This is a genomic window from Streptomyces erythrochromogenes, assembly GCF_040684695.1.
Taxonomy (GTDB): Bacteria; Actinomycetota; Actinomycetes; order Streptomycetales; family Streptomycetaceae; genus Streptomyces; species Streptomyces erythrochromogenes_C.
In genome coordinates this window covers 111,700-223,553 of the sequence record NZ_JBFBGM010000008.1, presented here as the reverse complement: position 1 = coordinate 223,553, position 111,854 = coordinate 111,700, and the positions used below count along the sequence as shown (strand labels likewise).

General features: G+C 72.6%; 103 protein-coding genes and 2 tRNA genes (2 of these 105 only partly in view). 41 read left to right on the top strand and 64 right to left on the bottom strand.

Annotated elements, in window-relative coordinates:
• Positions 1-910, top strand: the 3' portion of a protein-coding gene (locus AB0O53_RS15595; RefSeq protein WP_350994294.1) for a helix-turn-helix domain-containing protein. Its footprint begins 587 nt before the window's first position; the window shows 910 of its 1,497 coding nt (coding positions 588-1,497); its start codon lies beyond the left edge, outside the window; it ends in the stop codon at positions 908-910.
• A gap of 26 nt (positions 911-936) precedes the next feature.
• Here the strand turns inward: AB0O53_RS15595 and AB0O53_RS15590 are convergent, their stop codons facing one another.
• Together AB0O53_RS15590 and AB0O53_RS15585 are read right to left on the bottom strand one after the other, a co-directional pair.
• On the bottom strand, positions 937-1,200 hold the full coding sequence (locus tag AB0O53_RS15590; RefSeq protein ID WP_350994296.1) for a hypothetical protein: 264 nt from the start codon (positions 1,198-1,200) through the stop codon (positions 937-939).
• A 180-nt stretch (positions 1,201-1,380) separates the two neighbouring features.
• On the bottom strand, positions 1,381-1,932 hold the full coding sequence (locus AB0O53_RS15585; protein ID WP_365196000.1) for a GNAT family N-acetyltransferase: 552 nt from the start codon (positions 1,930-1,932) through the stop codon (positions 1,381-1,383).
• 185 nt (positions 1,933-2,117) lie between these two features.
• Here AB0O53_RS15585 and AB0O53_RS15580 point away from each other — a divergent pair, with 185 nt between their 5' ends.
• Complete coding sequence (locus tag AB0O53_RS15580) at positions 2,118-3,752, top strand: penicillin-binding transpeptidase domain-containing protein (protein WP_365195998.1); 1,635 nt, start codon at positions 2,118-2,120, stop codon at positions 3,750-3,752.
• A 289-nt stretch (positions 3,753-4,041) separates the two neighbouring features.
• Positions 4,042-4,593, top strand: a complete 552-nt coding sequence (locus AB0O53_RS15575) for a YbaK/EbsC family protein (RefSeq protein WP_365195996.1) — start codon at positions 4,042-4,044, stop codon at positions 4,591-4,593.
• Here the strand turns inward: AB0O53_RS15575 and AB0O53_RS15570 are convergent.
• Genes AB0O53_RS15570 through AB0O53_RS15555 form a run of 4 tightly spaced genes read right to left on the bottom strand, consistent with a single transcriptional unit; the run spans position 4,582 to position 8,401 of the window.
• On the bottom strand, positions 4,582-5,745 hold the full coding sequence (locus AB0O53_RS15570) for a serine hydrolase domain-containing protein (protein ID WP_365195993.1): 1,164 nt from the start codon (positions 5,743-5,745) through the stop codon (positions 4,582-4,584). The two genes, AB0O53_RS15575 and AB0O53_RS15570, sit on opposite strands and share 12 nt — an antisense overlap.
• A gap of 28 nt (positions 5,746-5,773) precedes the next feature.
• Positions 5,774-6,586, bottom strand: coding sequence for an energy-coupling factor ABC transporter ATP-binding protein (locus AB0O53_RS15565; protein ID WP_365195990.1), 813 nt, complete (start codon positions 6,584-6,586; stop codon positions 5,774-5,776).
• Positions 6,574-7,335: a cobalt ECF transporter T component CbiQ gene (cbiQ, locus tag AB0O53_RS15560; protein ID WP_365195987.1), complete on the bottom strand. Its 762-nt coding sequence runs from the start codon at positions 7,333-7,335 to the stop codon at positions 6,574-6,576. The genes AB0O53_RS15565 and cbiQ overlap by 13 nt, the downstream gene beginning before the upstream one ends.
• Before the next feature lies 1 nt (position 7,336).
• A complete protein-coding gene (locus AB0O53_RS15555) occupies positions 7,337-8,401 on the bottom strand; it encodes an energy-coupling factor ABC transporter permease (RefSeq protein ID WP_350994308.1) in 1,065 nt (354 codons plus the stop codon).
• A gap of 168 nt (positions 8,402-8,569) precedes the next feature.
• Between AB0O53_RS15555 and AB0O53_RS15550 the strand changes: the two genes are divergently transcribed.
• Positions 8,570-9,025, top strand: coding sequence for an SsgA family sporulation/cell division regulator (locus tag AB0O53_RS15550; protein WP_365195983.1), 456 nt, complete (start codon positions 8,570-8,572; stop codon positions 9,023-9,025).
• A gap of 83 nt (positions 9,026-9,108) precedes the next feature.
• On the opposite strand, the gene AB0O53_RS15545 is transcribed toward AB0O53_RS15550, so the two are convergent.
• Both AB0O53_RS15545 and AB0O53_RS15540 read right to left on the bottom strand, forming a co-directional pair.
• Positions 9,109-11,307 (bottom strand): MMPL family transporter, encoded by a 2,199-nt coding sequence (locus tag AB0O53_RS15545; protein ID WP_350994312.1) that lies wholly within the window; start codon positions 11,305-11,307, stop codon positions 9,109-9,111.
• Positions 11,308-11,458: 151 nt separating this feature from the next.
• On the bottom strand, positions 11,459-12,049 hold the full coding sequence (locus AB0O53_RS15540; RefSeq protein ID WP_350994314.1) for a TetR/AcrR family transcriptional regulator: 591 nt from the start codon (positions 12,047-12,049) through the stop codon (positions 11,459-11,461).
• Positions 12,050-12,200: 151 nt separating this feature from the next.
• Between AB0O53_RS15540 and AB0O53_RS15535 the strand changes: the two genes are divergently transcribed.
• Positions 12,201-15,470, top strand: a complete 3,270-nt coding sequence (locus tag AB0O53_RS15535; protein WP_350994316.1) for a S41 family peptidase — start codon at positions 12,201-12,203, stop codon at positions 15,468-15,470.
• A gap of 100 nt (positions 15,471-15,570) precedes the next feature.
• On the opposite strand, the gene AB0O53_RS15530 is transcribed toward AB0O53_RS15535, so the two are convergent.
• Genes AB0O53_RS15530 through AB0O53_RS15520 form a run of 3 tightly spaced genes read right to left on the bottom strand, consistent with a single transcriptional unit; the run spans position 15,571 to position 18,997 of the window.
• Positions 15,571-16,455, bottom strand: coding sequence for an SDR family oxidoreductase (locus AB0O53_RS15530; protein WP_350994318.1), 885 nt, complete (start codon positions 16,453-16,455; stop codon positions 15,571-15,573).
• The gene (locus AB0O53_RS15525) at positions 16,452-17,396 is read right to left on the bottom strand and encodes an alpha/beta fold hydrolase (RefSeq protein ID WP_350994320.1); all 945 of its coding nucleotides are present in this window, start codon (positions 17,394-17,396) and stop codon (positions 16,452-16,454) included. Before AB0O53_RS15525 ends, AB0O53_RS15530 begins: the two co-directional genes overlap by 4 nt.
• On the bottom strand, positions 17,393-18,997 hold the full coding sequence (locus AB0O53_RS15520) for a flavin-containing monooxygenase (protein ID WP_350994322.1): 1,605 nt from the start codon (positions 18,995-18,997) through the stop codon (positions 17,393-17,395). The genes AB0O53_RS15525 and AB0O53_RS15520 overlap by 4 nt, the downstream gene beginning before the upstream one ends.
• A 313-nt stretch (positions 18,998-19,310) precedes the next feature.
• On the opposite strand from AB0O53_RS15520, the gene AB0O53_RS15515 reads away from it, so the two are divergent.
• Positions 19,311-20,009, top strand: a complete 699-nt coding sequence (locus AB0O53_RS15515; protein ID WP_350994324.1) for a MerR family transcriptional regulator — start codon at positions 19,311-19,313, stop codon at positions 20,007-20,009.
• On the opposite strand, the gene AB0O53_RS15510 is transcribed toward AB0O53_RS15515, so the two are convergent.
• Positions 19,991-20,794, bottom strand: a complete 804-nt coding sequence (locus AB0O53_RS15510; RefSeq protein WP_365195976.1) for an exodeoxyribonuclease III — start codon at positions 20,792-20,794, stop codon at positions 19,991-19,993. The two genes, AB0O53_RS15515 and AB0O53_RS15510, sit on opposite strands and share 19 nt — an antisense overlap.
• Before the next feature lie 38 nt (positions 20,795-20,832).
• Between AB0O53_RS15510 and AB0O53_RS15505 the strand changes: the two genes are divergently transcribed.
• Positions 20,833-21,345, top strand: coding sequence for a GNAT family N-acetyltransferase (locus AB0O53_RS15505; protein ID WP_365195974.1), 513 nt, complete (start codon positions 20,833-20,835; stop codon positions 21,343-21,345).
• On the opposite strand, the gene AB0O53_RS15500 is transcribed toward AB0O53_RS15505, so the two are convergent.
• Both AB0O53_RS15500 and AB0O53_RS15495 read right to left on the bottom strand, forming a co-directional pair.
• Complete coding sequence (locus AB0O53_RS15500) at positions 21,342-22,712, bottom strand: CoA transferase (protein WP_365195972.1); 1,371 nt, start codon at positions 22,710-22,712, stop codon at positions 21,342-21,344. The two genes, AB0O53_RS15505 and AB0O53_RS15500, sit on opposite strands and share 4 nt — an antisense overlap.
• 582 nt (positions 22,713-23,294) lie before the next feature.
• Positions 23,295-23,744, bottom strand: coding sequence for a hypothetical protein (locus tag AB0O53_RS15495; RefSeq protein WP_365195969.1), 450 nt, complete (start codon positions 23,742-23,744; stop codon positions 23,295-23,297).
• A gap of 222 nt (positions 23,745-23,966) precedes the next feature.
• Here AB0O53_RS15495 and AB0O53_RS15490 point away from each other — a divergent pair, with 222 nt between their 5' ends.
• The 3 genes from AB0O53_RS15490 to AB0O53_RS15480 are packed head-to-tail and all read left to right on the top strand — an operon-like array spanning position 23,967 to position 27,236.
• Positions 23,967-24,236 (top strand): hypothetical protein, encoded by a 270-nt coding sequence (locus tag AB0O53_RS15490; protein WP_365195967.1) that lies wholly within the window; start codon positions 23,967-23,969, stop codon positions 24,234-24,236.
• Positions 24,237-24,264: 28 nt separating this feature from the next.
• Positions 24,265-24,843 (top strand): DUF6879 family protein, encoded by a 579-nt coding sequence (locus AB0O53_RS15485; protein ID WP_365195965.1) that lies wholly within the window; start codon positions 24,265-24,267, stop codon positions 24,841-24,843.
• Between the two features lie 2 nt (positions 24,844-24,845).
• A complete protein-coding gene (locus AB0O53_RS15480; RefSeq protein WP_365195963.1) occupies positions 24,846-27,236 on the top strand; it encodes an ATP-binding protein in 2,391 nt (796 codons plus the stop codon).
• On the opposite strand, the gene AB0O53_RS15475 is transcribed toward AB0O53_RS15480, so the two are convergent.
• The 8 genes from AB0O53_RS15475 to galU form a co-directional block, all read right to left on the bottom strand.
• A complete protein-coding gene (locus AB0O53_RS15475; protein WP_365195960.1) occupies positions 27,233-28,090 on the bottom strand; it encodes a methionyl-tRNA formyltransferase in 858 nt (285 codons plus the stop codon). The two genes, AB0O53_RS15480 and AB0O53_RS15475, sit on opposite strands and share 4 nt — an antisense overlap.
• 171 nt (positions 28,091-28,261) lie before the next feature.
• Positions 28,262-28,335 (bottom strand) — tRNA-Ala (locus AB0O53_RS15470).
• Between the two features lie 78 nt (positions 28,336-28,413).
• Entirely contained in the window at positions 28,414-29,457 is a 1,044-nt protein-coding gene (sepX, locus tag AB0O53_RS15465) for a divisome protein SepX/GlpR (RefSeq protein ID WP_350994332.1), read from the bottom strand.
• Positions 29,458-29,656: 199 nt separating this feature from the next.
• Positions 29,657-30,265 carry a GNAT family N-acetyltransferase gene (locus tag AB0O53_RS15460; protein WP_350994334.1) on the bottom strand — a complete coding sequence of 203 codons (609 nt, stop codon included), beginning with the start codon at positions 30,263-30,265 and terminating at the stop codon, positions 29,657-29,659.
• A gap of 17 nt (positions 30,266-30,282) precedes the next feature.
• The gene (locus AB0O53_RS15455; RefSeq protein WP_350994336.1) at positions 30,283-30,807 is read right to left on the bottom strand and encodes a MogA/MoaB family molybdenum cofactor biosynthesis protein; all 525 of its coding nucleotides are present in this window, start codon (positions 30,805-30,807) and stop codon (positions 30,283-30,285) included.
• Positions 30,804-31,283, bottom strand: a complete 480-nt coding sequence (gene moaC, locus AB0O53_RS15450; RefSeq protein ID WP_350994338.1) for a cyclic pyranopterin monophosphate synthase MoaC — start codon at positions 31,281-31,283, stop codon at positions 30,804-30,806. The genes AB0O53_RS15455 and moaC overlap by 4 nt, the downstream gene beginning before the upstream one ends.
• Positions 31,284-31,406: 123 nt before the next feature.
• Positions 31,407-32,777 carry a molybdotransferase-like divisome protein Glp gene (glp, locus tag AB0O53_RS15445; RefSeq protein WP_365195955.1) on the bottom strand — a complete coding sequence of 457 codons (1,371 nt, stop codon included), beginning with the start codon at positions 32,775-32,777 and terminating at the stop codon, positions 31,407-31,409.
• A 4-nt stretch (positions 32,778-32,781) separates the two neighbouring features.
• Complete coding sequence (gene galU / locus AB0O53_RS15440) at positions 32,782-33,684, bottom strand: UTP--glucose-1-phosphate uridylyltransferase GalU (RefSeq protein WP_030852510.1); 903 nt, start codon at positions 33,682-33,684, stop codon at positions 32,782-32,784.
• A gap of 91 nt (positions 33,685-33,775) precedes the next feature.
• Here galU and AB0O53_RS15435 point away from each other — a divergent pair, with 91 nt between their 5' ends.
• Positions 33,776-34,390: a 5-formyltetrahydrofolate cyclo-ligase gene (locus AB0O53_RS15435; protein WP_350994343.1), complete on the top strand. Its 615-nt coding sequence runs from the start codon at positions 33,776-33,778 to the stop codon at positions 34,388-34,390.
• A gap of 6 nt (positions 34,391-34,396) precedes the next feature.
• Here AB0O53_RS15435 and AB0O53_RS15430 read toward each other — a convergent pair whose 3' ends face one another.
• Positions 34,397-37,273: a penicillin acylase family protein gene (locus AB0O53_RS15430; RefSeq protein WP_365195951.1), complete on the bottom strand. Its 2,877-nt coding sequence runs from the start codon at positions 37,271-37,273 to the stop codon at positions 34,397-34,399.
• 286 nt (positions 37,274-37,559) lie between these two features.
• On the opposite strand from AB0O53_RS15430, the gene AB0O53_RS15425 reads away from it, so the two are divergent.
• From AB0O53_RS15425 to mscL, 7 genes are all read left to right on the top strand, one after another.
• The gene (locus AB0O53_RS15425) at positions 37,560-39,086 is read left to right on the top strand and encodes a potassium/proton antiporter (protein WP_350994644.1); all 1,527 of its coding nucleotides are present in this window, start codon (positions 37,560-37,562) and stop codon (positions 39,084-39,086) included.
• Positions 39,087-39,454: 368 nt separating this feature from the next.
• On the top strand, positions 39,455-40,867 hold the full coding sequence (locus AB0O53_RS15420; protein ID WP_350994347.1) for an MFS transporter: 1,413 nt from the start codon (positions 39,455-39,457) through the stop codon (positions 40,865-40,867).
• Between the two features lie 67 nt (positions 40,868-40,934).
• Positions 40,935-41,252, top strand: a complete 318-nt coding sequence (locus AB0O53_RS15415; protein WP_136228977.1) for an FmdB family zinc ribbon protein — start codon at positions 40,935-40,937, stop codon at positions 41,250-41,252.
• A gap of 75 nt (positions 41,253-41,327) precedes the next feature.
• On the top strand, positions 41,328-42,161 hold the full coding sequence (locus AB0O53_RS15410; RefSeq protein ID WP_350994351.1) for an S-methyl-5'-thioadenosine phosphorylase: 834 nt from the start codon (positions 41,328-41,330) through the stop codon (positions 42,159-42,161).
• Positions 42,162-42,281: 120 nt separating this feature from the next.
• Positions 42,282-42,839 carry a carboxymuconolactone decarboxylase family protein gene (locus AB0O53_RS15405; RefSeq protein ID WP_350994353.1) on the top strand — a complete coding sequence of 186 codons (558 nt, stop codon included), beginning with the start codon at positions 42,282-42,284 and terminating at the stop codon, positions 42,837-42,839.
• Between the two features lie 388 nt (positions 42,840-43,227).
• Complete coding sequence (locus AB0O53_RS15400; RefSeq protein ID WP_365195946.1) at positions 43,228-43,518, top strand: hypothetical protein; 291 nt, start codon at positions 43,228-43,230, stop codon at positions 43,516-43,518.
• 123 nt (positions 43,519-43,641) lie between these two features.
• Positions 43,642-44,145, top strand: coding sequence for a large conductance mechanosensitive channel protein MscL (gene mscL / locus AB0O53_RS15395; RefSeq protein ID WP_350994646.1), 504 nt, complete (start codon positions 43,642-43,644; stop codon positions 44,143-44,145).
• Positions 44,146-44,167: 22 nt separating this feature from the next.
• On the opposite strand, the gene AB0O53_RS15390 is transcribed toward mscL, so the two are convergent.
• Together AB0O53_RS15390 and AB0O53_RS15385 are read right to left on the bottom strand one after the other, a co-directional pair.
• Entirely contained in the window at positions 44,168-44,380 is a 213-nt protein-coding gene (locus AB0O53_RS15390; protein WP_350994355.1) for a hypothetical protein, read from the bottom strand.
• A 108-nt stretch (positions 44,381-44,488) separates the two neighbouring features.
• A complete protein-coding gene (locus AB0O53_RS15385) occupies positions 44,489-45,250 on the bottom strand; it encodes a helix-turn-helix domain-containing protein (RefSeq protein ID WP_350994357.1) in 762 nt (253 codons plus the stop codon).
• 244 nt (positions 45,251-45,494) lie between these two features.
• Between AB0O53_RS15385 and AB0O53_RS15380 the strand changes: the two genes are divergently transcribed.
• The 5 genes from AB0O53_RS15380 to AB0O53_RS15360 all read left to right on the top strand — a co-directional run bounded on the left by AB0O53_RS15380 (position 45,495) and on the right by AB0O53_RS15360 (position 50,744).
• A complete protein-coding gene (locus AB0O53_RS15380; protein ID WP_350994358.1) occupies positions 45,495-46,163 on the top strand; it encodes a DUF4097 family beta strand repeat-containing protein in 669 nt (222 codons plus the stop codon).
• A gap of 61 nt (positions 46,164-46,224) precedes the next feature.
• The gene (locus tag AB0O53_RS15375) at positions 46,225-47,181 is read left to right on the top strand and encodes an ATP-binding cassette domain-containing protein (protein ID WP_350994360.1); all 957 of its coding nucleotides are present in this window, start codon (positions 46,225-46,227) and stop codon (positions 47,179-47,181) included.
• Positions 47,178-47,969, top strand: coding sequence for an ABC transporter permease (locus AB0O53_RS15370; protein WP_365195941.1), 792 nt, complete (start codon positions 47,178-47,180; stop codon positions 47,967-47,969). The genes AB0O53_RS15375 and AB0O53_RS15370 overlap by 4 nt, the downstream gene beginning before the upstream one ends.
• Positions 47,970-48,210: 241 nt before the next feature.
• A complete protein-coding gene (locus AB0O53_RS15365; RefSeq protein ID WP_350994364.1) occupies positions 48,211-49,368 on the top strand; it encodes a low temperature requirement protein A in 1,158 nt (385 codons plus the stop codon).
• A gap of 128 nt (positions 49,369-49,496) precedes the next feature.
• Entirely contained in the window at positions 49,497-50,744 is a 1,248-nt protein-coding gene (locus AB0O53_RS15360) for a cytochrome P450 (RefSeq protein ID WP_365195937.1), read from the top strand.
• Between the two features lie 157 nt (positions 50,745-50,901).
• Here AB0O53_RS15360 and AB0O53_RS15355 read toward each other — a convergent pair whose 3' ends face one another.
• Both AB0O53_RS15355 and AB0O53_RS15350 read right to left on the bottom strand, forming a co-directional pair.
• The gene (locus AB0O53_RS15355) at positions 50,902-51,396 is read right to left on the bottom strand and encodes a DUF5949 family protein (RefSeq protein ID WP_030852554.1); all 495 of its coding nucleotides are present in this window, start codon (positions 51,394-51,396) and stop codon (positions 50,902-50,904) included.
• A gap of 57 nt (positions 51,397-51,453) precedes the next feature.
• A complete protein-coding gene (locus AB0O53_RS15350) occupies positions 51,454-52,038 on the bottom strand; it encodes a DUF4352 domain-containing protein (RefSeq protein ID WP_350994368.1) in 585 nt (194 codons plus the stop codon).
• Between the two features lie 155 nt (positions 52,039-52,193).
• On the opposite strand from AB0O53_RS15350, the gene AB0O53_RS15345 reads away from it, so the two are divergent.
• Entirely contained in the window at positions 52,194-52,631 is a 438-nt protein-coding gene (locus tag AB0O53_RS15345; RefSeq protein WP_350994369.1) for a DUF6299 family protein, read from the top strand.
• A gap of 38 nt (positions 52,632-52,669) precedes the next feature.
• Here AB0O53_RS15345 and AB0O53_RS15340 read toward each other — a convergent pair whose 3' ends face one another.
• From AB0O53_RS15340 to AB0O53_RS15320, 5 genes are all read right to left on the bottom strand, one after another.
• A complete protein-coding gene (locus tag AB0O53_RS15340) occupies positions 52,670-52,843 on the bottom strand; it encodes a hypothetical protein (RefSeq protein WP_168714568.1) in 174 nt (57 codons plus the stop codon).
• Positions 52,844-52,914: 71 nt separating this feature from the next.
• Entirely contained in the window at positions 52,915-55,002 is a 2,088-nt protein-coding gene (locus AB0O53_RS15335; protein ID WP_434094420.1) for a SpoIIE family protein phosphatase, read from the bottom strand.
• A 12-nt stretch (positions 55,003-55,014) separates the two neighbouring features.
• On the bottom strand, positions 55,015-55,416 hold the full coding sequence (locus tag AB0O53_RS15330) for a hypothetical protein (RefSeq protein ID WP_365195933.1): 402 nt from the start codon (positions 55,414-55,416) through the stop codon (positions 55,015-55,017).
• 25 nt (positions 55,417-55,441) lie between these two features.
• Positions 55,442-56,743, bottom strand: a complete 1,302-nt coding sequence (locus AB0O53_RS15325; RefSeq protein WP_350994650.1) for an NAD(P)-binding domain-containing protein — start codon at positions 56,741-56,743, stop codon at positions 55,442-55,444.
• Positions 56,744-56,810: 67 nt separating this feature from the next.
• Positions 56,811-58,142: a carboxylate--amine ligase gene (locus tag AB0O53_RS15320; protein WP_435886654.1), complete on the bottom strand. Its 1,332-nt coding sequence runs from the start codon at positions 58,140-58,142 to the stop codon at positions 56,811-56,813.
• Between the two features lie 294 nt (positions 58,143-58,436).
• On the opposite strand from AB0O53_RS15320, the gene AB0O53_RS15315 reads away from it, so the two are divergent.
• Entirely contained in the window at positions 58,437-60,095 is a 1,659-nt protein-coding gene (locus tag AB0O53_RS15315) for a glycoside hydrolase family 26 protein (protein WP_350994376.1), read from the top strand.
• 5 nt (positions 60,096-60,100) lie between these two features.
• Here the strand turns inward: AB0O53_RS15315 and AB0O53_RS15310 are convergent, their stop codons facing one another.
• From AB0O53_RS15310 to AB0O53_RS15270, 9 genes are all read right to left on the bottom strand, one after another.
• Positions 60,101-61,243, bottom strand: coding sequence for a GNAT family N-acetyltransferase (locus AB0O53_RS15310; protein WP_350994378.1), 1,143 nt, complete (start codon positions 61,241-61,243; stop codon positions 60,101-60,103).
• Positions 61,240-62,028, bottom strand: coding sequence for a YveK family protein (locus AB0O53_RS15305; RefSeq protein WP_365195925.1), 789 nt, complete (start codon positions 62,026-62,028; stop codon positions 61,240-61,242). Before AB0O53_RS15305 ends, AB0O53_RS15310 begins: the two co-directional genes overlap by 4 nt.
• A 70-nt stretch (positions 62,029-62,098) precedes the next feature.
• Positions 62,099-63,406, bottom strand: coding sequence for a glycosyltransferase (locus AB0O53_RS15300; RefSeq protein WP_365195922.1), 1,308 nt, complete (start codon positions 63,404-63,406; stop codon positions 62,099-62,101).
• Positions 63,403-64,179, bottom strand: coding sequence for a polysaccharide deacetylase family protein (locus AB0O53_RS15295; protein ID WP_365195919.1), 777 nt, complete (start codon positions 64,177-64,179; stop codon positions 63,403-63,405). The genes AB0O53_RS15300 and AB0O53_RS15295 overlap by 4 nt, the downstream gene beginning before the upstream one ends.
• The gene (murJ, locus tag AB0O53_RS15290) at positions 64,169-66,100 is read right to left on the bottom strand and encodes a murein biosynthesis integral membrane protein MurJ (protein ID WP_350994384.1); all 1,932 of its coding nucleotides are present in this window, start codon (positions 66,098-66,100) and stop codon (positions 64,169-64,171) included. Before murJ ends, AB0O53_RS15295 begins: the two co-directional genes overlap by 11 nt.
• Positions 66,097-67,446, bottom strand: coding sequence for an O-antigen ligase family protein (locus AB0O53_RS15285; protein WP_350994386.1), 1,350 nt, complete (start codon positions 67,444-67,446; stop codon positions 66,097-66,099). The genes murJ and AB0O53_RS15285 overlap by 4 nt, the downstream gene beginning before the upstream one ends.
• Positions 67,446-68,981, bottom strand: a complete 1,536-nt coding sequence (locus tag AB0O53_RS15280) for an exopolysaccharide biosynthesis polyprenyl glycosylphosphotransferase (RefSeq protein ID WP_365195914.1) — start codon at positions 68,979-68,981, stop codon at positions 67,446-67,448. The genes AB0O53_RS15285 and AB0O53_RS15280 overlap by 1 nt, the downstream gene beginning before the upstream one ends.
• Positions 68,978-70,174: a glycosyltransferase gene (locus AB0O53_RS15275; protein ID WP_365195911.1), complete on the bottom strand. Its 1,197-nt coding sequence runs from the start codon at positions 70,172-70,174 to the stop codon at positions 68,978-68,980. Before AB0O53_RS15275 ends, AB0O53_RS15280 begins: the two co-directional genes overlap by 4 nt.
• A gap of 19 nt (positions 70,175-70,193) precedes the next feature.
• A complete protein-coding gene (locus AB0O53_RS15270) occupies positions 70,194-71,285 on the bottom strand; it encodes a DUF3344 domain-containing protein (RefSeq protein WP_350994390.1) in 1,092 nt (363 codons plus the stop codon).
• Positions 71,286-71,431: 146 nt separating this feature from the next.
• Here AB0O53_RS15270 and AB0O53_RS15265 point away from each other — a divergent pair, with 146 nt between their 5' ends.
• The 5 genes from AB0O53_RS15265 to AB0O53_RS15245 all read left to right on the top strand — a co-directional run bounded on the left by AB0O53_RS15265 (position 71,432) and on the right by AB0O53_RS15245 (position 74,441).
• Entirely contained in the window at positions 71,432-71,575 is a 144-nt protein-coding gene (locus tag AB0O53_RS15265; RefSeq protein WP_365195908.1) for a chaplin family protein, read from the top strand.
• Between the two features lie 118 nt (positions 71,576-71,693).
• Positions 71,694-72,104, top strand: coding sequence for a rodlin (locus AB0O53_RS15260; RefSeq protein ID WP_030031071.1), 411 nt, complete (start codon positions 71,694-71,696; stop codon positions 72,102-72,104).
• Positions 72,105-72,344: 240 nt separating this feature from the next.
• Positions 72,345-72,578 (top strand): chaplin, encoded by a 234-nt coding sequence (locus AB0O53_RS15255; protein WP_136229005.1) that lies wholly within the window; start codon positions 72,345-72,347, stop codon positions 72,576-72,578.
• A 118-nt stretch (positions 72,579-72,696) separates the two neighbouring features.
• A complete protein-coding gene (locus AB0O53_RS15250) occupies positions 72,697-73,914 on the top strand; it encodes a chaplin (RefSeq protein WP_365195904.1) in 1,218 nt (405 codons plus the stop codon).
• Between the two features lie 179 nt (positions 73,915-74,093).
• Positions 74,094-74,441, top strand: coding sequence for a hypothetical protein (locus tag AB0O53_RS15245; RefSeq protein WP_350994397.1), 348 nt, complete (start codon positions 74,094-74,096; stop codon positions 74,439-74,441).
• A 110-nt stretch (positions 74,442-74,551) separates the two neighbouring features.
• On the opposite strand, the gene AB0O53_RS15240 is transcribed toward AB0O53_RS15245, so the two are convergent.
• Together AB0O53_RS15240 and AB0O53_RS15235 are read right to left on the bottom strand one after the other, a co-directional pair.
• Positions 74,552-74,791: a chaplin gene (locus AB0O53_RS15240; RefSeq protein WP_030845163.1), complete on the bottom strand. Its 240-nt coding sequence runs from the start codon at positions 74,789-74,791 to the stop codon at positions 74,552-74,554.
• Positions 74,792-74,937: 146 nt separating this feature from the next.
• Positions 74,938-75,408 carry a hypothetical protein gene (locus AB0O53_RS15235; protein ID WP_350994400.1) on the bottom strand — a complete coding sequence of 157 codons (471 nt, stop codon included), beginning with the start codon at positions 75,406-75,408 and terminating at the stop codon, positions 74,938-74,940.
• 277 nt (positions 75,409-75,685) lie between these two features.
• On the opposite strand from AB0O53_RS15235, the gene AB0O53_RS15230 reads away from it, so the two are divergent.
• A complete protein-coding gene (locus AB0O53_RS15230) occupies positions 75,686-76,096 on the top strand; it encodes a rodlin (protein ID WP_030649254.1) in 411 nt (136 codons plus the stop codon).
• A 116-nt stretch (positions 76,097-76,212) separates the two neighbouring features.
• Here AB0O53_RS15230 and AB0O53_RS15225 read toward each other — a convergent pair whose 3' ends face one another.
• Positions 76,213-76,854 carry a vitamin K epoxide reductase family protein gene (locus AB0O53_RS15225; protein WP_350994402.1) on the bottom strand — a complete coding sequence of 214 codons (642 nt, stop codon included), beginning with the start codon at positions 76,852-76,854 and terminating at the stop codon, positions 76,213-76,215.
• 192 nt (positions 76,855-77,046) lie between these two features.
• Between AB0O53_RS15225 and AB0O53_RS15220 the strand changes: the two genes are divergently transcribed.
• Complete coding sequence (locus tag AB0O53_RS15220) at positions 77,047-77,817, top strand: DUF6227 family protein (RefSeq protein ID WP_350994404.1); 771 nt, start codon at positions 77,047-77,049, stop codon at positions 77,815-77,817.
• Between the two features lie 63 nt (positions 77,818-77,880).
• Here the strand turns inward: AB0O53_RS15220 and AB0O53_RS15215 are convergent, their stop codons facing one another.
• From AB0O53_RS15215 to AB0O53_RS15205, 3 genes are all read right to left on the bottom strand, one after another.
• Positions 77,881-78,834 (bottom strand): 1-phosphofructokinase family hexose kinase, encoded by a 954-nt coding sequence (locus tag AB0O53_RS15215; RefSeq protein WP_365195899.1) that lies wholly within the window; start codon positions 78,832-78,834, stop codon positions 77,881-77,883.
• Positions 78,831-79,592: a DeoR/GlpR family DNA-binding transcription regulator gene (locus AB0O53_RS15210; RefSeq protein ID WP_365195896.1), complete on the bottom strand. Its 762-nt coding sequence runs from the start codon at positions 79,590-79,592 to the stop codon at positions 78,831-78,833. Before AB0O53_RS15210 ends, AB0O53_RS15215 begins: the two co-directional genes overlap by 4 nt.
• Positions 79,593-79,763: 171 nt before the next feature.
• Entirely contained in the window at positions 79,764-81,326 is a 1,563-nt protein-coding gene (locus AB0O53_RS15205) for an MFS transporter (RefSeq protein WP_365195893.1), read from the bottom strand.
• 63 nt (positions 81,327-81,389) lie between these two features.
• On the opposite strand from AB0O53_RS15205, the gene AB0O53_RS15200 reads away from it, so the two are divergent.
• Positions 81,390-82,346 carry a helix-turn-helix transcriptional regulator gene (locus AB0O53_RS15200; RefSeq protein WP_365195891.1) on the top strand — a complete coding sequence of 319 codons (957 nt, stop codon included), beginning with the start codon at positions 81,390-81,392 and terminating at the stop codon, positions 82,344-82,346.
• Positions 82,347-82,480: 134 nt separating this feature from the next.
• On the opposite strand, the gene AB0O53_RS15195 is transcribed toward AB0O53_RS15200, so the two are convergent.
• From AB0O53_RS15195 to AB0O53_RS15180, 4 genes are all read right to left on the bottom strand, one after another.
• The gene (locus tag AB0O53_RS15195) at positions 82,481-83,458 is read right to left on the bottom strand and encodes a sigma-70 family RNA polymerase sigma factor (RefSeq protein ID WP_350994414.1); all 978 of its coding nucleotides are present in this window, start codon (positions 83,456-83,458) and stop codon (positions 82,481-82,483) included.
• 464 nt (positions 83,459-83,922) lie between these two features.
• Entirely contained in the window at positions 83,923-84,747 is an 825-nt protein-coding gene (locus AB0O53_RS15190) for a dioxygenase family protein (protein ID WP_350994416.1), read from the bottom strand.
• Between the two features lie 141 nt (positions 84,748-84,888).
• Positions 84,889-86,427, bottom strand: coding sequence for an MFS transporter (locus tag AB0O53_RS15185; protein WP_350994418.1), 1,539 nt, complete (start codon positions 86,425-86,427; stop codon positions 84,889-84,891).
• 62 nt (positions 86,428-86,489) lie between these two features.
• On the bottom strand, positions 86,490-87,239 hold the full coding sequence (locus tag AB0O53_RS15180; protein WP_350994420.1) for a TetR/AcrR family transcriptional regulator: 750 nt from the start codon (positions 87,237-87,239) through the stop codon (positions 86,490-86,492).
• A gap of 300 nt (positions 87,240-87,539) precedes the next feature.
• Between AB0O53_RS15180 and AB0O53_RS15175 the strand changes: the two genes are divergently transcribed.
• Positions 87,540-88,817, top strand: coding sequence for a M6 family metalloprotease domain-containing protein (locus AB0O53_RS15175; protein ID WP_365195887.1), 1,278 nt, complete (start codon positions 87,540-87,542; stop codon positions 88,815-88,817).
• Between the two features lie 98 nt (positions 88,818-88,915).
• Here AB0O53_RS15175 and AB0O53_RS15170 read toward each other — a convergent pair whose 3' ends face one another.
• Entirely contained in the window at positions 88,916-89,689 is a 774-nt protein-coding gene (locus tag AB0O53_RS15170; RefSeq protein WP_350994424.1) for a thioesterase II family protein, read from the bottom strand.
• A complete protein-coding gene (locus tag AB0O53_RS15165; RefSeq protein WP_365195884.1) occupies positions 89,686-90,624 on the bottom strand; it encodes a beta-ketoacyl-ACP synthase III in 939 nt (312 codons plus the stop codon). The genes AB0O53_RS15170 and AB0O53_RS15165 overlap by 4 nt, the downstream gene beginning before the upstream one ends.
• Before the next feature lie 307 nt (positions 90,625-90,931).
• Here AB0O53_RS15165 and AB0O53_RS15160 point away from each other — a divergent pair, with 307 nt between their 5' ends.
• Positions 90,932-92,599 carry a hypothetical protein gene (locus AB0O53_RS15160; protein WP_365195881.1) on the top strand — a complete coding sequence of 556 codons (1,668 nt, stop codon included), beginning with the start codon at positions 90,932-90,934 and terminating at the stop codon, positions 92,597-92,599.
• A 166-nt stretch (positions 92,600-92,765) separates the two neighbouring features.
• Here AB0O53_RS15160 and AB0O53_RS15155 read toward each other — a convergent pair whose 3' ends face one another.
• Positions 92,766-94,154: an acyltransferase family protein gene (locus tag AB0O53_RS15155; RefSeq protein WP_365195879.1), complete on the bottom strand. Its 1,389-nt coding sequence runs from the start codon at positions 94,152-94,154 to the stop codon at positions 92,766-92,768.
• A 159-nt stretch (positions 94,155-94,313) separates the two neighbouring features.
• On the opposite strand from AB0O53_RS15155, the gene AB0O53_RS15150 reads away from it, so the two are divergent.
• A tRNA-Arg gene (locus tag AB0O53_RS15150) sits at positions 94,314-94,386 on the top strand.
• A gap of 229 nt (positions 94,387-94,615) precedes the next feature.
• On the top strand, positions 94,616-95,476 hold the full coding sequence (locus AB0O53_RS15145) for a nitroreductase/quinone reductase family protein (RefSeq protein WP_350994431.1): 861 nt from the start codon (positions 94,616-94,618) through the stop codon (positions 95,474-95,476).
• Here the strand turns inward: AB0O53_RS15145 and AB0O53_RS15140 are convergent.
• The 6 genes from AB0O53_RS15140 to AB0O53_RS15115 all read right to left on the bottom strand — a co-directional run bounded on the left by AB0O53_RS15140 (position 95,379) and on the right by AB0O53_RS15115 (position 104,693).
• Positions 95,379-96,707: an ATP-binding protein gene (locus tag AB0O53_RS15140; RefSeq protein ID WP_350994656.1), complete on the bottom strand. Its 1,329-nt coding sequence runs from the start codon at positions 96,705-96,707 to the stop codon at positions 95,379-95,381. The genes AB0O53_RS15145 and AB0O53_RS15140 overlap by 98 nt on opposite strands.
• Positions 96,708-96,894: 187 nt before the next feature.
• Entirely contained in the window at positions 96,895-97,098 is a 204-nt protein-coding gene (locus AB0O53_RS15135) for a hypothetical protein (RefSeq protein WP_245240094.1), read from the bottom strand.
• Between the two features lie 94 nt (positions 97,099-97,192).
• Complete coding sequence (locus tag AB0O53_RS15130) at positions 97,193-99,082, bottom strand: DUF8823 domain-containing protein (protein ID WP_435886653.1); 1,890 nt, start codon at positions 99,080-99,082, stop codon at positions 97,193-97,195.
• A 356-nt stretch (positions 99,083-99,438) separates the two neighbouring features.
• Positions 99,439-101,640 (bottom strand): tetratricopeptide repeat protein, encoded by a 2,202-nt coding sequence (locus AB0O53_RS15125; RefSeq protein ID WP_365195875.1) that lies wholly within the window; start codon positions 101,638-101,640, stop codon positions 99,439-99,441.
• Positions 101,637-102,053, bottom strand: coding sequence for a hypothetical protein (locus tag AB0O53_RS15120; RefSeq protein ID WP_365195872.1), 417 nt, complete (start codon positions 102,051-102,053; stop codon positions 101,637-101,639). Before AB0O53_RS15120 ends, AB0O53_RS15125 begins: the two co-directional genes overlap by 4 nt.
• Before the next feature lie 102 nt (positions 102,054-102,155).
• Positions 102,156-104,693 carry a D-alanyl-D-alanine carboxypeptidase gene (locus AB0O53_RS15115; protein WP_365195869.1) on the bottom strand — a complete coding sequence of 846 codons (2,538 nt, stop codon included), beginning with the start codon at positions 104,691-104,693 and terminating at the stop codon, positions 102,156-102,158.
• Positions 104,694-104,878: 185 nt separating this feature from the next.
• On the opposite strand from AB0O53_RS15115, the gene AB0O53_RS15110 reads away from it, so the two are divergent.
• From AB0O53_RS15110 to AB0O53_RS15100, 3 genes are all read left to right on the top strand, one after another.
• Positions 104,879-105,613, top strand: coding sequence for a GOLPH3/VPS74 family protein (locus AB0O53_RS15110; RefSeq protein ID WP_365195866.1), 735 nt, complete (start codon positions 104,879-104,881; stop codon positions 105,611-105,613).
• A 346-nt stretch (positions 105,614-105,959) separates the two neighbouring features.
• Positions 105,960-106,844, top strand: coding sequence for a helix-turn-helix domain-containing protein (locus AB0O53_RS15105; protein ID WP_350994436.1), 885 nt, complete (start codon positions 105,960-105,962; stop codon positions 106,842-106,844).
• Positions 106,845-107,042: 198 nt separating this feature from the next.
• Positions 107,043-107,252 carry a DUF397 domain-containing protein gene (locus AB0O53_RS15100; protein ID WP_350994438.1) on the top strand — a complete coding sequence of 70 codons (210 nt, stop codon included), beginning with the start codon at positions 107,043-107,045 and terminating at the stop codon, positions 107,250-107,252.
• A 94-nt stretch (positions 107,253-107,346) separates the two neighbouring features.
• Here the strand turns inward: AB0O53_RS15100 and AB0O53_RS15095 are convergent, their stop codons facing one another.
• Positions 107,347-108,216, bottom strand: a complete 870-nt coding sequence (locus tag AB0O53_RS15095) for a hypothetical protein (protein ID WP_365195862.1) — start codon at positions 108,214-108,216, stop codon at positions 107,347-107,349.
• A 151-nt stretch (positions 108,217-108,367) separates the two neighbouring features.
• Between AB0O53_RS15095 and AB0O53_RS15090 the strand changes: the two genes are divergently transcribed.
• The gene (locus tag AB0O53_RS15090) at positions 108,368-109,672 is read left to right on the top strand and encodes an aminotransferase-like domain-containing protein (RefSeq protein WP_365195859.1); all 1,305 of its coding nucleotides are present in this window, start codon (positions 108,368-108,370) and stop codon (positions 109,670-109,672) included.
• On the opposite strand, the gene AB0O53_RS15085 is transcribed toward AB0O53_RS15090, so the two are convergent.
• The 3 genes from AB0O53_RS15085 to AB0O53_RS15075 form a co-directional block, all read right to left on the bottom strand.
• Complete coding sequence (locus AB0O53_RS15085; protein ID WP_403138527.1) at positions 109,650-110,201, bottom strand: hypothetical protein; 552 nt, start codon at positions 110,199-110,201, stop codon at positions 109,650-109,652. The genes AB0O53_RS15090 and AB0O53_RS15085 overlap by 23 nt on opposite strands.
• An 89-nt stretch (positions 110,202-110,290) precedes the next feature.
• Positions 110,291-110,539 (bottom strand): amphi-Trp domain-containing protein, encoded by a 249-nt coding sequence (locus tag AB0O53_RS15080; RefSeq protein ID WP_350994441.1) that lies wholly within the window; start codon positions 110,537-110,539, stop codon positions 110,291-110,293.
• 162 nt (positions 110,540-110,701) lie between these two features.
• Positions 110,702-111,854, bottom strand: partial view of a diacylglycerol/lipid kinase family protein gene (locus tag AB0O53_RS15075; protein ID WP_365195856.1) — the 3' portion only. It continues 173 nt past the right edge of the window; 1,153 of the gene's 1,326 nt are visible here — the last part of the coding sequence; its start codon lies off the right edge, out of view; it ends in the stop codon at positions 110,702-110,704.

Here is a 111,854-nt window from a genome sequence, read left to right as displayed (position 1 = left end):
GGAGTCGAGCGCCGCCGCCGAGGAGCGCTGCCGGGCCCTGGAGGAACGCCTGGCGGCGGCCGAGGAGGAGGCACAGGCGGGCCGCGAGGCCATGGATTCCGACAAGCTGGAGGAGGCGCAGCGGTCTGCCGATGAGGCGAAGGCACTCGCTGAGGACCTGAGGCAGCAGATCGCGGACCTCAAAGCCGCGGCCAAGCCCGCACCACCCCGCCCCCGCAACGCCGACGAGTACCTTCAGGCCCTGGAAGAACGGGAGAGGGAGAAGGCGCAGCAGCTCGCCGGTCGTCCGGTCGAGTTGAACGTTCGCGATTTGATCAAATTCTCGGTCAAGGACGACAGCAACCAGAGGTACGACCTGGTGGCGGCGCTCGCGAAATGGTCGGACCCGGAAACCGTCCGGGAGATCTGCCAGGAGCTGTACGGGAAGGGCTTCCCCACCGTCGCGCACACACTGGTGGCTCGCACGGGGGCAGAGATGAGTCTGGCGGATCTCCGGGTTCTCCTGCCGCTCCTGTTGGAGGACGGCGAGAAGGAGGGGCGCGAGCTGACGGATGCGGCGCTGTACCACTTCGCGTATTTTCGCGGTTCCTCCGAGGTCATCACGTTCGTGCGGCTGCTGACGGAGGCGGGCTGGACCCCGTGGGTGAACCAGATCGACACCAACTGCGCCCAGGAACGTTCGGCCGACAGGCTTGCGGAGCTGCTGCGCGACCTGGAACCCGAGGCGGCCTACGCACTGATCGAAAGAATCGTGGGCCTTCGCCGGAGCCGGGACATTCCGGGGCTTCTCCTCAGGATGGAAGCGCTCGAACTCGACGCCTATCTGGAGCGGCTCCTGTCCCGGCTTTCGGAACAACGCCCCGACGAGTACCCGACCTTGCTCAACGCCGTGGAGCTGGCAAGGGAGTAGCAGCCCGGCCGGCGGCCCTCAGGGCGTCAGCGGGAGGCTTCGCAGGCCGAGTTGGCCGCGTCCTTGCTCGCGCCGACCGCGACGAGGCTGGAGACGCAGCTGGTCTGGTTGCCGATCTGGCCCTGGTAGCACGCCTCCGCGGCGCCGTCCGTGGCCTTCGGGGCGTGCTGGGCGACGTACTGCTCGCAGGCCTTCACGTCCGCCTGGGCTGACGGGGCCAGGGTGACTGCGCCGCCGACGGCGAGGGCCAGGCCGGCGAGGATGCTGGGGATACGAGCCGACGGACGCATGCTGATGCACCTGCTCTCTCGGTCGGTCACGCGATCCGCGGATGCGCCGGACCACGGGCGGGGGCGGCGGCGCGGAGCGGGGACTCCGGGGCGGGCGACCGGCTCGACGCATCGGTCGCCCTCGCCCTTCCGACGCTAGAACACCACCCCGGTGCCTGCACTTCGGCCGGTCGGCTCCGGTCAGGACGGCTCGTCGTCCCAGGCGGGGGCCGTGGTCGTGCCGGTGAGCCAGTCCCGGCGCAGGATCGCGTAGCCGACGGCGTCGTGGACCGCGCTGCCGTCGGCGGCGGGCCATCCGTCGCGGTAGTGGGCCTCCTTCACGTAGCCGCACCGCCCGAAGGTGCGGCGCATGGCCGCGTTGTCCTGGCGCGTGGTGCCCTCGATCCGCCGGATCCCCGGGAACTCCGCGAACAGGTACGCCGTCAGCCAGGCCAGGGCGCGGCCTCCGATGCCCCGGCCCCGGTAACGGGTGCGAATCCGCAGGTCGAAGACGGGCGTGCCGTCGCCGAGGTCCATGAGGCGGACGAGCCCGACGGCGTCGTCGTCGTCCGCGATCCAGAAGGTCCTGGTGTCGGCGCCGTCGAAGCGGCCGTCCGCCACCCAGCGCCGGGCCTGGTCGGCCCCGACCACGGCCGCGCCGTGGAACGGCCAGGTGTCCGTGGTGAGGAAGGCGACGAGGGCGTCGGCCTCGGAGGCCGCGGAAGGGTCGAACCGCCGGTACGTGAGCTCCACGGGCGCACCCTAGGGCCGGATCCCGCCGCCCCCAAGCGGATTACGGCCGGGGCGGCCGGTGGGCGGCCCTCCGGATGTTCCGGTCCGGTAACAACTGCACACCGGACGACTCCGCAGAGTAAGGTCGGAGCCAAGGGCTCTTTGAACGCGTTCAGAGAGTCGTGACCACGGGGGAGGACGAAAAAGTGAACGGGGCAGCCAAAGGCGCCGTCATCGGCGGTGTGTTCCTGGCGATGGTCGGCGGGGCCGGGTACGGGGTGTACACCCTGGTCGGGGACAGCGGCGGAGGATCCGACGCGGACACCGCCGTCCAGTCCGGCAAGGGCAGCGAGCCGGTCGGCGAGAAGGAGGCCACCAAGACGGCGAAGGCCTTCCTGGCGGCCTGGGCGGCCGGGGACGAGCGGGGAGCGGCCGACCTGACCAACAACGCCGCCGCCGCGCAGAGCGCGGTCGGGGAGTACAGGACCAAGGCGTACGTATCCAAGGCCGTGATCACTCCCGGCGAGGCGAACGGCGACACCGTGCCCTTCAAGGTCGAGGCGGAGATCACCTACGAGGGCACGACCAAGCCGCTCGCCTACGACTCCCAGCTGACCGTCGTACGCGGGCTGACCAGCGGAAAGCCGCTGGTCGACTGGCAGCCCTCGGTGATCCACCCGCAGCTGCAGAAGGACGAGCAGCTGCGCGCCGGCGCCCCCGCGAGCCCGCCCGTCAAGGCCGTGGACCGCAACGGCGAGGAGCTGACCGCGGAGAAGTTCCCCTCGCTGCGCCAGGTCCTCGACGAACTACGCCAGAGCTACGGCGGCAAGGCGGGCGGCAGGCCCGGGGCCGAGCTGTGGATCGAGCCGGCCGCGAAGGAGGCGCCCAGGCGGACGCTGCTGACCCTGGTCGAGGGCGAGCCGAGCACCCTCAAGACCTACCTGGACGCGAAGGTGCAGGCGGCGGCCGAGCAGGCGGTCGTGAAGTTCCCCGAGGCCTCGGTGGTGGCGGTCAAGCCGAGCAACGGGCACATCCTGGCCGTCGCGAACCACCGCAAGGACGGCTTCAACGCGGCGATGCAGGGCAACCGGGCGCCCGGTTCCACGATGAAGATCGTGACGGGGGCGATGCTGCTGGACCGCGGCCTGGTCGCCGCCGACAAGCCGGCGGAGTGTCCGAAGGAGGTGTCCTGGGGCGGGCGCGCCTTCCACAACCTGAAGAACTTCGACCTGCCGGCCGGCACGAACTTCTCGACCTCCTTCGCCCGGTCCTGCAACACGGCCTTCATCAAGCAGATCAAGCCCGTCGACGACGACGCCGCGCTGCCCAAGGAGGCCACGGAGGTCTTCGGCATCGGCCTGGACTGGAAGACGGGCGTCAAGTCCACCGACGGCAAGGTCCCGCCGGCGACGGGCGCGTCGGCGGCCGCCGCGTACATCGGGCAGGGCCAGATCACGATGAACCCGCTGAACGTCGCGTCCATCACCGCGACCGCCCGCACCGGCGTGTTCCGCCAGCCGCTGCTGGTCCCGGCGGAGCTGGACGGCCGGACGGTGGCCACGGCCCAGCGCCGGATGAAGTCCTCCGTGCAGCAGCAGCTCGTCTCGATGATGAAGCTGACGGCGACCAGTGGGACCGCGCGCGAGGCGATGGCCCCGGTGCGCGGCTCGGACAAGGGCGCGAAGACCGGCTCGGCGGAGGTCGGGGGCGCCGGGGACAGCCCGGACAGCTGGTTCACCGGCTTCAGCGGTGACCTGGCCGCGGCCGCGATGGTCGAGGGCGGCGGCCACGGCGGCGAGGCCGCCGGCCCGATCGTCGCCCAGGTACTGAACGCGGGCTGATGCCCTGGCTGATGCCGGGCTGACGCCGGGGCTGACGCCGCCGGGACCCGCCCGCAGCCCCCGCGCCCGGCAGGGACCCGCCCGGGTGGCTCCGCCCCGGCCGGCCCGCCCGGCAGGGCCCCGCCCCGGTTGCCTGCCCGGGATCCCGCCCGAGGTGGCTGCCCGAGGCCCCGCCAGGGGTGCCCGCCCGGTGGCCCCATCCCCGCCGGCCCAGCCCGGCCCGGTGACGCGCCCCGGTGGACCCCGAATCGGCTCGCGCCGCGCACTCCGGCCGCGCTAGCGTCCCCGCATGACGACCACCGCGCACCCCCGTTTCGCCGAGGCCCTGACCGCGCTCGGCATCGACGCCGAGGTACGGGCCTTCCCGGAGGCCACCCGGACCGCCGCCGAGGCCGCCGCCGCGATCGGCTGCGAGCTCGGCCAGATCGTCAAGTCGCTGGTCTTCGCGGCGGACGGCGTGCCCGTCCTGGTCCTCATGGACGGGGCCTCGCGCGTGGACGTCGAGGCGGTCGGCCGTGAACTGGGCGCGGCCAGGGTCACCCGGGCCGACGCGGCCGTGGTCCGGGAGACCACCGGGTACGCCATCGGCGGGGTCCCGCCGTTCGGGCACCGTACGCGCACCAGGGTGCTGGCCGACCGGTCGCTGCTGGCCCACGCCACGGTGTGGGCGGCGGCCGGCACCCCGCACACCGTGTTCCCGATGGCTCCCGGCGAACTCGTCCGGCACGCCGGAGCCACCCTGGCCGACGTACGCGAAGACGTACGCGAAGGCGTGCGCGACCACGCACGCGAAGGCGTGCGCGACCGGCCGGCGTCGCCCCCGCAGCCGTCAGAGGGCTGACTTCAGGGCCCGTACCAGGGCCTGGGCGCGGGGGTCGGCGGTGACCGACTTGGCCAGCGCGTTGGTGACGTAGCCGAAGCCGATGCCCGCGTCCGGGTCCGCGAAGGCCAGCGAGCCGCCGCGGCCGGGGTGGCCGAAGGAGGCGGGCGAGAGCAGCGGCGAGGCCGGGCCGTGCAGCATGTAGCCGGCGCCGAAGCGGGTGTTCACCACCAGCACCCGGTCCGGGCCCGCGGAGTGCTCCCGGGCGGCCAGCTCCGTGGTGGCCGGGGTGAAGATCCGGGCACCGTCCTCGACCACGCCGATGGTGGCCCCGTAAAAGCGCGCCAGGGCGCGGGCCGTGCCGATGCCGTTGGAGGCGGGGAGTTCCGCGGCCCGGTACGCCGGGGCGTTCTCGTCGGGCAGCGGATCGATGGCGGCGAAGGCGCGGCGGGTGAGGGAGGCCGGGTCGGCGTAGGCCTCGGAAACGTTTCTGCGCGGGCGGGTCCTCAGCATCCCGGCGCTCTCCGGCGGCTCGACGGGAGCCACCCGGCCCACCCGGCCGGCCTCGGCCTCCGCGTCCGGCAGGCCGATCCAGAAGTCCAGGCCGAGCGGCTCGGCGATCTCCTCCGCCAGGACGGAGCCCAGCGTGCGGCCGGTCACCCGCAGTACCAGCTCGGACAGCAGCCAGCTGTAGGTCTGGGCGTGGTAGCCGTGCCCGGTGCCGGGCTCCCAGAAGGGGTGCTGCGCGGCGACGGCGTGCGGTCCGGACACCCCGTCGGCGGCCTCGGCGGCGGTCAGTCCCCGGTCCAGGGCGGGGACGCCCGCGCGGTGCGCGAGCAGGTCCCGTACGAGGATCTTCTCCTTGCCGCCGGCCTTGAACTCCGGCCAGTACGTGCCGACCGGGGCGTCCAGGTCGAGCAGCCCGCGCTGGTGCAGGAGCAGCGGGACCGCGGCGGCGACGCCCTTGGTGGCGGAGCGGACGATCTGCGCGGTGTCCTCGGTCCACGGCTCGGCGCCCTCGGCGTCCCGGGTGCCGCCCCACAGGTCGACGACCTTGCGGCCGTCCCGGTAGACGGCGACGGCCGCGCCCCGGTCCCCGAGGACCTCGAAGTTGCGTACGAACGCGTCCCTGACGGGCTCGAAGCCCTCCGCCACCACACCCTGGATGTCCACGTGCGGTCCAACAACCGCGGGCCGGTCCTTATGCCACCGATACCGAACGCGGGTCGAAGCCGAAGGGGAGTTCCAGCCGGTGGGCCCGCATCAGCTTCTCGTCGCACAGCAGGTCCTGCGTGCGGCCGTCGGCCGCGATGACCCCCTCGCTGAGGATCACCGAGCGCGGGCACAGCTCCAGCGCGTACGGCAGGTCGTGCGTCACCATCAGCACGGTCACGTCGAGCGAGCGCAGGATGTCGGCGAGCTCGCGGCGCGAGGCCGGGTCCAGGTTGGACGAGGGCTCGTCCAGGACCAGGATCTCCGGCCGCATGGCCAGTACGGTCGCCACGGCGACCCGGCGGCGCTGTCCGAAGGAGAGGTGGTGCGGCGGCCGGTCGGCGAAGTCGGCCATGCCGACCTGCTCCAGGGCGGCCCGGACCCGGTCCTCCAGCTCCGCGCCCCGCAGGCCGGCGGCGGCCGGCCCGAAGGCCACGTCCTCCCGCACGGTCGGCATGAACAGCTGGTCGTCGGGGTCCTGGAAGACGATCCCGACCCGGCGGCGGACCTCGGCCAGGTTCCGCTTCGCCACGGGGAGCCCGGCCACGGCGACCGAGCCGGCGCCGCCGGTCAGGATGCCGTTGAGGTGCAGCACGAGGGTGGTCTTGCCCGCGCCGTTGGGTCCGAGCAGGGCGACGCGCTCGCCGCGCCCGACGGTCAGGTCGACGCCGAACAGGGCCTGGTGGCCGTCCGGATAGGCGTACGCGAGCCCGGCGACTTCGAGCGAGGGGGCGGCCGGGGGCGTGGCGGGCGCGGGCGAGGCGGGCGAGGGGGGCGAGGGGGTGCGGGTCACAGGGTCCATCCCATCAGACAGACGGCGAGGGCCGTCACCGGGAGGACGGACGCGTACGCCCACTGGCCCCGCGTGGCCACGGCCTCGTCGATGACCGGCATGGAACCGGCGTAGCCGCGGCTGACCATCGCCAGGTAGACCCGCTCGCCGCGCTCGTAGGAGCGGATGAACAGCGCGCCCGCCGTCTTGGCGAGCACCCCCCAGTGCCGGATTCCGCGCGCCTCGAAGCCGCGCGAGCGGCGGGCGACGGACATCCGGCGCAGCTCGTCGCCGATCACGTCGCCGTAGCGGATCATGAAGGAGGCGATCTGCACGAGCAGCGGCGGCAGCTTGAGCCGCTGGAGGCCCAGCAGGAGGGCCCGCAGCTCGGTCGTCGAGGCGAGCAGGACGGACGCGGCCACGCCGAGGGTGCCCTTGGCCAGGACGTTCCAGGCGCCCCACAGGCCCGAGACGCTGAGCGACATGCCGAGGACCTCGACCCGCTCGCCCTCGGCCACGAAGGGCATGAGCACGGCGAAGGCGACGAAGGGGATCTCGATCAGCAGCCTGCGCAGCAGGAAGCCGGCCGGGATCCGGGCCACGGCCGCGACCCCGGCGAGGAGCAGTGCGTACAGGCAGAAGGCCCACACCGCCTCCCGCGGTGTGGACACGACGACCAGGACGAAGCCGAAGGTCGCGGCGAGCTTGCAGTGCGGGGGCAGGGCGTGGACCGGCGAGCTGCCCGGGCGGTACAGCCTGTGGGCGTGGCCGGCACCCATGTCAGGCGACCGGGGCGGAGGTGGAGGCGGCGGTCAGCTCGTCGGACGTGCGGCGGCGCACGGCCCAGAAGATCCCGGTGCCGGCGACGACGGTGAGGCCGACGCCGATGACTCCGGCGAGGCCGCCGGACAGGCGGGCGTCGTCGACGTCCTTGACGCTGTAGTCGGCGAGCGGCGAGCCGGCGGCGGCGTGCTCCTCGACCTTCTCGTCGATGCCCTTGTCGGCGGCGACCTTCTCCAGGCCGTCGGGGTTGGCGGAGGCGTAGAAGGAGACGAACCCGGCGAGGACGAGGGCGGTGACCAGGCCGGTCACCCACACCTTCTTCGTCGAGCCGCCGCCGGCCGGGGCCGCGGGGGTGGCGGCGGCGGGCGCGGGCGCGTCGACGAGCACCCCGTCGACGCGCAGCTTCAGCGGCGTGGCCAGTCCGCGGGCCCCGTGGACCAGGTCGGGACGTACGGCGATCACGGCGCCGACGGTCGCCGCGGTGATCAGGGCCTCGCCGATGCCGATGAGGACGTGCACGCCGACCATGGCGGTGAGGACCTTGCCGAGGGGCACGTCGGTGGTGCCGCCGACGGCGTAGACGGCGGTGAAGGCGGCGGCCGCGGCGGGCACCGAGACCAGGGCGGCCACGAAGCCGGCCACGGTCACGGAGCGGCGGGTGGGCGGCAGGACGCGCAGCAGCCCGCGGAAGAGCAGGTGCGCGGTGACGACGGTGACGACGCCCATGACGGTGATGTTCACGCCGAGGGCGGTCAGGCCGCCGTCGGCGAAGAGGATGCCCTGCATGAGCAGGACGACGGACACGCACAGCACGCCGGTGTAGGGGCCGACGAGTATCGCCGCGAGCGCGCCGCCCAGCAGGTGCCCGCTGGTGCCGGCGGCGACCGGGAAGTTCAGCATCTGCACGGCGAAGATGAAGGCGGCGACGAGGCCGGCGAGCGGGGCGGTCCGCTCGTCGAGCTCGCGGCGGGCGCCGCGGAGGCTGACGGCCACCGCCGCGGCTGCCGCCACTCCGGCGGCCACCGAGACGGGTGCGTTGATGAATCCGTCAGGCACATGCATGGAGTGGGCTCCGCTTCTTATACGGTCTTTAGCCGTTCAAGAATAGTGCTCTGTTGCGAACGGTTGGCAAGAGCGAGCGCATCACAAATAGCCGCGCGCGTTTTCGTGGGAATGTGCGAGGCTGGAGGACAAACGGACGGATATGTTCCGATTCGAGGAGTCTGGTCGATGTCAGCCCCCGCCGAGAATCTCCCAGCGACCGCGACTGCGACCGCGACCGCGGCCCCCGTCGAAGAGCGGGTCCGCGCCCGTGTGATCACGGACGACCCCCTCTACCGGGCGATTCCCGTCGCCCTGCGCTTCGCCCCGGCCGAGCCGCTGGCCGTGCGCATCGTCTTCCCCGCCGACCTGTCGCCCGAGGGGACCGACAACGAGTGGGTCTTCCCCCGGGCGCTGCTGGAGGCGGGCCTGCAGGCGCCGACGGGGACCGGGGACGTACGCGTCTGGCCCTGCGGCCGCGTCCAGGCGGTCGTCGAGTTCCACTCCCCCGAGGGCGTCGCGGTGGTCCAGTTCGACATCGCCGCGCTGCGCCGCTTCCTGCGCCGCACCTACGCCGCCACCGCGGCCTCGGCGGCGCCGGCCACGACGGCCGCCGCCTCCTCCCCCGCGACCGCCACCCGCTAGGCGCAACGGACCAGGCACAACGGGCCCGGCCCCGTACCCCCGGCGATCGGGGGTACGGGGCCGGGCTGTGCTCAGGGCGCCGGTCAGGCGTTGACGAGCTCGCGGTCCTTGTCCGGACCCTCGCCGTCCGCGGACTCGGTGGCGAGGTGCTTGCGCAGGCTCTCGCCCTCCACGTCCACGTTCGGCAGCAGCCGGTCCAGCCACTTGGGCAGCCACCAGGCCTTGTGGCCGAGCAGTGCCAGCACCGCCGGGACGATCGCCATGCGGACCACGAAGGCGTCGAAGAAGACCGCGACGGCCAGGCCGAAGCCGATCATCTTGACCATCTGGTCGCTGGCCCCCAGGAAGCCGGCGAAGACGGCGATCATGATGACGGCGGCGGCCACGACGACCCGCGCGCTGTACTGGAAGCCGGTCACGACCGCCTGGCCCGGGCGCTCGCCGTGGACGTACGCCTCGCGCATGCGGGTGACGAGGAAGACCTCGTAGTCCATGGCCAGGCCGAAGACCACGCCGACCATGAAGATCGGCATCATCGACATGATCGGGCCGGTCTGCTCCACCCCGAAGACCGAGCCGAGCCAGCCCCACTGGAAGACCGCGACGACCGCGCCGAGGGCCGCGACGACCGACAGCAGGAAGCCGAGGGCCGCCTTGAGCGGGACCAGGATGGAGCGGAAGACGAGCATCAGCAGCAGGAAGGCGAGGCCGACGACGAGTGCCAGGTAGGGCAGCAGCGCGTCGTTCATCTTCTGCGAGAAGTCGATGTTCATCGCGGTGGCGCCGGTGACGAGGACGTCCTTGCCGCTGCCGTCACGGATCTCGTGGACCAGGTCCTCGGTCTGGGTGGAGGACGGGCGGTCCTTCGGGATGACGGTGATCACCGAGGCGTCACCGGCCTCGTTGGGGGTCGGCGGGGTGACCGCGGCGACCCCCTCCAGGCCCTTGATCCGGTCGACGGTGGAGTCCGCGAGGGCCTTGTCGCCGTCGACGACCACCATCAGCGGGCCGTTGAAGCCCGGGCCGAAGCCCTCGGACAGCAGGTCGTAGGCCTGGCGCTGGGTGGTGGAGACCGGCTGGGCGCCGTCGTCGGGCAGGCCCATCTCCAGCTTGCTCGCCGGGACGGCGATGATGCCGAGGCCGATCACACCGGCGAGCAGCACCATGACGGGGCGGCGCAGGACGAAGCGGGCCCAGCGGGTGCCGCCGTTGACCGTCTTCTCGGAAGCCGGCTTGCCCTTGCCGAACAGCTTGCTCTTCTCGCCCGCCGGCAGGACCTTCTTGCCCGCGAAACCGAGGATGGCCGGGACCAGGGTGAGCGCGACGAGGACGGCGATGACGACGGTGCCGGCGGCCGCGACGCCCATCTTGGTCAGCATCGGGATGTTGACGACGGCCAGGCCCACGAGGGCGATGACCACGGTCAGACCGGCGAAGACGACGGCGGAGCCGGCGGTTCCGGTGGCCCGGCCCGCGGCCTCGTCGCGGTCGCGGCCGTCGGCGAGCTCCGCGCGGTAGCGGGAGACGATGAAGAGGGCGTAGTCGATGCCGACCGCGAGGCCGATCATCGTGGCGAGGGTGGCGGTGGTGTTGCCGAGGTCCAGCACGTTGGCGAGCGCGGTGATGGAGGAGACGCCGATGCCCACGCCGATGATCGCCGTCAGCAGCGGCAGACCGGCCGCGACCAGCGAGCCGAAGGTGATCACGAGGACGATCGCGGCGACGAGGATGCCGATGATCTCGCCGGAGCCGGTCTCGGGGGCCACCATCAGCGCGTCACCGCCGATCTGGACGTTCAGGCCCGCGGCCTTGGCGCCGTCGCCGGACTCCTTGAGCGCGTCGCGGGTGGCGTCCTTCAGCTCCATGCCGCTGACGGTGTACTTGGCGCTGATGTAGGTGGTGGAGCCGTCCTGGCTGACCGCCTGCACCTGGTACGGGTCGGCGACCGAGGCGACCTGCTCCGCGCCCGGACCGGTCTTCAGGGTGTTGACGATCTTCTCGACCTCGGCCTTGGGGCCGGGGTCGGTGACCTTCGCGCCCGCGGGGGCCTTGACGACGATGCGGGCGGTGGCGCCGTCGGCTGCCATGCCCGGGAACTTCTTGTCCAGCAGGTCGAAGGCTCTCTGGGCCTCCGTGCCGGGTATCGAGAACGATCCGGAGGTCGGGGCGGACGCGGTCGCGGCGCCGAAGCCGGCGGCGAACAGCAGCGCCACCCAGAGGAGGGCGACGAGCCCGCGGCGCCGGAAGGCGCCCCGGCCGAGTCGGTAGAGGAAGGTGGCCACGTCGGTGGTTCTCCCGTTCAGGTCGTGGGATGGATCCGCAGGGATCAGGGCGTGGTGAGCCGGCCCGACGACGAGAGCGGCGTGTCAGGAGCAGCAGGGCGGCATCGTTGCCGTGGACGGGGGACGGGACGGGGAACGAACCCGGGGAGGTTCAGACGCCGAGGGCGGGGAAGACCACGGCGTCGACGAAGTCACCGAGGAACGCCCGGTCCACCGGCCGGTCCTCGATCAGCGGGAGCGCGATGAACGCCCCGATGAGCATGTGCGGTACGAAGTCCAGGGCCGGGCACCCCGGGGCGATCTCGCCCCGGTCCACCGCGCGCTGCAGCATCACCTGCAACCCCGTGATCTCCGGGTCGACCAACAGGTCCCGCAGCGCCTTGTGGAGCTCCGGGCTCTCGTGGACGGCATGGGCCAGACCCCGCATCAGCGCGGTGTCCTTGGCCATCTGCGCGTCGTCCGAGTGCTCCACCATGAGCGCGAAGTCCCCGCGCAGGCTGCCCGTGTCGATTTCGCGCAGCGAGACGGGCTGCGTACATCGCAGGGCCTTGGCGACCAGCTCCGGCTTGCTCCCCCACTGGCGGTAGAGGGTGGCCTTGCTGGACTTCGTACGGGCGGCGACCGCGTCCATGGTCAACGCCTCGTAGCCGACGTCACGCAGGAGGTCGAGGACCGCCTCGTGCAGTTCGGCCTGCCGTTCGGGGGTGATCCGGCTGCGCCGGGCCGCCATCGCCTCGGTCATCTCCGTGCCTCCATCCGAACGAAACTGTTCCGTACGCTTAAGACGATACCCCTCCGCCGAGCGAAACGAAACCGTTCCGTTTCGCTCGTGGGGGTGGCGTGGATCACCAGTACGAGTTGCCGCACCCCCCTCACGCGGAAAGCATTGGGGGGTGAGTCACGACGTCGCGTACCTCCGGTTCCCGCACCTGCACGACGACCTCCTGTGTTTCGCCACCGAGGACGACCTCTGGGTCGCCCCGCTGGTCCCCGACGGCCACACCCCCGGACGCGCCTGGCGGGTCACCGTCGACCGGACCCGGGTCGGCCACCCCCGCTTCTCGCCCGACGGCCGGCACATCGCCTTCACCACCTGGCGAAGCCTCGACCCCGAGATCCACCTGGCGCCCGTCGACGGCGGCCCGGCCCGGCAGCTGAGCCACTGGGGCGCCACCGACACCCGCGTCTGCGGCTGGGACCCCGACGGCAACATCCTCGCCGTCTCCTCCCACGAACAGCCGTTCTCCTACTTCTCCTGGGCCTACAAACTGCCCGTCGACGGCAGCCCCGGCGGACGCCTGCCCTGGGGGCCCGTCTCCGACATCCAGGTCGCCGACATCGACGGCGAGCACAGGAGCCTGCTCCTCACCGGCAAGCCGCCGCACGAGCCCGCCGCCTGGAAGCGCTACCGGGGCGGCGCCATGGGCCGGCTCTGGCTGCACGGACGCCAGCTCCTGGAGGACCTCGAAGGACACCTGGACGCCGCCATGTTCGTCGGCGGCCGGATCGCCTTCCTCTCCGACCACGAGGGCATCGGCAACCTCTACTCCTGCCTGCCCGACGGCACCGACCTGCGCCGCCACACCGACCACGACGAGTTCTACGCCCGGCACGCCTCCAGCGACGGCTCCCGGGTCGTCTACCAGTGCGCCGGGGACCTCTGGCTCGTCGACTCCCTGGCCCCCGACGCCGCCCCGCGCAAGCTCCAGGTCCGCCTCGGCGGTCCGCGCGCCGGCCGGCGCACCTACCAGGTGCCGGCCGCCAGCCACGTCGACTCCCTTTCCGTGGACGCCACCGGGCGGGCCAGCGCGGTCGTGGTGCGCGGCAGCCTGTACTGGCTGACCCACCGCGACGGCCCGGCCCGGACCATCGCCGACACCCCCGGCGTACGGGTGCGGCTGCCGGAGATGCTCGGCAGCGGCGGACAGGTCGCCTACGTCACCGACGCCGAGGGCGAGGACGCGATCGAGATCGCCTACCTGCCCCGGGCCTCCGGGGACCGGCAGCCGCGCCGGCTGGCCTCGGGCGAGCTGGGCCGGGTGACCGAGCTGCTCGCGGACCCGGACGGCGAGCGCCTCGCCATCGCCTCGAACGACGGGCGGCTGCTGCTCGTCGACGCGTCGGAGGAGTCCAACGGCGAGGTCACCGAGCTGATCCGGTCCATCAACGGCCCCGTCACCGACCTGGCCTTCTCCCCCGACGGGACCTGGCTGACCTGGTCGCACCCCGGCATCGGCCGCTCGCTGCGGCAGATCAAGATGGCTCGCATCTCCGGGCCCGGCGCGCGCACCGTCGTCGACGTCACCAACGGCCGCTTCGCCGACGAGAACCCGGTCTTCACCCGGGACGGGCGCTACCTGGCCTTCCTGTCCTGGCGCGGTTTCGACCCGGTCTACGACGTGCACACCGGCGACCTGTCCTTCCCGCTGGGCTGCCGCCCGTACCTGGTGCCGCTGTCGTCGGCGACCCCCTCGCCCTTCGCGCTCTCGGCCGAGGGGCGGCCCGCGGCGGGCGGCCTGGACCCCGGCGAGGGCGAGTCGGACAACTCCGGCGACGGCGGCGCCGTGACCGTGGAGGTGGAGGGGCTGGAGAGCCGCGTGACGCCCTTCCCGGTGAGCGCGTCCAAGTACTCGGCCCTGTACCCGGTGAGCGGCGGCGGACTGGTCTGGCTGCGCTGGCCGATCTCGGGCGCGCTCGGCGAGACCTTCGCCAACCCCAACGACATCAGCGGCAAGCCCACGCTGGAGCACTTCGACCTGACCAAGGCCCGCAAGAGCGAACTGGCCTCGGGACTGGACTGGTTCGCCGTCAGCGGCGACGGCACCCGGCTCGTGGTCAACGACGACGGCGACCTGCGCGCCGTCCCGGCCACCGAGTCGGGCGACGGCGACTCGACGGTCTACCTGGACCTGCGCCGCATCCTGCACGAGGTGGACCCGGCGGCCGAGTGGCGCCAGGCCTTCGAGGAGGCCGGTCGGATCATCCGCGCCTACTTCTGGGAACCGAACATGTGCGGCATCGACTGGGACGGTGTGCTGCGCCAGTACCGCCCCCTGGTCGAACGGGTCGCCTCCCCCGACGAGTTCGCCGACCTGCTGCGCGAGGTCCTCGGCGAACTCGGCACCTCGCACGCCTACGTCTCCCCCGCCCGCCGCAACGAGGGACCCCCGCACTACCAGCGGGCCATCGGCCTGCTCGGCGCCAACCTGCTCGCCCGGGACGGGACATGGGTGGTGTCCAAGATCCTGCCCGGCGAGTCCTCCGACTCCAAGGCCCGCTCCCCGCTCGCCGGCACCGGCATCCGGGAGGGCGCGGTGCTTACCCACGTCGACGGCCGGCCGGTGGACCCGGTCGCCGGCCCCTACCCGCTGCTCGCGGGAGCGGGCGGCACCACGGTCGAGCTGACCTTCCAGCCGGCGGAGGGCTCGGGCCGCTCCCGGCGGGTCGCCGTGGTCCCGCTGATCGACGAGCGGCCGCTGCGCTACCAGGACTGGGTGTCCAAGCGGCGGCAGGTGGTCCGGGAGCTCAGCGGCGGCCGGTGCGGCTACCTCCACATCCCCGACATGGGCGGATCGGGCTGGGCGCAGTTCAACCGCGACCTGCGCATGGAGATGTCCCGGCCCGCGCTGATCGTGGACGTACGCGGCAACGCCGGCGGCCACATCAGCGAGCTGGTGGTGGAGAAGCTCACCCGCTCCATCCTCGGCTGGGACCTGACGCGCGACGCCCAGCCCGTCAGCTACGCCTCCAACGCGCCCCGCGGCCCGATCGTGGCGCTGGCCGACGAGGCGACCTCCTCGGACGGCGACATGATCACCGCGGCCTTCAAACTGCTGGGCCTGGGACCGGTGGTGGGCCAGCGCACCTGGGGCGGGGTGGTCGGCATGACCGGCCGGCACACCCTCGGCGACGGCACGGTCATCACGGTGCCGATGAACGCCGCCTGGTTCCCGGAGTACGGGTGGTCGGTGGAGAACCACGGCGTGGAGCCGGACTTCGAGATCCTGCGCACCCCGCTCGACTGGGCTGAGGGGCGGCACGCGCAGATGGACGACGCCGTGCACCTGGCGCTGGAGCTCCTCGAACAGGATCCCGCCGCGATGCCGCCCGGCTACACGGACGTACCGGACCGGCGCCGTCCGAAGCTGCCGCCCAGGCAGTGAGGGGCTGACGGGCAGGGGCGCGGCCGCCGGTGACGGCCGCGCCCCTGCCCGGTCTCCCGGACTCCCGGTCTCCCGGTCAGCCGGTCAGCCGGTCTCCCGGTCAGCGGCGCTGCGTGCGCTCCTGCTCGTCCGCGGCGCCGCCCGCCCCGACGAGTCCCCTGGAGACGCCGGACAGCCGGGGCTCGAAGCGCTTCATCTCGCGCTGCCCGACCGTCGCGATGATGCCGGGCAGGTAGCCGCGTACGCCCTGCATGCCGCGCAGCCACCACTGCGCGTACACGTGCGGCGAGCGCCGCTCGATGCCGGCGACGATCCGGTCGACGGCCGGCCCCAGCGGGTAGGTGCGGTTCGACGGCCACGGCAGTCGCTGCCGCAGCTCCCGCATGACCTCGTCCTGGTCGGCGCCGCGCACCATGTCCGTGTCGGTCCAGGAGAGGTAGCCGACCCCGACGCCCACGCCCTTGTACCCGACCTCGGCGCGCAGGCAGTGGGCGAAGGCCTCGACGCCGGACTTGGAGGCGCAGTAGGCGGTCATCATCGGCGCCGGGGTGATGGCGGCGAGCGAGGCGATCTGGAGGAAGTAGCCGCGGCTCTCCGTCAGCACGGGCAGGAAGGCCCGGGCGGTGACGGCGCCGCCGATCAGGTTGACCTCGATCACCCGGCGCCAGGCGTCGGGATCGGAGTCGGCGAACGGCCCGCCCGCGGCGACGCCCGCGTTGGCGACGACGATGTCGACCTTCCCGAAGCGCTCCTTGACCTCCTGCGCGACGCGCGCCATCGCCTCGTGGTCGGTGACGTCGGCGTACCAGTGCTCGCTGTCGGTGTGCAGGCGCTCGGAGACCTCCTTGAGGGCCTCCGGCTCCAGGCCGACGAGCGCGATCCGCGCGCCGCGGGCCGACAGCTTGCGGGCCAGCAGCTCGCCGACCCCGCGGGCGGCCCCGGTGACGACGGCGACCTGGCCTTCCAGACTCCTGCGAGCGCTCACGGTGTCTTCTCCTTCGCGGTGGTGTCGAGGTCGTCGAGGTCGTCGAGGTAGCGCGCGGTCAGCTCGCGCACGGCGCGCGTGACGGCTTCGGGGGCCTCGACCGGGGTCATGTGCCCCATGCCGGTGAGCTCGGTGAGGCCCACGCAGTTCGGCAGCGCCGCGGCGAGCCCGCGGGCGTGCTCGATCGGAGTGAGCCGGTCGGCGCTGCCGCCGATCACGGCGGTGGGGACGGTCAGCCGTGCCACGTCGGCGTCCAGGTCCAGCCCGGCCAGCACCCGGGACCATGCGTGCCGCACCCCGGTGGGGCAGGCGTGGACGATCGCGGCGCACGCCTCGACCCGGTCGGGCGCGGAGCCGGGGCCCATGGTGGCGTACTTGAGGACCGAGCGGGCGACGGGCGTGACCGGTCCGAGCGGGGCGCGCGATCCGAGGACCGCGCCGGTGACACGGGTCCGCACCCGCCCGGCGCGCCCCGGCAGCACCGTGGCCCGCTCGACCAGCCGGGAGCTGCCGGTGCTGCACAGCAGCGCGGCCGCGGCGTGCTCGGCGAACTCCGGCCGGGCCGCGGCCGCCATGATCGTCATGCCGCCCATGGAGTGCCCGGCGACGACCGCGCGCTCCCCCGGAGCGAGGGTGGCGCCGAGCACCGCCACGAGGTCGTCGGCGAGTGCGGTGGTGCTGTGCTCGCGGGCGGCGGGGCTGCGCCCGTGTCCGCGCTGGTCGTAGGCGACGACCCGGTGGGTGGCGGCCAGGGCCCGTACCTGCGCGGCCCAGAACGCCGTGGAGCAGGTCCAGCCGTGGGCCAGCACCACCGCGGGCGCACCCTCGTCCCCGTGCACCTCGACGTGCAGCCGTGCCCCGTCGGCGGAGACGGCGACGAGTTCGCGGCGGGCGGCGGGCGGGGCGTAGGGGCCGGAGGTGACGTGCGCCGGCCGCCTCACGCGGCGCCCTCGGCCTGCTCGGCGAGCGGTGCGGAGTCGGCCGCGGGGGTGGTGGCCGGGATCGGGGCCGCCGCAGCGATCCGCTCCCGCTCCCGCACCCGTACGACCTCGTACTCCGCCAGGTCGACGCTGCGCGTCTCGCGGCGGAACTCGCCGGTCGTGCCGGGCCAGACCGTCGTGTTGCGGCCGTTCGCGTCCAGGTACCAGCTGGTGCAGCCGCCGGTGTTCCAGACCGTGCGCTCCATGCGGGCCTGCACGTGCCGGTTCCACTGGTGCACGGCGGAGGGGCGGGCGGCGAGCGCGACCTTGCCGCCCAGCATGCCCAGCTGCCGCAGGTAGTCGGCCATGTAGTTCAGCTGCGACTCGATCATGAGGATCATCGAGCTGTTCCCGAGCCCGGTGTTCGGGCCGATGATCGTCATCCAGTTGGGGAAGCCGGCCGCGGTCGCCCCGCGCAGCGACTGCATCCCGTCCTTCCACTGGTCGGCGAGGGTCCTGCCCTCCGCGCCCACCACGCGGTCGGCGATCGGCATGTCCGTGACGTGGAAGCCCGTGCCGAAGACGATCGCGTCGACCTCGGTCTCGGTCCCGTCGGCGGCGACCAGGACCGAGCCCCGGATCTCCTTCAGCCCGGAGGCGACCAGGTCGACATTGGGCCGGGCGAGCGCCGGGTAGTACTCGCTGGAGAGCAGGATCCGCTTGCAGCCGATCCGGTAGGAGGGCGTCAGCTTGGCCCGCAGCTCCGGGTCCTTGATCGACCGGGCCATGTTGGCCTTCGCGAGGGCCTCGATCAGTCCGAGCTGGTTCGGCCGCTTGGTGAAGGCGCTGACCTGGAGTTCCCGGATGCCCCACAGCAGCCCGCGGCGCGCGGCGCGGGTGAAGGGCAGCTGCCGGTGCAGCCAGCGCTCCGCCGTCGAGATCGCCCGGTCGGTGCGCGGCATCACCCACGGCGGGGTCCGCTGGAAGAGCGTCAGGCGCTCCACGTCGGGGGCGATGGCCGGCACGATCTGGATCGCGGAGGCCCCCGTACCGATCATGGCGACGCGCTTGCCGGTGAGGTCGTAGTCGTGGTCCCAGCGCGCGGAGTGGAAGACCTTGCCGGGGAAGTCGGCCAGTCCCGGCACCTCCGGCAGCTTCGGCTCGGACAGCGGACCGGTCGCCGAGACCACCACGTCGGCGGTCAGCCCGCCCTGCGCGGTGTCGATCTCCCAGTGCAGCTCGTCCGCGTCCCAGCGCATCATCAGGACCTCGGAGTCCAGCCGGATGTGCCGGCGCAGCCCGAAGGTGTCCGCGACGTGCTCCAGGTACTCCCGGATGGCGGGCTGCCCGGAGAAGGTCCGCGGCCAGTCCGGGTTCGGTGCGAAGGAGAAGGAGTACAGGTGCGACGGGACGTCGCAGGCGCATCCCGGATAGCTGTTGTCCCGCCAGGTGCCCCCGACCGAGTCGGCCCGTTCCAGTACGACGAAGTCCGTGATCCCCTCGCGCCGCAGCCGCACGGCGGCCCCGAGTCCGCCGAAGCCGGACCCGATCACCGCCACCCGTACGTGCTCGCGCCCCTCGCGCCCGCCCTTGCCGCCCATGCCCGCCGCCTTCCGCCTCATCCGCAGTTCCAGCCACGCAACGCCGCAACGCACCACACCATCGAAACACTGCCAGCAATCACTGGCACAATCGGGAGCGTAGAGCAGCGCCGTACTCATGGGTAGGGGGCGAACCGGGAAAGTTACTCCCGGTACGCCCCAGGGGGTGTCTTGCCGGTCGGGCCGGGCTCGCGGGCCCTGGCGCCGCACCTCGCCGCGTTGTCCTCGGTCGACGACGCTCCGCGTCGCCTCCCTCGTCCGCCTTGCGATGCACGGCGCCAGACCCCGCTCCCTGATCCGGCCCGACCGACAAGACACCCCCTAGGCTGCTCCTGTGGCGAAGGAAGAGACGCAAGCGAAGCCGGTGCGCGAGTACCGCACCGAGGAGCTGGCCGAGGCGGCCGGCATACCGGTGCGCACCCTGCGCTTCTACCGGGAGCGCAAACTGCTCCCGCCGCCCCGCCGCGAGGGCCGCATCGCCTGGTACGACGACCACCACCTGGCCCGCCTGCGCACCATCGCCGGACTGCTGGAACGCGGCCACACCCTCGGCGGCATCGCCGAGCTGACCGCCGCCTTCGAGAACGGCCGCGACGTCGGCCAACTGGGCGAGCTGCTCGGCATCGGCTGGTCGGAGGAGACCCCGGTCCGGCTCACCCCGGAGGAACTGGCCGACTACTTCGAGGGCGAGGTCACCCCGGAGAACCTGGCGGCCTCCCTCGACCTCGGCTACCTCGCCGTCGACGGCGACGCGATCGTCCACGTCAGCCGCCGCCTGCTGGACGTCTCCTCGGCGCTGGTCCGCGAGGGGGTGCCGCTGGCCGCGGTCCTGGAGACCGGGCGCCGCGTCCGCGAGCACGCGGACGCGATGGCCCTGCTGTTCACCGAACTCATCTCGGACCACATGTCACCGGAGGCCCTCACCCGGCTGCGTCCGCTCGCCAAGAGCGTGGTCGAGGCCGAGCTGACGATGGCGATGGACCGCCTCCTGGCGTCCACCGCCCCGCCCTCCGGTCAGGCGCCGAGCTCGTAGACGACGGTCACGGGCGCGTGGTCGGACCAGCGCTCGGGGTGCGTCTCGGCCCGCTCGACGAAGGCCTTCACGGCCTTCGCGGCCAGCCCCGGGGTCGCCACCTGGAGGTCGATCCGCCAGCCGGCGTCGTTGTCGAAGGCACGGCCGCGGTAGGACCACCAGGAGTACGGGCCCTCGGTGTCGGGGTGCAGCTCGCGCACCACGTCGACGAAGCCCGCCTCCGCGTAGACCTTCCCCAGCCACGCGCGCTCCTCGGGGAGGAAGCCGGCGTTCTTGCGGTTGGTCTTCCAGTTCTTGAGGTCGGCCTCCTGGTGGCAGATGTTCCAGTCGCCGCAGACCACGACCTCGCGGCCGTCGGTGGCGGCCCGCACCTTCAGCTCGGCCAGGTAGGTCAGGAACTCCCCCATGAACCGGTACTTCTCGTCCTGCTTCTCCGTGCCCGCCTCGCCGGAGGGCAGGTAGAGGCTGGCCACGGTCACACCGGGCAGGTCGATCTCCAGGTACCGGCCGGCGGTGTCGAATTCCTCACTGCCGAAGCCGACCTGCACCCGCTCCGGCTCGCGCCGCGTGTAGAGCGCGACCCCGGCCCGCCCCTTCGCGGCGGCCGGCGCGAAGACGGTGTGCCAGCCCTCGGGCGAGCGCACCTCGGCCGGGATCTGCCCCTCCTCGGCCCGTACCTCCTGCAGGCAGACCACGTCGGCGTCGGATCCCTCGAGCCAGGCCCCGAAGCCCTTCTTGGCGGCGGCCCGAATCCCATTCACATTCACGGAGGTCACAGTGAGCATCCCAGCACCATAGCGGGACGGTTCCGTACGATGTTCGGATGTCTCATGGGATCGACTTCCGCACCGTGCCGTACGACCACCCGGACGCGGTCAAACTCAACGACCAGGTACAGATCGAATACCAGGAGCGCTACCAGGGCGAGGGTGACGCCACCTTCCTGGACCCGGCGATGTTCGCCCCGCCGCGCGGCCTGTACATAGTGGCGTACGACACGACCGGCGCCCCCGTGGCGACCGGCGGCTGGCGCACGCAGGACAAGAACGACGAGGGCTACTCGGACGGCGACGCCGAGCTCAAGCGGATGTACGTCGTACCGGAGGCCCGCGGCCTGGGCCTGGCCCGCCGCATCCTCGCGACCCTGGAGGCGGACGCCCGCGCGGCGGGCCGCCTGCGGATGGTCCTGGAAACGGGCGACCGGCAGCCGGAGGCGATCGCCCTCTACCTCTCCGAGGGCTACGCCCCCTCGCCGAAGTTCGGCTTCTACCGCTTCTACGACTCCAGCCGCTGCATGGCCAAGCCCCTCCAGGCACCTGTGGCGGACGCCCCCTAACGCGGGAGCCAGGCGGCCGGGTCCGTCCCCCACCGGGAGGGACCCCCGGCCCACTCCCCGAAGGGGCTGGCGGCGTGCCGCAGCACCCCGTACCCCGACCCCGTCTCCCGCAGCCACGGCTCCGCCGCGTACGGCGCGTCCCCGCCGCCGTCCCCGGCCCGTGCGCCCGCCAGGCCGTCGGACAACCCGCGGACCAGCCAGGACCCCGTCCCGGCCAGGGAGAACCGCAGCCCCCGCCCGCCGCCCTCGGCCAGGGCCCGCATCACACCGGCCGCCACCAGATAGCCCGTCCCGTGGTCCAGCGCCTGCGCCGGCAGTACGCCGGGCGCCCCGTCCGGCCCCGCGCACGCGGCGGCGATCCCGTAGCCCGCCTGTACGAGCGAGTCGAAGCCCCGCCGCCCGGCCCACGGCTCCGGCGCCCGCCACCCCCACGCGCACAGCTCGGCCACCACCAGCCCCGGCCACCGCTCCAGCAACTCCCGCGCCCCGAACCCGTGGCGTTCCAGCGCCCCCGGCCGGTACCCGGTCACCACCGCGTCGGCCCCGGCCAGCAGCCCCTCGAAGACCTCGCGGTCCGCGGCGACCGCCAGGTCCAGCAGCGCCGACCGCTTCCCGAAGCCGGTGTCCGCGTACGCGTCGTCCGCCTCCGGCAGGCCCGGCGGGTCGATCCGCAGCACGTCGGCGCCCAGCAGGCCGAGCGTGCGCGTGGCGACGGGCCCGGCGATGACCCGCGTCAGGTCCAGCACCCGCACCCCCGCCACGGGCCGGCCCGGCGGGGCCGCCCCGAGCTCCCTGCCCCGGACCCCCGTGGTGCGTACGGTCTCCACGAGCGGCTGCGGATCCCCGTACCGCCGTGCCACGGCGACGGCGAGACCGCCCGCCCCGTAGGCGAGTTGCTCGACCTCGGCGGCCGTGCGAGCGGCGACCGCGGCGCGCAGCGCCTCCGGCGTCGCCGAGGGCAGCCCCAGCGCCCGTACGAGCGCGGCCTCGTGGTGCGGGTAGTTGGCGTGCGTGCGGACCCAGCCGTCCGCGGCCCGCCAGAAGCCGGACAGCGGGGCGAACGCCACCGTCGGGCGGCCCTCGACCCTCAGATGGCGTTCGCTGACGAAGGCCGTGGCCACCGCCCCCTCGTGCACCACGAGGGGCACCGGCTCCCCCGTCCCGCCTCCGGCGCGCACGGCGGCGAGCTCCGCCGCCGCCAGCCCGCAGACCGCGACCGTGGCGCGCGCCAACTCCCGCACCGGGAGCGGCCCTTCCCCGAGGTTCCCGGCCCCCTCGAACCGAACCCGCTCCACCCACTCGGGTGCGCCCCCGAGGGCTTCCCAGGCCTGGCCCGTCCCGCCGCCGCGTTCCCCACCGATCGTCATGAGGGCATCTTCGCCCAACCGCCCCTTTGTGAGCCGGATCTGACGGCCATGGAACCTGTGCGGACGGCTGCCGTTCCGGAAGTCGGCTGGAACCATGGTCCGGCTTCCGGCCCGGCTCCCCTCCACGGCTCTGCGCTGAAGGCACCACCGTCGACGGGGCCGCCTCGTACACGTTCCTGGACCGCTTCACTGAAGCGGGCGGCACCTTCGTTGCCACCCCCAAACGACTACGCGTTCCGGGTCGACAAAACCCAGGTCGGCGAAAGTGGAGGTACTCGGCCGTGGCTGCACAGCCGGCCCGTCGGTGACGGGATCACGGTTGCCACGCAGCTCGGGCCCGCTCAAACTGGCCCAGGAGCGGCGTCAGCCTGTACGGGGAAGGTGTGCCCGCGAGGGTCACCCGGGAGCCTGCGGAGCACAGCGCGGAGCCGCTGGGCATCGACTTCGACTGCGTAAGAACCGAGCCGCGGCTTCGCACGGTCCGTGCGGGGCCGGCGGCATCCCGGTGCGGGCGCCCCTGCACGGCTCTCCGCCCGGAGGAAGCAACGGATCTCGCCCCGCGGCCCCCCTGCCCTTCACCCATCACTCCGCCCCCGCCCCCTGCCCGGGCACCGCCGTCCCCGGAATATTGAACGTCAGTCCGGAGAAGTCCTGTCCCTGGAACACAGGTCCGTGTTGCACACCCCCGCTGATGCTGTTGTGCACGGCGACCGTCGACCCGATATCCGGTCCGGCCGTCAGCTCCGACAGCATCAGACGCAGTTCTTCTGCCGCCTCGGGATCGTCCTGCAGGGCGCGCCTCAACCGGGTGCGCCACCCGGCCTCGATGTCTGCCGCCGCCAGTTCGTCGCCGGACTCACGAGACGCGATCAGCTCCTGCCGGGAGAGGCTCAGCTCCTCCTGGGCGGATGTTCCGTCACCGCCCCTCGCGAAGAACAGGGCGACCCTGTCCCGCGCCTGCGCCCAGGTCTCCGACACCATGAGTCCGACCAACGTCGCCGCCCCGGAGGCAGCCAGCGATGCCAACTCCACTTTCAGAACCCCCTCGTAGCGTGATGTGCGGGCTCGCCGAAGTCACCGTAGAGAGGTCCGTGATGCCTGGGTAGACCATCCGGCACCCAGCCGAAACCGAGGAGGCCAATCCCACCGCGAGGAGCGAAAAGAATGGCATGCCACGGTCACACAAACACGCTGGGTGATACTCTCGTCACGATCAGAGCTCGGTAGCGACAAGTGCTGACACACGGAGGAGCTATGGCCAAGAAGTGGGAAGCCGATCCTGCGGCATCCTTCGTACGGCGGCTGGGCAAGTCGTCGCACGAGCTCGGACAAACCTCCGGCAACGCGAGCTGCCCGGATGTGTGGGAGCTTGACAACGGAGACATCGCCGTCATCGGGGCGGACCTGACCACTTCCTACGAGGGACGGCTGCCGGATGGGGTGAGTGTCGATCCCGGCGAACGGCTGGTCATCCTTCCGAGGGCAACGATCGTTGCGGCCAAGGCGGACATCCCGGATGCCTAGCCCGATCGACGGCGTCGCAGGGGAGCGCATGGCGCTCGACGCCTACTACGCCGACTTCGAGAAGCATTTCTGGACCAGTGCCGACCTCGGTTTCTGGAAGCTGGAACGGCAGCAGACCTTCAAGGAACCCGGCTATGACAGCTGGGAGGCGTTTGCGCGCGGCGAGTGGGAAGAGTCGCTGCGCCTGCTGGAAGCCGGTCGCGCGGACATGGAGGAGTACCACCGCAAGATCGACCGGCACGGCTTCACGGCGCGGCGGATCCGGGTGGTCGAGGAGCCACTCAGCGACTACATGCAGTGGGAGCTCCACGCCCTGCGCGTGCGCGACCAGTGCGGAGGCACGATCCACGTCATCGCGGCGGACCAGGTGGCACAGTACGAAAGCGACGGTCCGCTCCCGGAGATCTACACGCTCGGCTCGCAGGTGATGTACCAGGCGGTCTATGACGACCGGGGCGTTCTGGAGTCCGTGCGCAAGTTCGTCGACACTCAGCTCATTCTGCGCTGCCAGGAGTTCATCAAAAGGCTCTACGATGCCGGCGAGCCGCTGGCAGGCTGGTTCGACCAGCACGTGGCAACCCTGCCATCCCCACCCCCCCAGAGCTAGGGATGGACGACGCTGCCCGGCACGTCAACCGGTTCGAGGGCTCAGCCTCGGCGCACACCGTCGTTCAGGCCGGAGAGGTGCGCGGCGGGATCCACTTCCATCAGCAACTGCAATCAGCCCCAACCATCGTCCCCCGCCAACTCCGCGGTGACGTACGCCACTTCGTTAATCGATCACGAGAGCTGGCCCGCCTCGGCCGCCTCGTCACTGACGACTGCGAGGAGCCGAACGTCGTGCCTGTGACAGTCATCACGGGAACCGCCGGCGTCGGAAAGACCTCGCTCGCCCTGCATTGGGCACACTCCGTCAGGCCCCGCTTTCCGGCTGGCGAGTTGTACGCCAATCTGCGCGGATACGCCGCCGAGTCTCCGGCGCTGCCAGAGGCGATACTGGGCCGTTTCCTCGAGGATCTCGGTATCCCAGCCTCGCATGTGCCGGTCGAGCTGGAGCGGCGAGAGACCATGTTCCGGTCCCTGCTGGCTGACCGGCGCATGCTGATCGTCCTCGACAACGCAGCAGACAGCACCCAAGTCCGCCCGTTGTTGCCGGCATCAGCGGGGTGCCTCGTCATCGTGACCAGCCGAGACGACCTGTCGGGCCTGGTCGCTCAGCAGGGCGCGTTACGCCTGGAAGTGACGACTTTGCCCACGACGGACGCCGTCATGCTGCTGCGCGCCACCACGGCCGAATACAGAGCCCGTGACAAGCGTGCCGACCTGACGGAGCTGGCCCGGTTGTGCGCGGGGCTCCCTCTGGCGCTGCGCATCGCCGCGGAACGCGCGACAGGGTGGCCCTCGATGCCGCTCAGCGAGTTGATCGACGACCTACGCGACGAGTCGGCACGGTGGAACGTCCTGACAGCCGATGCCGAGGAAGGACCCGACGCCATGCGAAGCGTGTTCGAGTGGTCCTACAAAGCACTGCCCGCGCCAGCAGCCCGGTTGTTCCGGCTGCTCGGCCTGCATCCCGGAAACGAATTCGGCCTCCCGGCCGTCGCGAGCCTGGCCGGCGTGGAGCCGCTGGTGGTGCGCTCGCTGTTGGACACCCTGGTCCGCGCCCATCTGCTGGAGCGGCGCCCTGCTGGACGCTACGAATTCCACGACCTGTTGCGGGCCTATGCGGCGGAGCTGATCCGCCGGGAGGAGAACGAGGTGGACCGGGCCGAGATCCTCGGCCGCTGTCTCGCCTGGTACCTCCACACCGCCGACGCAGCGCAGCGCGCCATCTCGCCGTACGACAGCTACGCCCTCGACGGCCAGGTCCCGGCTCCCGCCACCGCCCTCGGCTTCGAACAATACGAGTCCGCCTTCCGGTGGTACCGGGCAGAGAGCACCAACCTCGTCACCGCGACCCGCGTCGCAGCCGAAACCGGCTTCCCCGGGATCGCCTGGCGCCTCGCCGTGGTGCTCCGCGCGATCTACATGCACCACAACGCCTTCGACGACTGGGGAACGACCGCCCGTGTGGCCGTTGAGGCAGCCACCCGCGCGGGAGAACCGGCGGGAGAGGCAGAAGCCCTGGAGAACCTGGGCAAGGTCGCCTTCCAGGCGCTACGGCTGGACGAGGCGGAGGAATGTCATCGTGCTGCCCTCGCCATACGCCGACGTATCGGTGACCAGCGCGGCATGGCGGTGTCCATCAACGCCCTCGGTCTGCTCGGGCTGCGCCGCCGTAGGCTGGACGAGGCCAGGTCCCACTTCGCGGACAGCGCAGAGATCTCCCGCGAACTCGGTGATCGCCGCTGGTCGGCGCTGATGCGAAGCAATCTGGCCGAGACTCTGTGTGAGCTCGGCCGCCCGGAGGAGGCCGGGGGGATCATCGAACGAGCACTGACGGACTTCCGTGAACTCGGAGACCGTTTCGGTGAGGGCAACGCGCTGTTCCTGCTGAGCTGGGCCCGACGCGAGTCCGGAGACCTCGAAGCGGCCGACGGCGCGATCAACAGCGCCCTGGCCATCGCGAACGAGGAGGACAACCAGGTCTGGCGGGGGCACTGGCTGGTGGAATCCGCGAAGGTGGAACTGGCGCGGGGAAATCCGGAGAAGGCCCTACGCCTGTGCCAGGAGTCCGCTGGCGTGCAACGGCGTCTCGGCGACGCCGCCCGGGAGGCCGTCGCTCTGGACGGCGCAGGTGAGGCATGCCAGGCGCTGGACCGCTTCGAGGAGGCAGCAAAGTTCCACCTCCGGGCCATCGCCCTCTACCGGGGGCTCGACGCCGTCTGGAAGCTTGCGTGGGCCTTGAAACACCTGGCTGACGCCCTCGACCAGCTCGGCGACCACGAACCGGCACGTGCGGCCCGGCAGGAACTGCTACGCCTGCTCGGACCGATGCGCGACCCGGAGGCAGTCGCAATGGCCCAGGCAACGGCCCGGCGACTGGGCGACGGGACTTAGCCGTTCGGCTGCACCGGTTCCGAAGCGGTGATCCAGACGGGGCTGTCGGCGCAGTCGATGCGGGGGCCGTCGATCGGCGTCAGGCTGGTCCTCAAGATCTTCAACGGGCGACCGGCGACAGTGGCAACGGGGCCGAGGTGCTTGCCCATGAACTGGAAGGTCCGCACCTGATTGTGCACCTCACGCGCCGTCCTCGCGGCATCCACGATAGCGAACTCCGGCTCCATCAGCCCGGCGTGGCTGACGCCGTGAGTGGCCTGAGGTTCGCCGGCCGATGGGTCTGGCGCACGGTCCAGAGCGACGGCCACCAGGCCGCGCAACACCGGCGACAAACCGGTCCACAGGTTCTCCGGGGTGACTTCGTCCGGAATCGGAATGCCGTCCTGTTGGGCGAGAACAGGACCGGTGTCGAACTGTTCGTCCATGCGGTGAATCGTCACGCCCAGGTACGGGTCGCCGTTCCGGATCGCCCACAACACCGGCGCGGGACCTCGGTACTTGGGGAGCATGGAGCAGTGAACGTTGACCACGCCGTACCGCGGGATACCGAGCACGGACCGCGGCAGGCGCCACGAGAAGCCGTAGCAGATGAGCAGATCGAGGCCGTACCCATGCAGCGAGGCGCCCAGCCCCTCAGAGGATCCCGGCAGTAGCAGATCCGTCCCGGCCGGCAGCGCGGCCGTGATCCGGCTCACCCCGTCGGCCCCACCCGCGTCCATGGCAGTCCGGGGACGCATGGATCGGGAATGGGCGTAGACGACGGGGTCATGACCCGCCTCGACACACGTCTCGTGCAGAGCGGCGAACTCCGCTACGCCAAAGGACACTAAGCCGATGCGCATACCGTCCACCATGCCGCTCAGCGTAGTGGGACAGCCTCCGGCGGCGAGCGGAAAACCAGCAAGACTCCTCGGCCGCCCTCCCGCACAGCCGTCGAACACCATGGAACGCCGAAATCCCGCCCGGTCTTTCGACCGGACGGGATTCCGTGACGTTCACGAGAGCTACTCGCGAACTGTCGTCTGTGGACCTGTGGGGATTTGAACCCCAGACCCCCTCGATGCGAACGAGGTGCGCTACCAGACTGCGCCACAGGCCCTTGCGACGTGTGAAACATTAGCACCCCTGCGCCGGTGCTCCAAAACGCGTTTCCGCGGGGGTCCGCGCAGGTCACCGATCACTCGTTCGCGGCGCGCGGGCGGTCGTCGCTCTCGTACTGGTCGAACAGCGGGGTGCGGCCGCGGCCCTGGCCGCGGGGGCGCTGGGCGGTGCGGTCCTGCGCGTCGTCCTCGGCGGGGGCCGGGGCGGGGACCGCGGGCTGGGCGCGCAGGCGGGGCTCCGTCGGCTCGGCCGTGCTGGAGCGGGTCGCGCTCCAGGCGTCCGGGGTCACGGGGCCGGTGGCGCGGGGGGCGACCGGGGCCGTCACGTACGTCGGCAGGGGGACCGGGACCGGCTCCCAGCTGTCACCGCGGGCGGGGCCGCGTTCGCGCTCGCGCTGCTGGTCCACCCACTCCGCGTGGTCGGTCTGCTCGACCAGCGCGCGCCGTCCGGCTTCCTGCGGGGAGACCGGTGGCGCAGGGTCCGGTTCGCCCTCCGCGGCCACGCCCTCCTCGGGGTGGCGGCGGCGCGGGCGGTCCTCGCGCAGCTGCCGTGCGGCCGCCTCGGCACGCCGCCGGTCCATGGTGAACGCGTAGCGCCGCCGCTCCTGGACCCGCAGGTGGGCGATGTACGCGCTCAGCAGGAGGGCGGGCACGGCGGGGGCCCACAGGTAGCGCAGGCCGCCCACCGCCGCGACGACGGCGCCGGCGGTGAAGACGAGGAAGAGGAGTGCCGTGGTGCGCCGGCGGCGCGCGAGGACCTGGAGGCGCTGCTCGCGCCGGGCCCGCTCCGCGCGCTGCTCCCGCTCGGCGGCCGCCGCTCGCGGCTCCGCCCTGGTCGGGGACACGCCAAGGGCCCGGGCGTCGGCGTCGACGGAATTGACCGTCTCCGTCGCGGCGTCCGGGTCCGCTTGGGGCTCCGCCTCCTCGTCACCGCGCTCACGCAGCCCCTTGGCGTAACGGCGCTCCATTCCCGCCCGGCCGGAAAGCAGCCGAATGGCGGTGGAGAAGCGTTCCGTCGGACGGGCTTCGTTCAGCTCGTCCTGCCTCCGGAGCCACATGGGCACCAAGTAGGCGGCCCAGGCCCCGACAATGACTGCGTAGATGAGGCCGCTGCTGCTCACACCTCACACCGTAGAGGGGCGCGGGCGAGGGGATCGGCCAATTGGGCCGGTGTGTCGCGCGATCTCGCTGATATCACGGACTTTTTTTGTGATTCTTCGGATCAGGTTATGGGCGAATCGGTTACCTCGGGCCATTAATTCGAACAGATATTCGTTTATCGAGTGCGGCCCGACATCCGCGGGCCGTCCCCAGCCGTCCCTATTTCGGCGGGGCCTGCGAGTGGCGCGCGCGGTGCCAGCGGCGCAGCAGCCCCTCCGGCACCTCCTCCGCCGTGATCGCGTACACGAGGTGGTCGCGCCAGGCCCCGTCGATGTGGAGGTAGCGCGGACGCAGTCCCTCCTCGCGCAGGCCCAGCTTCTCCACGACCCGCCGGCTCGGCCCGTTCTCGGGCCGGATGCACACCTCGATCCGGTGCAGGCCGACCTTCCGGAAGCAGTGGTCGACCGCCATCGCGACGGCCGTCGGCATCACGCCGCGGCCGGCCACGTCGCGGTCCACCCAGTAGCCGACGTGACCCGCGCACATCGAACCCCAGGTGATCCCCGCGACCGTCAGTTGGCCGACCAGCCGACCCTGGTACTCGATGACGAAGGGCAGCATCCGGCCCGCGTTCGCCTCGGCCCGCAGGTGACGGACCATCTGGCGGTACGTGGGCCGCTGGACCACCGGCCCCCACGGCGCGGGCGGCGGAATCGTGGCCTCCCACGGCCGGAGCCAGTCGCGGTTGCGCCGGTTGACCTCGCGCCAGTCCTTCTGGTCGCGCAGTTTTATCGGCCGGAGCGTGACGTCGCCGTCGGTCAGGACCACGGGCCAGGTGGGGCCGTTCAGCTCGCGCTCCCGGAGGGTTCCGCCGCTCTGGGGTGGTCGCCGCCGCGGATCTGGTCCACCGCGTGCGGCAGGATCCGGGACAGGACGGCGAGGCCGTCGCGCACCCCGCCCGTGGAACCGGGCAGGTTGACGATCAGGGTGCGCCCGGCGACGCCCGCCAGGCCCCGGGACAGGGCCGCGGTCGGCACCTTCGCCAGGCCCTCGGCGCGGATCGCCTGCGGGATGCCCGGGACCTCGTAGTCCAGGACCCGGGCGGTGGCGTCCGGGGTGCGGTCGGTCGGCGAGATCCCGGTGCCGCCGGTGGTCAGGATGACGTCGTAGGCGGCGGCCACGCCCTCGCGCAGCGCCTGCTCGACGGGATCGCCGTCCGGGACGACCCGCGGGCCGTCCACCGCGAAGCCGAGCCCCTCCAGCGCCTCGGCGAGCAGCGGGCCGCCCTTGTCGGCGTACACGCCCTGCGAGGCCCGGTTGGAGGCTGTGACGACGAGCGCCCGGCCGAGGAACCCGTCCGGGGCGCTCACGAGCGGGCCCAGTCGCCGGACTTGCCGCCGGTCTTCTCCTCCACCCGGACGTCCGTGATGACGGCGCCCTTGTCGACCGCCTTGACCATGTCGATCACGGTGAGGCCGGCGACCGCGACGGCGGTCAGCGCCTCCATCTCGACGCCCGTGCGGTCGGTCGTCTTCACGGTGGCGAGGATCTCCACGGCGTCGTCGGCGACCGACAGGTCCACCTTCACGCCCGAGACGGCCAGCGGGTGGCACAGCGGGATCAGGTCCGGGGTCTTCTTCGCCCCCATGATCCCGGCGATGCGCGCGGTGGCGAGGGCGTCGCCCTTGGGCACGCCCTCGCCGCGCAGCAGCTCGATCACCCGGGGGGCGACGAGTACGCGTCCACTGGCGCGCGCCGTCCGGGTGGTGACGTCCTTCGCGGAGACGTCGACCATCCGGGCCGCACCGGCCTCGTCGATGTGGGTGAGCCTGCTCTCGGTACTCATTGCTGCGCCGCTCCGCTCTGGGCCCCCGGGGGCCTGTGTGGTGCACCACACGCTACCCGCACGGGCCCCCGGAGGGGCGCGCCGGGGGAACGGGTCCCGGGGCGCGGGAGCGGACGCCCCGGATCAGCCGAGCAGGATGACTTCCAGCTCGGTGCCGGGCTCCACCGAGGTGACCTCTTCCGGTACGACCATCAGCGAGTCGGCGTGCGCCAGTGCGGCGATCAGGTGGGAGCCCGATCCGCCGACCGGGCTGACCGTTCCGCTCTCGGCGTCGTACTTCCCGCGCAGGAACTGGCGGCGGCCGACCGGGGAGCCCAGTGCCTTGTCGGCCTCGAGCACGGCCCGCACGCTCGGCCGCCGGACCTCGGACTCCGGCAGCCCCATGAGGGCGCGGATCGCGGGGCGCACGAACAGCTCGAAGGAGACGTACGAGGAGACCGGGTTGCCGGGCAGCGCCAGCAGCGGGGTGTGGTCGGGGCCGATCGTGCCGAAGCCCTGCGGCTTGCCGGGCTGCATGGCGAGCTTGCGGAAGTCCATCCGGGTCGCGTCCACGTCCACGTCGTCCTCGCCGGAACCCTCGGAGCCGGACGAGGGGGCCGAGCCGACCGAGGAGAGCGCCTCCTTGACCACGTCGTAGGCGCCGACGCTGACCCCGCCCGTGGTGACCAGCAGGTCGGCCCGGATCAGCTGGTCCTCGATGGTGGAGCGCAGGGTGTCGGCGTCGTCCGCGACGGCGCCGACCCGGTAGGCGATCGCTCCGGCGTCCCGCGCGGCCGCGGCGAGCGCGAAGCTGTTGGAGTCGTAGATCGTGCCGGAGGTGAGCGGCTCGCCCGGCTGGACCAGCTCGCTGCCGGTGGACAGGACCACCACGCGCGGGCGCGGGCGCACCCGGACGGTGCCGCGCCCGATGGCGGCCAGCAGGGCGACCTGGGGCGGGCCGAGGACGGTCCCGGCCGCGAGGGCGAGGTCGCCCGCCTGGACGTCGCTGCCGCGGGCGCGGACGTGGGCCCGCGCCTCGGCCGCGCGGTGCACCCGTACCTCGCCGCCCGCCCGTTCGGGGGCGGCGCTGGCCGGGGTCATCCCGGCGGCGGCGCCGCCTCCGGTGCCGCCGTCGGTCCACTCGACCGGTACGACGGCTTCCGCACCGGGCGGCAGCGGGGCCCCGGTCATGATCCGGGCGGCCTCGCCGGGGCCCACGGTGGGCAGCTCACCGCTGCCCGCCGCGACGTCCCCGACGACCGTCAGCACCGCGGGGAACTCCTCGCTCGCACCCTGGACGTCGGCCGTGCGGACGGCGTAGCCGTCCATGGAGCTGTTGTCGAAGGGCGGGAGGGCGACGGGCACGGTGACGTCCTCGACGAGGACACAGCCCTGGGCGTCCAGCAGCTGGAGCTCGATCGGCTCCAGCGGCCGGACGGCCCCGAGGACGTCCGCGAGGTGCTCGTCCACGGACCACAGACGGTGGCCGGCGTCCTGCGGTGCGGAACTGCTCAAGGTCCTACATCTCCTCCGTGACGTAACGGTGAAGCCAGGTGCGGAACTCGGGGCCGAGGTCCTCGCGCTCGCACGCGAGGCGGACGATGGCCCGCAGGTAGTCGCCGCGGTCCCCGGTGTCGTAGCGACGGCCCCGGAAGACCACGCCGTGCACCGGGCCGCCCACGCTCTCGTCGGCGGCCAGCTTCTGCAGGGCGTCGGTGAGCTGGATCTCCCCACCGCGGCCCGGCTCGGTCTCCCGCAGTATGTCGAAGATCGCGGGGTTGAGGACGTAGCGTCCGATGACCGCGTAGTTGCTGGGGGCGTCCTGGGGCTCCGGCTTCTCGACGAGGCCGGTGATGCGGACCACGTCCTCCTCGTCGGTGGCCTCGACGGCGGCGCAGCCGTAGAGGTGGACGCTGGCCGGGTCGACCTCCATGAGGGCGATGACGGTGCCGCCGGTGCGGGCGTGGATGTCGGCCATCTGACGCAGGAGCGGGTCGCGCGGGTCGATGAGGTCGTCGCCGAGGAGGACGGCGAAGGGCTCGCGGCCGACGTGCGGCTCGGCGCACAGCACCGCGTGGCCGAGGCCCCGCGGGTCGCCCTGGCGGACGTAGTGCATGGTCGCGAGGTCGCTGGATTCCTGGACCTTCTTCAGGCGGTCGTCGTCGCCCTTGGCGATGAGGGCCGACTCCAGCTCGTAGTTGCGGTCGAAGTGGTCCTCCAGGGCACGCTTGTTACGCCCAGTGATCATGAGGACGTCGTCGAGTCCGGCGGCCACGGCCTCCTCGACCACGTACTGGATGGCCGGCTTGTCCACAACCGGGAGCATTTCCTTCGGGGTCGCCTTGGTCGCCGGAAGGAAGCGGGTGCCGAGGCCAGCGGCCGGAATGACGGCCTTCTTGATCACGGGGTGCAACATAGTCATGGCCAGAACGATAGTGGGTCCTGCCGAACACCCGACGAGATCACGGTAGGTAGGTCCATATATGCCCTGATTCGAAGGAAATTTGATTCTCGTGGCAGAGAACCCGCCCTCCGCGTCCGCCAAGTCCGAACTGCGCCGGGAACTCCTCGCGGCCCGTCGCGCCTTGTCCCCCGACGCCCGCCGCACGGCGGCCGCGGCGCTCGCCGTCACCGCGCTCGAACTGCCCGAACTGGCCGGTGCGCGCACGGTGGCGGCGTACGTCTCGGTCGGCGGCGAGCCCGGCACCCGCGAACTGCTCGACGCCCTGCGCGCGGCCGGCAAGCGGGTGCTGCTCCCCCTCCTGCTGCCCGACAACGACCTCGACTGGGCGGCGTACGAGGGGCCCGGCAGCCTCGCCGAGGCGGCCCACCCGGGGAAGATGCGGCTGCTGGAGCCGTCCGGCCCGGCCCTCGGGCCGGACGCGGTGACGCGGGCCGACGCGGTGCTGCTGCCCGGGCTGGCGGTGGACGGTCGCGGCATGCGGCTCGGCCGCGGCGGCGGCAGTTACGACCGGGTGCTGCAGCGGCTGGAGCGGGCCGGGGCGCATCCGGCGCTGGTCGTGCTCCTCTACGACGACGAGGTGGTCGCGCGGGTCCCGGAGGAACCGCACGACCACCCCGTCCAGGCGGTGGCCACCCCGTCGGGGGTGCGCCGCTTCAGCTCGTGACCCGGCTCACGACCCGGCCGGCTTGAGGGTCAGGGTGTCGACCGTGGCCTTCTCGACGGCGTCCTTGCCGAAGGGCCACTCCAGCAGCTCGCCCTTGGCCCACATCTGCGTCTGGTCCGTGTAGTGGGAGTTGTACGCGTGGCCCGAGGCGCCGGTGAGGTTGATCCAGCGGGACTTGTCGAGGTCGTTGAGGTTCACGACCATCCGCATCGACGGCACCCAGGTGACCCCGTAGCCGCTGGAGGCGTTCCAGCCGGTGGCGTTGACGGTCGCCTCGCCGCCGCCCACGTTCCACGGGCCGCGGTTGAGGAGCCACTGCATGAAGCCGGGGCCCTCGGTGCCGATCGTCTGGTTCTTCAGCTGGAGCTGGTGCAGGCGGCCCCAGCTCCAGGTGGACTGGTCCTTGCCGAGCTTGGCGGTCAGCTCCCAGCGGGCGTCCGCCATGGCCCGCGCGAACAGCTCGTCGCGGGTGGTGGCGGCCGGCTTGTTCAGGCCCTTGGCGGGTGCGCTCCACCACGGCGACTTCTCGTCCTTGACCAGGCGGCGGACCACCTCGAACCAGCGGTCGCCGCCGTCGGGCTGCGCGGAGTCGGCGTCGCGGGTGCCGCATTCGCGGACGGTCTTGGCGAGGTCGTCGGCCGGGCCGGTGCCGTTGCCCAGGACGTTCATGCAGCTGTCCTCGATCCGCAGCTCCTTGGGCATCTTGTCGCCGAAGGCCAGCTTGAGGACGTTGCGCCAGACCGCGTTGAAGTAGGCGGCGGCCGCCGAGTCGGACTCCTGGGTGTAGTTCCAGCCGTCCAGCAGCTTCTGCGCCGCGCGCACGCCCGGGTCGGACACCTCGATCTTCGCCAGCATCGGGGTCAGCAGCGCGGCGATCTCGCTGCTGTTGTCCATCTGCATGGTGCGCATGTCGTCGGTCGAGATCTTCCCGCCGTCCTTGATCTTCGCCTCGATGAGGTCGTTGATCCGCTGGCTGCGGGCGCCGTAGCCCCAGTCGGTGGTGAGCAGGTGCGGGTACTTGCCCGCGCCCGTCCCGTTCTCCGCGACGGCCTGGTTGGCGGTGACGATGTAGCCGCGCGAGGGGTTCTGGTCCCAGGGCAGCTCGTTCTGCGGGATGTAGCCGGCGTTGCCGTCCCGGCTGCCCTTCCAGGCGAACTTGGAGTCCCAGCCCGGGGCGGGCATCCGGCCGTCGCCCTGGCCGCGGACCGGGATGCGGCCCGGGGCCTGGTAGCCGATGTTGCCGTTGGCGCCCTTGTTGTCGGCGTAGATCAGGTTCTGGGAGGGCACCTCGAAGTCGGCGGCGGCCTTGCGGAAGTCGTCGAAGTTCTTGGCCTGGTTCAGCTTGAAGACCGCGTCCATGCTCTTGCCCGGGTCCAGCGCGGTCCAGCGCAGGGCGATGGCGTAGCCGTCGCCGCGGTCCGGGGCGGAGCTGTCGACGGGGGCGCGGGTGCCGACCGTACCGAGTTCCGTGCTGCGGTCGGAGACGAGCGGGCCGTTGTTGGTGGTGCGGACGGTGATCTTCTTGCTGGTGCCGCCCGCGACCTTGATCACCTCTTCGCGGGAGGTGAAGGGGAGCACCCGGTTGTCGTAGACGTAGCCCTCGGGCTTGATCTGCTCCAGGTAGAGGTCGGTGACGTCGGCACCGAGGTTGGTCATGCCCCAGGCGATGTCGGTGTTGTGGCCGATGACCACGCCCGGCATGCCGGAGAAGGTGAAGCCGGCGACGTCGTACTTGCACTGGGCCGAGACGGCGCGGCAGTGCAGGCCCATCTGGTACCAGACCGAGGGAAGTTGCGGCGACAGGTGCGGGTCGTTGGCGAGCAGCGGCTTGCCGGTGGTCGTGTACTTGCCCGAGATGACCCAGGAGTTCGAGCCGATGCCGCTGCCGTTGGGGCCGAGGATGGCCGGGACCTTGTCCAGGGTGTCGGCGAGGGCGCCGAGCTGGGTGCGCAGGCCCACGGTCGCGCCCTGGGCGGTGGCGTTGCCGGCGAGGCCGGTGGCGTCACCGGCGGCCGGGGCGGTGGAGACCGGGTTGGCGACGTTGCCGCCGGAGCCGGAGCCGGAGCCGGACCCGTTGCCGGAGCCCGATCCGTTGCCCGATCCGGAGTTCCCGGTCTGGCCCTGGGGGGTGTACTTGCCGCCGTCGACCTTGCCGCCCTCGACGATCGGCTTGTTCCGGTCGAACGGGTACGGCGGGTAGAGCTCGGCGATCTGCGCCTGCGAGAGCTTGCTCGCCATCAGCGCGCGGTCGATCTCGTCCTGCATGTTGCCGCGCAGGTCCCAGGCCATCGCCTTGAGCCAGGCCACGGAGTCCACCGGCGACCACTGCTCGGGCCGGTAGTCGTCGCTGAGCTTCAGGGCGGCGTGCTCGACCGAGAGGGTCTTGCCGGACTTGCCCTTCAGGTAGGCGTTGACCCCGTCGGCGTAGGCCTGCAGATTCTTCTTCGTCTCGGCGGAGAGCTTGGTGTCGTACTCCTCCTGCGCGACCTGGCGCCAGCCCAGCGTGCGCAGGAAGGCGTCGGTCTCGACCTGCCCGGCGCCGAACATCTCCGAGAGCCGCCCGGAGGTCATGTGGCGGCGGACGTCCATCTCCCAGAAGCGGTCCTGCGCGTGCACGAAGCCCTGCGCGCGGAAGAGGTCGTCGTCGCTGTCCGCGTAGAGCTGGGGAATGCCGTTGGCATCGCGCTTGACGTCGACCGTCCCCTTCAGGCCGGGCACGTCGAGGGAGCCGGTCGTCTGGGGGAAGGAGGCGCGCACGCCGTCCACGCTCCAGTACGCCCCGTAGCCGAGGCCCGCGACGAGACCCAGGACCAGTACGAGCACGATCAGACGGGCGCGTCGTCCCTTCTTCTTGGCGGGAGGAGCGGTTTCGTTGGCGGGCATCGCTGTCCTTAGAGGGGCAGGGTGGTCCTGGGAGTGCTGGGAGCAACCATAGGCGCAGGACCGACTCCGTTGATCCGCCAGGGGTGGAGGCCGTGTGGAGGGCCTGTATCCCGCGCCGGTCCGGGAGGCGGTCCGAAATGGATCTACAACGGGTCCCGCGGTCCCGAGGACAGGGACGAACGGCCGTTTCACAATGTGGTTATCGCGTAAAGGGCGCGTCAAAGATTAGGTAAGGTAACGAACTACTTGCCGAACTTGTCGCCGGGAGGATCGATCCGCCGGGCGCATTGAGGAGGGCCGCCCGCTGACTGTCCACACGCTCAATGAGCTTCTGCTGGTCTGCTCGCTCGTACTGCTCGTCGCCGTGGCCGCGGTGCGGGTCTCGTCACGCAGCGGCCTGCCCAGCCTGCTCATCTACCTCGGCATAGGCGTCGCCATAGGCCAGGACGGCATCGGGAACGTCGTTTTCGACAATGCCGAGCTGACCCAGGTCATCGGCTACGCCGCCCTCGTCGTGATCCTCGCCGAGGGCGGCCTGGGCACCAAGTGGAAAGAGATCAAGCCGGCCCTGCCGGCCGCGATCATGCTGTCCCTGGTGGGCGTGGCGGTCAGTGTGGGCGTGACGGCGGCGGGGGCGCACTACCTCGTCGGACTCGAATGGCGGCAGGCGCTGCTGATCGGCGCGGTCGTCTCCTCGACCGATGCCGCGGCCGTCTTCTCCGTGCTGCGCAAGGTCCCGCTGCCGTCCCGGATCACGGGTGTCCTGGAGGCCGAGTCCGGCTTCAACGACGCACCCGTCGTGATCCTGGTGGTGGCGTTCTCCACGGTCGGCCCGGTGGACGACTGGTACGTCCTGATCGGCAAGATCGCCCTGGAGCTCACGATCGGCGCCGCGATCGGCCTGGCCGTCGGCTTCCTCGGCGCCTACGGCCTGCGGCACGTGGCCCTGCCCGCCTCCGGCCTCTACCCGATCGCCGTGATGGCCATCGCGATCGTGGCGTACGCGGCCGGCGCCATGGCGCACGGCTCCGGCTTCCTCGCGGTGTACCTGGCGGCGATGATCCTGGGCAACGCCAGGCTCCCGCACTGGCCGGCCACGCGCGGTTTCGCCGACGGGCTCGGCTGGATCGCCCAGATCGGCATGTTCGTGCTGCTGGGCCTGCTGGTCACGCCGCACGAGCTGGTCCGCGACTTCTGGCCCGCGGTCGTCATCGGCCTGGTGCTGACGATGGTGGCGCGGCCCCTGGAGGTCTTCGTCAGCCTGCTGCCCTTCCGGATCCCCTGGCAGGAGCAGGTCCTGATGTCGTGGGCGGGCCTGCGCGGCGCCGTGCCCATCATCCTGGCGACCATCCCGATGGTGTCCGGGATCGAGGGCAGCGACCGCGTCTTCAACATCGTCTTCGTGCTGGTCGTCGTCTACACCCTGGTGCAGGGGCCGACCCTGCCGTGGCTCGCGCGCAAGCTGGACCTCGGGCGGGGCATGGAGACCGCGTCCGACCTCGGCATCGAGTCGGCACCGCTGGAGAAGCTGCGCGGACACCTGCTGTCCTTCGCCATCCCGCCGGCCTCGCGGATGCACGGCGTCGAGGTGAGCGAGCTGCGGCTGCCGCCCGGGGCCTCGGTCACGCTGGTCGTCCGGGACGCCAAGAGCTTCGTACCGGCGCCGTCGACGGTGCTGCGGCGCGGGGACGAGCTGCTGGTGGTGGCCACGGACCCGGTCCGGGACGCGGCGGAGGCACGGCTGCGGGCGGTGGCCCGGGGCGGCAAGCTCGCGGGCTGGCTGGGGACCGGGAACGGATCCGCCGCGCATTAGAGCAGCACTCTAATTCGGCCGGATTCGGTGAGATCTGGACTGCCTTATCCGGATATATGGGTTTCTTCATCTGCGAAGCTCCCGTTAATCGCAGGTGAAGACACGGATTGCCGCCGCAATCACAGGGCGTGATATCGCGCTTCCCTGTACGATGAAGGCACAACAGATCGAACCAACTCTGCCTGACGCAGAGCTGGCGCGACCGCAAAGCGGCCGTGGCACCCTCCCGCAGTGGGCGCCCAGGTATCACTCGGTTCTGCGCAAGAGGACAGCTCTCGGGGCTCCCAACACGTACGGGTGCGACCGCTCACAAAGCACGGCACCGTCCGCAGACGGGGAGTTCTACCAGGCAGCGGAAAGGCAAGGCCGTGACATCCGCGGTCACGACCGACACGTCCGCCCGCCCCGGATACGGACAGCTGCTGCGCACACCCGGCGCCCTCGGCTTCGTACTCCCCGGCTTCGCAGCCCGGCTCCCCTTCGGCATGCTGACCATCAGCATCCTGCTGCTGGTCCAGCACACCACCGGTTCCTACGGCAGCGCCGGCATCGTCGCCGCCGTCACCGGCATCTCGATGGCCCTCTCCGCCCCGCTGATGGGCATCTTCACCGACCGGTTCGGCCAGAGCGCCGTGCTGGTTCCCGTGGTCCTCGCGCACTCCGCCGCCGTGAGCGGCCTGGCCGCCCTCGCGCTGGCCGGCGCCCCTGTCTGGGCGCTGGCGCTGGCCGCCGTGCCCACCGGCGCCTCCGTGCCGCAGGTCGGCCCGATGGTCCGGGCCCGCTGGGCCGCCAGGCTGGAGGGCTCGCCGCTGCTGCCGACGGCCGCCGCCTTCGAGTCCGTCACCGACGAGTTCACCTTCGTCGTCGGCCCGGTCCTGGCGACCGCGCTGTGCACCGGCGTCCACCCGGCCGCCGGCCTGGTCACCGAGGCCACGCTGACGCTGCTCGGCGGCCTGCTCTTCGCGGCCCGCCGCGCCTCCCAGCCCACGACGCACGCCCCGTCGGCCACCGGCGAGAAGCGCGCCTTCGCGCTGTCGCACCCCGGCCTGCGCGTCCTGATCTTCGCCTTCCTCGGGATCGGCGCCGTCTTCGGCGGCATGCAGGTCTCGCTCGCCGCCTTCTCCAACGAGATGGGCAACCCCGGCGCCAACGGCCTGCTCTACGGCGTCTTCGCGGCCGGCAACATGATCGCGGGCATCGCCATGGGCGCCGTCGCGTGGAAGATCGGCCCGCGCCGCCGGCTGATCCTCGGCTACGTCGGCCTCACCGCCGCCGCGTCCGTCCTGTGGGCCGCACACTCGATGGTCCTGCTGGGCGCGCTCGGCCTGGTCGTCGGCCTGTTCATCGCCCCGGCCCTGATCACCGGCTACACGATGGTCGAGCAGCTGGTCCCCGCGAACGCCCGGACCGAGGCCTTCACCTGGCTGACCGGCTCGATCGCCTTCGGGCAGGCCGTCGCGGTCATCCTGGCCGGCCGCCTGACCGACGCGCACGGCTCCTCGTACGGCTTCATGGTGCCGATGGCGGCCACCGCGCTGGCGCTGACCGCCCTGCTGGCGCTGCGCGCGAAGCTGGCCCCGCAGGCCCCGAGCCGGATCGTGAACGCGTCCGCGGCCGGGACCGGGGCGGCCGGTCGCGCCGAGGCCGCGCCGCACGCCGGGACCGCGCCCCGCGCCGGGGCCACGGCTTCGGCCACCCCCTCGGAGGCGCCCGCGCCGGCGTCCCGTAACCGGGTGAACGAGCGTGGGATGGGTCACCGCGTGCCGGTGACGGTGGACTGATCCGCCGGAATACGTCACCATGGAGCGTCGTTAGCACTCATTGAGTCAGAGTGCCAGGAGGAAATTCGTGCCGACCTACCAGTACCAGTGCACCGAGTGCGGTGAGGGCCTTGAGGCCGTGCAGAAGTTCACCGATGACGCGCTGACCGTGTGCCCGAACTGCGACGGACGCCTGAAGAAGGTGTTCTCCGCGGTCGGCATCGTCTTCAAGGGCTCCGGTTTCTACCGGAACGACAGCCGTGGCGCCTCGTCGAGCAGCACCCCTGCATCGAAGCCCGCGTCGAGCTCGTCGTCGTCCTCGACGTCGACCGCCGCGGCCGCTCCCGCCGCTTCGTCCTCCTCGACGTCGTCGAGCACGAGCAGCAGCTCCACGTCGGCCGCCTGATCGCTCTTCGCCGAGGCCCCGCACGCCCCCCACCGGGCAGCGGGGCCTCAGGCATGCCCGGTTAGGGTGAGCGGCATGGTGAACGCAGAGATCGGTGTCATCGGCGGCTCGGGCTTCTACTCCTTCCTGGAGGACGTCTCCGAGATCCAGGTGGAGACCCCGTACGGGCCTCCCAGCGACTCCCTGTACATGGGCGAGCTGGCCGGCCGGCAGGTGGCCTTCCTCCCCCGGCACGGGCGCAGCCACACGGTCCCGCCACACAGGATCAACTACCGGGCGAACCTCTGGGCCCTGCGCTCGGTCGGCGTCCGCCAGGTGCTCGGCCCGTGCGCGGTCGGGGGCCTGCGGCCCGAGTACGGGCCGGGCACGCTGCTCGTTCCCGACCAGCTGGTCGACCGTACGCAGAGCCGCGTGCAGACCTTCTTCGACGGGGTGCCCCTGCCGGACGGGTCCGTTCCGAACGTCGTGCACACCACCTTCGCCGATCCGTATTGCCCGGTGGGCCGGTCCGTGGCGGTGGCCGCGGCCCGCGGGCGGGACTGGGAGCCGGTGGACGGCGGCACCATGGTCGTGGTCGAGGGGCCGCGCTTCTCCACGCGCGCCGAATCCCGCTGGTACGCCTCCGCGGGCTGGTCGGTGATCGGCATGACGGGTCACCCGGAGGCGATCCTCGCCCGTGAGCTGGGGCTCTGCTACACCTCGATGGCGCTGGTCACGGACCTGGACGCGGGCGCCGAGACCGGTGAGGGCGTCTCCCACACGGAGGTGCTGAAGGTGTTCGGCCAGAACGTCGGCCGCCTGCGCGAGGTCCTCTTCGACGCGGTGGCGGCGCTGCCCGACACGGCGACCCGCGACTGCCTGTGCACACACGCGCTGGACGGCTGGGACCTGGGCATCGAACTCCCTTAGCCCGAGCCCTTCCGGCGGGCGGTCCGGGCTCGCGCCGCCCGGTTGTCACATCCGGGGCGGCTGTCCTGTCTTCCTCTGTGAAGGCCCAGTCGGGACAGACCGCTCCGGGAGATGACAGCCATGCCGCGTATCTCGCTCACCCCGCCCCGCACCCTGCTGACGCGCATCGGCGCCTGGTACTCGCGCCGCACCTACGGCAAGGTGCTCGACCCCGGCCAGGCCTACGGGCACAACCCGCGGGTGCTGCTCTCGTACGTCCGCCTGGAGCAGCGGGCGGCGAAGTGGAACGCGCTGGACGCCGGGCTGAAGCACCTCGCCGTGATGGCGTCGGCGGCCCGCATCAACTGCTCGTGGTGCATGGACTTCGGCTACTGGGAGGGCCACGAGCAGGGGATGGCGGCGGAGAAGATCGAGCGGGTGCCGCAGTGGCGGGAGGCCCCCGAGCTGTTCACCGAGCTGGAGCGGCTGGTCATGGCGTACGCCGAGGCCATGACCGAGACCGAGCCGGCGGTCACCGACGAGCTGGCCGCGGCGCTGATCGCGCGGCTCGGGGAGGCGGCGTTCGTCGAACTGACCGCGGTGGTCGCCCTGGAGAACTGGCGCTCGCGCGTCAACAGCGCCTTCGGCCTGACCAGCCAGGGCTTCTCGGAGTCCTGCCAGGTGCCGGCGAAGCGCTGACGCCGGGGGTGACCCCTCACTCGGACGGGCGACGGGGTTTTCCACAGGCTGGGGACCGTCCACAGGCGCGAGCGGGATGCGCGGGGAGGCCGGATCGTGGGGTGTGTCCGGGCGGTGGGTCCGGGCCCAGGAATCGATCCGTCTGGTGGTGCTCGTCATGTCCCTTGTTTCCGCAGCCTCTTCGTCCTCGCTCCCGGCTTCGTCCGCGTGTCCCCCGTCGCGTCCCGTCCCGGCGTTCGCGCCACTGCGCGTGGGGCGGGGACCGGGGCGGCTGCGCCGGGCGGTGCGGCGCCGGCGGCGGGCCGCCTCGGCCGCCCTGGCCGTCGTCGCGGCGGCTCTGGCCGTGGGAGGGACCGAGGCTCAGGCCTCCCGGGGGGCACCACCGCCCGTGGTGAAACCGCCGTCGGCGGCGGTGCGGATGGTCTCGGCGCCCGTGCGCATCGCGGACGCCGCGACGGTGCGGCTGCTGCGGCCCGGCGACCGGGTCGACGTGGTGGCGGCGGATCGGGCACAGCAGCCGAGGGTGGTGGCGGCGGGGGCCAGGGTCGCCGAAGTGCCCCGTCCCGACGGGGCTGTTGGCGAGGGCGGGGCGCTGGTGGTCCTGTCCGTGCCGAGGGACACGGCGCGGGCCCTGGTGGGGGCGGGCGCGACGGCGCGGCTGGCGGTGACGTTGTGCTGATCCGTACGCACGATCAGTCAATTCACCTCAAAGTGATGGCCGATTGGACACACCTCTCCCGGACTGCCGTAGCTTTCGGAACCGTTGGCTCCGTGTTTGGCTTCCGTGAAGAAGGACGCAGTGATGGGCGAGAAGAAGAAGGAAAGCGTGCTGGCGGGCTTCAAGGCCTTCCTGATGCGCGGCAACGTGGTCGACCTGGCGGTGGCCGTGGTGATCGGCGCCGCGTTCACGAACATCGTGAACTCGGTGGTCAAGGGGATCATCGGCCCGGTGGTGGGCGCGGTCGGCACGAAGAGCCTGGACGGCTACAAGTCCTGCCTGAAGGCGCCGTGCGCCATCGGCCCCGACGGTCAGCCGACGGGTGTCGAGATCCTCTGGGGGTCGGTGCTGAACGCCACGCTGACCTTCGTGATCACCGCGGCGGTCGTGTACTTCCTGATGGTGCTGCCGATGGCGAAGTACCTGGCCCGCCAGGAGGACCGCCGCAAGGCCCGCGAGGGGGTCCAGGAGATCGTCGAGATCACCGAGCTGGAGGTCCTCAAGGAGATCCGGGACCACCTGGTCGCACAGCGTGCGGGCGGCGCCGGCGGTGTCGGCGGCCAGGCGGGTTCGCGCGACGGCTTCTGACCGCGCCGGACACCCCGGCCGGTCAGATGTGGTGCGGTGGCTTCTCGTCGAGGAAGCGGGCCAGGTCGGCCGCGCTTCCGCCGGTGGGCGGCCGCTCGCCCCAGCCCCGGTCGGTGTCGTCCGACGACTGCTGGTCCAGCGGGTCGTCGAAGTCGATCCGCGGCTTCGGCCGGGGCTGGCGGGCCTCGGCGGCGGGGCGCGGGGACTGCGGATCGGAGGCGGGGGTGCTGCTCATGCCTCCAGGGTACGGCCGCCCCTGGTGGCGGCCCCGCTCAGCCGGACGCCCCCGCTCCCCTGCGGGCTTTCATGAGGCCCAGAACCCCTCGCACCCTTGTGAATCCCTTCACGAAATCTCGGTCACGCCTCGCTCCCCGGTGTCGTCCGAAGCGGCTTCCACCCGCACGAGGAGGATGTCGCGGGCCTGTTCCGCGGCGCGGGCGAGGCTTTCGGCGACGAAGTCGAGGAAGCGGGCGACGTTCTCCAGACGGACGGCGGCCGGGGTGCCGGGGCCGAGGACTCCGGCGCCCTGGCGCGCGATGTCGACCTGCTGGTTGAGGGCGCGGACGCTGGCGACCATCGACTGGTACCAGAGGTTCTCGTCGATGACGTAGCGCTCCCGGCGCCCCTCGTCGCGCTCCCGGCGGACGAGGGCCTGGCTCTCCAGGAAGGCGATCGACTTGGAGATGGACGCCGGGCTGACCTGCAGGCGCCGGACGAGTTCGGCGGCGGTCATGCTGCCGGAATCGGCGGTGAGGAGACACACCATCACGCGCGCGGTCATCTTGTTGGACAGGCCCGACTGCATCATCACGGCGGTGAACTGCTCTTCGTACTCGGCCACGGCCTCGGGGTCGCGGCCGTGCGGCAGGGCGGCCGGGTCCGCGCCCCGGGGCGCGGACGCCTGGCGCCGGCGGGCGCGGCGCTCGGTGGCGCGGTGGGCCTGGTCCGCGCGGTATCCGGAGGGGCCGCCGTTGCGCATGACCTCGCGGGTGACCGTGGAGGTCGGGCGGTCCAGGCGCCTGGCGATCTCGGCGTAGGCGAGGCCGTCGGCCACCCCCAGGGCGATCTGCTGACGTTCCTGCTGGGTGAGCCTGCCTCCCGGCATCGCGGTCTCCTTCTGTGGCCTGTGAGGCCGCCAGCATAGCGTTCACCCGCATTCCATTGCAACGCAACGCGGTCTCGCCATTGCTTTCACCACGAGATCGTTGCAATGATTTTCCCCAACTGACCTGCAACAACAACACTTCTGCGCAACGAATCAGTTGCCGGAGATACGAACGCAACGTAGCTTTTCCTCCATCGGAAACAGCGGGCCGCAAGGGCCCCGCTGACGGAGAAGGAGAAGCACCATGCAGAAGTTCGCCACCACCGCCCCGATCGCCGCCGTCCTCGACGTCCCCGCCGGACGCATCCGGTTCATCGCCGCCGACCGCGCCGACACCACCGTCGAGGTCCTCCCGGCCGACGCCGCCAAGGGCCGCGACGTGAAGGCCGCGGAGCAGATCACCGTCGCGTACGGCGACGGCGTCCTGCGGATCGAGGCCGCGGAGCCGAAGAACCGGATCCTCGGTGCTCCCGGAGCCGTCGAGGTGACCGTCCAGCTCCCGGCCGGCTCCCGCGTCGAGGCCCGGACCGCCAGCGCCGAGATCCGGGGCGTCGGACGGCTCGGCGACGTCACCCTCGACAGCGCGCACGGCGAGGTCAAGTTCGACGAGACCGCGAGCGCCCACCTCACCCTCCAGGCCGGCGACATCACCGTCGGCCGCCTCGGCGGCCCCGCGGAGATCAGCACCCAGAAGGGCGACCTGCGCGTGGCCGAGGCCGTCCACGGCACGGTCGTCCTGCGGACACAGGCCGGCGACATCACCGTCGGCGCCGCCCGCGGAGCCGACGCCACCCTCGACGCCGGCACCTCCTACGGCCGCGTCCGCAACGCCCTGAAGAACACCGGCGGCGGTACGGACCTCGCCATCCACGCCACCACCGCCTACGGCGACATCACCGCCCGCAGCCTCTGACCGCGGGCCCCGGTCCCCGCCCCGCAGCCCCGCAGCCCCGCAGCCCAGAAGGAGCCCCACCATGACCGAACCGGCCATCGCAGCCCGCGGGCTGCGCAAGTCCTACGGCGACAAGACGGTCCTCGACGGCATCGACCTGGCCGTACCGGCCGGCACGGTCTTCTCCCTGCTCGGCCCGAACGGCGCCGGCAAGACCACCGCCGTCAAGATCCTCTCCACCCTCGTCACCGCCGACGCCGGCGAACTGCGCGTGGCCGGCCACGACCTGGCCGCCGACCCGCAGGCCGTGCGCGCCGCGATCGGCGTCACCGGCCAGTTCTCCGCGGTCGACGGCCTGATCACCGGCGAGGAGAACATGCTCCTCATGGCGGACCTGCACCACCTGTCCCGGAGGGAGGGGCGCCGCGTCACCGGCGAACTCCTGGAGCGCTTCGACCTGGTGGAGGCCTCGAAGAGGCCCGCCGCCGGCTACTCCGGCGGCATGAGGCGCCGCCTCGACATCGCCATGACCCTGGTCGGCGGCCCGCGCGTCATCTTCCTCGACGAACCGACCACCGGCCTCGACCCCCGCAGCCGCCACACCATGTGGCAGATCATCCGCGAGCTCGTCACCGGCGGCGTCACCGTCTTCCTCACCACCCAGTACCTGGAGGAGGCCGACCAGCTCGCGGACCGCATCGCCGTGCTCCACGACGGCCGGATCGCGGCGGAGGGCAGCGCCGGCGAGCTGAAGCGGCTCGTCCCGGGCGGGCACGTCAGGCTCCGCTTCACCGACCCGGCCGCCTACCGGTCCGCCGCCCTCGCCCTGCCCGGTACCACCCGCGACGACGAGGCCCTGTCCCTGCAGATCCCCAGTGACGGCAGCCAGCGCGACCTGCGCTCCGTGCTCGACCGGCTGGAGTCCGCCGGCGTCGAGGCCGACGAGCTGACCGTGCACACCCCCGACCTCGACGACGTCTTCTTCGCCCTCACCGGCGGCACCGCCATCCCCGACCAGCCCAAGGAGAACGTCCGATGAGCTCCCTCCCGCTCGCCGTCCGCGACTGCTCGACGATGCTGCGCCGCAACCTCCTGCACGCCCGGCGCTACCCGTCCCTGACGCTGAACCTGCTGCTCACCCCGGTCATGCTGCTGCTGCTCTTCGTCTACATCTTCGGCGACGTCATGAGCGCGGGCATGGGGGGCGGCGGCGCAGACCGCTCCGAGTACATCGCCTACGTCGTCCCGGGCATCCTGCTGATGACCATCGGCTCCACCGTGATCGGGGCCGCGGTGTCCGTCGCCACCGACATGTCGGAGGGGATCGTCGCCCGGTTCCGCACGATGGCGATCCACCGGGGCTCCGTCCTCGTCGGGCACGTCGTCGGCAGCGTGCTCCAGTCGGTCGCCAGCGTGGTCCTCGTCGGCGCCGTCGCCGTCGCCATAGGCTTCCGCTCGAAGGACGCCACCGCCCTGGAATGGCTCGCGGCCTTCGGCCTCCTCGCCCTGTTCGCCCTCGCCCTGACCTGGATCGCGGTCGGCATGGGCATGGCCAGCCCGAACGCCGAGGCCGCCAGCAACAGCGCGATGCCGCTGATCCTCCTCCCGCTGATCTCCAGCGCGTTCACCCCGATCGAGGCGATGCCGGGCTGGTTCCAGCCGATCGCCCGGTACCAGCCCTTCACCCCCGCCATCGAGACCCTCCGCGGCCTCCTGCTCGGCACGGACATCGGCAACAACGGCTGGATCGCGGTCGCCTGGTGCCTGGGCCTCGCCGTCCTCGGCTACCGCTGGTCGGCCTCGAAGTTCGGCCAGGACCCGAAGTAGCCCGTGACCCGCCGCACCGAGGGGCGGCGTACTCCGACACCGTCGGCGTACGCCGCCCCTCCCGCGCTGCGGGAAACGCCGCGGGTGACGGAACAAGGTCCCGTCACCCGTGGTGCGTTGGTCCGGCCCGGTCGGGCCCGGTCCGGGCCGTGCGGGCCACCTCCTCCGCCCGGGGCACAGCGGCCGCCCGGGGCAGCGCGCCTGAGCTGCGGCGCGTCACCGCCCTGTTCTCCTGGCCGGTATGGCCTACACCCCCATGACCGCCCGCAGCCGGGACGAGGACCACCGCGCCTCGACCCCGCTGGAGCTGTTCTTCGACCTCTGTTTCGTCGTCGCGGTCGCGCAGGCCGGTGCCCGGCTCGTGCACGCGCTCGCGGAGGGCCACCCCGGTACCGGGGTGATCGGCTACTTCTTCGTCTTCTTCGGCGTGTGGTGGGCCTGGATGAACTTCACCTGGTTCGCCTCCGCCTACGACTGCGACGACGTGCCGTACCGGATCGCGACGCTCGTCCAGATCGCCGGCGTCCTCGTCTACGCGGCGGGGGTGAGCGAGGCCTTCGACGAGAACGACTGGACGATCGCCGTCGTCGGCTACATCATCATGCGCGTCGCGCTGACGGCGCAGTGGCTGCGGGCCGCCGCCGGGGAGAGCGGCGCCGCCCGCACCGCGGCCCTGAAGTACGCGGCCGGGCTGGTGATCTGCCAGGCCGGCTGGGTGGGGCTGCTGTTCGCGCCCGACGACGCCAAGCGCTGGCTGTTCCTGGTGCTGGTCGCGGCCGAACTGCTGGTCCCGGTGATTGCCGAGCGCGGGCACCAGACGCCGTGGCACGCCCACCACATCGTCGAGCGGTACGGGCTGTTCACCATCATCGTCCTCGGCGAGACGATCGCCGCGAGCACGGTGGCCGTGAAGTCCGCGCTCGACGAGCACGAGGCCCTCGACCTGCTGCTCCCCATCGCGGCGGGCGGGCTGCTGATCGTCTTCGCCGCGTGGTGGATCTACTTCGCCGTACCCATGCACCAGCACCTGACCTCCAACCGGGAGGCCATCCCGTGGGGCTACGGCCACCTGCTGGTCTTTGCCTCCGGTGCGGCGATCGGTGCGGGCATCGAGGTGGCGGTCGAGCACGCGGTCGGCAAGGCACACATCTCCCAGGTCTCCGCGAACGCCTCCGTCATGGTCCCGGCCGCGGTCTTCCTCTTCATGGTGTGGCTGCTGCACTCGCGCCACTTCAAGCGCGGCCTCGCCCAGCAGCTCGTCCTGCCGGTCGCCGCCCTGGTCACCCTCGCCTGCACCTGGACGGGCGCCTACGCCGTGCTCTACGCGGGACTCGTCGCCGTGGTCACGGTCACCGTCGGCATGCTCCTGTCCGAGCGGCGGGGCGGCGAGGCCCTGTAGCGGCCGCGGCCGACGGGGCAGGGGACGCCGGGGGCGCCGGGGCGGCCGAACCGTCACCCCCGCGCCCCCGGCGCCGTTCTCCAGCGCAGAACGAGCAGGACCCACCGCACCGACTGGAGGCCACGGCCATGACACTCCCGGCGCAACGCCCCGGCACCGACCCCGGCAGGGAGCTGGCCGAGCCGGGCTTCTGGCAGCAGCCGCCCGCCCACCGGCTCGCCGCCTTCGCCCGCCTGCGGGCCGTCGAAGGTCCGGTGTTCGTGCCCGAGGGGGCCGGCCACTGGGCCCTCGTCCGGCACGCCCACGTACAGGAGGCCAGCCGACTGCCCAAGGTCTTCGCCAGCGCTCCCGGCGTGACCACCCCCGAGCCGGCCCGCTGGGTCCGTGCGCTGTTCGGCGACTCGATGGTCAACCTCGACGGCCCGGACCACGCCCAGCTCCGCAAGATCGTCCAGCGGGCCTTCACCCCGCGCCTGCTGGCCGCCGCCGAGGCCGACATCCACGCCGTGGCCGCCCGCATCGTGGACGACGTACTGGCCGACCGGCCCGACGAGTTCGTCTCGGCCGTGGCCTCCCGGCTGCCCCTGGAGGTCATCTGCAACATGATGGGCATCCCGGAGCGCTTCCGCGCCGAGATCGCCGACCGGGTCAACCACGCCTCCGAGAACATCGGCGTGGAGCGCGGCCTGGCCGCCCGGCTGCGGATGCCCGGCCGCGGGCTGCGCGCGCTCGCCCGGATGCAGCGGATGGTGGCGGGCATCGGCCGGGAGCGGCGCAGGAACCCCACCGACGACCTGATCTCGGCGCTGGTCTGCGCGAACGTCGACGGCCAGGCCCTCGGGGCCCGGCAACTCGGCGCCTTCTTCTCCCTCTTGATGGTCGCCGGGGTGGAGACCACCCGCAACGCCATCACCCACGGGCTGACCCTGCTGACCGACCACCCCGACCAGCGGGACCTGCTGCTGTCGGACTTCGAGACGTACGCGGACGGCGCGGTGGACGAGATGATCCGGCACTCGACGCCGATCATCCAGTTCCGCCGGACGGTGGTCGCCGAGCACACCCTGGGCGGCCGCGTCTTCCGGCCCGGCGAGAAGGTGGTCCTGTACTACGCGTCCGCCAACCGCGACGAGGCGGTCTTCCCCGACCCCGACGCCTTCGTCATCACCCGCTCGCCCAATCCGCACCTGGGCTTCGGCGGCGGCGGACCGCACTTCTGCCTGGGGGCGCACCTGGCCAGGGTCGAGATGAAGGCGCTCTTCCGCGAGCTGCTCACCCGGCCGGTCGGACTGCGCGCGGTGGGCCTGCCGGACCTGGCGGGCTCGAACTTCGACAACCGGGTCCGCTCGCTGAGGTTCGCCTTCGAGCGGCCCTGAGGCCGGACCCGAGAGCAGTCCCCGCGGGAGGGCCCCGCACGCGGTCCCCGTGGGGGCCCCGCACGCAGTCCCCCGGGGGCGGGGCCGGCCACCGGGCAGGCTGGGAGCCCGGCGGCCGGAGCAGGTGGGGCGGCGGCGGGCGCCGCCCGGCGAGCCGCTACTTCTGCAGGCGCCGCACGGAGAGCACGCAGTGGGCGCTGCCCGTGAGGACCTCCTCGTCGCCCGCGAAGGCCTGCAGGGTCTTCGCGTCGACCGGCCGCCCCGGGACCGCCTCGGGCCAGGCGCGCGTGGCGAAGAGGAAGTACGCCTGCCCGCTCTCGTCGGCCGCGGCGACCCACTCGTCGGGGGCGGTGCACTGCGCGTTCATCCCGGGCAGGGTGAGCGCGATCTGGTTGCCCTCCAGCAGGATCTGCACCGGGAAGCCGGCCGGGTTGCGGGTGCCGTCCATGACGACGTCGCCGATGGGCAGGCCGATCTCCTCCAGCAGCCCGCGGGCCGCCGCCTCGCCCGCCTCCCGGCCGCCCGGGCCGTCGCCCAGGGTGTAGGCGAGGAGGTACGGGATGTCGTGCGCCTCGGAGGGGTCGCCGATCCAGGCGAGCACCGAAAGGGTGCCGAGCTGGGACCGGTCGATTTCGGCTTGAGTAGAAGTCATGCGCCGCACCCTAGTGGTCCCGCGCCCGGGCCTTTCACGGCCTTTCACCCGGGCGGGCTAGACGGCCCAGAATCCCTCTCCGGTATTCGCCCTGATGTTCGCGTCCTGGTATTCGAGCCGCACAATGCGCGCGTTTTCCGGGATTTCGAACACCACCCACCCCTCTGCCCGCTCACCGACCTCCAGGGAATCGAAGACGATCGGTTTGCCGGTCGTCAGCTCACCGGTGGGCACCACCGGGTGGCGCTGCCCCGCGCCGTCGTGCGCCCACATGCGTCCGAGAGCCCCGTACGAGGCACCGCCCACGTTGACGAACGACATCGAGGCGGCCACCCAGCGCTTGCCGGCGGGCGGGGCGAAGTTCTTGTCGGCGCTGACCGCCGGGTCCACGTAGGCGCCGAGGACGACCTCCAGGTGACGGCCGACCTGCGTGCCGTGCACCCGTAGGGCATCACCCACATGGGCGTCCTTCGGGCCCGGCCGTACGGGACCCGCCCCGCCGCCCGGAGCACCGTCGTCGACCGGGACGGCCGGCGCCGCGGCCGGGGCGAGGACCTCCGACTCCGGTACGCCCTGGCAGGCGGAGGCTCCGAACAGCAGCAGCGGCAGGAGGGCGAGGGCGGGGAGGGCGGGCTGGCGCATGCAAGATCCCTTCGGGGACGTATTGCGGCCAGTTTCACGCGCCCGGGCAGGCAATTGCACACACCGACACGAGTGCGGGGAGCGAGTGCGTGCGGCCACCTGCCAGCACAATGCGTTCCGGCGGAATACCGCCGCCCACACCCCCTGGAGGAAGAATGCGCGTCTCCCCCCGCCGAATGGCCCTCGCGGCCTTCTCGGCACTGGCCGCCACCACGTTGTTCTGCGCCCCGGCCGGCGCCACCGTTTTCAATCAAGGTATTTCCGTACATCACGACGCGTACGTCGCGGGCGACGGCACCGTCACCCTTTCCGGGTCCTACCACTGCGAGCAGGCTTCACCCACGGGGGCGATGCAGATCAAGGCGACCGTCGAGCACGAGGGCGGCCGGCTGAGCATCGGCGCGGAGCAGCCCGTCTGCGACGGCACGGAGCGCCGGTGGGTGGCGACGGCCCCGGGCCGCTGGGTGAACGTGCGCCCGGGCCGCGCCGTGGTCACCGCCGAGCTCCAGGAGATCCAGCTGTCGGGCCTGATGCCGAGGTCGGTCGCCACGGTCGCCCAGGACAGGCAGGACGTCGAGGTCCGCAGGCACTGACCCCGTGACCGGCCGTGGCGTCTTCCCGGTAGCCGCCGCTACCGGGACCGGCACTCGGGCGCGACGCCCGTCATCGACATGAAGGCCACCGCCTGGCACCCGGGGTCCGCGTGCGGCCGTCCCGTCGTCCAGTCCACGACCGTCGGTACTCCGGCGGCCAGCAGCAGCACGGCGAGGATGCCGGTCACGGCACCCTTGCTCAGCCTGCGCACAGTGCGTTCCGTTCCATGAGCGGCATCATCGCCCCGGCTCCCGCCGCCCACAACTCGACGTGTCCGGACGGTCACCCCGCGCTCCGGGGGCTGCCGCCGACGTCGAACTCGCACCACACCGCCTTGCCGTCGCCCCGGGACTCCACGCCCCAGTGCGTGGACAGGGCGTCCACCAGCAGCAGCCCGCGCCCCGTGGTGGCCGCCTCGCCCGGACTGCGCCGGCGCGGCCACACGCTGGAGCGGTCCTTGACCCACAGCCGGATCCGCCGTACCGGCTCCGGCAGCACCTCCATGGTCAGCACCGCCCCGCCGTCGGTGTGCAGCAGGGCGTTGACCAGCAGTTCCCCCGCCGCCAGCTCCACGTCGTCGGCGAGTTCCGGCACACCCCAGTCGCGCAGGGCCTGGCGCAGGGCGTAGCGGGCGTCCGAGAGGCCCTCCGGGTCCGCCTGGTGGATGTACTGGTGGATGCGCGGCGCCCGGTGGGTGCCGGGGTCGGGGGCCCTGCGCAGCACCAGCAGGGCCACGTCGTCCCCGGAACCCCAGCGCTCCCACAGCCGGTCCGAGAGGTGGTCGGCGAGCGCCCCGGCGCCCTGGGGGCCGCTGCGCACCGCCTGGGCGAGGGCGTCCATGCCCGCGGTGATGGTCGTACCGGGCTCCTCCACGAGGCCGTCGGTGCACAGCACGAGGGTCTCGCCGGGGACCAGGTCGAGCTGGGTCTCGGGGAACTCCTCCTGCTCGAAGGCGGAGGCCAGGCCCAGCGGCAGGCCGCCGCGCACGTTGGGCCAGCCCGTTCGCCCGTCCGTGTGCCGGATCAGCGGGCCGAGATGGCCGGCGCGGACCGCCCGCACGCCGCCCGTCTCCAGGTCCACCTGCGCGTACATGCAGGTCGCGAACCGCTCGGTGTCCAGCTCGGCGAGGAAGCGCGAGGCCCGTGCCAGCACGGTGGACGGCGGGTGTCCCTCCCCCGCGTACGCCCGCAGCGCGATCCGCAGCTGCCCCATGATGGCCGCGGCGTGCGTGTCGTGGCCCTGTACGTCGCCCACCACGATGCCGACCCGGTTGCGGGGCAGTGCGATCACGTCGTACCAGTCACCGCCGACCTCCCGCCCGCTCCACGCGGCGTGGTAGCGGACCGCGATCTCCCCGCCGGAGATCTCCGGGATCCGGCGCGGCAGCATCGCCGCCTGCAGGCCCGTCGCGAACTCCCGTTCCTGGTCGAACAGGAGCGCCCGCTGCAGCGACTGGGCGACGATGCCCGCCAGGCCCAGGCACAGGTTGCGCTCCTCGGGGCTGAACTCCTCGCGCTGCCGGTAGAAGAGCACCAGCCCGCCGATGGCCTTGGCCTGGGCGATCAGCGGCAGGTAGGCGGCCGCGTCGAAGCGGATGCGGTTCAGGTAGTCCGCGAGGAGCGGGAACTCGCCGCCGAGCTCGGTGAGCGAGGTGACGAAACGTGCCTGCCGGGTCAGCACGGCGTGCGAGAGCGGCAGCGACCCGTCCATCCGGGTGAACCGGCGCTCGCTGAGGATCTCCAGCGACTCCCCGCTCAACGCGATGATCTTCATGGTGCCGCCCTCGACCAGCCCCAGGGCCAGCCCGTCCGCCCCGAGCCGCTCAAGCGCGCCCTTCCCGGTCAGCGCGGCCGTGACGTCGTCGACCGTCACCGCCCGCGACAGGGCCTCGGTCGTGCGCTGCACGATCGTCGTCTGCTGCGCGCGCGCCGCCTCCAGCTTGCGCAGCAGCGTGGCGTGGGCCAGCTCCGCCGCCGCGTCCCGGACGATCCCGGCGATGTGCAGCCCCTGGCCCCCGGCGTCCCGCACCACTCGTCCCGTGGTGTGCGTCCACTGGTCGCGGCCGTCGCGCCGGTGCACCGTGAAGTACGCGCCGAACGTCTCCCCGCCCTCCTCCAGGACGCCGGCGATGGTCTCGCGCAGCCGGGCCGCGTCCTCGGGCCGCACGCGCAGGGCGGCGCCCTCCGCGGTGCCGTCGTACTCCTCGGGCTCCAGGTCGAAGACGGCCATGGCGGCCGCGTCCAGCGCCACCGTCCCCGTGCCCAGGTCCCACTCGAAGCTGCCCATGCCGTTCAGCGCGAGCCGCTCCCCGGCGTCGGTCACGGGGGTCCGCCGGCCCGGCCCGGGTCCGTCGCGCTCCGCCGCTGCCACCGTCCGCACCCCCTAGCGGCCGGGCCAGTAGGGCTGGGAGATCAGCCGCTCCCACTCCTCGTCGGGATGCCCCGGCAGGGTGCGCCCGGCCTCCCGCCAGCGCTGGACGACGGAGAGGTAGATCGTGGCCGGGTCGGTGGCGGCGGCCGTCGCGTACGGACCCGCGTACGAGCCCCCGTACGGTCCCGGGTAGGGGCCGGCCGGAGGTCCCGGGTACGGGCCCGGATGCCCTCCCGGGTACGGGCCCGGATGCCCTCCCGGGTACGGGCCCGGATGCCCTCCCGGGTACGGGCCGGGATGCGCTCCCGGGTACGCGGGCCGGTCGTGCCCGGCGGTCATGGCCGCGGCGGACTGTTCGCCGCGGCTGGCGGGAATGCGTACCCAGCCGCGGCCCTGCGCTCGCTCCGTGCTCATCACGGACCCCTTCTCCCCGCGGATCTCACCGCAGGTGCGTCTTCGGATGCCCCGGAGGCGCCCCCGGGCCCGGCCCGGGGGGAGCAGCCCGGACGAGCCGGGCGACACCGGGGGAGCCCGGCCGCGGACCCCGGGCACCGAGGCGCTTGCGAACTCCTCTCACCAGTCTCCCCGCCGTGAAGCCCGCGCCGTGCACGAATCGCATGGAAGGGCCGAATGAGGGAGCCGCCAGCAGCCCCGCGAAGAACAGTCCGGGCCACGAGGACTCGAAGCCGGGGTCCAGCTCCGGGGCCCGGCTGCCGCCCACGGTCCTCAGCGCGGCGCGCAGCCCCGCGTCGAGCATGCCCAGCCGGGCCAGGTCCGGGGCGAATCCGGTGGCCGCGATGACGTGGGCGACGTCCAGGACCACCGACTCGCCCGCGGGCGAGGTGAGCCCCAGCCGGGTCCGCCCGCCCGCCGCCACCGCCCGGTGCAGGCGGTGCCCGAGCAGCGCCGGCACGCGCCGCTCGAAGCGGTCCCGAAGCCACCAGGCGCCGGCCGGGCCCAGCGCGGTCGCCGCGATCCGCTCCCGGGTGTGCGCGGGCAGCCGGCGCACCGCCCAGGGCAGCTCCGACCACGCCCAGCTGCGCCAGCCCGTGCCGAGGCCGCTGTGCGGCTCGCGCAGGGCCCGCAGCGGGGGCCTGCTCAGGGGCTGCGGGACGGTGTTCCAGTTCAGCCGGGAGCGCCGGGCAACCAGGCACGGCAGGGCACCCTGCTCGGCCAGCAGGGCGGCGGTCTCCAGCGCCGCCTGCCCGGCCCCGAGCACGGCGACCTCGCGCCCGGCGAAGCCGGACAGGTCCCGGTGGCCGCTGCTGTGGGAGTAGTGGGCGGGCGGGAGGCCCGCCAGCGCCTCGGGGTAGTGGACGAAGGGCATCACCCCGGCCGCGACGGCGACCGTACGCGCGAGCAGGGGCGGTCCCTCGGCGGTGCGGACGCGGAAGCCGTCGCCCTGCGGGGTCACCTCCGTGACGGTCACCTCCTCCACCTGCGGCCCGGCGTGCCGGGCGAACCACATCCCGTACGCGCTGAACGTGCCGATGGGCAGCGGAGTGCCGTGTTCCGCGACGGTGCCGAGGGAGGCGCAGTACTCGGCCAGGGTGTGCCGCCCGTCCGGCGCGGACAGGTTGGACGACCAGGGCTCCGACTTCAGGTACATGCCCTCGGGCATGTGGTCGCGCCACGAGGCCATGGGCCGCCCCAGCACCCGTACGCCGAGTCCCGCGCCGGCCGCATGGGCGGCGATCGACAGGCCGTACGGGCCCGCGCCGATCACCACGAGATCGTCGATCCGCGTCACCACCGCTCCTCCAGCACCTTGGTCACCTGCCCGGCCCCGACCGCCGGTCCGGACCCGCTCAACGGGTCACCAGTTCGTCCGGCTCGGCCGGGGCCTCCGGCGGGACGGGGCGCGAGAGCGCCCCGTCGGACATCGCTCCCGGCCGGTCCCGCCCGCGCTGGCGGGGCGCACGGACGACCGCCCGCGCGGTGCGGCGGCCCTGGGCCGGCACGCCGCGCAGCACCCGGACCCCCTTGGCCGCACCGCGCCCCAGGAACGCCGCGAGCATGGCCAGGAACGGCCGGAGGTCGTCCGAAGCGAACCAGGCCGCCTCGACCTGCCCCCGCTCGTCGGTCCGCGCCCGCCCGCCGGCCCGCTCGTCGGTCCGCGCCCGCCCGCCGGCCCGCTCGTCGGCCCGCCCGCGCCCGGCGCCCGGTCCCGGCTTCGGGGGCGCGGGGTCCGCCGCGGGGCGGCGGCGCGGCAGCGAAGCGCCCCGGACCGCCGCCAGCAGTGCGTAGTTCTCCGCGACGAAGACGCGGCCCGCGCCGCCCGCGGGCTGCGGGACCCGTTGGCCCGTCAGATCCAGGTACATCGCCTGGACCACGTCCAGTCCGGACGTGTCCGTGAACAGCCTGAACTGCGCGCCCGGGCGGGGGTTGAAGTCCACCAGCCGGAACACACCGCGCTCGTCCCGGCGGAAGTCCAGGTCCAGGATCCCCTGGTAGCCGAGGCGTTCGGCGAGCCGCAGCGCCGCCTCCTCGACCGCCGGGTCCGGCAGCCAGCGCCCCACCGCCGTCAGCCCCGTGCGCACCGGCCAGGACAGCTCCTTGCGGCCCGAGCCGGCGAGCAGCGGGTGCCCGCCGCGGGCGAAGGCGCCGTGGAAGAACCAGTCGGTGTCCGGCCCGGCCGGCAGGAAGCGCTGGAGCAGCAGCCGGCTCCCCGCCTCCGCGGAGCGCTCGTACAGCCGGCGGGCGTCGGCCGTGGTGTGCACGAGCGTGGTGCTGCGCAGCCCGGCCGCACCGGAGGGCAGCAGCCAGGGCCGGCTCCACTTGGCCACCACCGGCAGGCCCAACCGCCAGGCCGCCTCAGCCGCCTCGGCCCCGCTCGCGGGGACCACGGTCTCCGGGTGCGGGACGTCCCAGCGCGCGCAGAGCCGCGACAGCTCTGCCTTGTCGGCCACCCGGGCGGGCAGGTTGTCGGGCTGGTGGGGGATCCGGAAGCGCTCGCGGAGCACCGGGGCGACCCGGGACACGGCGATGGCGCTCAGGTCGTCCATCGCGATGAGCACCGCCGGACGGCCGATCAGTTCCGACACCCCGGTCAGGCACTCCAGCAGGGCCTCGGGCGTCTGCGGGTCCAGTCCGCCGACGGGCCCGGCATGCACGGCGCGCAGGTACCGCGAACGTCCCATGGGACCTCCCCCTGCCTCGACGACGGCATGGACCTCCACGCCCTTGCGGCCAAGGGATCTGACGGCGCCGAGGGTTCCGTGGTGGAACGGATTGCGGTCGAGTCTGAGCACAACGGCGGGCACATGGTTGGCGAACGCGTGCATGGCAACGGTGTCTTTCACCTAGTCGGACCAAGCGGAGGTGGTGTGCAGCTGCTAATGGCCTACGCGGTAGTCACCGAACAGGCCATTCGTCAGATCTGATGCCTAACGTCTTTGGCAAGCCCTCCGATTCAGGAAAGCCCGGGAGACGCCATGCCCACACCACGCCGCCGACTGGCGAGCACCTGCATCGGTACGGTCACGGCCGGACTGCTCGCCACCGGGGCCGCCCTCGCGGCGCCGGACGAGAACCGGACCGCGGATTCCGGCACCGCCATGGGCGCCTATCTCGACTTCGGCCCCGACGGGGTGGCCCGCATCCCGCAGCTCTCGCGCTGGCTCGGCGGCCGGGAGATCCGGGTCGGCCACACCTATCTCCCCGGCGACCAGTGGGCGGGCATCGAGGGCCGGGTCTCCTTCCTGGAGGACTGGGCACGGTGGCGGCTGGCGGACGACGACCGGATGTTCGTCCTCAACGTGCCCATGCAGGCGCGCAACGAGGAGCGGGTGTCCGACCAGCAGGTGGCCCGGCTGATCCGGGCGGGCGCGCAGGGCCAGTACGACGAGCACTTCCGCAGGCTCGCCGAGCGGCTGGTGTCGCTGGGCGTGCCGGACACCGTGATCGTGCTCGGCTGGGAGATGAACGGCATCACCTACACCCACCGCTGCCGCCCCGACCCGGAGAACTGGAAGGCGTACTGGCGGCGCGTCGTCACCGCGATGCGCTCCGTGCCCGGCCAGAAGTTCAAGTTCGACTTCGCCCCGAACCGGGGTACGGACGCGATCGGCTGGACGAAGTGCTACCCGGGTGACGACTACGTCGACATCATCGGGATGGATTCCTACGACCAGGGGCCCGGGGAGGACTTCGACGACCAGATCTCCCAGCCGTACGGGCTGCAGCAGCACGTCGACTTCGCGCGGGCACACGGCAAAGCGATCTCGTACCCGGAGTGGGGGCTGTTCCGGCGCGGCGACAACGCGGAGTACGTGCGGCGCATGCTGCAGTGGATCGCGCAGCACAAGCCGCTCTACCACACCATCACCGACTACTGCCCGCACGGCGTGTGGCAGTGCAAGCAGAACCCGGAGTCCACGAAGGTGTTCCGGGACGCGCTGACGCCCGAGGTGCCCGGCCCGGTGGTCCCGACGCCCGTCGTGCCCACGCCCGTGGTGCCGACCCCCGTGGTGCCGACTCCCGTCGCGCCCACGCCGGCGGTGCCCACGCCGCAGGTCCCGACCCCGGAAGTCCCGACGCCCCAGGTCCCGACCCCGCAGGTGCCCACCCCGGAAGTCCCGACCCCGCAGGTCCCGACTCCGCAGGTTCCGACACCCCAGGTACCGACCCCGCAGGTCACCGAGCCCTCGCCGGTGGCGCCGAGCCCGGTCGCGCCGAGCCCCGAGGCGCCGGCTCCGGTGACCCCGAGCCCGCTCGTGCCGACCCCTGCCGGCCCGAGCCCCGAGGTCCCGGCACCCGCCGGCCCGAGCACCGGCACGCCGGAGCCGAGCCCCGAGGTCCCCGAGGTCCCCGAGCCCGTCACCCCCAGTCCCAGCCCCAGCCCCGAAGTACCGAAGCCCTCGCCCGTGACGCCCTCGCCCGTGGCAACGGCGCCCGTCACGCCGGGCCCGGTCGTGCCGAAGCCCTCGCCCACTGCGACCGCGCCCCTGCCGCAGCCGCAGCAGCCGCCCCTCAACAGCAGGCAGTGGTGCGTGCCGATCAACTTCGGCGAGTGGCTGTCCAAGCTCGTCGGCAAGCAGTCGGTCTGCTTCAAGGTCGACCTGGGCGGCGGCTCCGGCTTCTGGCCCTTCTAGACGGGTCATCGCACCCGCAGTTCGTTGAGCCGCGTCCGCCAGTCCCTGGCGGCCGGCAGCGCCTCGCGCAGCGCGTCCACCGCCCGCTCGCGCCCCGTCACCTGCGACTCGTGCAGCCGCAGCAGGGGCGCGAGCGCGCTCGTGGCCATCAGGAAACGCTGGTTGACGACCGCCGTGGGCCGCCAGTGGTTCTTGTACGGCTCGTTGCCCCGCAGGAAGCTCACCACCGGCCGGCCATCCGCCAGCGCCCGCCGGGCCTCGTGGCGCAGCAGCAGCGTCGCCACGTCCACCTTGCGCGCCCGCAGGTCCGGGTCCGCCCCGTAGAGGTAGCCGCCGCTGAGTCCCGCGGACAGCAGCGTGACGTTGGCCGCCACCACCTTCCCGTCCAGCCGGAACTCCGTCAGCCGGCCCTCCCCCGCCCGCACCATCCTCCGGGTGGCCCGGGTGAGGTGCTCGGCGAAGCGGGGGCGCAGGTGCTCCGGGGTCACGCCGCGGCCGCGCCACTGCTTCTCGTGCAGCCGCAGCAGGTTGCGTACCGCGCGCGGCACTTCCTGCTCGGTGGCCTCGTGCTCCTCGATCCCGGCCGCGTCGGTCTTGCGCAGCTTCGCCCGCACGCGCTGGGCGCCGGAGGCCGGCATCCGCTTGACCAGTTCGTCGAACGGCAGGGTCGGCAGCTCCATGCACGTGGAGTCGGCCAGCCTGCTGCCGATCCCGGGCCACTGCCGGTACAGCTCCTCGGCGGCGGCCCCGGGGCGGACCTCCCGCAGGTCGACCACCGCGCCGCGGGCCGCGCGGTGCAGCCCGTGGGCCAGCGCCGGGACGACCTGGGCGGCGTGCTCGGCGGCGACGAGCACGTCGAAGTAGTCGGTGATCGGGCCGCCGATGGGCACCAGCAGCGGAATCGGCCGGTGCACGAGCATCAGGGCGGCCGCGCCGACCAGTTCGCCGCCGCGCCGGACGAGGACGATCCGCAGCCGGCCGTCCTTGCCGTACGACAGCCACCAGGAGTGCAGCCAGGCGTGGCTCTGGAAGGGGGTGGCGGTGGGACAGGCGCGGACGAGCCGGTTCCACGGCTCCTCCAGCGCGGCGAACTGCCGGGGGTCTCGGCACAGTGTCACCGACAGGGCCCCGGCGGAGCCCTGATTCATCGCACGGACTCCTTCTCCTTGGCCGAGGCCGGCTCACCCTGGGCGGGGAGGGTGGCGTACTCCTCGGCGACGTGCTCGGCGACGTGCTCCGTGAGCGGCTCGGCCGACCGTCCTGCCGCGGGCGCGGCCACGCCGTCCTCGGGGCGCCGGGCGCGGCCGGGCCGGGCGAGCAGCCACAGGCCGCCCAGCAGCCCGCCGGCGCACAGTCCCACGGCGCCGCTGATGGCGGCGGACGGGGAGGCGGGGTCGGTGGGAGCCACGGCCTGGTTGAAGAGGAGGAGCTGGACACCGGTGTTCTTGGCGGCCTGGTTGCTGCTCAGTGACAAGGCGTCGGCCACGGCGTTGGCGATGTCGGCGGCCTCGGCGGGGCTCTTGGAGGTGCCGGTGATGGCGATCATCGGGGACTCGGGCGAGGTCTCGGCCCGTACCTGGGTCCGCAGCTCCCGCGCGGTGATGCCGGCGCGCGGCTGGGCGTAGGCGAGGGTGGAACTGCTGGTGGCGATGCGGGCGTAGGCCTGCGCGAAGCCGAGGGCGGTGGCGGGCTCGGTGGTGTCGTCGGGAACGGCGACGACATAGCTGGTCGCGGCGTACTCGGGGGCCTTGAGCACCCCGTACGCGCCGCCGGCGGCCAGCCCCAGCACGGCGCAGGCGGGCAGCGGCCACCACACCGGGGGGCGGCCGAGCCGCCGCCCGGGCCTCTTCCCGGAGCGGTGGTCGGCCCTGCGCTCCTGCTTCCTGCCCGGGTTCTCCGGCTTGTCCTTCTTCTTGGCGGCGGTGTCGGCCATGGTCGTGCTCGCTTCCTGGAGGGAGGTGGGTTCCTGCGGGTCCCGGCCGGGACCCCTTCGGGGATGGGGATCAGCCACGGGCGCCCGGCGTCCGCCGGGGAGAGCCGGGCCCGGGCACCGTCAGCCCCGCCGCCGGCCGCGCCGCGGGGTCCGGGGCGGCGGCTCCGGCCGGGTCCGGGGGTGCAGTTCCCGCCGGGTCCGGGGCGGGATCCGCGACGGGGCCCGGCACCCGCGGCTGCGGCGCGGCCGAGAGGGCGAGGTCGTACACGTCCAGCAGCCGGTGCGCGCTGCGGGCGATGTCGTAGCGGCGCACGACCGACGGCGGGGGCAGCCGGCGTGCGCCCGCCTCCATGTGGCCGCGCAGCGCCGCGACGAGTTCCTCCGTGCCCGTGCCGATGCGGCGTGCCCCGGGGGCCTCGGTGGCGGGCAGGTCGTCGATGGCCGGGCAGGTCACGTGCAGGACCGGCAGGCCGGCGGCCAGGGCCTCGACGACCGCGAGCCCGAAGGCCTCCTCCCGCGACGGCGAGACGAAGACGTCCATGGCGGCCAGCAGCGCCGGGATGCCGGGGGTGCGGCCGTCCGGGCTGTCGCCCAGCGGGTCCCGCTCCCCCAGCAGGTGGATGCGGCTCTGCGCGCCGAGTTCGGCGGCCAGCCGGCGCAGCCCCGCCCGCTCCGGGCCGTCCCCGGCCAGCAGCAGGTGCGCGCCCGGCAGCGCGGCCACGGCCCGCACGAGCACGTCGAACCGCTTGCCCGGGACCAGCCGGCCGACCCCGCCGACCACGAAGGCCCGCTCGGGCAGCCCGGTACGGGCCCGGGTGGCCCGGCGGACGCCCTCGTCGAAACGGAAGCGGACGGCCTCGATCCCGTTGGGTACGACGTGGACCCGCGCGGCCGGCACCCCCCACCCCTCCAGCCTGGCGGCGACGGTGTCCGACACGGCCACGGTCGCCGCGCCCAGGCGCTCGCTGGCCAGGTACAGCGCGCGCACCCCGCCCGAAAGCGGCCGGCCCTCGATCTCGCCCTCGCCGAGGGAGTGCTCGGTGGCGACGGTGGCCCCGGCGCCCGCGATCCGGGCCGCGAGGCGCCCGTACACGCAGGCCCGGTACAGGTGCGTGTGGACGAGGTCGTACCGGCCGCGCCGGATGAACTTCACGAGCCGGGGCAGCGCCCCCAGATCCCGGTTGCCGCGCATCCCCAGGTGCACGACCCGTACGCCGTCGGCGCGCAGCCCCTCGGCCACCGGCCCGGGATTCGTCAGCGTCAGCACGTCGCACTGCATCGGCATGTGCCGCAGCAGCAGCCGCAGTTGCTGCTCGGCACCGCCGACGCCGAGGCCGGTGATGACGTGCAGGGCCCTGACCGCCTCGATCGGCTTCACCGGTGCACCGCCCGCCGCAGCTCCCCGACCCGGTGGCGCACCTGCTTGATGCGCAGCCGGGTGCCGCCGTCGGCCTGGCTGACGTGGGTGCGGGGCAGGGCGTACGGGCCGGCGAGCCGCCCGGGGTCGATGGCGCAGGCGTAGCCGTAGCCGGCCGCGCGCGTCGCGTCGACGACCCGGGCGTCGAGGTGCCCGTACGGGTAGCAGAAACCCTCGGGCAGGGTTCCGGTCAGCTCGCGCAACAGGTCGCGGCTGCCGCGCAGTTCCTGCTGGAGCACATCGTCGGGGGTGGCGGTGAGGTCCTGGTGGAGCAGCCCGTGCGAGCCGATCTCCTGCCCGGCGGCGGCGACTTCGCGGATCCCCTCGGCCGTGAGGAGGGACTTGCGCGGCCCCAGCGGGTCCCACACGTTGTCCACGCCGAGCCGTCCGGGCAGCACGAAGAGGGTGGCGGTGCAGTCGTGGCGCCGGAGCAGCGGCAGCGCGTGGGTCAGGAAGTCGGTGTAGCCGTCGTCGAAGGTCAGTCCGACGAGCCCGGCGCCGCGGCCGGCCGCCCGGGCCCGCAGCAGTTCGCCGACCGACACCCCGCGCAGGCCCCGGGAGCGCAGCCACAGCAGCTGCGCCTCCAGGACGAGGGGGGTGACGGTGATGCCGTACGGGTCCTCGGCGGGGTCGGTGAACTCGGCGACCGAGTGGTACATCAGGACCCACGGCGATGCGGTCCGGCGGGCGGGGACCACCGCGGCGGGGGGTGCCGTGTCGGTGTCAGCGGGCATTGCGGAACCTCTGCGTGAACTGGGAGATCTGACCGGGCAGGGCGGTGACTTCGAGGGCGCGTATGGCCGTGCCTGTGGCGCCGAACATGGCCGGGACGAGCAGGCAGCCGAGTCCGGCGCTGAGCAGCGGATCGGGGATCATCGGCCCGGCGATCCAGCCGGTGGCGCAGGCGGCGACGGCGGCCACCGCGAGCCGTCCGATGCTGGCGGCGACCCGGCGGACGTGGATGGCGATGATCCGCGGGCCGAGGCCGGTGAGCAGCAGGGCGGCGGCGGTGGAGATGCCGGCGGCATTGGCGGCGGCGATCCCGTAGATGCCCCACCAGCGGACGGCGAACGCTCCGGCCACGACGTTGACGAGCAGTCCGGCACCCATCGCGAGCGCCGGGAACCAGGTGGGCCGGGCGGTCGAGAAGAAGGGCCGGGACAGTGCCCCGACGAGGCAGTGGCCGAGCAGTCCGAGTCCGTAGACCCGCATGACGGAGGCGGTGGCGAGGGTGTCCTCGTGGGTGAAGGCGCCCCGTTCGAAGAGGACCTGGATGATCTGCGGGGCGTAGCCGATGACGAGCGCGGTGCCCATCAGGACGGCGAGGGAGGCCAGTGCCAGGTCCCGCTCCACGCGGCGGCGGGCCTTCTCGCGTTCGCCGCCGGCCATGGCCTGGGCGACGACGGGGAAGGTGACGGTGCAGATCATCAGCGACAGCACCATCGGCATCTGCGCGACCTTCTGCGCGTAGTTGAGGTGGGAGATCGCCCCGGACGGCAGCGAAGCGGCCAGGAACCGCTCGACGAGCACCTGCGACTGGCGGAAGACGGCGAAGAGGATGACGGGGGCGATGACCCCGAGCGCGATGAGGGTGGGGCGGTCGCGGTCGCGCTGGCTGCGCGGGGCGGCGACCCGTTTGGCCCGGGGCGGTCCGAAGCCCACGTTCCGGACGAAGGCGGGGAGTTGGACGAGCGCCATCAGCAGCCCGCCGACGGCGACGCCCGCGGCGGCGGCCCGCACGCCCCACAGGGAGTGGAGGGCGACCATCGTGCCGATGATGCCGATGTTGTACGAGACGTAGATCGCGGCGGGCGGCAGGAAGGAGCGGTGCGCGCGCAGCGCGGCGCTGAAGTAGCCGGCGATGCCGAAGGAGAGCACGGTCAGCGCGGTCAGCCGGGTGCACTCGACGGCCAGCGAGGGGTCGGGCAGGCCGGGCGCGAGCACGGCGACGACGGCCGGGGCGGCGACGACGAGGACGGCGGCGACGACGGCCAGGAAGACGACGAGCCGCGGCAGGGTCGCCCCGACCAGCATCCGTACGGGGTCCTGCGCGCGGGCCTCCCTGCGGGTCAGCCCGGCCCGGTCGGCGGCCCGCCGGGCCAGTGCGTGGCTGAAGGCGGGGACCATCAGCAGCGCCATGGCGTCCTCGATCAGCAGCGTCGAGGCCATCTCCGGGACGGTCCAGGCGATGAGGAAGGCGTCGCTGGCGTGTCCGGCGCCGAAGAGGTGGGCGATGGTCTGGTCGCGCACCAGTCCGAACAGGGAACCGGCGGCGGTGAGCCCGGCGGTCACGGCGGCGGCCTTGGCCAGGAACCGTCCGAGCGGGGCGCCGGCGGCGGGCTCTGCGGACACCTCGGCCCCATGCCCGCGGCGGCCGCGCCCGAACCGGCGGCCGCCGACGGCGTCGGGTCCGGCGGACCCGTCCTCGCGGCGGACGTCACCGGGCCCGGCGGCCGGTGCCCGGGCTCCGGGCGCGTCGGCGGACGCGCTCGTGGTGCGGGCCGCCACCCGTACGCCGAGCCCCACCGGGGCCCCGCCGGGATACCCGGCGGAGCCGAAGCGGCCCGGTGCGCCGGGCGCGGTCGGCGGGACACGTGTGTGGCCCGCGCCGGCCGGAGGGCCGGCGGCGGGCCGCCAGGGCGTGGTGTCCGTCACCGGCCGCTCGAACTCTCGGGGACCGCGTGCCCCGGGGAGGGGAGCGCCCACCAGGCCGCGAGGCCGACGATCACGCCGGTCAGGACGGTGGACGGGCCGCCGATGTCGGCGTAGAGGAAGTCGGTCAGCTGCCACACGAACAGCCCCGTCGCGATCAGCCCGCAGTCCCGCATCCGCGCTCCCGCGCCGGAGGCGAGCCGGCGCAGCCCCGCGACCAGCAGGGCCGCCCAGCCGCCCACCAGCGCGACCAGCCCGATCAGTCCCTGCTCGCTCAGGATCAGCAGGTACATGTTGTGCGGGGAGAGCAGCGGCTGGCGGATGTACGCCTGTCCCGCGCCGGCGGTGTCGCTGCCGGAGGAGAGCCCGAGCGAGGCGTGGCCGTCGCGGTGGGCGGGGAAGCCCTTGAGGCCCACGCCCGCGGCCGGCCGGTCGCGCCACATCGACTCGGCGGCGGCCCACATGGTGTAGCGGTCGGTGACCGACTGGTCGGGGGCGCTGGAGACCTGGGTGATGGAGGTCAGCCGCTCGGCGACCATCTCGGAGCCGACGCCGAGCCCGCCCACCAGGACCACCCCGGCCGCGGCCAGCGCGGCCAGCACCGTGAGCGCCCGCCGGATGCCGGCCAGTGCCATCACCAGCAGGCCCGCGCCGAGGGTGGCGATCCAGGCGCCGCGGCTGAAGGAGAGCACCAGCGGCAGGACCAGCACCAGGGCGCAGCCGGCGGCGATCCGCCGCACGCGCGGCGCGAGTCCGGGGGCGAGCGCGGCCGCGGTCGCGACGATCAGCCCGTAGGCGACGACCGTGGCCATGCCCATCACGTCGCCGGGGCCGAAGGTGCCGACGGCCCGGACGTCCTCGCCCTGGTAGGAGGCGCCGGTGTGGGTCGCGTACTGCACGACCCCCACCGCGCCCTGCACCAGCGCCAGGACCACGAAGCAGCCGGCCGCGAGCCGGAACTCCCGGGCGTCGCGCACCAGCAGCACCACGGCCGCCGGGACCAGTACGAAGACCTGGAGGTAGCGGACGAAGCCCGGCAGGGCGGCGTACGGGTCCCCCGCGGTGACCGTGGCGACCGCGAGGCCGACGGCCGGGGCGCCGAGGACGAGGACGCCCAGCGGGGTCAGCGCCCGCACCCGGCCGCGCAGCGCCTGCACGGCGCAGACGAGGACCAGCAGCAGCGAGGCGGCGTCGGCCGGGCCGACCTTGCCGGAGGCGGTCGCGTCCCCGGCGGGGAGCGGGGCGAGCAGGAACAGCACGGTCGCGGCGAGCGGCAGCAGCGGCCAGTGCCGGCGCAGCAGGCCCGCCGCGTCCGGCCGGGCCCAGTGCCCGGGGGCGGCGAGGCTCATCAGCTGCCCCCCAGCCGGAAGCGGAAGAAGGAGGCCGCGGTGCGGGCGAGGATCCACAGGTCCTGCCACAGCGACCAGGTGTCGATGTAGTGGTTGTCGAAGCGGGCCCGGTCCTCGATGGAGGTGTCCCCGCGCAGGCCGTTGATCTGGGCGAGGCCGGTGATGCCGACGGGCATCCGGTGGCGGGCCTCGTAGCCGGGGTGCACGGTGGAGAACTTCGCTACGAAGAAGGGCCGTTCGGGGCGGGGCCCGACCAGGCTCATGTCGCCCCGTACGACGTTCCACAGCTGGGGCAGTTCGTCGAGGGAGGACTTGCGCAGGAAGGAGCCGACCCCGCTCATCCGGCAGTCCCCGGCGACGGTCCAGCGGGTGGCGGACTCGTGCGCGTCGGCGCGCAGCGTGCGGAACTTCAGCAGGGTGAAGGGGCGCCCGTAGAGGCCGACCCGCTCCTGACGGAAGATCACCCCGGGTCCGTCCCACAGGCGTACGGCCGCCGCGCAGAGCAGCATCACGGGCGCGGCGCCCAGCAGCGCGACCAGGGCGAGCCCGGAGTCGATGATCCGCTTGGCCCACCGCTCCAGCAGCCGGGCGGGGCGCGGCAGCAGCGGCTGCACGGCGTATCCCCACAGCTGGTCGGCGGGGTGGGACAGGCGCATGCCGGTGACCTTGGCGGTGCCGGCCGGGTCCGCGAGCCACAGCCGGCAGCCGTGGTCGTGGAAGAGCCGGACCAGGGCGGCGGTGCGTTCGTCGGCCTCGGGCGGACGGGTGAACACCGCGTGCCGGACGGAGTTCTGGATGACCGCGCGCCGGATGTCCTCGTGGGTGGACAGGAGCGGGAGGGTCACGCCGTACCCGTCGGCGGGGTCCGCGGTGCCGGCGAGCCCGACCGGGCGCAGGCCGAACTCGGGGCGGCCGTGCAGGGCGGCGGCCACCGCGCTCGCCCCGGTGCCGGGTCCGACCACGAGGGCGGAGGCGGGCCGGCGTACGGCGGCGCGGCGGTGCAGCTGGTTGGCGACGCCGCGGCCCGCGCAGACCAGTACGGCCTGCAGGCACACGGCGGTGAGCAGCGCGCTCCATCCCATGGCGCGCGCGGGGTCGAAGGCCGCCGTGACGGCGGCGGCCGCGCACCACAGGACGGCGGAGCGCGCCACCAGCGCGGGCAGTTCGAGGAGGGCGGAGGGGGCCAGGCGCGGCCGGTAGAGCCCCGCCTGCGCGTGCAGGGCGACGAGCAGGGCGGGCAGCGCGGCGGCGGCCGGCGCGGCCTCCAGGACGGGCAGTGCCGGCCCCGGCAGGGCGGCCGCGGTGAGTACGGTGGCCAGCGCGTCGGCGCAGAGCAGGGGGAGCACCCGGCTGCGGCTGCGAACGCGCTGCGGGCGTACGGCGGAGCGGGCCCGTTCGACCCGGGGCCCGCGCGGCGGGTGGATGGCGGTCGCGGATCGGCGGGCCGCCGCGTGGGGCGCGGGCGCGAAGGCGCTGCCGCCGGGCCCTGTGGCGGCCTGCCCGGTGCGCCGGGCGGGTGCGCTGTCCATCGTCATCGGCTGATGCGCTCCTGGTTCAAGGGCCGGGGCCTGCCCAGCAGTTCGTGGTACAGGCCGCTGACCGCGTCCGTGGTCCGCCGCACGTCGAAGTCGGTCCGGGCGTGCTGCCGGGCCTGCTCCCCGAGTTCGGCGAGGAGCCGCGGCTCGGAGAGCAGCCGTCCCAGGGCCTTGGCCAGTGCCGTCGGGTCCTCCGGCGGCACCAGGCACAGGCGTCCCTGGCCGGGCGGCAGGCTCTCCCGGGCACCGCTCACGTCGGAGACCAGGACCGGCCGGCCACAGGCCATGGCTTCGAGCGGGGCGAGCGCCATGCCTTCCCACCGCGACGGCAGTACAACGAGATCGGCGGCCCGAAGCCACGGTCGGATGTCGGCGGCGGCGCCCGCGAAGTGCACGGTGGCGCCGGACGGCGCCGCGGTGCGCCGCAGCCGTTCGGCGTCGGGGCCGTCGCCGACGAGGACGAGGCGGGCCGTGGGAACGGTCGCGAGTACCTCGGGCCAGGCCTCCAGCAGGATGTCCTGGCCCTTCTGGGCGCAGATCCGGCCGACGCAGACGGCGAGCGGTCCGTCGGTGGGGAAGGAGGGGGGCAGCGGGAGGGCGGCGCGGGACTCGGCCCGGTCCTGGCCGGGGTCCGGTGCGCCGGGACGGAAGTGCTCCAGGTCCACGCCGTTGCGGATCACCGTCCAGCGGGCGGTGATGCCCTCGCTCTCGCCCGCGCGGCGCTCCGCCTCGCTGACGCAGAGCACCCGGTCGGCCCAGCGGGCGCCGTACCTCTCCCAGCGCAGGGCGAGCGCGGCGGTGGCTCCGCCGACGGCGTCGAAGGACCAGGCGTGGGGCTGGAAGACGGTGGGCAGCGCCCCGCGTGCGGCGAGCCGTCCGGCCAGTCCGGCCTTGGCGCTGTGGGCGTGCAGCAGGTCGGGCCGTACGCGGCGCAGCAGGCCGCGGGCGCCGGCCAGTTCGGCGGGGAGCCCCGGGCCGGGTGCCCGGCCGGCCCGCCAGGTGAACACCTCGGCCCCGGCGGACCGGGCCGCGTCGCCGAGCGTGCCGCCGGGCGGGCAGCCGACGACGGCGCGGAGGCCCTGCGCGCTCTGGGCGCGGACGAGGTCGGTGACGACCCTGGCCACACCGCCGTCGACGGGTTGTACGAGGTGGAGGACGGTCGTGGGCTGTGCCGCCCGGGAATGCGTGGGCACGTGGAGTGGTCTCCTGCGTTCAGCGGCGCGCGTCTGTCTGAACGAAGAGCACACCGAGGAAATGACCCTGACTTTCACCCGTGAACCTGAAGTTCAGGCTGCGGGCACCACCGGACAGGGCGGGACTCAGGTCGAACACGTCCGCGTCATATCCGAGATTATTCATATGATCTGGCTGTCGCACGAAAGATTCGCCACCGAATTCCGTGATCGTGGAATTCATGACGTCATTGAAGGGGTTTTCGTCGTCGCTGAGGCTCACCCGGCGACCACTGTCGGCCGTCACGGTGAGTGAGTCCCCGAGGGTGCCCCGGTCCCCGTCGTACGCGACCACTCCGGCCCGGCCCGCCGAGCCCGCCGGCGCGTCCAGGCCCTCGATCCCGACCGTCCCGTCGCCGGCCCGGGCGGCGAGCGACTCGAAGCCGTCCCACAGCGAGAGCCGCCGCAGCGGCTCCTGCGGGTGCTCGTAGGCCACGACGAGCGTCCAGCCGCCCCAGGCGCCGACCTCGGAGTGGCCCATGGCGATGTTCAGCTGGGAGACCGTCCACATTCCGGCGCCGCCCCTGCGCACCAGCGGGGTCACGTCCGCGGAGGCCTGGTAGGCGTCGCTGCCCGCGTCGGTGCGGTGGCCCATCACCGTGTCGGCGAGGACCTCCTTGTACGCCCCGCCCGGCTCGGCGACCAGCACCCGGCCGTTGTCCTGCGGCGGCTTCTGCTCGCCCACCCGCAGGTTCCCGCCCCAGTAGAGCCGGGCGTACGAGACCTTCGCGCCCTCGGGGACCTTGAGCTCGGCGCGGGTGGAGTTGTAGGTGTCCGGGTCCTTGTCGACCTCGCTGTAGAACATCTCGAACTCGCTGTTGACCCCTGCCGCGCCCCGCTTGACCTCGGCGCACGGCTCCGCCTGCGGGGACCGCTCCTTGCGGCAGCTGATCCCCGAATTGGAGGCGCGGACCAGCCCGCCGTGCTGCACGGCCTGGTAACGCTGGGTGAACGGAACCCGGGGCAGCTCCTTGGGCGCGGGCACCGCTGCGGCCGCCGCCGGAGCGTTCACGGAAAGTGCGAGGCAGGACAGCAGGCCGAGCGCGCCGAGGATTCTGCCGGAGGAACCCATGACCCTGTCTCCATTTTCGATCAAGGGGACAAAACAGGAGTGAACTTTGTCAGAAATCGGGCTGGAAATCACGTCGGACTCGCTCGTACGGCCTTTTGGGCGATACCACGCACCCTCACCACCTGCGGGTCGTTATGAGGGCACCATTGTTCGAACGGAAAGGAAATACGCAGGCGAGCGGCAACCCGGGCCGGATCCCGGTCCACGCACCCGTGAACGCCTGCGACCCGACCGCGAACCTGGCCGGCGCACCGAACCCCGCGTTCGGCAGCGCCCACGTGAACGCCTGAACGTCAATCGCGCCACGCGAAACGGCTGCATCCGAGTGAAGCCACGCAACCCGAGCCGGGTCGCGGCCGTTGATCCGGGTGCTCCACTACCGGGCAATCCTGCAAAAAAGGGACGACAATGATCAAGAAGATGATGGCCTCGGCCGCGGTTGCCGCCTCGGTCGTGGGTATGGGTGCCGCGATGGCCCCGCAGGCGATGGCGGTCGGCAACGACAACGGCATCAACACCGTCAACGGCAACAACTCCGCGCAGATCTACGGCAACCAGGCCACCTACGGCAACATGAGCCCGCAGATGGCGCTCATCCAGGGCTCCTTCAACAAGCCCTGCATCGCGCTCCCCGCGAAGGCCAACGTCCAGTCCGTGCTGGCCCTGGTCAACGTCGGCGTCCAGGACATCCCGGTCCTGTCCAGCCCGCAGAACCAGCAGTGCACCGAGAACTCCACCCAGGCCAAGGGCGACGAGGCTCTCTCGCACATCCTCAGCAACATCCCGGTCCTCTCCGGCAACGCCTCCGCCGGCAGCTGACCGCACCCCGCGCCCGCGAGGCCGTCGCACCTTCGGGTCGCGGCGGCCTCGCCGCATGTCGGGCGGATCCGCACCCCGGAATTGACGGTGAAAATCACCGTCCGACCGGCCGCTCGAATTCCCTCGGGTCATCGGGGTGAATTTGCGGACGCTCGCCGAAAGGGCGCGGTTTCTTTTCCCTCGTCCGCTCGTTGTTAATTCTGCAGCGGATACGCCTCTGCGGGAAGGATCGAAAAGAAAATGACGTACAAGAAGGCAGTGGTGCTGGCCGCCGGCGCTCTGATGGCCGCCGGTGCCGCCTCCCCCGCCATGGCCGACTCGGTGGCCGGCGGTACGGCCGCGGGCTCGCCGGGCGTCGCCTCCGGCAATGTCGCCCAGATCCCGGTCAACATCCCGGTCAACGTCTGCGGCAACAGCGTCAACATCGTCGGGCTGCTCAACCCCGCGTTCGGCAACACCTGCGTCAACGCCTGACGCAGCGTGCGCCCGCAAGGGCAGACCTCCTCGCAGGTGGCCCCGGAGTGCACGGCGGTGCACTCCGGGGCCACCTTCGATTCACCACCGGCGCCTGCCGGTAGACAGGGAAGGACCCATGCGACAGGTACTGAGCCGACAGGTACTGGGCAAGGGCATGCTCACGGCGGCTGCCGCGTCGAGCCTGTTGTCGATCGCGACCGGGGCGGCCTACGCGCACACCGGTGCGACGGCCGAGGCCTCGCATTCGCCGGGGGTGCTGGCCGGCAACAGCGTCTCGGTACCCATCACGTTCTCCCCGAACGTGTGCGGCAACAGCGTGGACGGCGGTGCGGCCCTCAACCCCGCGATGGGGAACACCTGCGTCACCGGCGGTGGATCGCACGCCGGCGCGGGCCACGACTACGACCGCTACCTGAGCCCCGAGCAGGCGGAGGCCTTCGAGCGCTACCTCGACGAGCGCGCCGGCCGCCACGCGGTCCCGGAGCAGCGCCACGAGCAGCGCCACGAGTCGCGCCCGTACGAGGTACCGCGCCAGCAGGTGGCGCGGCCGGACCAGGCACGACCGGAGCAGGCGCGGCCGGAGGCCCCCCGCAAGGAGGGACCGCGCCACGCCAAGCCGCGCCAGGAGGAGCCGCGCCACGAGGGCGGCTACGGCGGCCCCGGCGGGCAGCAGGACCACGAGGAGGAGTGCGACGACCACCCCGCACCGCCCCCGCCGGCGCACCACGCACCGCCTGCCCCGCCCGCCCCCGAGCACCCGCACCCGATGCCGCAGCCGGTGGAGGACCACCCGGCCCCGCTGCCCGTCCCGGAGCCTGTCCAGGAGGTTCCGGCGCCGCCCGCGGAGCAGCCCGTACCGCTCCCGGCCCCGGCACCCGCCCCGCAGCACCCGGCCGCAGAGGCCCCGAAGCCGCTGCCCGCCCCGCAGCCGCCGGCCGAGGAGGCGCCGCACACGCTGCCCGCCCCGGCGCCCGGCCCGGCCCCGGTGGCCGAGGAGGAGGCGCCGCACGGGCCGCCGCACGGCAGCCACCCCGTGGTGCGCCCGGCTCCGGTACCCGCGCCCGCCCCCGAGGCCGCGCCGCCCGCGGACCAGCCGCCGGCCGCTCCCTCCGCCGACAGCTCCGTCCACGTACCGCCGGCCCCCGCACCGGCGCCGGCGCCCGCCCCCGGGGCCGCGCCCGCTCCGCTCCCCGCCCCGGCTCCGGCCCCCGCCGCGGCGACCGCGCCCCGGCTGGCCGAGACCGGCGCGGGACAGCCCGCGGCCGCGGCGGCCCTCGCCTCGGCGCTGATCCTGGGCGGCGCCATTCTGTACCGGCGCTCGCGCGTCGCCTGACCGGCAATACCGGTAATCGGAAGAAACACCGGCCGGAGAATCCCCCGCGGGATTCTCCGGCCGCTGTCATGTACCCGTGTGTTCGCGTTTCCAGGGCGCCCGGGAATCGTTGTGCATGACGAAAGCGGCGCGCCGGTCGCCGCTCACGCCTCTGTCCACGAAAGAAGAGGATTTCGATAATGAAGCTCACGAAGGTCGCCGCTGTCGTCGTCGGCTCCGTCGCCGCCCTCGGCGCCTCCGGTACCGCGTTCGCCGCCGAGCCGGCGGGCGCGATGCCCCCCATGAGCCTGACCGGCGGGGTGACCCAGACGCTGGACGCCGTCGCCCCCGTCACCGAGAACCTTCCGCAGACGGTGGGCAACGGCCTGGCCGAGCAGGGGGACACCGTCAACAAGGTCGTGGGCACCGCCCAGAAGGTCAACAAGGTCCGCAACGACGTCCCCGGCACCGTCCTCGGCCTCGCGAACGGCGCCACCCAGGCCTCGCCGATGCTGGGCGGCGTACAGCTCAACGGCGGCAAGGGCTGAGCCACTCCGGGCGGCTGGATACGGCGGGGGCCGCCGTCACGCGCTCGCCGACACGGCTGTGGGCGCCACCGGCAAGGCCGGGGCGCCCACAGTCAGTTGTACGGCCGACGTCAGTCGTTGACGCAGACGTTGCCGAACGCCGGGTTCAGCAGGGCGATCACGTTCACGGTGTTGCCGCAGACGTTGACCGGGACGTGCACCGGGACCTGGAGCAGGTTGCCGGAGAGGACGCCGGGGGAACCCACGGCCGCGCCCTCGGCCGACGAGTCGGCGACGGCGGAGCCGGCGGCACCGGCCGCGGCGAGACCAGCGGTGGCCAGGACCAGGGCGGCCTTCTTGGCAGAGTTCATGGGAAGTGCACCTTCTGTTCGACGTTCCGCCCCGCTCCGGGGCTCACACCGAGCGAAACGTTCCACACTCCCAGACGACACGGTTTCGCGCACGATCAGACCTGTTCGGCTCAATCGGCGTCGCCGTGTTGCCGTTTCCGGCCCCGCTACGGGAGGGCGGGCAGCTGGACCTCCGGGAGTTTGACGTCGGGGATCTCCACGTCGGGGACCTCCGGAACCAGTTCGACCGGAGCCGCCGGATCGGGCAGCGCCGGCGGGGTGAGCGGCAGCTCGGGGAGCTCAACCCCCGGGATCTCGGGGAGCTCGACCCCCGGGATCTCGGGCAGCTGGACTCCCGGAATGCTCGGCAGGTTGATCTCCGGCAGCTTGATCTCGGGGAGTTTGATGTCCGGGAGCTTGATGTCCGGCAGGGTGACGCCCGCCGGCAGCAGGGCCTTGATCTGCTCCAGGAGCCCGTTGACGAGGTCGTCGATCGGGCCGGCCGGGGCCGCCTTGGTGGACACCGCACCGGAGCCCGAGTCGACAGCGCTCGCGGGTGCCGCCGCGCCGGTCAGTATGACGACGGCGAGCGCCGAGGGGACGAGGAGGCGGGCGCGGGACGGCTTCGTGCGGCGCATGGAGGTTCCTTCGCGTGGGGACACGGGGACAGCGGAGCCGCCCGGACCGGACCGCTCCTTCACTCACCGTGGGAACACCTTGCACGGAGCGCAACAGGAACCTGCGCGACTGGGGTCGCGTACGGGCTTCGCGCACGTGTCCGCAGGCGGCTCACCCGCGCCGGGGAAAACTTCGGGACGCGCGGGCCGTTTGAGTGAAGCAGCGGAACCAACCCCCTGACCGGGCAGTTGACCAGGGCGCTCCATCAGCGGGCACTCGTGCGACAAAAGGATCAAGATGTTCAAGAAGTTCATGACCGCCGCCGCGGTTTCCGCCGTTGCCGTCGGCGCGGGCGCTGCGGCCGCGGCCCCGGCCATGGCCATCGGCAACGACAACGGCGTCAACACCGTCAACGGCAACGGTGCCCAGCAGATCTACGGCAACCAGAAGACCCACGGCGACCAGAGCCCGCAGCTCAGCCTGGTCCAGGGCTCCCTGAACAAGCCCTGCATCGGTCTGCCGGCGAAGGTCAACGCCCAGTCGCTGATCGCCGCGCTCAACATCGGCGTCCAGGACATCAACGTCCTGTCCAACCCGCAGAACCAGCAGTGCACCGAGAACTCCACCCAGGCCAAGGGCGACGAGCCGCTCTCCCACATCCTGGACAACATCCCGGTCCTCTCCGGCAACGCCTCCGTCGGCAGCTGATTTCCGCTCCCCCTGCCCCGCGCGGGGGTCCGGGCCGACGAGCCCGCGGAAGTGCGTGACAGGGCCCCGGCAGCGTCCAGCTGCCGGGGCCCTCGCGCGTGCCGCGCACGCGGCGGTCAGCCGGTCCAGAAGTCCCACCACCGGGTGAGGACCAGCATCCCGATCACCCCGATGTGCAGGGCGGGCGGGGCCCAGCCGAACTCGGTGAAGAAGACCCGCAGCGGGCCGGGGGCGGGGAGCACCCGCGTACGGACGTTGTGCGCGGTGACCGCCCAGAACATCAGCAGCGTCGCCACCCAGGCCAGGCAGCACCACAGGCAGAGCGCGTTGATCTCGTAGAGCGACTGGACCATGAGCCACGCGCAGAAGCCGACGCCGAAGAGCGTGCCGGCGTTCAGTCCGAGCCAGAACCAGCCGCGGTACCGGGCGCCCGCCAGCAGTCCGGCGCCGACGCAGACCACGACGGCGTAGGCGGCCAGTCCCAGCATGGGGTTGGGGAAGCCGAAGGCCTGCGCCTGCTCGCTCTGCATCACGCTGCCGCAGGAGACCACCGGGTTGAGGCTGCAGGCGGGCTTGAAGTTCGGGTCCTCCAGCAGGAGGAACTTGTCGAGGGTGATCACCCAGGAGGCCAGCACCCCGGCCGCGCCGGTGACGGCCAGCAGCCAGGCCAACCCCCTTGGTGCGGCGTCCTGTTGGTCTGCGTCCGCGCTGCGGGGCCGCCCCTGCTGGCGCGGGACGCCCACTGTATTCGTTGCCATGCGGCCCATAGTCCCCCGTCTCCACCCAGAGCGGGTCCAACCATGCCCATCCATACGCAAGTTGACCTGAAGGTGTGGCGGGAACCTCCGATGCTTCCCGGACGTTTTACCGAACCCCGGACGTGATGTCAGAGCCAGGGGTTACGTTGAGCTTCCGCGAAGTGACAAGCTGCGACGGCCTGGAGACCCCCCTTGAGCGATCCGTACGAGACAACCGAGGCGCACCTCGGCCGACTCCTCGGCCGCGCCCTCAACTCCTTCGACCTGCCCGACAGGCTGGTCGAGCGCCTCGGTACGGCGCTCGCGCACAGCTCTTCGCTCTGCACCACCCACCACAACCCGGCTGCGGGCGCCTGGCGGGAGACGCACCGACACACCTACCTGCTGGCCGACGGCGGTTCGGTCTCGCTGTGGGAGCTGACGTACCGGCCGGAGGGCGACCGTGCCGTGCGGCACGAGGTCTTCGCGAGCAGGGCGGAGACCTGCCTGGCGGTGGCCCGGCTGTTCGGGGAGTCCGCCGCGGGGTCCGTCCCGGATCCGGTGCCGCTCGCGGGCGAGGAGGATCCGTACGACGACGCGTCGGCGCTCGGTGCGCTGCTCGCCTCGGCGGCGCCGGTGCCCCGCTACCGGGAGTACGTGGTGGACGATTCCGCCGACCACGCCCGCCGGGTGCTGCGCCGCGCGGAGAATCCGGACCGGCCCGGTGAGCAGGTGGCGAAGCTGCTGCGCGCGGCGTACGGGCACCGGATCACCCAGGCGTTCGGGACCAGGCAGGCCCTGGCGAACGGGCGGGACGCCGGCTTCAACCTGTACGAGCACGCCTTCGTGCTGCTGGACGGGACCGAGCTGAGTCTGTGGGAGGTCGAGCACACGGCGACGCCCGACGGGCGGCACATGTGCGAGGTGTACGAGAGCGAGGCCGTCGCGCGCGGGGCGATGGAGTTCCGCGCCCGGGTCGGCTGATGCCCCCTCTCCCGTCCGGCCCTCTTCGTGTCCCGGTCGCGCCGCGACCGCGCCCCGGCCGCTTCAGGGTGTCCCGGGGGCGGTGAGCGGGAGGTCCGGGGGCAGGTCCCGTGTGATGCGGACCCGGTCGGGCCGCAGGTCCGAGGGGGCCGGCATGGCGGGGCCCGGCAGCCGGCGGGCCGCCTCGGCGTGGGCCAGGGCCGAGCGGAGCGCGCCGGGCCCGTCGCCTCCGGCGATGAGGAAGCCGGCCAGGGCGGCACCGCGGGCGCCGGTGGCGGAGCGGACGTCCTCGGCGGGCTCGGTGGTGCCGTGGTGGGCTCCCCGCTCGTCCACCAGGAGGAGGCCGTCGCGGCCGAGGCAGGCGAGGACCGCCCCGGCGCCCAGGGCGTGGACTTCCCGCGCCGCCGCGACCGCCTCGCCCAGGGTGGACACCGGGCGCCCCGTGGACGCCGCGAGCCCGGACGTGTCCGACGTGATCACGTCGGGGCGGGCGGGCAGCGCCGCGCGCAGGGCCGGGCCCGAGGCGTCCAGGGCGACGCGGACGCCCGCCGCGCGGGCCGCGGCCACCAGGTCGGCGTACCAGCCGGGAGCGAGGCCGCCCGGGAGGCTGCCGCAGCCGGCTATCCAGGAGGCGTCGGCGCGGGAGGCGCGGACGGTGTCCAGGAGGAGGCCGGACTCCTGGGCCGAGAGCTTCGGCCCGGCAGCGTTGATCTTGGTGAGGGTGCCGTCCGGTTCGGCGAGCGCGATGTTCGAACGGGTCTGGCCGGCGATGGAGACGGCCGTGACGTTCACGCCCTGCCCGCCGAGGAGTTCGGCGAGGAGTACTCCGGGGGCTCCGCCGAGCGGGAGGACCGCCGTCGTGGGGACGCCCGCGGCGGCCACCGCGCGGGAGACGCCGACGCCCCTGCCGCCCGGGTCGATCCGGTCCCCGGCGGCGCGCAGCACCCGGCCCCGGTCCAGCGAGGGGAGCTCGTAGGTCCGGTCGAGGGAGGGGTTGGGGGTGACGGTGAGGATCATACGAGCACGACTTCCGTACCGGCGGCCTCGATGGCCGCTCTGTGGGCGGGGGCGAGCCCCGTGTCCGTGAGGAGGAGGTCCACGTCCGCGAAGGAGCCGAAGCGCGCGAAGTGCTCCTGGCCGGCCTTCGTGGAGTCGGCGAGGAGGACGACGCGGCGGGCGGCGGCGATCGCGGCGCGCTTGACGGCGGCCTCGGCGAGGTCGGGGGTGGTCAGGCCGCCCCGGGCGGAGAAGCCGTTCGTGGCAAGGAAGGCGACGTCCGCGCGGATCTCGGCGTACGCGCGCAGCGCCCAGGCGTCGACGGCGGCACGGGTGCGGTGGCGGACGCGGCCGCCGACGAGGTGCAGGTCGATGCCGGTGTGGTCGGCGAGCCGGGCGGCGACGGGCAGCGCGTGGGTGACGACGGTGAGGGCGAGGTCGACGGGGATCGCGGTCGCCAGGCGGGCCACGGTGCTGCCGGCGTCCAGAACGACGCTGCCGCCGTCGGGGAGCCGTGCCAGTGCGGCGGCGGCGATGCGGTCCTTCTCGGCGGCGGCGGTCGCCTCGCGCTCGGTGAGGTCCGGCTCGAAGTCGAGGCGGCCGACGGGGATGCCCCCGCCGTGCACCCGGCGGACCAGGCCGGCCCGGTCGAGGGCGGTGAGGTCGCGGCGCACGGTCTCGGCGGTGACCTGGAAGCGGTCGGCGAGGGAGAGGACGTCGACGCTGCCCGCCTCGCGGGCGAGGCGGAGGATCTCCTGGCGGCGCTCCTGTGCGTACATGTGGTTCTGCGTCCGTTCGATGCCCGGGACTGTGACTTTCCCCCACCGTACGCACATTTATGGACAGAAACAAAGAAAAACGGACATGCCCACCCTGGACGGGCAGGCATGTCCGCTGCGAGGGCCGAACTCGGCCGAGCGAGGACCGGGGTCCGGGCCCCCGGCCGGCGCCTAGAGGGCGGGCACCTTCTCGGGGGTGTTCGCCGCGTGCTCGGCGGCGCCTTCGCGCTCTTCCATCGGGATCGCCTTGCGCGGCAGCATGAACATCACCGCGGAGATCACGACCAGCACGCCGACGACCCACCAGAGCGCGCCGCGGAAGGCCTCGACGTAGGGCGGGCCGAAGACCATGTCGTCCTCGATGAGCCCGAAGAAGACCACGGAGGTCAGGGCGAGGCCCAGTGCGTTGCCCATCTGGCCGGTGGTGTTGATCAGCCCGGAGGCCGAGCCCGCGTCCCGGCGCGGCACCTCGGACAGCGTGGTGTCGTTGAGCGGGGCGACGATCAGGCCCATGCCGATGCCCATGAGGACCAGCGGGGCGGCCATCTGCCAGGAGGCGATCTCCATGCCGTAGTGCTCGGACTCCCAGATGTAGAGGACCAGGCCCGCGGCCATGACCAGGGCGCCCGCCTGGAGCACCTTGCGGCCGAAGCGCGGCACGAGCTTCTCGACCGAGAGGCCGGCGGCCACGGAGACGGCGATGGAGAACGGGATGCCGGTGGTGCCGGCCCGCAGGGCGCTCCAGCCGAGGCCCATCTGCATGTAGAGCGTCCAGACCAGGAAGAAGATGCCGGTCGCGATGCCGAAGGTCAGCTGGACCGCGATGCCGCCGGCGAAGCTCTTGACCTTGAAGAGGGAGAGCTCGACGAGCGGGGAGCCGTCCTTCTTGATCTTGTACTTCTCGTACGCGATGAACGCGGCGAAGACGAACGGCGAGGCGATCATGAGGGCGAAGCCCCATGCCGGCCAGCCGTTCTCGCGGCCCTGGGTGAGCGGGAAGATCAGCATGACCAGGGCGAGGGTCGCGAGGACGACGCCGACCAGGTCCAGCCTCAGGGCCTGCGGGGCCTTGGACTCGCTGATGAACTTGCGGCCCAGGATCACGCCGGCGATGCCGACGGGCAGGTTGATCAGGAAGATGGGGCGCCATTCGAGGCCGAAGAGGTTCCACTCGGTGAGCAGCGCGCCGAGCATGGGGCCGGAGACGGCGCCGAGGCCCACGATCGCGCCGAACATCCCGAAGACCTTGCCGCGCTCCTGCGGCGGGAAGGTGACGTGGATGATGGCCAGCACCTGCGGCACCATCATGGCGGCCATGCCGCCCTGGAGGATGCGGGAGGCGACGAGCATCCCCGGGTCGGCCGCGATGCCGCAGAGCAGCGAGGCGACGGTGAAGCCGGATATGCCGATGAGGAACAGGCGCTTGCGTCCGTAGATGTCACCGAGACGGCCGCCGGTGATGAGCCCTGCGGCGAACGCGAGCGCGTAGCCGGCGGTGATCCACTGGATCGCGCTGGTGGACGCGCCGAAGTTCTGGCGCATGGTGGGTATCGCGATGTTGACGATCGTGACGTCGACCAGGTCCATGAAGGCCGCGGTCATCACGATGGCGAGCGCCAGCCAGCGGCGGCGGTCGGGGGGTGAGCTGGGTGCGTCGTGGGCTGCGTCGTTCCGCTCTTCTTGTACGGGCCCGTTCTCTCTTTCGGGCGATGTCTTGGACGTCTCGGTGGTCATGAGGAGAAACTTAGACGGGATGTAGGTCAGCTAGTGTCCTATTTGGCTGGCAGCCTGGATCACATGACCGACACACCGGCACGGCTCCTCTCCCTGCTGTCCCTCCTCCAGACCCCGCGCGAATGGCCCGGGAGCGAGCTGGCGGAGCGGCTGCGGGTGAGCTCGCGGACCATCCGGCGCGACATCGAGCGGCTGCGGGAGCTCGGCTACCCGGTGGAGGCCACGCTCGGGGCCGAGGGCGGCTACCGGCTGGTGGCGGGCACGGCGATGCCGCCGCTGCTCCTCGACGACGAGGAGGCCGTGGCGATCGCGGTGGGGCTGCGGGCGGGGGCCGGGCACGCGATCGAGGGGGTCGAGGAGGCTTCCGTACGCGCCCTGGCGAAGCTGGAGCAGGTCCTGCCGTCGCGGCTGCGGCACCGGGTGGGCACGCTGCAGTCGGCCACGATCGCGCTCACGCGGGGCGACGGCGCCAGCGTGGACCCGCGGACGCTGACGACGATGGCCTCGGCGGTGGCCGGGCCGGAGCGGCTCCGCTTCGCCTACCGGGCGCGGGACGGCGCCGAGTCGCGGCGGCTGGTGGAGCCATACCGGCTGGTCAGCACGGGCAGCCGGTGGTACCTGGTCGCCTACGACATGGAGCGGCAGGACTGGCGCACCTTCCGGGTGGACCGGGTGGCCGAGGCCTTCGCGACGGGGGCCCGGTTCGAGCCGCGGGAGCTGCCGATGGACGCGGAGGAGTTCGTACGGCGGGGGCTCGGCGCGAACGGCTCGCGGACGTACGCGGTGGAGATCGCCTTCGAGACGGGGGCGGCCGAGCTGCCGGAGTGGCTGCGGTCGGCCGCCGTGGCGGGCGGGGCCGCCCCGGCCGTGGTCCGGTTCGAGAGCCGGGACGCGCCGGAGTGGCTGGCGGCCCGGCTGGCCCTGACGGGACTGGCCTTCACGGTGCGCGAACCCGCGGCGCTGCGGGCGGCGGCCGGCACGCTGGCCGCGCGGCTCACGTCGGCGGTGGCGCCCGGATAGGCGGCGGCCCCCGGACGTGGGGCGCGCCGCCCGGACGTGGGGCGCGCCGCCCGGGCAAGGGGGAGCCCCGGCGCCTGGGGGGGATAGGCACCGGGGCTCGTTCAGGGGGCCCGAACGGCGGGCCGGCCGGCCGGCTAGGCCACGGCGTCGAAGCCGGTGTCGCGCGCCATCCGCTTCAGCTCCAGCAGGGCGTGCTTCTCGATCTGGCGGATCCGCTCGCGGGTGAGGCCGTGCTGCTTGCCGACCTCCGTGAGGGTCCGCTCGCGGCCGTCGTCGATCCCGTACCGCATCTTGATGATCGACGCGGTGCGCTGATCGAGCTTGCCGAGCAGGTCCTCCAGCTCCTCGCTGCGCAGCAGCGAGAGCACGGACTGCTCGGGGGAGATCGCCGAGGTGTCCTCCAGCAGGTCACCGAACTGCGTGTCGCCCTCGTCGTCCACGGACATGTTCAGGCTGACCGGGTCGCGCGCCCAGTCCAGGACGTCGCCGACGCGCTTCTCCGTCGAATCCAGCTCGGCGGCGATCTCGGCGTGCTCCGGGTCGCGGCCGTTCTCACGGTTGAACTCGCGCTGGATCCGGCGGATCCGGCCGAGCTCCTCGACCAGGTGGACGGGGAGGCGGATGGTGCGGGACTGGTCGGCGATGGAGCGGGTGATGGCCTGGCGGATCCACCAGGTCGCGTACGTGGAGAACTTGAAGCCCTTGGTGTAGTCGAACTTCTCCACCGCGCGGACCAGGCCCGCGTTGCCCTCCTGGATCAGGTCGAGGAGGGGCAGGCCGCTGCGGGGATAGCGCCGGGCGACGGCGACGACGAGACGGAGGTTGGAGCGGATGAAGACTTCCTTGGCCCGCTCCCCCTCGGCGGCCAGCGCCTCCAGCTCCTCGCGGGAGGGCTTGTCCCCGTCACGCTCTATCGCGCCGTCGAGGATCTGCTGGGCGTAGACACCGGCCTCGATGATCTGGGAGAGCTCCACTTCCTTGGCGGCGTCGAGGAGCGGGGTGCGCGCGATCTCGTCCAGGTACATGCCGACCAGGTCGCGGTCTGCGATCTCCCCGCCCACAGCGCGTGCGCTGCTCGTGGACTGACGGCGGGCGACGGCGCGGGTTGCCATGCGTGCTCCCTTGCGATGAGTTCGGTCGCGGTGCGGCTGCCGGGCGGCCACCGTGGTGCGGTGGTGCGCCCTCGGACACTCTCCCGAGTGCCCGCATCCGAAGGAAACAACGACTGGAATCGGGACAGAATTCCCACGTTGGTCCCTGATTTTCGAGATCTTGCAGTATCCTGCCCCGCCACGAGAGGGGGTCGGATCCCGCACGATCGCGAAGAGGTGCAGGTCAGACCCGGAAACGGGCCCGACCCGACGCCGCCCGTGGACTCGCGTCCGTGAGACGACCGTCACGCTCGGCGCCGACGCGTTCACTCGGAACGGCGCCGCACCGGCTGCACTCCCACCCCTGAAGACGGCCCCTGCGGCCTTCTGGTTGCCTGGACTGGCGATCGAATGCCCAAAACCCACCATTCCCCCTGGAACCCGACCCATGCCCGGCCGACGCCGACGCCCGACCGGGTGGCGGGTCAGCCGAACTGGAGGCTGCGCTTCGAGAGGCCCATCCAGAAGCCGGAGACCGGGTCGCGGCGGGCGCCGAGGTCGCCGGCGGCGTCGGCCGCGCCGAGGGTGACGAAGAGCGGCGCGAAGTGTTCCGTACGGGGGTGGGCCAGGCGCCCGGACGGGGACTTGGCCTCGAAGTCGAGCAGCGAGTCGACGTCGCCGGCGGCCAGCGCCTCGTGGCCCCACGCGTCGAACTCCGCGGACCAGCCGGGGACGCCCGGGCCCGTGTGGCGCAGGGCGGCCAGGTTGTGGGTGAAGAAGCCGCTGCCGACGATGAGGACGCCCTCGTCGCGCAGGGGGGCGAGCGTGCGGCCGATGTCCATCAGGCGGCGCGGGTCGAGCGTCGGCAGGGACATCTGCAGGACCGGTATGTCGGCCTCCGGGAACATCTCCACCAGCGGGACGTACGCGCCGTGGTCCAGGCCGCGGTCCGGGATGTCCTGGACCGGGGTGCCCGGGGCGCGGAGCAGCGCCCGGACCGAGGCGGCGAGCGCGGGGGCACCGGGGGCGTCGTAGCGGACCCGGTAGTAGTGCTCGGGGAAGCCCCAGAAGTCGTAGACGAGCGGGGCGCGTTCGGTGGCGCCGAGGGCCAGGGGGGCCTCCTCCCAGTGGGCGGAGACCATGAGTATCGCCGTGGGGCGGGGCAGGTCCGCCGACCAGGCGGCCAGTTCGCCCGGCCAGACGGGGTCGTCGGCGAGCGGCGGCGCCCCGTGGCTGAGGTAGAGCGCCGGCATGCGCGCCGCCTGCGGGGTCGCGCCCGTCGGGGCCTGGGGTGCGGGGGCCGGGGTCATGGGGGCGCTCCTCCGTCGTCGTTCAGCACTGCCTCGTACAGGACTGCCTCGTACGGGGCTGCCCCGAAAAGACTAACCCCGCTTGGTTCAAATTTGAACCAAGCGGGGTGTGCAGTCATTCCCGCGGGGGCGCGGCCCCGGTCAGTGGGCGATCACCGGGACCTTGATCGCGGCGTCCTCGGCGGAGCCGGACCCGGAGGCCACCGGGTCGCCGGCACCCGGGCGGCCGGTGTTGATCAGCGTCAGGGCGATGGCCGAGCTGGCGACCAGGATGCCCACCGCCCACCAGATGGCGGAGGAGTAGCCCTCGACCATGGCCTGCGCCTGCACCAGCCGGGCGGCGGCCCCGCCGGCGGCGGCCTCGGCCGCGTGGTCGGTCAGGTACGCGGTGGTCGCCGAGGCGGCGATGGTGTTCAGCAGTGCCGTACCGATGGCACCGCCGACCTGCTGCGAGGTGTTGACCATGGCGGAGGCGACACCGGCGTCGGCCGGGTTCACGCCGTGCGTGGACAGGGACATGGCCGGCATGAAGGCCGTGCCCATGCCGAGGCCGAGCAGCAGCTGCGCCGGCAGGATCAGCGCCGGGTAGGAGGATCCGACCTCCAGCTGGGTCAGCAGCAGCATGCCGGCGGCGGCGACCAGGAAGCCCGGGCCCATCAGCAGGCGCGGCGGGACGCGGGTCATCAGACGGGCGCCGATCTGGGTGGAGCCCAGGATCATGCCCGCGATCATCGGCAGGAAGGCGAAGCCGGTCTTGACGGGCGAGAAGCCCTTCACGACCTGGAGGTAGTAGGTGAGGAAGAGGAACAGGCCGAACATCGCGATGACGGCCAGGCCGAGCGAGAGGTAGACACCGCCGCGGTTGCGCTCCAGCAGGACGCGCAGCGGCAGCAGCGGGGACTTCACCTTGGACTCGACGAGGACGAACGCCGCCAGCAGGGCCGCCGAGGCGATGAACATGGCCACGGTGACCGCGTCCGACCAGCCGGCCGACTCGGCGCGGGTGAAGCCGTACACCAGGGCCACGAGACCGGTGGTGGACAGGACCACGCCGGGGATGTCCAGCGGGGCGGGGTTGCGGGAGCCGGCGGGCTCACGGATGACCATCCAGGCACCCACGGCCGCGACGATCGCGAAGGGGATGTTGACGAAGAAGGTCCAGCGCCAGTTGAGGTACTCGGTGAGGAAGCCGCCGAGGATCAGGCCGACGGCGCCGCCGCCGCCCGCGATCGCGCCGTAGATGCCGAAGGCCTTGGCTCGCTCCTTGGCGTCGGTGAACATCACCGCGAGCAGGGAGAGGGCCGCCGGTGCGAGCAGCGCGCCGAAGGCACCCTGCAGGGCGCGGGCGCCGAGCATCATGGCCTCGCCGTTCGCGGCGCCGCCGAGCGCGGAGGCCAGGGCGAAGCCGATGAGTCCGACGACGAAGGCGTTCTTGCGGCCCCACTTGTCGGCGATGCGGCCGCCGAAGAGGAGCAGTCCGCCGAAGGCCAGCGCGTACGCGGTGATGACCCACTGGCGGTTGCCGTCGGAGATGCCGAGGTCGGTCTGGGCGGAGGGGAGGGCGATGTTCACGATGGTCGCGTCGAGGACGACCATCAGCTGGGCCAGGGCTATGAAGACGAGTGCCTTCCAGCGGCTGGGATCGGCAGCCGACGGGAGCGTCGCGGCTGTTTTCGGCATGGGGGTACCCACTTCACTGTGCGGAATGACTGAAAAAGGCTAGTTCGTAAGCTTTGGTGGTGTCACATGGTTTTCGGTGCGGGCTTCAGCGTCAGGTCCGCCAACGTGGCCGCGGAGCCGGGGAGTTCGGAGCGGGCCGGGGTCCTCAGCCCGTCCAGGAAGAGCTGGAGGTGACGGTGGGCGAAGCGGTCGGTGTCGAAGCAGGCGGTGCCCGGGAGGGGGCGGCTGAGCTGGGAGAGGGCGACCATCAGGTCGCCGACGCCGATGTCCGCACGGACCAGCCCGGCCTCCTGGCCGGCGGCCAGCAGGGTCTCGACGGCTTCCGCCAAGGCGGTGCGCGCCGCGAGGAGTTCGGGGTGGTCGCGGTCGAAGCCGTCGGCGAGCATCGGGCACAGGGCGCCGATCCGCTCGTCGGCGGCAGCGTGCGTGAACCGGCACAGCGCGGCGAAGGCGTCGGGCTCCTCGGCCAGCGAGGCCTCGGCCGAGGCCGTGACCCGCTCGGTCGTGAAGAGCACGACGTGGTGGACGAGGGTGTCGCGGTCGGGGAAGTGCCGGTAGAGGGTGGCGTTGCCGATGCCCGCCCGGCGGGCCACCTCGTCGAAGGGGGCCGCCGAACCGAACTCGACGAAGGCCTCGCGGGCCGCCGCCAGGATCCGCTCGCGGTTGCGGACGGCGTCGGCGCGCGGGCGCGGTACGGCGCCGCCCCCGCCGGAAGCGCCGGGCCGGCCGCCCTTCGCGGCCACCGCACCCTCGGCCTCCGCCCCCGCCGGGACGTACGGGGCTGCCGCGACGGTCGTGGTGGGGCGCTTCATTCCGGGGCCTCCCTGGGGCGGTGACGGGCTGGAGTGGTTCGGGACGTTCGGGACGTTCGGGACGTTCGGGCCGGCTCGCCGAAACGGGGAGCCGCTCCCCGCTTGGCGGGACTCACGTACAAACGGGGAACCGATCCCCGGTTATTTCACTCCCCCGTGTGAGCCGGGTCACGCCGGCGAGGGTCGCCCGTCACCGTTTGGCCTCTCCCGACGCGCGGGCGCGGCGCGCCCGGCGGAGGGTGAATCGCACAGGGCGCAGACCGGACAGGGCCGGCTGCCGCGGACCCGAAGGCGATCTCCATGACGCAGACCCGCCGCCGGATACGCAGACCACGCCTCACCGGCGCGTACATCGCACTGACCGCGCTGGCGATCGGCGTCACGGCGACGGCGAGCACGGGAATATCCGGCCGCGGCCGGTCCGCCGCCGGACCGGTGGCCACGACCGTCGAATCGGCGCTCGCGCCGTGCCGGATCGCCGGGACGATGGGCGTGCAGATGTCCGAGGGCATGCCGACCCCGCCCGGGTACTCGCGCTCGACGGGAGAGGTCCGGGCGCTGAACCTGATGATCGACTTCCCGGACGCCAAGGGCGAGGGAACGGCCCTGGACCGGATGGCGGAGTTCTTCCCCCAGACCTCCGACTGGTTCCGTACCAGTTCCTACGGCCGGCTGGCCTACCGGGCCGAGGCCCCGATAAGGACCTGGCTGCGGATGCCGATGCCCTTCGCGGCGTACGGGATCGAGCGCGGGTCCTCGTACGAGCCGGGCTACCGGCAGCTCGTCGAGCACATCGCGAAGGCCGCCGACTCCGAGGTGGACTTCAGCCGGTACGACCTGATCAACATCCTGGTCACGCCGAACGCCGGGCCGTCCGCCCTGGACACCGTCCTGTCGGTGACCTTCTCGGGCAACGGCGAGGCGCCGATGGCCGACGGGGTGCCGCTGTCCAACACGTCCTTCGTCTACAGCCGGCAGGACGACGGCTCGGGGACCTACCGGGAGACCGGCTACCGGGTGCTCCCGCACGAGAACGGGCACGTCTTCGGGCTGCCCGACCTCTACACCTCCGACGGCGGGAACACCGTCGGGCACTGGGACATCATGAGTGAGGACTGGGGTGCCAACAACGACCTGATGGGCTGGCACAAGTGGAAGCTGGGCTGGCTGGACAGCACGCAGATCTCCTGCGCGTCGAAGTCCGGCACCAGCGACCACATCCTGACCCCGCTGGCGGTGGAGGGCGGCATGAAGCTGGCCTTCGTCCCGCTGTCGGAGAGCGTCGGCTACGCCGTGGAGGTGCGGACGCGGGCCGGCAACGACGAGGCGGTGTGCAGGCCGGGCGTCCTCATCTACAAGGTGGACTCGGACGTCGACACCGGGCACGGGCCGGTGACCGTGTCGGACAGCTCGAACGCGAGCGGCGGCTGCACCCGCCGGCCCAACGTGCACGCCGAGCTGTCGGACGCGCCGTTCCGGCCGGGCGAGACCTTCACCGACGAGAAGGCCGGCATCAGCATCTCGGTGGTGGGCGAACTGCGCGACGGCAGCTACCAGGTCCGCATCATCCGCCCGTAGCTTCCGGGGCCGGGGCCGGGCCTGCTCCGGCCCGGCCCCGGCCCTGCGCCGGCTCCTTCACCCGCCCGGGCGGGTGAAGGAGCCGGCGCAGGCGCAGGTCAGTGCGCCAGTGCCTCGCGCAGGACGTCCACGACCGCCCCGCGGTGTGCGTCGGCGAGGAGGAAGAAGTGGTCGCCGTCGAAGCGGCGGACCCGGCAGGGCCCGGTCGTGTGGTCGGCCCAGCCGTCCAGCGGTTCGTGCGGGACCAGCGGATCGGCCGTCCCCCCGATGACGTGGAGGGGCACGTCGAGCCGTACGTCCTCGAACCCGACGGCGGCCTCGCGGCTGAGGTCGATGTCGGCGCGCAGGACGCGCGTGACGTGGGCGAGCATCTCCGGGTCCTGCATGACCCATTCCGGGGTGCCGCCGCCTTCCTTCAGCAGCCGTACGGCGTCCTCCTCGCTGCTGGTGGCGTGGGCGCGGCGCCGCGTCCGGCCGGGCACCTGCCCGCTGACGACGGCGGCCCGGCAGTGCGGGCCGAGGAGCTGCGCGGTGCGGGCGGCGAGGAGCGCCCCGAGGCTGTGGCCGAAGACCACGGTGGGCAGCGGGTCCCGGCCGAGCACCTCGTCGGTGACGGAGTCCAGGACCTCGTCGAGGCGGCAGCCGGGGGTCTCGCCGAAACGGCGCTCCCTGCCGGGCAGGGAGAGCCCGAGCACCTCGACGTCGTCGGCCAGCGGTTCGACCAGGGGGAAGAGGGTGTTGGGGCCGGCGCCGGAGTGCGGGAACACCAGCAGGCGCAGCCTGGGCGCGGCGGTCGGCCGGAGCCGCAGCTCCGGCCACCAGAGGGCGGTGGAAGAGGACTTCATCGTGGTCACGTCGTCCGTCCCGGTCACGGGCAGTGGATGATCTGGCCGGCGTAGGACAGGCCGCCGCCGAAGGCGAAGAGCAGCACGGGCGCCCCCTTCTCGATCTCGCCGCGCTCGATGAGCTTGGAGAGCGCGAGCGGGATGCTGGCGGCCGAGGTGTTGCCGGAGTCCACGACGTCCTTGGCGACGACGGCGTTGACCGCGCCGATCTTGCGGGCCAGCGGCTCGATGATCCGCAGGTTGGCCTGGTGCAGGACGACCCCGCCCAGGTCCTCCGGCTTGACCCCGGCCCGCTCGCACACCTCGAGCGCGACCTTCGGCAGGGCGGTGGTGGCCCAGCGGTACACCGACTGGCCCTCCTGGGAGAAGGTGTGGGTCGGCGCCTCGATGCGCACGGCGTGGCCCATCTCGGGTACGGACCCCCACACGACCGGGCTGATCCGGGACTCCTCGGAGGCGACCACGACGGCCGCTCCGGCCCCGTCGCCGATGAGGACGCAGGTGGTGCGGTCGGTCCAGTCGGCGAAGTCGGTCAGCTTCTCCACACCGATGACGAGGGCCTTCGTGGCGGAGCCGGTGCGGATGCTCTGGTCCGCCAGGGCCATCGCGTGCGGGAATCCGGAGCAGGCGGTGTTCACGTCGATCGCGGCCGGAGCCTTGGCGCCGACGGCCGCGGCGACGCGGGCGGCCATGTTGGGAGAGCGGTCCTGCGCGGTGCAGGTGGCCACGATGACGAAATCTATGTCCTCGCCGGTCAGTCCCGCGTTGGCGAGGGCGTTCGCGGCGGCCTTCGCCGCCATGTCCGACACCGACTCGTCCTCGGCGGCCACCCGGCGGGTCTTGATCCCGACCCGGCTCTGGATCCACTCGTCGCTGGTTTCGACCATCTGCTCCAGATCGGCGTTGGTCAGCACCTTCGCCGGCTGGTAGTGCCCGAAGGCTAGGACGCGGGACCCGACCATCAGTGTTTCTCCTCGCTCCGTGGACCCTGACCCGGATCCGGGTCGGCCGGTGGTCAGCCTATGCAGCGGGCCGACCGCGCTCCTATGACTTTCGGGGATCGCACCCACAGAACTCGATCAGAACCCGATCAGAACTCGATCACATTCGGTGCAACCACCACGCACGCCCCGTCGTCCCCATCGACAGGATGTTCGCGCGTTTCGTAAATGCGTTGGTTTCGACCGACCTGTACGCATACCCTGAGGCCGCGTCATTTTCTGAACTGGTTCAATAACAAAGGGGGGACCGGTGCAGCGTCACCGCGTCATGATTTCGGCTGCCGTCGTAGCGGCAGCCATCGGCTTCGTACCGACCGCGGCCCAGGCCGCAGACCAGCCCGCACAGCGCCAGGGGAACGCTGTCGCGGCCAAGGATTCCGCCAAGGCGGCCGCGGCGAAGGCCGCCGTCTTCCACAGCCCGGCGGAGCGTACGGTCCGCACGTCCGGATCCGCGTCCGCGCCCGCGTCCGCGTCCGCGTCCGGCAAGGCGGCCGGCCCGCAGGCCGCGGGGGCGGCCAAGGGCAACGCCGGGCTCGCCGTGGACCTGCGCGCCTCGGCCACCTCGGCGCACGGCTTCAGCCTGGCGTCCCAGATCACCACCGCCGCCGGCGCTCCCGTCAAGGTCGACATCGACTGGGGCGACGGCAGGACCGACACCGAGCACGTCACCTCGGCGAAGCTGCTGACCTCGAAGCACACCTTCGCCGAGCTGGGCAAGCACAAGGTCACGGTCACCCTGACCGACCAGGACAACAACGTGACGGCCACCAACAGCGTGGAAGTCCAGTCGCTCGGCTCGAAGTTCACCCCGCACGCACCGACCCGGCTGCTCGACACCCGGTCCGGCATCGGCGGCAGCAACCGCGCCGTCACCCCGTACGGCGTGGCCCGCGTGAAGGTCGGCGGCAACAGCGGCATCCCGGCCGACGCGACCGCCGTGGCGCTCAACGTCACCGCCGTGAACCCGCGCTCCACCGGCCACATCACGGCCTACCCGTCGGGCACGGCGCAGCCGACCACCTCGAACGTCAACTTCGTCGCGGGCCAGACCGTGCCGAACATGACGATCGTGCAGGTCGGCGCGGACGGCTACGTGGAGCTCGTCAACCGCAGCTACGGCGACGTGGACCTGGTCGCGGACGTCACCGGCTACTTCAGCCGCTCCGCCGGCGCGGGCGGCTACACCTCGCTGGACCCGTTCCGCATCGCCGACAGCCGTGCGGGCCAGGGCACGTGGGGCCAGGTCGCCGGGCAGAGCACGTTCTCGCTCCAGGTCGCCGGCAACGGCGCGATCCCGGCGAGCGGCGTCACCGCGGTGGCCCTCAACGTCACCGCCACGGCTCCCCGCGGCGCGGGACACCTGACGGTGTTCCCGACCGGCCAGGAGGCTCCGAACACGTCGAACGTGAACTTCAAGGCCAACCAGACCATCGCGAACTCGGTGATCGTCCCGGTGGGCCCCGACGGCAGGATCAACGTCCGCAACGGCGCCTGGGACCCGGCCGACGTCATCGTGGACGTCGTCGGCTACTACAGCCCCGGCAGCAAGGCCTCCTACATCCCGACGGAGCCCACGCGCCTGCACGACTCGCGCAAGTACGACTTCCCGGTCCAGGGTCAGGACTTCCGCTGGCTGCCGCTGTCGGACGGCGACCCGACGGTCACGGCGTTCGTCCTGAACACCACGGTCACCGACACCCAGGGCAGCGGGCACCTCACCGTCGCCCCGGACCCGTACACCTGGGCCCAGCGCGAGAACGGGGCGCCCAACCCGACCCCGCCGAACTCCTCCAACCTGAACTGGACGAAGGGCGACACCGTCCCGAACCTGGTCCAGGCGAGCACCGGCACGACCGGCGTCATCGACTTCTGGAACCGCGGCTGGGACCAGACGCACCTCGTGGTCGACATGTTCGGCTTCTACGACAAGAGCTGATCCGCGCGACCCGGCCCGGCCGTGACACCGGCCGGGCCGGGCCACGCCAGGCCTCATGACCGTGCCCCGGGAGCAGCCTCATCACTGGCTGCCCCCGGGGCACGGTCCGTTCGTCCGGTCCCGTTCGTTCGGTCCGGTCCCGTTCGTTCAGTCGGGTCCCGTTCGTTCAGTCCCGCCGGGGTCCGGAGAGCGCGGGCTCCGACGCGGAGTCGGAAGCCGACTCGGACGCGGCGGTGGCCGCGGGCGGGGTGGCGGCCTTCGGCGGGTCCGCCGGGCGGCGGCGGTCCACCGCCTTCTGCACGCGCCGGCCCAGCTGCTGCATCGGCATCTCGACCAGGCGGTACATCAGGTGGCTGACGACCACCACGACGCCGAGGAAGATCGCCGTCCAGGCGATCCGGCCGAGCGTCGAGGACGGCTGCGGCGGAATGCCCAGCAGCGGTTCGATGGTGCGCAGCAGCGGGATGTGCAGCAGGTACACGGAGAAGCTGATCGCGCCGAGCCAGGTCAGCACCTTCGGGAAGCGGCGTGCCCGCAGGAGGAAGCCGACGCCGAAGAGCACCCATGCCGCGAGGTAGGCGACCGACCAGGCCTTCCAGCCGGAGGACCAGGTCAGGTCGAGGACCTTGCCGTGGTTGTAGAGCCGGCCGACCAGTACGCCCGCGACGATGACGAACCCGCAGGCGAGCAGGGCCGGGACGCGGCCGAGCTGCCCGTGCTGCGCCCGGTAGACGACCGTACCGGCGAACATCGTCGCGAAGATCATCCACGTCTCGAAGGCGGGCGCCCGGCTGTTGAGCGTGACCAGGACCAGCCCGATGCCGCCGAGCAGCATGGCGCCCACACCGGTCAGCCTGCGGTTGCCGCTGAGCACGCCGGCGAGGCCCAGGAGCACGATCGGCGTCACGATCAGCAGGAGCTTGCGCGTCGAGCCGAGCTCCGCGTTCAGGAGCTGGGTGCCGACGGCCGTACCGGCCAGCAGCGCCACGCCGGCCATGCCGATGGCGATCGGCCCGCTGTGGCGGTGCAGACCGCGGGTGAACAGGGCGGTGACGAGGAAGTAGAAGACCATCTCGTAGCAGAGCGTCCAGGTGACGTTCATACCGTTGATCACGCCGAGCAGGTCCTGGAGCATCAGGCCGTTCGCCGCCAGCGAGGCCAGGTCGTCCCCGGTGCGCAGCAGCGCGATCGAGCCGTCCCCGGCCGGCAGCATCAGCATCGACAGGACGAACGCGGCGATGAGGGCCGGGTAGATCCGGAAGATCCGGCCGATCCAGAACGCGCGGACGTCGCCCCGCCGCTCCAGCGAGGCGGGGATGATGTAGCCGCTGACGATGAAGAAGAGCATGACGCCAAAGAGGCCCATGTCGAAGTTCCGCCAGACCGCGCCCCCGAAGGGCAGCATCCGCAGCACGTCGAAGTGGTGGAGAGCCACGATCAGTGCGGCGATGCCGCGCAGCGCGTCCAGCCAGCCGAGCCGGGCACCCGGCGCGGCTGCCCGTGGCACATCGGACGCGTCGGACGTCCGCCGGGTGAGTTTGGGTATGAGCTTCACCGCAGGGACGATATCCGACGCCCGCCGCCCAACCACCGCCCCCGGGGCCGACCGCAGGTCACGGGCGCCGGTCGAGCCACACGGGAATCGGGGCGACCACGGGCAAGCTGATCCGCTAGGCTGTCAGCGGTCACGAGGCGGTCTCCGCCGAGGCCCCGCGCCTTCGTAGCTCAGGGGATAGAGCACGGCTCTCCTAAAGCCGGTGTCGCAGGTTCGAATCCTGCCGAGGGCACAGACGAGGACCCCCGCCGAAAATCGGCCGGGGTCCTCTTCGCGTTGTGGTTGTATGGCGTCCGTGTCGCGTGACGCCGCTCACTGAGATGTGGGCCGGGCGGTGGTTGGGCAGGCACCCGCTTGTGCAGGACCGGGCCCATGGGCACATACGCCACCGGCTACGGGTGATCTCCCCGGTTGTAACGCTGCCGTCGCACGCATACACACCGTGAGGAAATCCACACTCCGTGTCATCTTTCAACCAGAACGTCATCGAAGAGTTCCGGGCCAACGCCGGCAAGGTCGGCGGGCCCTTCGAAGGGGCCGAGCTGCTCCTTCTCACCACCACGGGCGCCAGGTCCGGGAAGCCGCACACCGTCCCCCTCGGGTTCCTGCGCGACGGCGGCACGCCGCTCGTCGTCGCGTCCGCCGCCGGGGCCGACCGGCATCCCGCCTGGTACCACAACCTCCTCGCACGCCCCCTCGTCCAGGTCGAGACCGGGACCGAGGAGTACGAGGCCGTCGCCGTGCCCGCCGCCGGCGCGCGGCGCGACGAGCTGTTCGCGCAGGTCGTCCGCGCGGAGCCCGGCTACGGGGAGTACCAGGGGCGCACCGCGCGGGTGATCCCCGTCGTGGCCCTGCAGCGCACGCACGAGGTCCCGGACGGGGAGGACGGGATCGCCGGGAAGCTGCTCTCCGTGCACGGCTGGCTGCGGGCGCAGCTGGCCCGCGTACGGGAGCTGGCGGCGGACCGCGTACGGGAGGGCGGGGCGGCTCCGCTCGGGCTGCAACTGCGGCAGCACTGCCTGGCGTTCTGCCACACCCTGGAGTTCCACCACCGCAGCGAGGACGCGGGGCTCTTCCCGTACCTGGAGCAACAGCATCCGCACATGCGGGAGTTCTTCCGCCGCGTCGGCGAGGAGCACGCCGTCATCGCGCGGCTCCAGGAGGAGCTGGTACGGGCCCTGGACGCGCCCGGCGGCGGCGCCGGCGACGGTCCCGGCGAGGGGTTCAGCGACCGCGTCGAGCGCATGAGCCGGGAGCTGGAGTCCCATCTCGACCGGGAAGAGGCTCAGTTGCTGCCGGTGCTGCGGGCGCTGGAAGGGTGATCCGGGCCTCGGCGCCGCCCTCCGCCCGGTTGCGGAAGGCGAGGGTGGCGCCGAGGACCCGCGCCTGGCCGACGGCGATCGTCAGGCCCAGCCCGTGGCCCTTGCTCGTGCCCTCCGTACGGAAGCGCTGCGGGCCGGTCGTGACGAGGTACGCCGGATAGCCGGGCCCCGCGTCGGTCACGGTCACCGTCGGGCCGTCCACCGTGACCGTGACCGGGGCGGCGCCGTGGCTGTGCGCGTTGGCCACGAGGTTGCCCAGGATCCGCTCCAGGCGGCGCCGGTCCGTCTCCACCCTCGGGGAGGCGAGTACCGTCAGGGCCGTCTCGGTGCCGGACGCGCGGATCGTACGGGCCGCCAGGTCCGCGAGGTCGTGCGAGTCCAGCTCCACGCGTTCGCTGCGGGTGTCCAGGCGGGAGATCTCCAGCAGGTCCTCGGTCAGCGAGCGCATCGCCTGCACCCGGTCCCGTACGAGTTCGGCCGGGCGGCCCGGCGGCAGCAGCTCGGCGGCCGCGTTCAGGCCGGTCAGCGGGGTGCGGAGCTCGTGGGCGACGTCCGCGGTGAAGCGCTGCTCCGCCTCCAGCTTGCGCTGGAGCGAGGAGGCCATGGTGTCCAGGGCGCGGGAGACCGCCGCCACCTCGTCCTTGGTGCGGGCCTTGTCGCCGACCCGGGCGTCCAGGTCGCCGGCGCTGATCCGGCGGGCCACCTGCGCGGTCACGTGCAGGCGCCGGGTGATCCGCGTGACGCCGAGCGCGCCGATGAGGAGGGTGACGGCGATGGCCAGGCCCGAGGAGCCGAGGATGGCGCGGTCGAGGTTGGCGATGGTCCGCTCGGCCGCCCGGAAGTCCACGGACACGGCGATCGCGGTGCCGTCCTCGGCGGGCGCGGCCGCCCACATCACCGGGCGCCCGCGGTACCGGCCGACCGCCGTGCCGCGCTTGCCGTCGAGGGCCAGGGCGTGCAGCTCCGGCGGCAGGCCCGAGGGGTCGATGCCCTCGCCGCGGGGCAGGCGCGCACCGGTCTCGTACCCCTGGACGGTCCGCTCCAGTTTGACGAGCGCCTTCTCGCGCGCCGTGCCGACGGTCTGGCGGGTCATGGCGCCGTGCACGAGGCAGCCGAGCAGTGCGGCGAGCCCGCAGCACATGAGGGTGATGAAGACCGTGGCCTTCCAGGTCAGGGTCGAGGTCCAGGCGGGCAGCCGCAGGCTCGGCCGCAGCCGCGCTCTGCGCTGCATCTCGTTCATGGTCTGGTCACGTTAATGCGCCCGCCGGGGCGGGGATGCGGCGGGATCCGGCCGGATCCCGCGAGATCCGGCCATATCGCAGCCGCATCGCACGCCGGGGCGCTCGAAGCCCTCCCGGCCGGGGCCGGAAGGGCTGCGCCATCACGGATGCGCCGCCCCCTCAGGGGTCGGCTCAGGGTCAGCTCAGGCCACTGCTGCGTTCGCCGATGCGGTCGCCCTGCGGAGTGCCGGCCCGCTTGAGCGCGGCCTTCGTGTGCAGTCCGCCCTTGACCTTGGTCCGCACGGGACCGTCGAAGCCGTGACCCGGGGGGCGCGGCGGCTGCGAGGCCTCCTGCGCCTTTGCGATGGCCGCCCGGACGTCCCGCTTCTGCTCTTTGTTCATCCCGTCGTCAACTCCCTCAGGAAGCACCCAATCGGACTACTGGGATCGTATGCATATATACGGAGCAACGCACCCGGACCGGAACGTAAAGAAATCAGGGGATCGAGCCGGTGGCCGGAGCCGGACGCTCCGGAGTCCCCAGGGTCGCCTGCACGACCTCCTCCGGGCAGGGCGTGCCCCGCGGCAGCTGGTACTTCGCCGCGACCCGGTACTCCCCCGGCGCCGGCACCAGCAGCTCCGTCCACACGTCGCCCTCGCCGTCCGGGAGCGCCTTGAACAGGCACCCGGCGGTGTTCGCGAACTCCTTCGGCGCGGCCCCCCGGGCCTTCGACTCCGCCGTCTCCTGCGGCGGCGGCACCGGCTTGCCCGCCGCGTCCACCAGTCCCAGCCACGGCGAGTGCGGGATCCGCACCAGCACCCGGCCGGCCTGCTTCGCGTCGATGACCAGCTGGTCGGCGCCCGCCCGCACCACGCTCGCCGGCCCCGTGACCAGGTTCGTCGGCGCGTCGACCTTGAAGAGCCGCCAGTTCGCGTCGCCCCACACCTGCTGGAGGTACGGCAGGCCCGCGCGCACCAGCTTCGCCTCGTCCTCGCCGCCCGAGTCGGGTTTGTCGGCCGGCAGCACCACGTAGTGCACGGCCCAGCGCTCCAGCCAGGCCCGGTAGCTGTCGGCGGTGAGGGTGTCGTCGTAGAAGAGCGGGTTGCGCTCCAGGTCGGCCTGCCGGTTCCAGCCGCGCGCGAGGTTCACGTACGAGGGGAAGGCGGAGGACTCCCGGTGGCTGCTGACGGGGACCACCTCGACCCGGCCGCGGTCGGCGCCCGCCTTCTGCAGCTGGTCCACCAGCGGGGCCAGCTCCCGGTTCCAGGCGGCGACCGGGGTGGTGCGCACGATGTCCGTGACGCTGTTGGTGGTGATCCAGGCGTTCAGGCCGACGAACGCGAGCAGCACCCCGTACCAGCGCCGCGAGCGCGGGACCTCGTACGGGAGGGCCGCGAGCAGCACCGCACCGCCGAACAGCATCACCATCCTGGTGACGTTCGAGCCGACCTGGGAGTCGATCACCCAGGTCAGGAAGACCCCGAGGGCGTAGACGGCGGAGGCGATCCGGACCGTCTTCCAGCGGCGCGGTACGAGGAAGAAGATGAGCAGCCCGAACAGGAACGGCAGCCCGGCCGAACCGATCTTCATCGGCTGGGTACCGGAGAACGGGAAGAGCCAGGCGGACAGCCCGACCACGGCCACCGGGGCCAGCCCGAGCGCGTACGCACCCGGGCGCCGCCCGCTCAGGAACAGCGCGGCCGCGATCACCCCGAGGAAGAGGCCCGCGACGGGACTGGCGGCGGTCGCGATCCCGGCCAGCGGGGCCGCCACCGCGGCCTTGGCCCAGCGCCGCCGCGCCCACTTGCGCGGCCAGCAGAAGACCGCCGCGACCGCGCCGAGGGCGAACATGGCACCCAGCCCGAAGGTGACCCGGCCCGAGAGCGCGTTGCAGAACAGCCCGTACGCCCCGGCCAGGGCGGGCCACACCGGCTCGCGCACGGCCCCGCGGCAGCGGGTCAGGATCAGGGCGAGCAGCCCGGCCGAGACGGTGCCCGCGATCATCATCGTGGTGCGCACGCCGAGCATGTGCATGAGGTACGGAGAGACCACGCTGTACGAGACGGGGTGCATGCCCCCGTACCAGGCGAGGTTGTACGCCGAGTCGGGATGGCGGCCCACGAACTCGGCCCAGGCGTCCTGCGCGGCGAGGTCGCCGCCGCTGTTGGCGAAGCTGAAGAACCAGACGACGTGCAGCACGGCGGCGAGCAGGGTGGCGACGACCACGGGGTGCCGGCGCAGCGGATCGAGGGCGCGCGTGCGCCGCCGGGGCCGCTCGTGCGGCCCCGGCCCCGGCTGCGGCGGCACGGCGGCACGGCCCGGGGCGCCGCCGTCCGCCGACGGGACGGCTGCCCTGGGCCTGCCCTGCTGCTCAGCGGTGGTCACTGCCGCATCTCCCCAACATGGATCCCCACCGGCACGCGTCTGGCGTCCCGGGTCCCTAGGTCGTGTCCGGTCGGCGGGACCGAGCGGACACTCGCTAGACGCGCACCGGCGCCCCGGGGTTGCCCGGGGCGCCGGATCACCACTGGGCCGCACGCCGGACAGCCCTGTCCGAGGGCGTTGCGCACGCCGGGCCACCGCACCGGGCCGCACCGGACCGGCGCGCCGAGTCGACCGTATCTCTTTGCCCTGGCCGCCACAGCTCACGGGGGCCCCGGCACGTTCGAGCGCGACGCGTCACGACGGCAAGCCGTATTCCGTCCGGTCCCCCGCCACAGGAAGCAGCGGGGAACCCGGCGTCACGACTCTTCTGCTCCGAGCCAGCTCGCGAGCTCTTCCCGGTGGCCGACATTGAAGGGGTGATCCGGGCCGAGCACCCGCTCTCTCACTTCGATCAACTGTCGCATCAGTGAGATCGCCTCGTCGGTCATGCCCAGTGCGTGAACGATCCGGACGACGTTGTAATGGGCGGAGAGCGTCATGGGGTGGTCGACGCCCTGAACCCGTGCCCGGTCGGCCCATGCTCTCCGCGCCAGCGGCTCGGCCTCCGCGTGGCGGCCCAAGACCTCGAGTCCGGCGCTGTGGAGATGTCGCGCGTAGAGAGTGGTGAGATGGTCGGGCGGCAAGAGCCGTTCGCAATCGGCGACGACCTCGGGTGCCTCTCTGTCGTACTCGTCTTCCTTGCCCAGCTGGGCAAGCATCTCCAGCAGGAACGTGCGGCTCAGAAGCGTCTCGGGAGAGTCCTCCCCGAGTACAAGGCGCTGCCCCGCGACCGTACGGCGAATGTAGTACTCCGATTCCTCGTCCCGGTCGAGGAGGTCCAGTGGTTGGTGGAGCCCGAAGCAGCTGCGCAAGGTATCAGGATGATCCGGGCCGAGTACGCGCTCACGGCTGGCGAGTACCCGCCGGTGCAGAGACTCGGACTCGGCGTACTTGGCCGTGCGGAACAACCCTCGCGCCATGACGTCCAGGACATCGAGGACCACCGGATGCTCCGCCCCGAGGAGACCAGCGGCTCTCTCGGCGGCCGCCTCGGACATGGCGAGCGAACCTGCCCAGTCGCCCGCTTCGTGGAGTTGCCGAAGGAGGCGAGCCAGCAGCCCGGCCGTGGTTTCGGAGGGCGCGCGATGCAGCAAGGCGACCGCGTGTGGAGCGAGGATCGCGAGAACCTCGCGTGATTCAGACTGGGGAATGTCTTCGTCCGGCAAAGCGGCACGGAGCAGCGCGGCGGCCCCCTCGGCCAACGCTGCACGCGCGGAGTCCGGCATGCCTGCTGCGATGCTGTCGAGGAGTACACCGTGGGCGCGAACGCAACGCAAGTCCGCCACCTGGACCATCTCTGCAAGCGAGTGGTCCAGCAGGCCGCGCAGGGCGGGCTCGAGTCCGTCCGCAGCCAGCGGCGGTTCCACGCCGGCCAGCACGACCTGTCCGCGGGCCAACGGCATCAGAAGCGTCAGCGGGACCGGATCTGCAGCCCAGAACGACAGGAGGCGCAGCAGCGTGGTGGCCTCGGGCAGGCCCTGTGCGGTCAGCGCGTCGAGAGAAAGCTGCCAGGTACGTCCGACGAGCTGACGAGACGACGTGCTCCCGGAGTTCCTGGCACCCCGATCGATCAGGGTCGTGGACTCCTCGGTCAGCTTGCGTGCGTAGTCGTCCATGGACCAGGACTCCAAAAGTTGATGGGCCAGGTGGGAGCCGGCCAGGGTGAGGGCGAGGGGCAGACAGCCGAGACGCTCCGCGACCTTCCGTGCCGCTTGCTTGTCACCCGCTTCCGGCGCCAGGTCGCACAGCACCTGCGCTGCGTCATCCAAGGGCAGCACGTCGAGGTGATGTCGGCTGATGCCCGGCCCCGTCCACAGTGATGCGGTCGCGTGCCGGGTGGTGACCACAACGGTGCCCCGCGCACTGGCGCGCAACCATCCCCCCTGCTCCAGGATGTCGGGGTCATCGGCGTTGTCGAGAACGAGCAACCATGGCTCGTCGGACTGGTCGAGATAGCGCCACGTCAAGTCGGCGGAGGCATACTGGCCCGCGGCCGCAGCCGCCAACTGGCCGGGGCCCGCACCGCGATCACCGGCAACGGCGAGCATCCCGGCCCGCAGGGAGACGTATTCGGAAGCATTCACCCAAAACGCCGCACGTCCGTATTCCCGAACAGCGTGCGTGAAGAGCGTGTAGGCAACCGCCGTCTTCCCGTTACCGCCCATGCCGTGGACGACGTGGATGCCATGGCCCGGTCCTGCGACAGCGCTACGCAGCAGGTCCATCAACTCCGTGCGGTCCCGGAGCACGCCCGGCGGACGGCCGACCAGGGGGACCCGGACCGAGTGCGGGGCCGCGGACGACTGGGCCGATTGCTGGGAGCGTACCGGCAGAGACCCAAATGGGTCGTTCTGCGCGGCGTAGTGGTAGTGGTGCTCCTGAATGTGCTGATCGCCGGCGGCCTGGAAGATGCGCCCCTGGTCCGTCGCCCGTCCCTGAAACCCTCCGGCCTGCGTCATCGCTCGGAAATGTGTTGATCGCGTCCGGCCTGATACACGCGACCGCTGCCGGACACATGCGCGTTCAGCGTGACTGCGGCCGGATCAACTGTCGGAATCCGGGGGGCCAGCTCGTCGAGAATGGCGCGTAGTTCAACGGCAACATCCGGCTGGGCCGTGAGCAGCCGCCGAACGCGGACCTGCCATTCGGCAACCAACTCGGCTTCGGAATCGCCGTCGCCTTGCTCACGCGCGGCCAGGAGTTCCTGCCGCGTCGCATCGAAGTCTTCCCCGACGGCATCGGCGCGGTCCGGCTGGAATCGCTGCCAGAGCGAGACCACGCCGTCCCGCGCCGCTTCCCACGTATGGGTCGCCATCAGCGTCACCATCGTCGTTCCCGCGACTCTGGCAAGTTCGGTGATCTGCGGATCCACGCGGCCCTCCCCCGGCTCAGCTAGTGCTCGATCCTAGCCAGCCGGGGCATGCACACCAACGGTTTCCGCAGCTCTCGCCAACGCGTGCGGGCCGAACCCGGCCTAGCCGATGCGCGTCAGCTTGCTGCCGATGCCCGGCGAGGCCAGGTCGCTCTTCAGTGCCACCGGTACCTTGACCTGGCTGGCGCCCTCGCCGACGGTCAGCACGCCGACCTCGGTGCCGGCCGTCGCGGTCTGCGGCATCGCGCCACCGCCGTCCGCGAGCTTCACGGTCACGGTCAGGGACGCCCACCCGATCGCCTGCACGTCGGCGGTGGCGACGACCGGCGTCCGGCCGCCGAGTCCGTCGTCGACGTAGCCCACGACGTCGCCCTTCTTCACGACGGTCGCGCCGTCGAGGGCCTTCTGGGTGCCGACCATCAGCTGCTTGCTCGCGGCGAGCACGGTGTCGATGATCGACGGCTTGTGCTGGCCGAGGACGGCTCCGACGATCAGCTGGTTGGTGTTGCCGATCTTCTTCTGCGCGGCGAAGAGGAGGTTTCCGCCCGCCTTCGTCGTCGTACCGGTCTTGATGCCGAGCGCACCGCTGGGTCCGGTCAGGCCGTTCCAGTTGCGCCAGCTCTTGCCGGACGGGTCGATCCAGTTCGGCTTCTTCGTGATGTCGAGGAGCGTCTCGATCTCGACCAGCTTCAGGCCCAGCTTGACCTGGTCCTCGGCGGTGCTGACCGTCGTCGCGTCCAGACCCGAGGGGTCCGTGTACGTGGTGTTGGTCATGCCGAGTTCCTTGGCGGTGTCGTTCATCTTCTTGACGAACGCCTCCTGGGAGCCCGCGTCCCAGCGCGCGAGCAGCCGCGCGATGTTGTTGGCCGACGGGATCATGAGTGCGGCGATCGCGTCGTACTCGGAGATCTTGTCGCCCTCCTTGACCGTGTCGAGGGTGGACTCGTTGTTGACGGAGTCGTTCTTCTTGCCCTCGGTCTCGGCCGTCTTGTCGACGTCGATCATCGCGCCCTGCTCACCCTTCTTTATGGGGTGGTCGCGCAGGATGATGTAGGCCGTCATCGACTTGGTGACGCTCGCGATCGGCACCGGCTTCTGCTCGCCGGACTGGCCGAGCGTGCCGAGGCCGGCGGCCGCCATGTACGCCTGCCCCTCGCTGGGCCAGGGCAGCTGCGGCATCGCGCCCTCGAAGGTGTACGAGGACTTCGCGGTCATCACGAGCTTCGGCTCGGGCAGCGGGCGGACCAGCTGCACGATGGCGAGGATGATGCCCAGGAGCACGACGAGCGGCGCGTAGATCTTGAACCGGCGGACGGCGGTGCGCAGCGGGCTCGGCGGCGGGGGCGGGTTGTTCGTGAGGTCCGCCAGCATGTCGAGCGGCGGCTTGGGCGGCAGCGGCTGCTGGGTGGTCCGCTCGCTCCGGTCGCCGCGGTCCAGGCGCTCGGTGGTGGTCGAGGCGGAGGCCGGGGCCTTGGCCGACGGGGTCGGCGGGGTCGGCGGGGTCGGCCGGACCGGGGGCTTCGTCTCCGTCGTGACGTCACCGTCGGTGCGCAGCGGCACGAAGGTGCTGGCCTTGGGGGCCGCGGGGGCCTTGGGGGCCGGTGCGTCCGGCTTCGGGGCGCGGAAGACGGCGGTGCGCTCGCTGTCCTCGGCCGGTGCGGGGGCCGAAGCGGAAGGAGAAGCGGAGCCCGGCTTCACGGCAGCGGGCTTCGACTTCTGCCCGGCGTCGGACTTGACCGCGTCCACCTTCGGCACCCGGAACACGGCGGTGCGCTCGCTGTCCGCGGCCCCGGATCCCGAAGCCGACGGCTTCCCGTCCTCGGGCTTCGCCGCGGCCGGCTTCACCGCACGGAACACAGCCGTACGCTCGCTGTCCGCCGGCTCACCGGCCGGAGCCGACGGCTTCGACGGCTGGGCCACCGCAGGCTTCGCCTCGCCGGAAGCGGAAGCGGCACCGGCCTCGGGCGACGGCTTGTCCGCGCCCGTGGAGCCGGGCTTCGCATCCGCCGGCTTCGCCGCGGCCGGCTTCACCGCACGGAACACGGCCGTACGCTCGCTGTCCGCCGGCTCACCGGCCGGAGCCGGCGGCTTCGCCTCGCCAGGGGCAGCAGCACCCTTGACCGACGGCCCGTCCTCCCCGGCGGAGCCGGGCTCGGCCGCACGGACCGCGGCCGTGCGCTCGCCGCCCGCCGGCTCGGACTTCGAGGTGGCGGCAACGGCAGCGGGGGGCTCCGCCTCGTCGGCCGGAGCGGAACCGGAGCCGGAAGCGGAAGCGGAATCCGTGTCCGCGTCGGCATCGCCCTGGTCCTCCGCCGTCGTGGCGACCCAGGCCGCCACGGCCTCGCGCAGCGCATCCCGCCCGCCGGCCTCGGCATCCGCGTCGGCATCCCGCCCGCCGGCGCCGGCCTCCGCATCGGCATCCCGCCCGCCGGCGCCGGCCTCCGCATCGGCCTCAGCCTCAGCCTCAGCCTCGGCCTCGACGTCGGCCTCGGGACCGCTTTCGCCCGCACGGGCGACCCCGGCGGCGTCCTCGGATTCCCTCGGCCGGAACACCGACAGCCTCGGGTCGCGCTCCGCGGACGACTCCGCCGCCCCCGGCGTTTCTTCATCTACCGACTTGTCGGGGGACTCGCCCGCCACCGCTCCTCCTCATCGCCGCCACGTTCGGCTGTCCGAATGTCTAACAGTGTCCCGTCTCGGGAGCATCGCCCCCGTGCCAGACGAGAACGACATAGCTGCGGGTTCCCCCACAAAGCGGCCACGCGCTCTCGACAGATGAATGTGAGAGGCGTCACCCTGTCACTCATCCACGCGGGGAGGCATGGATGGGCAGGAGCCGCAGAACAATTCCGGAGGAGCTTCTGCTGCTCGCCTTGGACCCGGCCACGGGTACCACGGCGCAGCCGCAGTCGCTCGACCTCGGCCTGGCCGGGGCACAGCTAGTGGAGCTGGCTCTGGCAGGACGGATAGCCCCTGATGGGGATCGTATCGCCGTGGTGATGCCACGGCCGACAGGAGATCCGACTCTGGACTCCGCACTGGAACTGCTGCGCAGGCGCGGCAGCCCGGTACGGGCCGTCCACTGGATCGGCGGACCCCGGCTGGGGCTTCGTCAGATTTACCTCGCGCACCTGGAGCGCTGCGGCATGGTCCATGCCGTCGCGGGACAGATGTGCGGAGTGTTGCCGACGACTCGCTACCAGGCGACGGACACGGAGATCAGCCGGGAGATCCGAGCCCGGCTCGACAGTGCGATCCGCACCGGCGTACCGCCGGACCCGCGGACCGCGGCGCTCGCCGCGCTGGCCCACGCGGTCGGACTCGGCAAGCACCTGTACCCCGGCAATGAGGGGCGCTCGTCCAGGTCCCGGCTGCGGGACCTGATCAGGCACGACCCGATGGGCGGACTCGTGGCGCACGCCGTGATGGACGTCCAGAACGGTGTGGCCGCGCAGCCACGCCGGGACCGTGCGCCGGCACCGCAGGCCCGGCCCGCCGCGGGCGGTGTCGCGATGCAGCCGCGCCGCACGGGTGCGATGGCACGCGTGGCCGCGCACTGATCCACACCGATCCACACCGATCCACCCAGTTCGACCCGGTTCGACCCAGTTCCACAGTTGCGCGGGTCACCGGTTCCACCGTTCCCCAGCTCCACCACCGCACCGCCAAGCACCACCAAGCACCACCAAGCAACGCCACCGCCGGGACCGGCATCCGTGAGGATCCGGTCCGGGAGCCGCCAGCGCGCGGGGTGGCGGAGCCGGTCCGCCGGCTCCGCCACCCCGCGCGTCTGTGTTTTTTCCCTGCCGTTCCCCAGCGGCGCCGCCCGCTTCGGTGGCAGTCTGCTGAACATCAGACACGCAGAGAGACAGCTGCACGACAGAAGAAGGCGGAGGTGCCGTTCACGTGGCGTCCAATGTCAATCCCACCGTCCGACGCCGCCGACTGGGAATGGAGCTGCGCAAGCTCCGCGAGGACAAGGGCATGACGGCCGAACAGGTCGCCGAACGCCTCCTCGTCTCCCAGTCGAAGATCAGCCGGCTGGAGAACGGCCGCCGTTCCATCAGCCAGCGCGACGTCCGCGACCTGTGCGACGTGTACGAGGTCGAGGACCGCCGGCTCATCGACTCCCTCATGCAGATGGCGAAGGACTCCCGCCAGCAGGGCTGGTGGCACGCCTTCGGCGACATCCCGTACAGCGTCTACATCGGGCTGGAGACCGACGCCGCCAGCCTGCGCACGTACGAGCCCCTGGTGATCCCGGGCCTCCTGCAGACCACCGAGTACGCGCAGGCCCTCGTCCGCGGCGCGTGGCCGGAGACCGCCCCCGCCGACGTGGACAAGCGCGTCCAGGTCCGCATGCACCGCCAGAAGCGGCTCTCCGAGACGGAGAACAACAACCCGGACCTCGGTCCGCTGCGCCTGTGGGCGGTCATCGACGAGGCGGCGCTGCGCCGGCACGTGGGCGACGCCCGACTGATGATCCGGCAGCTCGAGTACTTGATAGAGCAGTCGGAGCAGCCGCACGTCACCGTGCAGGTGATGCCCTTCGAGCTGGGCGCGCACCCCGGCGTGAACGGCCAGTACGCGATCCTGGAGTTCCCGGACGCGTCCGACTCGACGGTCGTCTACATCGAGGGCGTCACCAGCGACCTGTACCTGGAGAAGGCCAACGACGTCCAGAAGTACAGCGTGATGTACGAGCACCTGCGCGCCCAGGCCCTCGGCGTCGACAAGACACGGGAGTTCATCTCGCAGATCATCAACGAATATGCCGACAAGGGTGAGTAGTCCTGTGACTCAGGGGGCGGGCGGGCAAAGGGTCGGCACCGTACACCGTCACTCCCCGGCCACAGAAGGCTTGAATGGAATATGCCACTCGGTCGGGTGAATGCTTCCTTCACCCGTCAGGAGCTGCGGGTAGCGTCGATCAGGTCAGCCGGAAATGGCCGACAACACACCCGAACTACTCGCTCACCGGAGAGAAACATGGCTATTCGCCAGGGCGCCAACGACAACTGGGTCAAGTCCTCCTACTCCGCCAACGGCGCCTGCGTCGAGGTCAAGTCCCCCGTCATGGAGGCGATCGCCGTACGCGACTCCAAGGTGCAGGACGGCCCGTCCCTCACCTTCGCGCCCGGTTCGTGGACCTCCTTCGTCGCCGACGTCACCGAAGGCCGGCTGGGACGCCTCGTCTGAAGGTCACGACGCGTCCCGACCGTCCCGCCACCACCGCCTGGAGCCCTCTCGACCGGTCCGCCGTCTTGGCCGAGGGGGCTCGGCCATGCCCGCGTCAGCGCAGCTGGTCGACGTACCGGTCCGTTCCCGGCACCGTCGGGATGAACGGAGCCACGAGCTCCACCCGCCCCAGGCCCGCCTCCGCGACCTCCGCGTCCAGCCCCTGGAAGCGGTGCCAGCAGGTCCGGGGGTCCTCCTCCAGGAACCACAGCAGCGTGAGGCGCGTGTCGACCCCCTCCACCTGCTTGACGTACGTCATCCGGTCACCGGGCAGCGGCGTCGGCCGGAAGACGGTCACCATCGCCGCCGGAGAGCCGTGCAGCCGCTTCGGCAGGGCGCGCGAGCGCAGCCACTCCAGCAACTCGGCCCGCTGCTCCGGGCCGTCGGCGTCGACCACCTGCACCACCAGCCCCGCGTACGGGTGGTCGAGCGCGTGGTGGTCCCGCGGGCCGGCGGCACCGTCGCGGTAGACGGTGGCCGCGTGGTCCTGGAAGGCCGTGAAGACGTGGGTCCGGTCCTGGTAGACGCGACCGTCGCGGTTCAGCCGCTTGTTGATGCCGACCGTCCACTTCATGTGCTCGTCGTAGCGGCCCGCGGTGACCCAGTACGTCGATATGTAGCAGCCGGCCGTGACCGGCTGGGCGACGGCCGACTTCTCCGGGTAGCGCAGCTCCTGGAGTTCACGGGTGGCCACCCAGCGGCGGCCCGCGTACATCCACGGCATGGCCATGGCGCCGGCGTAGTAGTGGTCGTCCTCGTACCAGCGGTTGTAGGCGTACTCGTGGCCCGGGTGCGGCTCCACCATGGTGATCAGGGCGTGGCCGGGGCGGACGCCGTAGGGGCCGACCGCCGCCAGCGCGGCGTAGTCGTCGACGCGGGTGTCCTGCTGCGGGTCCTGCTGCGGGTCCTGCTCTCCTGTCGTCATGGGAACGGTCTAGCTGATGTGGCGTCAGATCGGGAGGGGGTGGGCGGAGTCGGGGACGGCCGAGCAGTCCGCGTCCGCCCCCTGATACATACATGCCATCTACACGTTCCTGTGGCTACGATGCGCGCACCCGTTTCCCGGAGGAGCTCCCGTGCCCGCTGTCCCCGCCGTCTCCGCCGTCTCCGCCGTCGTCGCCGGAACTGCCGGCACCGCCGCCACCGGAACCGCCGCCACCACCGCCCCGCCCGCGTTCGCCGCCCGCGCCGCATCGGTCGAGGGCTCCCCCGTGCGCGAGATCCTCGCGCTCACCCAGCGGCCCGGGATCATCTCCTTCGCGGGCGGACTCCCCGCCCCCGAGCTCTTCGACACCGAGGGCCTGCGCGCCGCGTACGACGCCGCCTTCGCGCTGTCCGCGCGCCGCGCGCTCCAGTACTCGACCACCGAGGGCGCGCCGGAGCTCCGCGCGGCCGTCGCGGCGCGGGCCTCGGCGCGCGGGCTGCCGACCGGCGCGGACGACGTACTCGTCACCTCCGGCTCCCAGCAGGCCCTCACCCTCGTCGCCTCCGCCCTGATCGAGCCGGGCGACGTGGTACTGGTCGAGAACCCCACCTACCTCGCCGCGCTCCAGTGCTTCGCGCTGGCGGGGGCGCGGGTGGTGCCCGTGCCCTGCGACGAGGCGGGCATCCTGCCGGACGCGCTCGCGGAACTCGTCGCGCGGGAGCGGCCCAAGCTGCTCTACACGATCCCCACCTTCCAGAACCCGACGGGCCGCACCCTGCCGGCCTCCCGCCGGGCCGCGGTCGCGGAGGTCGCGGCCCGGCTCGGCCTGTGGCTGGTGGAGGACGACCCGTACGGGGACCTGCGCTACGAGGGCCGGGACGTCCCGTGGCTCGCCGCCCACCCGGGCGCGGAGGACCGTACGGCCCTGATCGGCAGCTTCTCGAAGATCATGGCTCCGGGGCTGCGCCTGGGCTGGCTGCGCGCTCCGGCGGCGCTCCTGCGCGCCGCGACGGTCGCCAAGCAGGCGGCGGACCTGCACACCTCCACGGTGGACCAGCTGGCCGCGGCGCACTACCTCGCGACGGCCGACCTGGACGCGCACATAGGCGGCGTGCGCGCCGCGTACCGGGAGCGGCGCGACGCCCTGCAGAGCGCCCTGAGCCGGACCCTGTCGGCGGACTGCGACTGGAACCTGCCCGAGGGCGGGATGTTCGTGTGGGCCAGGCTCCCGGAGGACCACGACGCGACGGCCCTGCTGAGGACGGCCGTGGCGCACGGCGTCGCCTTCGTGCCCGGAGCCCCCTTCCACGCGGCCGCGCCGGACCCGCGCACGCTGCGCCTGTCCTTCACGACGCACACCCCGGGGGAGATCGCCGAGGGGGTCGGCCGCCTCGGGGCGGCCCTGGCGGAGTACGGGGCGACACCGCGGGCGGTCAGTGCGCCAGCCCGACCTTGAGCAGCACGATGAGCAGCCCGAGGAAGAGGTTGATGACACCGGCGAACACCATCAGGCGGCGCGAGGCCCCGGCGCGCCGGGCGGCCACGGTCGCCCAGCCGACCTGCCCGGCCAGGGCCACCAGGAGCGCCAGCCAGGCGATGCCCTGCGGCCCCAGATTGAACAGCGGGCTGATCGCGGCGGCGAGGGCGGGCGGGACGGCCGCCTCGATGATCGGGCGCTCCTGCCGGGAGACGCGGCGGATCGCGCTCCAGCTGAGCCTGCCCACGAGGAGGCGGGCCCCGAAGAGGCGGGCGAAGACGTGCGCGGCCCAGAACACCACACCGGTGCCCAGCAGCAGGGCGATGAGCTGCAGCCGCGGGAAGGAGCCGAGGGTTCCGGCGCCGACGACGACGGAGGCGGCGAGCAGGGAGCCGTAGACGGCGCCGGTGTAGTCGCCGCGGGCCTCCTCCGGGTCCGGCTCGGCGGCCGCCTCCGCGGCGGCTGCGGCGGCGGACGCGGCGGCGGCCTCCGGATCGGACTCGGGCACGGGCTCGGGCGCTGGCCCAGGCGCGGGCGCGGGCTGGGATGCGCGCCCCGCGGCCGTCCCCGGGGTCTTGCCGGGTCCGTCCGGGGCCACTACGACGGGGCCCCGGACCGCGTCGCGGTGGGCCACTTGAGCTCGATCTCCATCTCGATCTGCCCGTCGCCGACCTCGACCTCGATCTCGGTGCTCAGTTCGTCGGGGACCCGCAGGCTCATCGTCCCCGGGCCCAGTTCCAGTTCGGCGTTGCCGCCGTGCCGCAGCGCCTCCGCGAGCGCGGCGAGCTGATCGGCGGCCTCAAGGCGTGAAAGGGAACTCTTCTGTTCGAACTTGAGGTCCTTCACGGCTGTCTCCTATCCGCACACGACCAGCGGGAACAGCGGGGGCACCGGGTGGCACCGGGTCGAACCGGACGGCACCGGGCGCGCCCCGGGCACAGGCTCATTGTGACGCCGCCCCGCAGGTCGGGCATCCCGGGGAAGCGCGCCCCCGCCCTCGCGGCCCCCTCACCGCAGCCGGTTGAAGGCCAGCGCGAGGACGTCGCGCCACTCCATGGGCGGGCCGGCCACCGGGGCGCCGGGGCGCTCCCTCGGTACGCGGACGCGCAGGGCGCCCGGGCGGACGGAGCAGGTGACGGGCGTGGGCAGGGTCAGGGCCTCCCCGTCGACGGCCACCGGGATGCTCTCCGCCTCCGACGCGATGACGACCTGCCGTGAGGTCAGGATCTGCAGGCCGGCCGCCCGCGCCCCCCGCAGGGCGACGTCGGCCGCCTGGGCGGCGTTGTTCACCCGGATCCCGACCACGCCCAGCACACCGAGGTCGAGGCGGGCCCGGCGGGCGCCCACGGCCGCCGGTTCGGGGGACGAGTAGGGGTTGTTGCTGATCAGCAGCGCCTGCTGGCCCTCCAGGCGCGTCCGGTCGGTCGTCGCTTCGAGGGTGCGGCCGACGTAGCCGAGCAGCAGGTCGGGCAGTGCGTTCAGCGCGGAGTCGGCCTTGGCGTCCCGGTACTCCGGGCGCTGCACGACCTCCGCGTAGACGCCGAAGGAGGCCGTGTTCACGAAGGCGCGGCCGCCGACGAAGCCCAGGTCGATCCGGAGCTCCTCGCCGTCGGCGAGGGCGTCCAGGCACCGGGCGGGGTCCTCGCGGTCCAGGCCGAGGTCCATGGCGAAGTGGTTCCGGGTCCCCGCGGAGATCACCAGGAACGGCAGGCCGTGCTCGGCGGCCACCTCGGCCACCCGGGCCTGGGTGCCGTCGCCGCCGGCCACCCCGAGCAGGTCCGCCCCCTCGGCGACCGCCCGGCGGGCGAGGGCGGCGACGTCCGTCGCGACCCCGGTGTCCAGGAGCACCACGCGGGCACCGAGCGCCTCGGCCTTCTCGACGAGGCCGAAGCGGCCGACCTTCCCGCCGCCGGACTTCGGGTTCATGATCAGCACCGGGTGCCGGGGGCGGTCGGCGGCGACCGCCCGCATGGCGGCGGACGGCCGCGCCGCGCGCAGCGCCGTCCGGGCGCACACCACGGCGGCCGCCCAGAGCACGATGGCGGCCAGCGCGGTGGGCCACAGGTCGGCGCGGGCGTAGATGACGAGGATGGCCAGCGGCGCGGCCACGGCGAGCACGGTCCCGGCCAGCCGGATCCAGCCGCGGTGGGCGAGGATCCAC

What these genes read in the sequence shown, in the direction of transcription:
- AB0O53_RS15565 (WP_365195990.1), bottom strand. Translation starts at nt 6,586, where the DNA reads ATGGACCCTGTGACCCGCACCCCCTCGCCCCCCTCGCCCGCCTCGCCC.
- cbiQ (WP_365195987.1), bottom strand. Translation starts at nt 7,335, where the DNA reads ATGGGTGCCGGCCACGCCCACAGGCTGTACCGCCCGGGCAGCTCGCCG.
- AB0O53_RS15575 (WP_365195996.1), top strand. Translation starts at nt 4,042, where the DNA reads ATGACGACCACCGCGCACCCCCGTTTCGCCGAGGCCCTGACCGCGCTC.
- AB0O53_RS15185 (WP_350994418.1), bottom strand. Translation starts at nt 86,427, where the DNA reads ATGCCGAAAACAGCCGCGACGCTCCCGTCGGCTGCCGATCCCAGCCGC.
- AB0O53_RS15375 (WP_350994360.1), top strand. Translation starts at nt 46,225, where the DNA reads ATGACCGAACCGGCCATCGCAGCCCGCGGGCTGCGCAAGTCCTACGGC.
- AB0O53_RS15365 (WP_350994364.1), top strand. Translation starts at nt 48,211, where the DNA reads ATGGCCTACACCCCCATGACCGCCCGCAGCCGGGACGAGGACCACCGC.
- AB0O53_RS15390 (WP_350994355.1), bottom strand. Translation starts at nt 44,380, where the DNA reads ATGAGCAGCACCCCCGCCTCCGATCCGCAGTCCCCGCGCCCCGCCGCC.
- AB0O53_RS15310 (WP_350994378.1), bottom strand. Translation starts at nt 61,243, where the DNA reads ATGAATCAGGGCTCCGCCGGGGCCCTGTCGGTGACACTGTGCCGAGAC.
- AB0O53_RS15110 (WP_365195866.1), top strand. Translation starts at nt 104,879, where the DNA reads ATGGGCAGGAGCCGCAGAACAATTCCGGAGGAGCTTCTGCTGCTCGCC.
- AB0O53_RS15520 (WP_350994322.1), bottom strand. Translation starts at nt 18,997, where the DNA reads ATGAGGCGGAAGGCGGCGGGCATGGGCGGCAAGGGCGGGCGCGAGGGG.
- AB0O53_RS15210 (WP_365195896.1), bottom strand. Translation starts at nt 79,592, where the DNA reads ATGTACGCACAGGAGCGCCGCCAGGAGATCCTCCGCCTCGCCCGCGAG.
- AB0O53_RS15285 (WP_350994386.1), bottom strand. Translation starts at nt 67,446, where the DNA reads ATGAGCCTCGCCGCCCCCGGGCACTGGGCCCGGCCGGACGCGGCGGGC.
- AB0O53_RS15195 (WP_350994414.1), bottom strand. Translation starts at nt 83,458, where the DNA reads ATGGCAACCCGCGCCGTCGCCCGCCGTCAGTCCACGAGCAGCGCACGC.
- AB0O53_RS15380 (WP_350994358.1), top strand. Translation starts at nt 45,495, where the DNA reads ATGCAGAAGTTCGCCACCACCGCCCCGATCGCCGCCGTCCTCGACGTC.
- AB0O53_RS15270 (WP_350994390.1), bottom strand. Translation starts at nt 71,285, where the DNA reads ATGGGTTCCTCCGGCAGAATCCTCGGCGCGCTCGGCCTGCTGTCCTGC.
- AB0O53_RS15480 (WP_365195963.1), top strand. Translation starts at nt 24,846, where the DNA reads ATGGACGACGCTGCCCGGCACGTCAACCGGTTCGAGGGCTCAGCCTCG.
- AB0O53_RS15180 (WP_350994420.1), bottom strand. Translation starts at nt 87,239, where the DNA reads ATGAAGCGCCCCACCACGACCGTCGCGGCAGCCCCGTACGTCCCGGCG.
- AB0O53_RS15555 (WP_350994308.1), bottom strand. Translation starts at nt 8,401, where the DNA reads ATGCATGTGCCTGACGGATTCATCAACGCACCCGTCTCGGTGGCCGCC.
- AB0O53_RS15250 (WP_365195904.1), top strand. Translation starts at nt 72,697, where the DNA reads ATGCGACAGGTACTGAGCCGACAGGTACTGGGCAAGGGCATGCTCACG.
- AB0O53_RS15165 (WP_365195884.1), bottom strand. Translation starts at nt 90,624, where the DNA reads ATGGTCGGGTCCCGCGTCCTAGCCTTCGGGCACTACCAGCCGGCGAAG.
- AB0O53_RS15140 (WP_350994656.1), bottom strand. Translation starts at nt 96,707, where the DNA reads ATGCAGCGCAGAGCGCGGCTGCGGCCGAGCCTGCGGCTGCCCGCCTGG.
- AB0O53_RS15350 (WP_350994368.1), bottom strand. Translation starts at nt 52,038, where the DNA reads ATGCGCCAGCCCGCCCTCCCCGCCCTCGCCCTCCTGCCGCTGCTGCTG.
- AB0O53_RS15190 (WP_350994416.1), bottom strand. Translation starts at nt 84,747, where the DNA reads ATGACCCCGGCCCCCGCACCCCAGGCCCCGACGGGCGCGACCCCGCAG.
- AB0O53_RS15510 (WP_365195976.1), bottom strand. Translation starts at nt 20,794, where the DNA reads ATGCTCACTGTGACCTCCGTGAATGTGAATGGGATTCGGGCCGCCGCC.
- AB0O53_RS15490 (WP_365195967.1), top strand. Translation starts at nt 23,967, where the DNA reads ATGGCCAAGAAGTGGGAAGCCGATCCTGCGGCATCCTTCGTACGGCGG.
- AB0O53_RS15240 (WP_030845163.1), bottom strand. Translation starts at nt 74,791, where the DNA reads ATGAACTCTGCCAAGAAGGCCGCCCTGGTCCTGGCCACCGCTGGTCTC.
- AB0O53_RS15405 (WP_350994353.1), top strand. Translation starts at nt 42,282, where the DNA reads ATGCCGCGTATCTCGCTCACCCCGCCCCGCACCCTGCTGACGCGCATC.
- AB0O53_RS15100 (WP_350994438.1), top strand. Translation starts at nt 107,043, where the DNA reads ATGGCTATTCGCCAGGGCGCCAACGACAACTGGGTCAAGTCCTCCTAC.
- AB0O53_RS15205 (WP_365195893.1), bottom strand. Translation starts at nt 81,326, where the DNA reads ATGACCACCGAGACGTCCAAGACATCGCCCGAAAGAGAGAACGGGCCC.
- AB0O53_RS15175 (WP_365195887.1), top strand. Translation starts at nt 87,540, where the DNA reads ATGACGCAGACCCGCCGCCGGATACGCAGACCACGCCTCACCGGCGCG.
- AB0O53_RS15385 (WP_350994357.1), bottom strand. Translation starts at nt 45,250, where the DNA reads ATGCCGGGAGGCAGGCTCACCCAGCAGGAACGTCAGCAGATCGCCCTG.
- AB0O53_RS15370 (WP_365195941.1), top strand. Translation starts at nt 47,178, where the DNA reads ATGAGCTCCCTCCCGCTCGCCGTCCGCGACTGCTCGACGATGCTGCGC.
- AB0O53_RS15505 (WP_365195974.1), top strand. Translation starts at nt 20,833, where the DNA reads ATGTCTCATGGGATCGACTTCCGCACCGTGCCGTACGACCACCCGGAC.
- AB0O53_RS15315 (WP_350994376.1), top strand. Translation starts at nt 58,437, where the DNA reads ATGCCCACACCACGCCGCCGACTGGCGAGCACCTGCATCGGTACGGTC.
- AB0O53_RS15305 (WP_365195925.1), bottom strand. Translation starts at nt 62,028, where the DNA reads ATGGCCGACACCGCCGCCAAGAAGAAGGACAAGCCGGAGAACCCGGGC.
- mscL (WP_350994646.1), top strand. Translation starts at nt 43,642, where the DNA reads ATGGGCGAGAAGAAGAAGGAAAGCGTGCTGGCGGGCTTCAAGGCCTTC.
- AB0O53_RS15360 (WP_365195937.1), top strand. Translation starts at nt 49,497, where the DNA reads ATGACACTCCCGGCGCAACGCCCCGGCACCGACCCCGGCAGGGAGCTG.
- AB0O53_RS15540 (WP_350994314.1), bottom strand. Translation starts at nt 12,049, where the DNA reads ATGACCGAGGCGATGGCGGCCCGGCGCAGCCGGATCACCCCCGAACGG.
- AB0O53_RS15245 (WP_350994397.1), top strand. Translation starts at nt 74,094, where the DNA reads ATGAAGCTCACGAAGGTCGCCGCTGTCGTCGTCGGCTCCGTCGCCGCC.
- AB0O53_RS15260 (WP_030031071.1), top strand. Translation starts at nt 71,694, where the DNA reads ATGATCAAGAAGATGATGGCCTCGGCCGCGGTTGCCGCCTCGGTCGTG.
- AB0O53_RS15330 (WP_365195933.1), bottom strand. Translation starts at nt 55,416, where the DNA reads ATGAGCACGGAGCGAGCGCAGGGCCGCGGCTGGGTACGCATTCCCGCC.
- AB0O53_RS15200 (WP_365195891.1), top strand. Translation starts at nt 81,390, where the DNA reads ATGACCGACACACCGGCACGGCTCCTCTCCCTGCTGTCCCTCCTCCAG.
- AB0O53_RS15135 (WP_245240094.1), bottom strand. Translation starts at nt 97,098, where the DNA reads ATGAACAAAGAGCAGAAGCGGGACGTCCGGGCGGCCATCGCAAAGGCG.
- galU (WP_030852510.1), bottom strand. Translation starts at nt 33,684, where the DNA reads ATGACTATGTTGCACCCCGTGATCAAGAAGGCCGTCATTCCGGCCGCT.
- AB0O53_RS15590 (WP_350994296.1), bottom strand. Translation starts at nt 1,200, where the DNA reads ATGCGTCCGTCGGCTCGTATCCCCAGCATCCTCGCCGGCCTGGCCCTC.
- AB0O53_RS15485 (WP_365195965.1), top strand. Translation starts at nt 24,265, where the DNA reads ATGGCGCTCGACGCCTACTACGCCGACTTCGAGAAGCATTTCTGGACC.
- AB0O53_RS15230 (WP_030649254.1), top strand. Translation starts at nt 75,686, where the DNA reads ATGTTCAAGAAGTTCATGACCGCCGCCGCGGTTTCCGCCGTTGCCGTC.
- AB0O53_RS15550 (WP_365195983.1), top strand. Translation starts at nt 8,570, where the DNA reads ATGTCAGCCCCCGCCGAGAATCTCCCAGCGACCGCGACTGCGACCGCG.
- AB0O53_RS15355 (WP_030852554.1), bottom strand. Translation starts at nt 51,396, where the DNA reads ATGACTTCTACTCAAGCCGAAATCGACCGGTCCCAGCTCGGCACCCTT.
- AB0O53_RS15410 (WP_350994351.1), top strand. Translation starts at nt 41,328, where the DNA reads ATGGTGAACGCAGAGATCGGTGTCATCGGCGGCTCGGGCTTCTACTCC.
- AB0O53_RS15430 (WP_365195951.1), bottom strand. Translation starts at nt 37,273, where the DNA reads ATGCCCGCCAACGAAACCGCTCCTCCCGCCAAGAAGAAGGGACGACGC.
- AB0O53_RS15215 (WP_365195899.1), bottom strand. Translation starts at nt 78,834, where the DNA reads ATGATCCTCACCGTCACCCCCAACCCCTCCCTCGACCGGACCTACGAG.
- AB0O53_RS15255 (WP_136229005.1), top strand. Translation starts at nt 72,345, where the DNA reads ATGACGTACAAGAAGGCAGTGGTGCTGGCCGCCGGCGCTCTGATGGCC.
- AB0O53_RS15295 (WP_365195919.1), bottom strand. Translation starts at nt 64,179, where the DNA reads ATGCCCGCTGACACCGACACGGCACCCCCCGCCGCGGTGGTCCCCGCC.
- AB0O53_RS15095 (WP_365195862.1), bottom strand. Translation starts at nt 108,216, where the DNA reads ATGACGACAGGAGAGCAGGACCCGCAGCAGGACCCGCAGCAGGACACC.
- AB0O53_RS15320 (WP_435886654.1), bottom strand. Translation starts at nt 58,142, where the DNA reads ATGGGACGTTCGCGGTACCTGCGCGCCGTGCATGCCGGGCCCGTCGGC.
- AB0O53_RS15125 (WP_365195875.1), bottom strand. Translation starts at nt 101,640, where the DNA reads ATGACGCAGGCCGGAGGGTTTCAGGGACGGGCGACGGACCAGGGGCGC.
- AB0O53_RS15475 (WP_365195960.1), bottom strand. Translation starts at nt 28,090, where the DNA reads ATGGTGGACGGTATGCGCATCGGCTTAGTGTCCTTTGGCGTAGCGGAG.
- AB0O53_RS15345 (WP_350994369.1), top strand. Translation starts at nt 52,194, where the DNA reads ATGCGCGTCTCCCCCCGCCGAATGGCCCTCGCGGCCTTCTCGGCACTG.
- AB0O53_RS15500 (WP_365195972.1), bottom strand. Translation starts at nt 22,712, where the DNA reads ATGACGATCGGTGGGGAACGCGGCGGCGGGACGGGCCAGGCCTGGGAA.
- AB0O53_RS15160 (WP_365195881.1), top strand. Translation starts at nt 90,932, where the DNA reads ATGATTTCGGCTGCCGTCGTAGCGGCAGCCATCGGCTTCGTACCGACC.
- AB0O53_RS15280 (WP_365195914.1), bottom strand. Translation starts at nt 68,981, where the DNA reads ATGACGATGGACAGCGCACCCGCCCGGCGCACCGGGCAGGCCGCCACA.
- moaC (WP_350994338.1), bottom strand. Translation starts at nt 31,283, where the DNA reads ATGAGTACCGAGAGCAGGCTCACCCACATCGACGAGGCCGGTGCGGCC.
- AB0O53_RS15235 (WP_350994400.1), bottom strand. Translation starts at nt 75,408, where the DNA reads ATGCGCCGCACGAAGCCGTCCCGCGCCCGCCTCCTCGTCCCCTCGGCG.
- AB0O53_RS15225 (WP_350994402.1), bottom strand. Translation starts at nt 76,854, where the DNA reads ATGGCAACGAATACAGTGGGCGTCCCGCGCCAGCAGGGGCGGCCCCGC.